Source organism: Prauserella muralis (genome assembly GCF_003202285.1).
GTDB classification, from domain to species: domain Bacteria; phylum Actinomycetota; class Actinomycetes; order Mycobacteriales; family Pseudonocardiaceae; genus Prauserella_B; species Prauserella_B muralis.
Genome location: NZ_MASW01000006.1, coordinates 55,714 through 167,047, shown reverse-complemented (window position 1 = coordinate 167,047; position 111,334 = coordinate 55,714). Strand labels below are relative to the sequence as shown.

Here is a 111,334-nt window from a genome sequence, read left to right as displayed (position 1 = left end):
TCCGGGATGCGCAGCCCCTCCTCCTCCAGTGCCGACATGGCGCCGAAGGCGTTGAAGTCGTTGCCGGCCACCAGCGCGGTCGGCCACTGCTCACGCCGGGTCGAGCCGAGCAGCTGGTGCACGGACTTCTCGCCCGCGGTGTCGGTGTGCTCGCTGGCCACCACGAGCGGCGTGAGCCCGTGCGCCTGCATCGCCTGCCGGTAGCCGCGGCGACGAGCCGCCGCCGTGGTCGCCGAACCGCCGTCCAGGTGGGCGATGCGCCGGTGGCCCAGCGCGACGAGGTGCTCGACGGCCAGCCGCGCGCCCGCGACGCCGTCGTCGTTCACGGTATCCACAGTGGACAGTCTCGAGCTGCGGGAGACGAGCACCGTAGGGCACTTCCGTGCGGCCTGCTCGATGGTGGCGGCCGGCAAGACGGGGGAGAGCAGGACGACGCCTGCCGGATGGAAGGACAGCAGGCTGTGCAGGGCCGCCTTCTCCCGGCTGGGGCTGCGCGAGCCGGTGTTGAGCACGAGCTCGAAACCGGCCTCCCTCGCGGCGCTGTCCAGGCCCTCGATCACCTCGGCGAAGAAGGCGTTGCGCAGGTCGGACACCAGCACGCCGAGGACGGTGGAGGTGCGGCTCGCCAGCGCCCTGGCCATGACGTGCGGCTGATAGCCGAGTTCCTCGGCCGCGGCCAGCACGGCGGCCCTGCGCTGCTCGCTGACCTTCGGTGAGTCTTTGAAGACGAGCGAGACCAGGGCGCGGGACACGCCCGCGCGGACGGCGACATCCTCCATGGTGGGTCGCGGCAACACGGCCTCCGGAAAGCAGATCGAGACGGCACCCCCTTGACAGTGCCGTTCCGGACGCTACACCATTGTCGCGCTCCAACCAATAGAGCGCTCCAATGGTGGAGCGCCCGAGCCGAGCGTGGAGACCAGCGGATGACACTGCCGTCAGAGTTCCGGGTAGCCGGCGCGCCGATCTCGTGGGGTGTCTGCGAGGTACCCGGCTGGGGTCGCATGCTCGCCGCGCCCACCGTGCTGCGGGAGATGGCCGAGCTCGGTCTGACCGCGACCGAGCTGGGCCCGCCGGGATACCTGCCGCGCGAGCCGGAACGGCTGCGGCATCTGCTCGGCGAGCACGGCCTTGGCCTCGTGGGTGGGTTCCTGGCCGTTGCCCTGCACGAGGACACCGAGCACGCCGTCGCCGTGGCGGAGGAGTCGGCGGCGCTGTTCGCCGCCTGCGGTGGGGAGGTGCTCGTGCTCGCCGCGGCCACCGGGCTCGACGGCTACGACGCCCGCCCCGCACTGGACGACGCCCAGTGGGCGACGCTGGTCGAGACGGCGGCGCGGATCCGGGACGTCGCCGCGCGGCACGGACTGTCCACTGTGCTGCATCCGCACGTCGGCACGCACGTCGAGCGGCAGGACGAGGTGGAGCGGTTTCTCGCCGACTCCGACCTGCCACTCTGCCTGGACACCGGTCACCTGCTCGTCGGTGGCGCCGACCCGGTGGCACTCGCCGTCAGCCAGCCCGGCCGGGTGGGGCACGTGCATCTCAAGGACGTCCGCGCGGACCTGGCCGAGCAGGTCCGGGCAGGCACGCTGCCCTACGCCGCCGCGGTGGCGCAGGGCCTCTACGTCCCGCTCGGCGAGGGCGACGTCGACCTGGAGGCGATGGTGAGCGCCGTGCACAACGCGGGCTACACCGGCTGGTACGTCCTGGAACAGGACACCGCGCTCGCCGAGACCAGCCCGGATGACGTGCCGAGGCGGGACACCGCCCGTAGCCTCACCTACCTCGAGAACGTTCTCAGCCGGTTGCCGGCTGCCTAGTTCGCACACCCCTGGAGGGACAATGAAGTCCGAACCGACCGGCGGCCGTGGCCGCCACACGTCCGTGCCGAGCCGCCGCAGGCTCCGCTGGCTGGCGGGCCTCGCCGTCGGTGCCCTCGCCCTCGCGGCGTGCTCCGGGCCGCAGGGCACCGGCTCGTCCGACGAGGCCGAGGGCGACCAGCAGGCCGGAGGCGGCCAGGGCGATCTGCGGGTCGCGGTGATCTCCCACGGCACCCCGGGCGACGCCTTCTGGAACGTGGTCAAGAACGGCGCCGAGGATGCCGGTGAGGACCTCGGCGTGCAGGTGGAGTACAACGCCGATGGCGACCCCGGCAACCAGGCCAAGCTCATCGACAACGCCGTCGCGCAGGGGGTCGGCGGCCTTGTCGTGTCCATGGCGAACCCCGACGCGCTCGGGCCGTCGATCAAGCGGGCCGTGGACGCCGACATCCCGGTGATCACCATCAACTCGGGCGAGGACCGCAGCGCGGAGTTCGGCGCACTGACCCACGTCGGCCAGACCGAACGCATCGCGGGCGAGACGGCCGGCCGGAAGTTCGCCGACCTGGGCAAGCGCAAACTGCTGTGCGTCATCCACGAGGCGGGCAACATCGGGCTCAACGAGCGTTGCGAAGGCACCCGCGACGGCTTCTCCGGCCAGGTGCAGAACCTGCAGGTGGACATCAACAACCCCACCGACGTGGAGTCGCGGCTGCGGGGTGCGCTGCAGACCGACCAGTCCATCGACGCCGTGCTGGCGCTGAACTCCCAGGTCGCCGCACTCGCGGTGAGCGCCATCGAGGCGGCGGGCTCGCAGGCCGAGGTGGCGACGTTCGACCTCAACTCCGACGTCGTGGCGGCGATCCAGTCCGGTGACATGCTCTTCGCCGTCGACCAGCAGCAGTACCTGCAGGGTTACCTGCCCGTGCAGTTCCTCAAGCTGTACCGGGAGAACGCGAACGTGGTCGGCGGCGGCAAGCCGGTGCTGACCGGGCCGGACCTCGTCGAGAAGGACAACATCGACCGCATCGGGCAGTACGTCGAGCGGGGCACCCGATGACGGTGACGGCGAAGCCATCGGCGGACGAGCGGGTGGCCGCGCCGCGGCTGTTCGACCGGCTGGTGGTGCGCCCGGAGATCGGTGCTCTGCTGGGCGCGATCGCGGTGTTCGCGTTCTTCTCGATCGTCACCGACCAGTTCCTCAGTCCGGCGGCGTCTCGACGTGGCTGGACACGGCCTCCACCCTGGGCATCATGGCGGTGGCTGTCGCCATGCTCATGATCGGCGGCGAGTTCGACCTGTCCACGGGCGTGATGACCGCCTCCACCGCACTGGTGACGGCGATCCTGGCCACCGAGGCGGGCTGGAACGTGTGGCTGGCGCTGGCGGCCTCGCTGGTGTTCGCGCTGCTCGTCGGCGGGTTCAACGGCTGGCTGGTGATGCGGACCGGGCTGCCGAGCTTCATCGTCACGCTCGGCACGTTCCTCGCGCTGCAGGGGCTCAACCTGGGCGTCACCCGGCTGGTGACCAACACGGTGCAGGTGTCGGGCCTGCGTTCCGCCGAGGGCTACGAGTCGGCGGGAATGCTGTTCGCGTCGCGGGTGGACCTGGGCGCGGCGTCGTTCCAGGTGTCGATCCTGTGGTGGATCCTGGCGGCCGTGGTGGCGGCGCTCGTGCTGGTGCGCACGCCGTTCGGCAACTGGATCTTCGCCGTCGGCGGCGCCCCGACCAGCGCGCGGGCCGTGGGCGTTCCGCTCGTGCGCACGAAGATCCTGCTGTTCATGACCACGGCGTTCGCGGGCTGGCTGGTCGGCTCGATCAACATCCTGCGCTACGCCAGCGTGCAGGCCAACCAGGGCATCGGGCTGGAACTGCAGTTCATCACGGCCGCCGTGGTGGGCGGCTGCCTGCTGACCGGCGGGTTCGGTTCCGCGATCGGGGCCGCCATCGGCGCGCTGATCTTCGGGATGGCGCGGCAGGGCATCGTCTACGCGGGCTGGGACAGCGACTGGTTCATGCTGTTCCTCGGCGTGATGCTGCTGGCGGCCGTGCTCGTCAACAACGTGTTCCGGCGGCGAGCGGAGAGGGTGCGACGATGACCGAGGCGACGACCCCGCTGATCGAGGTCACCGACGTCGGCAAGTCCTACGGCAGTGTCATCGCGTTGCGCGATGTGTCCACTGTGGTCAGGGCAGGCGAGGTGACGTGCGTGCTCGGCGACAACGGCGCGGGCAAGTCCACGCTGATCAAGATCCTCGCCGGGGTGCACCAGCACGATCGGGGTGAGTTCCGGGTCAACGGCGAGCCGGTGCGGTTCGCCTCGCCCCGCGACGCCCTCGACCGCGGCATCGCCACCGTGTACCAGGACCTGGCGGTGGTGCCGCTGATGAGCGTGTGGCGCAACTTCTTCCTCGGCTCGGAGCCGACCATCAGGGTGGGCCCGCTGCGGTTCCTCGACCGCAGGAAGGGCAAGGCGGTGACCAAGGAGGCGCTGGCCGGGATGGGCATCGACCTGCGCGACGTGGAGCAGCCGGTGGGCACGCTGTCCGGTGGCGAGCGGCAGTGCGTGGCCATCGCGCGGGCCGTGCACTTCGGCGCGAAGGTGCTGATCCTGGACGAGCCGACGGCGGCGCTCGGCGTCAAGCAGGCGGGCATCGTGCTGCGGCACGTCGCCCAGGCTCGCGACCGGGGGCTCGGCGTCGTGCTCATCACGCACAACCCGCACCACGCCTATCCGGTCGGTGACCGGTTCCTGCTGCTCAAGCGTGGTGCTCCGCTGGGCAGCTACGAGAAGTCGGAGATCGACCTCGCCGAGCTGACCCGCCAGATGGCAGGAGGCGCCGAACTGGAAACGCTGGAACACGAACTCCGCACCGCCTGACCGGGGTCGGAGCTCGCCGACGTCACCGTCTTGACAGTGACGGTTGGGGCGCCCAGAATTCTGTCACCGTTTAGATGGTGACAGATGAGGAGGCGTCCATGACCGTCGACGTTCCGCGCACCGGCGCGCGGCTGGAGGCCGACGAGTACCTGTACTTCGTCACCCGCGCGTTCGACGGGATGCTGGCGGCTCTGGGCACCCTCGGTGACGAGCGGATCAACGACAGACCCCCGCTCGCCGGAGCGAACAGCCCCTACGCGATCGTGTACCACTGCGCCGAGGTCGCCGAGTACTGGATCGGGCACGTCCTCGCGGGCAGGCCGTCGGCACGCGACCGGGCCGCCGAGTTCCAGGCCACCGGCACCCTCGACGGTCTGCGCCGGCAGGTCGCGGAGGTGTCGGACCGCATCCGGGCGGATCTGGCCGGGGCCGGTCTCGACGCCGCGCCGGCGAACCCGCCCTCGCCCGACTATCAGGGTCCGGACCGGCCGCTGACGTGTGCGGGCGTGCTGCTGCACGTGCTGGAGGAGCTGGCGCAGCACAACGGCCAGGTCGAGCTCACCCGCGACGTCCTGCGGGCGGAGCGGTCCCGGTGACGGTCGAGGACACGCTCACCGACCCGCTCTTCGACGAGCTGCGGGTAGCGGACCTGCGGGCCGGTTACGGCGTCAAATGGGGACGTGTCAGCGGGGACGTGCTGCCCGCCTGGGTCGCCGACATGGACTTTCCCGTGCCACCGGTGGTGTCGGACGCCATCGGGCACGCCGTTCGCAACGGCGCACTCGGCTATCCACAATGGCCGGACGGCAACCCGCTCCGCGCGGCCTTCGCCGAACGGATGCGCACCCGCTACGGCTGGGAGATCAGCGCCGGGGACGTGCGTGAGCACACCGACCTCATCCAGGGCCTGCAACTGGTGCTGCACCTCGCCACGGCCCCCGGCGACGCCGTCGCCGTGCAGACCCCGAACTACCCGCCGTTCCTGGCCAGCATCACCACGATGGGCAGGCGCAGGATCGACTCGCCGTGGCTGCGGACTTCCGGAGGATGGGTGCCCGACCTCGCCGGCCTCGCCGGCGCTGTCGCCGAGCACGGCTGCCGCGTGCTGCTGCTGGTCAATCCACACAACCCGACCGGGCGGGTGCTCACGCGTGACGAACTCGCCGAGATCGCCGCGATCGCGCGGCGGCACGACCTGCTGGTGATCAGCGACGAGATCCACGCCGAGCTCACGCACGCGCCGCACGAGCACGTGCCGTTCGCCTCGCTCGACGCCGACACCGCGGCCCGCACCGTCACGCTCACCGCGGCCACCAAGGCGTTCAACCTCGCCGGTCTGCGGTGCTCGGTCGCGCACTTCGGCCCGCGACGCCTCCTGGCCCTGCGCGACGCCCAGCCGCCCGACCTCTACGGCACGGTGTCGACGCTCGGTGTCATCGGCACACTGGCGGCGTGGCGGGACGGCGCCGACTGGCAGGCACGCCTGGCCCGCGTGCTCGACCGCAACCGGCGCCGGGTCGCGCGGGCGCTCGCGGCGTGGGCAGGCGCCGCCGCGGATCCCGCTCCGGAGGCCGGCTACCTGTACTGGTTCCGCGCGGAGCACCTGGGTGTGTCCGGTGCCGACCCGGTCGCCGAGGTGCTCGCCCGCGCCAGGGTGCTGCTGGACGGCGGTTCCCCGTTCGGCGCGGACGGCCACCGGTACCTGCGGTTGAACATGGCGACGAGCGCGGCGCTGGTGGAGGAGATCCTGGCCAGGCTAGCCGCGCTGCGCTGAGCCGCCCTGGTCCAGGCGCTGCCTGCGCCGGTAGTTGGCGGCCTTCACGCGGTTGCCGCACTCGGCCATACCGCACCAGCGACGTGGTTTGCCGCGTGAGTTGTCGACGAACAGCCGGGTGCACTCCGGCCGCCCGCACTCGCGGACCCGCTCGAGCTCGGGCGAGCCGATCAGCTCGATCGCGTCGCGCGCCACCGTCGAGAGCGCGGCGGCCAGGTCGCCATGACGTTCCAGCCTGCCGTCGGCGGTGAGCACCGAGCGCACCGGCGGCAGGTCGGCAAACGCTTGCAGCTCCGCGGTCGCCACGCGCCTCGGTTCATCGAGCCGCACGGCCGTGTACACCAGCTCACGCAGCCGGCGCGCCCGCCCGGCCGCCTCGTCGCTCACCTCCGGCGGCAGGCTCAGCAGCCCGGCCTGCGTCACCCAGCCTGCCACGCTGGGGCCGTCGGGCAGCAGCTCCTCCGGCTCACCGCGGCGCCACTTCAGCGTCCCGGCCAGATCCAGCGACACCCGGCCGCTCACGAACACATGCACGTCACCATTGTGACGGTGACACCAGCCGCCGCGCGAGCACGGGTCGTTACGGGCGCGCCTCGTACACGAGGTTGAACGGGGTTTCGGCGGCACGGCGGAAGCGGGTGAAGCCCGCGCGTTCCACGACCTCCCGGATGCGCGCCTCACCGGCCTGGGCACCGAGCGCGAGACCGACCTCCTGGCTACGGGACGCCGGTACGCAGATGAGCGTGGAGGCCGAGTAGAAGATCCGTCCGACCGGGTTGAGGTTGTCCTCGAGTCGGTCGCCCGCGTTCGGCTCGACGATCATCCACGTCCCGTCGCCGTCCAGCGTCGTGAGCACGTGCGCCGCCGCCCCGACCGGGTCGCCCATGTCGTGCAGGCAGTCGAAGAACGTCACGAGGTCGTACCCTCGGCCGGAGTAGTCCTTGGCCGAGGCCACCTCGAACGTGCAGCGTTCGGCCACTCCGGCGTCCGCCGCGGCCTTCCTGGCCGCCTCGATCGACGGTGCGTGGTAGTCCGAGCCCGCCACGCGCGTCCGCGAGTAGGCCTGCGCCAGCAGGATCGACGACGAGCCGTAGCCACAGCCGACGTCGGCGACGTGAGCGCCGGACTCCAGCTTGGCGACCACGCCGTCGAGGGCGGGCAGCCACGAGTCCAGCAGGTTGGCGATGTAGTTCGGCTTGAAGAACCGGTCGGTGCCCGCGAAAAGGTCCGGGTCGTGTGCTCCCCACTCCATGCCGGTGCCGGTGCGGATGGCCTCGGCGAGCCTGTCCACGTCCTTGATGGTGGACGCGGCGATCTGCAGCCCGCCCGGTGCGAAGACGGGGTTGTTCTCCCTGCTCAGGGCGAAGGCCTGCTCCTCGGTGAGCCGGAAGGTTCCGGTGTCGGCGTCGTACTCGGCGTAGCCGCTCGCGGCCTGGGCCGAGAGCCACTCGCGCAGGTACCGCTCGTCGCAGCCGGTGCGCTCCGCCAGTTCCGCGGCGGTGACCGGCCGGGAGTCCGCCATCGCCCGGTACAGGCCGAGCTTGTCGCCGACGAGCACGGTCGCGGCGTGCAGGACCGCGCCAAGGTCACCGGCGAACCGGCCCACGAACTCGTCCAGTTTCGCTTGATCAATCGACATGACGATTCCTTTCGTTGCTCACACCGCGCCGGGCAGCGGCGCGGTGCGGGACCAGGCGCCCACCAGCGTGGGCGGCTTGAAGATCAGGCCTTGCTCGGACAGGTGCTGGGCGAGGCGCTGCTCGAGCGTGTCGATGCCGATCTCGTCGGCGGTCGCGATCCCGGTCCGCTCGATGACGGGCAGCAACGTTCGCAGGATGCCGGCGGCCATCCGGGGACCCTCGGGATCGCCCGGGGCGCGGTAGCTCTGCAGCCCCACCACCGTCGGCGACAGGCCCGCGGCGCCGAACACCGCGCCGAGCCGGGCGCCCAGAATGGGGTCCAAACCGGACCGGCGGAACGCCTCGCTGATCCACCAGCGGATCCGGTCCCCGAACTCCGTGGCCGGCAGCGAGCCTGCCGCCGCCATCTCGTACTCCAGCGCGGCGACGACGCCCCCGGGCCGGACGAGCATGGCGAAGCGGCGCAGCACCTCGGCGGGGTCGGGGGTGTAGAGCAGGACGAGCCGCCCCACCACGGCGTCGACCTGCTCGGTGATCCGCACATGGTGCAGGTCGTCGTGGATGAACGACACGTTGGTGCAGCCGCGTGCCTCCGTGCGCCGCGCCGCCCAGCGCAGCGCGTCGGCCGACCGGTCGATCCCGATCACCGATCCCGTTGGTCCCACGAGGCTCGCGACCTCGAAGGCGACATCGCCCGCGCCCGTTCCCAGGTCGAGGACCCGCATTCCGGGTTCGATGCCCGCCATCCGCAGCACGGCGCGTGTGGCGGGAGCGAGTATCTCCGCCTGGTGTTCGAGCCGCCGCAGCTCCTCGTCGTCCGAGCCGAGCAGGTATGTTTCGTCGGTCGTCATGGTCTCTCCTCCCACCGGGTGTTCGAGTGCGCCACCGATGGCGGCCGCAGACTTGGCGGATTGCTGGCGAACGCGTGACGATTCGTGGCGAGCGCGGCGGAGCCGGCGTAACGCCGCCGGGCCGGTTGCCGACTTCCGGGCAACGCGGCGGCCGTAGCCGAAAAACCGAGGCCACAGTATGTATCTCTTCGATGACTGCGAGGTGGATCCCCAGCGGTTCGAGCTGCGCAAGGCGGGCCGCCCGGTTCATGTGGAGCCTCAGGCGTTCGCCCTGCTGACGTATCTGGTGCGCCACCGCGACCGGGTCGTCGCCAAGACGGAGCTGCTCGACAAGCTGTGGCGCAGCCGGTACGTGAGCGAGTCCGCTCTGACCAGCCGGGTCAAGGCGGTGCGCCGGGCGATCGGCGACGACGGTCAGCGCCAGCGCGTCATCGCCACGGTGCACGGTGTCGGGTACCGGTTCGTCGCCCCCGTCCGCGACACCGACGAACCGCCGGTGGCGCGTGTGCCACAGCAGATCCGGTACTGCACGGCCCCCGACGGGGTTCGCGTGGCGTATGCGGTGTCCGGCGCCGGTCCGCCGCTGATGAAGGCGGCGAACTGGCTGACCCACCTGGATCTCGAGTGGACGAACCCGATCTGGGCCCACTGGCTCGACACCCTCGCCCGCGGGCGCACACTCGTCCGCTACGACGAGCGCGGGTGCGGGCTGTCGGACTGGGACATCGGGGAGTTCTCCTTCGAGGCCTGGGTGGATGATCTCGCGTGCGTCGCCGACGCTGCCGGGCTCGAACGGTTCTCGCTGCTGGGCGTGTCCCAGGGAGGCGCTGTCGCCATCGCCTACGCGGTGCGCCACCCGGAGCGGGTGGAGCGACTGGTGCTCGCCGGTGCGTACAGCCGGGGCCGGTCGGCCAGGGCCGCGACACCCGAGGAGAAGGAGGAGGCCGAACTCGACCTGCAGCTCGGGCGGATCGGCTGGCGGCACGAGGACCCCACGTTCCGGCAGGTGTTCGCCAGCCAGTTCCTGCCGGATGCCGACCGCGAGCTGTGGGATGCGTTCAACGACCTGCAGCGGCAGAGCACGTCGACGGAGAACGTGGTGAAGTTCCTCGACGTCTTCTCCCACATCGACGTCTCCGCGCTCGCGCCGAGCGTGCGCTGCCCGACGCTGGTCCTGCATTCCCGCAGGGACCTGCGTGTGCCCGTCTCACAGGCCATCGAGCTGGCCACGTCGATCCCGGACTGCCAGCTCCGGCTGCTCGACAGCGGCAACCACATCGTGACCGCCGACGAGCCCGCCTGGCCGGTGTTCTTCGCCGAGCTCAGCGGCTTCCTCGACGCCGAGGCGGCGGAACTGCGGACCATGGAGGCGTGAGTACCGGAACCGGGACCTGGGGTGCGCTGATCCATGCCCGCGTTTGCCGCCCGTTCGGTGCGGGTGTTTCGCACTGAGTGCGGGCGCCGTTGACGATATCCTCGCCGCGTCGCCACGGGCGGCTGTTCACGGTAGGAGGGCGAATGCTCCAGATCGGCATCTGGACGTGGGTCGTCACCGTCGGGTTGATCGTGGTGCTCCTCGCGGTGGACCTCGTGCTGGCGGCGATGCGACCGCATCGGGTCGGCTTCGGCGAGGCGACGGCATGGTCGGTGTTCTACGTGCTCGTGGCCGTCGGATTCGGCGTGTGGTTCACCGTCGTGCACGGGGGAGAGTTCGGCACCGAGTACTTCGCGGGGTACCTGGTCGAGAAGAGCCTGTCGGTCGACAACCTGTTCGTGTTCGTCATCATCATGACGACATTCGCCGTACCGGAGGAGCACCAGCACAAGGTGCTCACGTTCGGCATCGTGCTCGCCCTGATCATGCGCGCGGTCTTCATCGCCGTCGGCGCCACGCTGCTCTCGCTGTTCTCCTTCGTGTTCCTGCTGTTCGGTCTGCTGCTGATCTTCACGGCGGTGCAGTTGTTCCGGCACCGCAACGAGGATCCCGACGTCGAGGACAACCTCGTGGTCCGCACCGCCCGCCGCGTCCTCCCGGTGAGCACCGAGTACGTCGGAGGAAAGCTGCTCACCAGGGTCGACGGCCGCCGGATGGCCACGCCGCTGCTCATCGTGCTGCTCGCCATCGGCGGGATCGACCTGCTGTTCGCTCTGGACTCCATCCCCGCGGTGTTCGGCGTCACCGCCGAGCCCTACATCGTGTTCACCGCCAACGCGTTCGCGCTGCTGGGCCTGCGAGCCCTGTTCTTCCTCGTCAAGGGGCTGCTCGACCGGCTGGTGTACCTCTCGGCCGGGCTGGCGCTGATCCTGGGGTTCATCGGGGTGAAGCTGATCCTGCACTGGGCCCACGTCGACATCGACGAGCGCGTTCCGGAGATCCCGACGCCGCTGAGCCTCGGCGTCATCGTGGCGGTGCTGCTCGTGGTGACGGTGGCCAGCCTGGTCAAGACCCGGAGGGACCCCACCGCCCGGGCGCACGCGGGGTCCCTGCGGGCCACCCACGCCCGGTCCGAGTCCCCGGAGGAGTGATAGCCGGAGCCGCGTTGTCACAACGGAGGCCTCACCGGCGTCTCGTGGCCGGACAGTGACACTGGGATGTGGGGAGGCCCCGATGAACGTGGCGTTGTGGGTCGTCGCCGGACTGCTCGCCGCCGTCTACCTGGTCGCAGGCACCGGAAAGCTGATCATGCCGAAGGAAAGGCTGGTCGCCATCGGAGCCAATGCGCGATGGGCCGAGGACTTCAGTCCTGGCGCGATCAAAACCATCGCGGCCCTGGAGTTGCTGGCCGCGGTGGGGCTGATCCTGCCTGCCGTGCTGGACATCGCACCGGTGCTCGTCCCGTTCGCCGCTCTCGGCCTGGTGGTGCTCATGGCCGGCGCGGTGATCACCCGCGTCCGGCGCCACGAGCTCACCTTCATGGCGGGTGATCTGGTCTACCTCGCGCTGGCCGTGTTCGTGGTGTGGGGCCGCTTCGGTATCGAGCCCTTCACCTGACGGGGCCCTGGCCGCTCAGCGCTCGACCTTCTTGTCGCGTGAACGGGCACTGATGCCTTCGGCCACGCCGACGAGCGCCACGGAGGCGATGACGGCGACGACGAATCCGAGGACGTTCAGCTCGAAGATGTCGCCCGTGCCGAGCAGGTTGGCCACGGTGCCGCCGATCACCGAGCCCGCGAGCCCGAGCAGCAGGGTGGCGAGAATGCCCAGCTGTTGCTTGCCGGGCTTCACCAGCCGGGCCAGCGCGCCGATGAGCAAACCGGCGACGATGAAGCCGATCACTGGTCCTCCCGTTCCGTTTCCGCCGGAATTGTCCCTGCCGGGAGGGTAGCCGCCGTGGCCGAGGCCCGCTTGCCGTCGTCTCAGCCGCGCCGCAGCCGCCACGTCTTGCTGTCGATGGCCAGGCAGACGCCGGGGGAGAGCACGACGACCCGCAGCGTGCCGTCCCGCTCGTCGTAGTCGATGCCCTCGGCCTCGAACTCACCCGAGCAGGCGCTCTGCAACGGCAGCTGTCCGAGCGAGACGACGGTGCCCGTGACGTCGCCGTCCCCGACCGGGGCCGACAGGTCCACCTGCAGGAGCGGCTTCGTCGTGCCGAACAGGCTGCCGTCGGGATCGTCCGACGAACAGAGCAGGCGGGTCGCGGTGACGAAGTCGCAACCCTGCACGTCGCGCACCGGACGGTCGAGCCGGATCGCCGACGCGAGAGGCAGGTCGGCGTTCGGATCGGTCATCGCGACGCCGGGCATCGGCAGGACGAGCAGCCGGTCCATGGTGCCCCACTCGCCCGTGACCAGCCAGCGGGTGCCCGGTGCGACGGCGGCGAACGAGTTGTTGGGCGCCTCCCACGGTTCGAGCCGGTGCCGGTAGTCGGCGCGCGTGCCGTCCGGGGCCTCGACGCGATACAGTTTTGCGCCGCGATCGTCGCGCTGGTAGGGCTCGACGTAGTACCCGCCACCGGCACCGGGATCGCCGATGTGGTTCCAGCCCTGCGCGGCCAGTGCCGGGTCGATCGTGCCGACGCCGGTGTAGCGGAAGGTCACGGTGCCGCCGCGTTCCACGGACGCGAGTCCCTGGCTCTCGTCGAGAGGCCGGGCCCGGTCGGATCCGATCGGTTGCCAGCCGTCGGCGGCAGTCGCGACGGGAGCGGACCCGATCGCGGCGGCGAGTGCGGCCAGAGCGGCGACGAGCATGCGGCGCACGGAACCCTCCCGGCTCGGTGTCGGAACCGGTTCCTGTCTACCAACGCCGCGGGCCGCCCGGTACCAACGAAGGGAGGCGGTCGGGTGAACGGTGCCCGGTTCAATCCTGCCCGGCGGCCATGATCGCTTGTACGCTCGGCTGTGGTAGCGAAGCGGTGACCGAGACGCCCGATTGGCAGGCGCGATGTCCGATCTGTCCCTGACCCTGGAAGTCGACGATCCCGAGCTGCGGCGGGGCAGGATCGTGGAGAACCTGGTGACCGCGTTCTCCGATCTGATGGCGGCCGATCCGGCGGCGTTTCGCATCAAGTTCCGCAAGATGGCGACGGATCCGTTCGCGTTCTACCGGGGAAGCGCCTGCCTGTTCTACAGCGACGTGGCCCGGCTGGAGGACCCCTGGGCTGACGAACGGACCAGCCGGGTGTGGATACAGGGCGACCTGCACGCGGCCAACTTCGGTACCTACATGAACAGCGAGGGCACCCTCGTCTTCGACGTCAACGACTTCGACGAGGCCTACGTCGGGCACTTCACGTGGGACCTGCAGCGGTTCGCGGCGAGCATCGCGCTGCTCGGGTGGAGCAAGGCGCTGCCGGACGACGAGATCACCAGCCTGATCCGGGTGGCCGCCGATGCCTATGCCGAGCAGGTCCGGGCGTTCGTCGACGGGGAGAACGACTCCGCGTTCAAGCTGCATCTGGGCAGCACGAAGGGCCTTGTCCGGCACGTGCTGGAGAAGGCCAGGCTGAGGACCCGCAACGACCTGCTCAACACCGTCACCGAAACGGAGGGCTACGACCGCGTCTTCCGGGACAAGCCAGGTGTGCGCAGGCTCGGCGACGCCGAGCGCGACCGGGTGGTGGAGGCGTTCCGGCGCTACCTGGACACCATCCCGGCGGACAAGCGGATGCGCGGGGTGGCCTACAACGTCAAGGACGTGGTCGGGCGCGGCGGGTTCGGCATCGGCAGCGCCGGGCTTCCCGCCTACAACGTGTTGATCGAGGGACAGAACCAGGCTCTCGACAACGACATCGTTCTTTCGATGAAGCAGGGGAACGTCGCCGCACCGTCGCGTGTGGTCGATGATGCGAGCGTCGCCGGCTACTTCGTCCACCACGGACACCGCACCGCGGTCTCGCAGCGGGCGCTGCAGGCTCACGCGGATCCCCTGCTGGGTTACACCGACCTGGACGGCGTCGGCTTTGTCGTGAGTGAGCTCTCGCCCTACGAGGTGGATCTCGAATGGAGCGAGCTCAACGAGCCGGACGACATCGAGCCGGTGCTGAGCTACCTCGGCAGGGCGATCGCCAAGGTGCACTGTGTCTCCGATGCGGACTCCGACCACACGCTCGTGCCGTTCCAGACCGAGACCGCCATCGCGGACGCGATCGAGGGCAGGCAGCAGGAGTTCGTGTCCTGGCTGTGCGACTTCGCGCTCGACTACTCGGCCGTCGTGCGCGACGACTACCGGTTGTTCATCGACGCGTTCCGCAACCGCGAGATCGCGGGCCTGCGCTCGACCCGCGCGAACCGCTGACCGGAGCACGTCCTGGCACAGCACGGTCGCGACTGCGTCACGACAACCCGGTACCTCCTGAGCCGCTGCACGAACAGTGACGCCCGGTTCGCGCTGAGTTCTCTCGCCGGTGGCTGACGACCAGTCGCGCTAGTCCTTTTGCACTAAATCCTCAGAAGAATGCTCACAATGTGCAAAAGTCTCTTCCGCTTTGGCGGACCCGGGGTCAGGATGCGGTGCGTTGGGCGCACGCCTTCAAGGAGGAAGAATGTCCTTACGCTCGCGTCCTCGGCGCAGAAGAGGTCTCGTCGGCCTCCTCTGCGCCGCGGTCCTCGGTTCCCTCGCCACCGTCTCCCCGCCATCCGCGGCCGCGCAGGCCGACCTCCCGCCCCAGGAGCCCGGGGTCACGCTGCGCACCTACGACGTCCAGGTCCCGCTCAGTGAGATCTGCACGCTGAAGCCGGGGCAGACCCCGAACGTCGACAAGCTCATGCCGGTGATCGACTGGCGCTCGGCCGACGATTTCGGCTTCGAGAGCAACTTCGTCACCCACGCCCTCGGCAACCTGAACGTCCCCACCGCCGGCACCTACACCTTCCGGCTCACCAGCGACGACGGCTCCCGGCTCTACATCGACGACCAGCTCGTCATCGACCACGACGGCCTGCACGCGGAGGAGCCGAAGGAAGGCTCCGTGGCGCTGACGGCCGGTTACCACTCGCTACGCATCGAGTACTTCGAGGCAGGCGGCGAGCAGGTGCTCCAGCTTGCCTGGCGGACGCCGGACGCGACCGACTTCGCCGTCGTGCCCAACTCGGCGCTCAGCACGGACGCCGATGTCGTCCGCGTGACCGCTCCCGGCCGCAAGGAATGCGAGGGCATCGCCGACACCCCCGGCGACGGCCTGCCCCTCAACGACGTGAACCCGAACTACACGCTGACCAACCTGCGCCCGGACGGCTTCGAGCCGCAGGTGTCGGCCATGGACTGGACGAAGGACGGCCGCCTGGTCATCGCCACCTGGGGCGGCAGCCAGACCGAGCTCGGCGAGGTGTACCTCGTGGACGGCGTCACGGGCCAGACCGACCCGAGCCGCGTCACGTACAAGAAGGTGGCGAGCGGGCTGCGCGAGCCGATGGGTCTCGCGGTCGTCGACGGCACGATCTACGTGTCGCAGAAGCACGAGCTCACCGAGCTGCGCGACACCGACGGCGACGAGGTCGCCGACGAGCAGCGGACGGTCGCGACCTGGCCGTTCGGCGGGAACTTCCACGAGTTCGCCTTCGGCCTGCTGTACCGGCACGGGTACTTCTACCTGAACCTGTCCGTCGCCATCGACTACGGCGGCGCGACCACCAACCCGCAGCCGGCGCCCAACCGCGGCACGACGATCAAGGTCGACCGGCGCACGGGCGAGGTCGACTACATCGCGGGCGGCCTGCGCACCCCGCACGGCATCGGCTGGGGTCCCGGCGACAACCTCTTCGTGACCGACAACCAGGGCGGCTGGCTGCCCGCGTCGAAGCTCGTGCACATCAAGCAGGACCGGTTCTTCAACCACTACACCAACCCCGAAGGGCCGTTCGACGCGAACCCCGTCACCAAGCCGGTGCTGTGGCTGCCGCAGAACGAGATCGCGAACTCGCCGTCCATGCCGGTCATGCTGCGGTCCGGGCCGTTCCGCGGGCAGCTGCTGATCGGCGACGTCACCTACGGCGGGCTGCAGCGCGCCGACCTCGAGAAGGTCCACGGCGAGTACCAGGGCGCGGTTTTCCGGCACACCCAGGGTCTCGAGGTGGGCGTCACGGAGACCACCGTCGGGCCGGACGGCGCGATCTACGTCGCCGGTCTCGGCGCCGACGGCAACTGGGGCCAGGCCGGCAAGCTCAAGCACGGCCTGCAGAAGCTGACCCCGAACGGTGCCAACACCTTCGACATGAAGTCGATGAAGGCCACCCGCGACGGATTCCGGATCACCTACACGCAGCCGCTGTCCGACGAGACGGTGGCGCAGATCGCCGACAGCTACCAGGTCCAGCAGTGGCGTTACGCCCCGACCGAGAGCTACGGCGGGCCGAAGGTCGATCAGGAGACACTGCGGGTCAGCGACGTGCAGGTGTCGGACGACCGCAAGGCGGTCACCCTGCGCGTGGAGGGCCTGCAGCCTGACCGGGTGGTGCATCTGCGTTCGCCCCGGCCCTTCTCGGCGGCGAGCGGCGAGCAGTTGTGGAGCACGGAGGCCTGGTACACGCTCAACGCGATCCCCGGGGCCCGGCAGGACCAGGTGTTCTACGAGGCCGAGGAAGGCCACCGCGAGGGCGGCGCCGGCGTCAACACCGACCACCGCGGCTACTCGGGCATCGGATTCGTCGACCGGTTCGGCAACCAGGGCGCGTCCACCACGATGCACGTGGAGGTCGGCAGCACCGGCGACTACGACATCGGCCTGCGCTACTCCAACGGCCCGCACCCGTTCTCCGGTCAGAAGTCCGTGAGCATGTACGTCAACGGGCAGAAGGCGCGGCAGGTCGTGCTCCCGACCACGGTCACCTGGGAGGAATGGGCCACGAAGACCGAGCGGGTACGCCTGCACCAGGGGATGAACACCATCCAGTACCGGGTCGACGACGGCGACACCGGGCACGTCAACCTGGACCTGATCAGCGTGCGCGAGGCGGGGGAGCGGATCACCCTGTTCGACGGCGGCGACCTCACGGAGTGGCGGCACACCGACGGCAGGGTCGCGAGCTGGCCGAGGGTCGGCGGCGACGCGATGGAGGTCTGCTGCGGCGACCTGCGTACCAAGGACGGCTTCGGCGACTTCCGGTTGCACGTCGAGTTCAAGGTGCCGCAGCTGCCGCCGGAGGTGACCGGGCAGGATCGCGGCAACAGCGGCGTGTACCTGCAGGAACGCTACGAGATCCAGATCCTGGACTCCTACGGCGACACCACGCTCGCGAACAACGAGGCGGGTGCCATCTACAACCAGAAACCGCCGGATGTCAACGCCGCGACGGCACCGGAGACCTGGCAGACCTACGACATCACCTATCGTGCTGCCCGGTACGACGCCGCGGGGAACAAGGTCGAGAACGCCCGCGTGACGCTGGTGTGGAACGGCACGGTCGTGCACGACGACGTGGCCATCACCGGCCCGACCGGCGGCAACATCCCGGAGGGCCCGGCGACGGCCGCCATCCGGTTGCAGGACCACGGCAACGCCGTGCAGTACCGCAACATCTGGATCGAGCCGCTGAGCTGACGGCGGTGCGGGGCCCGGCCGGACGGCCGGGCCCCGCTTTCCCGCCAGTCGGCCCGCACCGAGGGCCACCCCGGTTGCTGTGCTGCGGTGTCCACAGAGGATCGCTAGCCGGGCGTCCCTTCGCGCTCGCTTCGCCGGGCGAAACGCTGACGTTGCCCTTCGTGGATGTCGCTCACCCATTCCCAGCCAGGCCTGGCTGATGAGCCGATCCGTGGGTCGTCGGGAGCGTCCCCGTCCCGCAGGGCATGGACGTAGGCGCGGTCCTGTTCGATCCTGGCGCCTACCTCACCGGCCCTGCCGACGGACCCGTGACCCGGGATGACGACGTCGGCGTCGCCCGCCACGTCTTCGAGCAGTCGCAGCCCGACGAGGTAGTCCTCGATCGGATCATTGGTGGCGGTGGCGTGGTCGAGCATCGGAATCAGGACATCGGAGAGCATGTCTCCGGCGACGAGAACCCCGCGGTCCTCGATCAACAGCGCCGCGTGGCCAGGGGCATGAGCCGGATGTTCGATGATCCGGACGTGAGGGCCATCCCAGGGAATCCGCGTGGTCCCGGCAGGCAGGCCGGTGATGAGGCCGAACAGGTCCAGCGGTACCTCCTCGGCTATCTCGGGCGGCAACCCTTCGGCGACACTGGCCTCCCAGCCCACGTTCGCCCGCAGCTCTCGCATCTCGGCCGCGCAGCGGGCCGTACCGTACCGCGGCGCCTCCCCGAGGCCCGCATGCCAGAGCACGTGATCCCAGTCAGGATGCGTCGAGAAGCCCACCACGACCGGCCTGCCCGACGTGGACAGGTCGTTGGCCAGACAGGACATTTCGGCGCCCGTTATCCCGGCGTCGACGAGCAACACGCCTGCCCGGCCCTCCACGACGACCGTGTTGTTCTCGATCAACTCGCTCTGGTGGATCAGCACACCATCAGCAACCGGCGTCAGCATGGCGTTCCTTCGCTCGTCGTTGGCGGTCATTCCAGTCCCTCTTCATTCGAGTCTCCCACCGTGAGTCGCGTTGGGTCCTGGCTCAGCCGAGAGCCATGGTGGCTACCGCGAGAGTGCAGATCCCGATGCCCGTTCGTTGTCCGGTGCCGATCCGCTCTCCGAGCACGCCGGCGGCGAGCAGGACGGTGACGGCCGGGTACAGGGAGGCGAGGACGCCGGCGATGCCCAGGCTGGTCGCTCCGGTGGCGACCATGAACGCGAGTGTGCCCGCGGCACCGAGCACGCCGGAGGTGCCGCCCCAGCGGAGCATGCCGCGGCGGGGGCGCCATGGCTGGCCGAGGCTCGCGGCGGCGACCACGGTCAGGATCGCGCCGATCAGCTGGTTGGCGGCAAGCGGCAGCAGACCGGCGTCCGCGGAGATCTGGGCGAGTGCGATGAACAGGACCCCGAAGCCGACGCCCGCGACGGTTCCGTCGACGAGCGCTCCCCGGGTACCGGCCGGTCGATCCGGGGTGGTCTCGCGGGAAACCAACCAGATACCCGGGAGTGCCACGAGCACACCGACCCAGACCAGCCAACCGGGACGCTCTCCGAGTGCCACCCCCACCAGCACGGGCAGGATCGCGGCCCCGACCGCCGAGATCGGCGCCACCAGGCCCATCCGGCCGCGGGCGAGCCCGCGGAACAGGAAGATGCTGCCGGTCGCCGAGCCGGCTCCGGCCAGCAGCGCCCACGCGAAGTCCGCCGTGGCGGGGTTTCCCGGCAGCATCAGGCCGGCCACGAGCATGACGAGTGCGCCGGCGGCCTGCCCGACCAGAACGACCTGCCACGAGGAGTACCGGCGCGAGCCGACGCCGCCGATGAAGTCCGCGGCACCGTACGCGAGAGCCGACGAGAGGGCCAGGAGGATTCCGAGGTTCATGGCATAAGCCTCGGGCTGATGCGGTCCAGTCTGAAGGTCCACTCGCCGACCTGCGGAGCGGACCATTTGGTGTACTGGTGACATGACGGTGGACTGGGCCCGTGGTGGCCCCGACCTTCTGGTGGCGCTGGACCGCGGCGCAGGCCGGCTGGGGATCCAGCTCCAGGACCAGTTGCGGGCCGCGATCCGCGATGGACGGCTGAGCACCGGCGAGCGCTTGCCGTCGACTCGACGACTGGCCGAGCTGCTCGGCGTGTCCCGCGGCACGGTCGTCGACGCCTACGAGCAGTTGCTGGCCGAGGGATACGTCGAGTCCGCGGTCGGATCCGGGACGCGGGTGGCCGCGCTGCCGTCCGCCCCGCCGGAGGCGCGGCCGGCACCTGGCGTTCCCCCGGTCTCGCCTCCGCAGGCCCGACCGGCCGAGGTCGACTTCGGGTACGGCATCCCCGATCTCGGCTCGGTGCCGCTGACCGACTGGAGCTGGGCCGTGTCCGAGGCGACGCGGACCCTGCCGACCGCCGAGTTGGGTGACGAGGACCCGGCCGGTTCGCGGCACCTGCGAGAGGTGGTCACCGCGTACCACCGTCGCGTTCGGTCGGGCTGCGCGGTGGCCGAGGACGCCGTCGTCGTCTCCGGGTTCCGGCAGGGACTCGTTTTCGCGCTGGCGACGCTCGTCGAGCACGGCATCGGGCGCATCGCACTGGAGAATCCCGGCCCCCGCGAGCACGACGTCATCGCCCGCCGGGCCGGCCTGGACGCCGTGCCGGTCCGCGTCGACGGCGACGGCCTGGACGTCGGCCGCCTGCGCGAGACAGGGGCACGGGCGGTGTTGCTGACGCCGGCCCACCAGTGCCCTACCGGGGTCGCGCTCGGTCCGTCGCGGCGGCGCGACCTGGTTGCCTGGGCGGACGAGGTGGACGGGGTGATCCTCGAGGACGACTACGACGCCGAGTTCCGATACGACCGCCAGCCGGTCGGCTCGCTCCAGGGCCTCAACCCGGATCGCGTGATCGCTCTGGGGTCGGTCAGCAAGACGCTCGCACCCACGATCCGGCTGGGTTGGGTGCTCGCGCCACCACGGTTCGTGGCGGGGATCGTCGAGGAGCAGCGGCTCAGCAGTCGCGGCGCCCCCGGCCTGGACCAGGAAGCGCTCGCGCTGCTCATGGAAACGGGCCGGTTCGACCGCCACCTGCGACGCGTGCGGGAGGTCTACCGCGCACGCCGGGACGTACTGGCAGCCGAAGTCGAACTCGCCTTCGGGCCCGGGAGGTTGCACGGGCTGGCGGCCGGCTGCCACGCCCTGCTGCATCTGCCCGACGGGACCTCCGAACGCGCCGTCGTGGCGAGAGCGGCCGCGATGGGCGTCCGGGTCAACGGACTCGCCCACTACCGGTTCGCGCCCGAAGACGCGGACACCGAGCCACGCCCGCCCGCTCTCGTACTCGGCTTCGGCAACGTCAGCGAAGCCCAGATCCGGCGCGGCATCCGCATCCTCGCCGAAGCCGTCTGGCACCAGAACGCACGCTGACCGGCACGCGGGGCAGAGGGGCTGTCGCGCTGGGACGGCAGGAGAACCGGTACCCAGACAACAAAAAGGGCCAGCTGGAGCGCTGGCCTGATCTGGTGTGGAAGTGCGCCATCAGGGACTCGAACCCCGAACCCGCTGATTCTCGAAACGAGCATCTCGGCTTCTGCCATTGGTGGCTGACATCCTGTGTGACCTGCACGGTTCGCGACTGCGAACGTCCGTCACGGCGGTTCATGATGGTCGTCTGCGGACGTTCCCTGTGGGTAAGCTGTGGTTGATCTTGACCGCGGCGCGGCTGCCAACCGGCACCGGGCCGCCGCCCACGCGTTGCCCATCCCCGCGATCCTCAGCCGCCCACAGCCGGGACGGCCGCCGTCAACCCTGTAACCGATCCCGCCTCGGCAACGAAGTACTCCCCGTGACCGGACGTGCGCAAGGTGGCCACCCGGCGGGATCGGCGCGAAGCGGGGTTGACGGCGGTCGGCCCGGCTTTGACCATGCGGCCATCGCGGGGACGGCGTGTCATCCGGCAGCCGCCAACGGTGAGCACTCTTCCTGTTCGGTATGCGCACTGCCGTGCTCAGCGCGCGTGGCCGACGGCGTCCGGCGCGGCCGGGCCAAGCGGAGCGGACCAGCCCGGCCGCGCGCTAGTTCGGCCCGCGCGACCGCCCGGCAGGGCGGCTTGAAACCGTACAGAAAGTCCTCACAGCAAACTTCTGCTGCCGAAGGAGCAGTCTGAGATGAATACTGCAGGTCCGCTCGATTTGGAGATTGGGCGCGTTCGCGCTGCGAGCCGATCTATGATTTCAACATACGTCCAATGGGGACAACAGTATCAATTCGGCGATGTACGCAACATCGTTTACAACGATATCATTGAGTACATCAATCTTCGTGTGGAAACTGCGGAGACCTGTATCCTTCTGGCCGAGAAAGAAAAGGTCGCGGAGGCGTTAGCTTTGGCGCGTTCGCTGTTGGAGCACTATCTCCTGTTGATACTTATCTGTCGAGGGTACAAGTATTTCAAACTGCAAGACAAATCGAATCTGTCAGACGGTGAATTTAAGGCGTTCCTCCAGGATATGCAGGGCGCCTTGCGAGAAAAGTCGACAAGCGGGGAGCATTCGTGCCTGGCTGTCGAAAAGTATCCGAGGCGGAAACGGCATCTTATGTACGTTTTCGAAGGTCTGCACGGCGCCGATGAACCGGATTTCAAGATCGCGCCGCACTATTTCCAGTTCCAGGAATTCAGCCCACAAGTGATGCGCTTGAATCGCGACGACTATTTTGAGTATCTACCTACTCCGCAGCAACTCCAGCACCAGGAGAAGGAGTTTCAGCGGGAAGCGACTTTCCTGTACCAACACTACCTGTCATATGATTCTCTGTTGACTTGTCTTGAGTTAAATGACATTGCCGACAAAGCTTGCGTGAAGCGCATCGAAGCACATTATACTTTCCTGGGTCAGTTTTTGCATCCTACCCACAACGCGGCACGATCTCTCTGCGAGCCGAGTAACATCTATGATGGCCAACCTAACGTTGGAATGCGATATCCATATGCCAGAAACGCTGTGCTTCTGGCGCACCTATACGCCGCCTTTCTGATGGCCGGAATAATTCAGGAGCTAGCTCTCCTTTTCGAAAACGCTCCCAAGAAGTACATTTCGAAGCCCGCAACCGCCATGCTTCGGCATGTCGCCGAAGTGCCTGAGAGGGAGTTCAATTATTTTTGGTTTCTCTTCAACAAGGCGCCACTCTATGACAAGTACAACTTTTGCATCTATCATCTCACTTATGAAGAATTGGCCGAGATAGGTGGTTACCCTAAGATCAGTGGCGATCAAATTCCGTTTGATCACGACATATTTGGCCATCTGAATTCAGCATTGGCGAGTTGGAGCAACGCCAAGTGTGGCGTCTACGAATCACCACTTCGCGATGCTTGAGATTTTTTTCCGATTGAAACGTGCCCTTATTTGAAGTAAAGAAGAATTAGGTAAAGAGACGAACATCCAGGTTTGAGTTGGTAATACATGACAACTTATGACGGTCAGGCGCCGGTAAGGAATATATACGAGTTTAATGATGTCGGCGAGGAGATTACCTTATATAACGGTCTGATTGGAGGTCTCGGCCACGTCAAGTATCCAGGTTCCATCCAACTTGAAATGGATCCTAGTTTTCGGGTGGCATGGCACGTTGAACCCGATGGCGATAAGCATGCGTTTGAGCGCTGGCATCTCTATGTTGGTGATGTTGACTTGGTGCTTCACCGGCCTGGTGGAGAGAAGATTATCCGGGTTCGCAAGAACAACACAACCACTGGCTACATCAATGGAGCCAATGTGGGTTCGGAGAATGATAACCTTGCGAAGGTAGTTCTTCATTGGATGAATCTTCCTGCGATACATGCTTCGGGCGTTCTTATTATGAACTCTGGTGATACGTGGTATCGGTGGGCGGGTAGATGTGAGTTCTTGATAGAAGATTGGAAGATCGTTCTTGATCGTCGATTCGATCATGAGCGTGTCTGGCGGCAAGCAAGCGATCGACGTAAGATCGTGATGACGCATGTCATGGAAATAAGTCGATCTGGCGGTCAAGGCTTTCGCGGCACCGATGTTCGCCCGGTTTTGGACGCGCTACATTTCGGCTTTTCCTTTGCGTTGGGTAGATGGGTCGCTCCAGCGCTCCCTACTGGACTGGACCTTGAAGGCAATCGAGTGTGGGAACAATGGGGCCCATGGTTTTGTGACAGTGGAACTAGTTCGGGGACGGCGTGGTGGCACCACACAAGGTCCGATGACTTGTCACATTATGTCGCCAGACTGGTTCCTGCCTTTTTGAATGCTGAGCGGGCAAATTTTGCGCGAATGCTTTTGTCCATGCTGGTGCAGGGTAACGGTGGGGGATTTATTGAACAACGGACCATCACCTTGTTTTCGGCAATGGAGCATCTTAGTTGGATCAAGAGAGTGCTTTCGGGAGAAATGTCTGCGAGTTTTTATGAGAATAGCTTCAGGGGTGCCGAGGTGCGCTTCCGGAGATTATTGGCAGACGCGAACGTGGCGACAACTATTGATGCAAATCACTATCCTTCGCTACACAAACTGGCTGTCGATCGCGGTCTAGTCGATGGTGTTGCCGCGACTGTGTACGTAAGAAATCGTATAGTGCACCCAAAGGCAGGGCGTGATGACATTTATGACCGAGACGGATTGTTGACTGATTCCTGGTTAATGACTCGAGGTTATCTGACGCTGCTTGTTCTTCATTGGCTCGAATACGAGGGTTCGTACCAATCGATCACTAGCGCCGGAGGCTTATCTGGCGATGTGGAGCGGGTCCCATGGGTTTAATGGGTCTGACTGTCAATTCGGATAGGAGATGGAGTTCGCCCTATTCTTCTATAATGGCGAGTTCCTAAGCTGGCTGTGGTGCTTCTATTCTTGTAACCATGACGGGTCTAGTCGCGTGAGCAAAGAACGAAGGGAAACGCCGACCGCAACGCATGCGTGGCGCAGCTCCACGACATCGAGTCGTCGTTCGCCGGATTCGTACTTGCTGACGAAGGACTGTGGGACGCCGAGTCGTTCGGCTACTTGGACCTGTGTGAGACCTGCCTCGTGACGTGCCTCGCGGAGGAGTTGGCAGAGGCGCTGGTATTCGGCCGAGTAGATCGACTTCTCCACCTGGCAAGCGCACCGTAGCGCTTGCGAGTATCCCAAAATCGGATATCGTCAGGGTGTGCCCGTGGCGCCGAGTCCGCTGATGGCGGGGGTGCCGGAGGGCCGCCGGTGGATCGGTTCTGGCTGCCTGAGCTGGGCGGCTTCGGTCTATGCGCTGGGCCGGTGGGGTTCGTTCCCCTGCACGTGATCGTGGGTGCGGCTCGTGTGTCCTTTGGTGTTGCCCGGGTCTCGGGCCGCTCCACGTCGTCGTCATCTGGTCGTGGAGGAAAGGAACCGGCATGGGTACGCACGACGGTGCTGCTCGGCGGCCCCTCGTGTTCGTCGTGGTGGATGCGTCGTGATCGGCGACGAGCGCGACGGGCCGGTGGTGTTGAGCGCGGAGCAGTGTGCGGAGATCGCGTCGGCGTTGGCTGATGATGACGCCCGTAAGGCTGAGGTGATGCTGTACGCCGCGCAGTACCCGCACGAATCGCTGAGCACGGGCGAGGGCTTCACCGAGCAGGAACGGCAGTGGGCGGCACAGGTTCGCTCGCTGCGCCAAGCAGCGGATCTCGAGCTGGACGCGGCCATCGGCCGACTGGACGCCGCGATCCGAACCGAGACAGTTGACCTGCTGGCGCGCGCCGACAGTCGCGATGAGCGTGCTGCGAACGCCCTGCGGCTGCTCAGTGTGCACGTGTTGGAGCAGGTGTGCGCGATGGCGGAGCAGGCGGGTCTGCCCCTGGAGGGTCTTGGGCTTGCGGCGGTGGGTGCGCGAGCCCGCGCTGAGGCGCTGGCAGAGGGTGACCTGGCGTCGCAGGCCGGGCCGTGGCGGACCGTGGTGGACGAGCTGCGGGAGCTGGCCGATGTGCTGGGTCAGGCGTCGGTGAACCTCTACAACCATGTCGCGTGGGTGGAGCGGCAGGACTGGAGTCAGCCGCCACCCTCCGCGCAGGCACAGCCCAGCAGCGGGCCACCACCCGAGGCGCCACAGGTACCCGAGCGACCGGCGCCGACCGATGACGTCGACGCGATGCTTCGCCGGATCGATCGGGTCGTGGATGCCGATGTCGCGGCGCTGTATGAGCGTAAGGATGCGGGGGACGACAGCGTGCGGCCAGTGCTGCGGCAGCGGGCGTTTCACCTGCTTGAGCTCGGGATCTGCGAGGCCGGTGAGGCTGGCATCGACACGAGTGGCGTCGAGACGGCCGTGGAGGCCGCTTTCGAACTGCCCGGCCGGTGACCGGGGTGGGTTCGATAGGTTGGCGCGATGGCGCTGGTGCAGTGGGCGTACGAGGTGGCCGAGGACAAGCTGGCTGCGCCGTTGCCGCGTCGCTGGGCTCATGTGCAAGGGGTCGCTCGGCAGGCTCGCCGTTTGCGGGTGGTGGCCGGTGCGGATGCGGAGGTGCTGGAGGCGGCTGCCGTGTTGCACGACGTTGGCTATGCCCCGGACCTGGTGGACACCGGGTTTCACCCGATCGACGGAGCCGTCTACCTTGCGCACATTGAGGCGCCGGAGCGGCTGGTGCACCTGGTCGCCCACCACTCCTTCGCCACCTACGAAGCGGAGCTACGCGGGCTGAGTGAGCGCATGACCGCCTACCACGATGAGGGCGGCCCGGTTCGGGATGCGCTGTGGTGCTGCGACCTCACCACCTCCCCGGACGGCGAGACCGTGAAGGCCGACGAGCGGATCGCGGAGATCAAGCAGCGGTACGGCCCCGACCACCTGGTTACCCGCTTCATCACGGGTGCCGCACCGGAGCTGTTGGCGGCGGTGGAGCGCACTGAGCGGCGACTGGCTGAGGTCGAGGCCGGTTAGCTAGCCGAGGTAGGGCTCGGTGCGGTTTTGCAGGCCGTGCTGGATGCGCAGCCGCATGGACGGGTGGATGTTCAGGCTGTCGATCGTGTCGGGTGGCACCCAGTGGACCTGGCGGGACTCGGTGCTGGTGCGGGCCTGGCCGCCGATGGGCCGGGCGTGGAAGCAGACGGAGAACTCCTGGCGGACCTCGCCGTCGTCGTAGGCGATGACGTGGCGGGGGTCGGTGTAGAGGCCGGACAGGCCGGTGACCTCGACGTCGATGCCGGTTTCCTCGCGGACCTCGCGCACCACCGTGTCGGTGAGGCGTTCGCCGATGTCCTGGGCGCCGCCGGGCACGGCCCACAGGCCGTTGTCGGTGCGCTCGATCATCAGCAGCTCACCCGCGTCGTTGCGCACGATCGCGGTCACCGCGGGCACGATGCTGTTCGCGCGGGGCGCGGCCGGGTCGTCGTAGTAGTCCCTCTTCGGCACCTCGGGTCAGTCCTCCCACTTGCAGGGTGTGGCGTGCTCCCACACCGCGTCAATGCTGTCGGCGTAGGTGGTGAACAGGTCGCCGGCCGAGAGCCGCCGCAGGTGCAAAGCCGGGGCGTGGGCGGCGATTTTGCCGTAGACGTGCGGGTTGACGATCATCTCGTCGTCGAAGCGGAAGATGCTGTTGTAGAGCACGGTGCCGTGGCAGCGGATGTCGATCCCGGGCGTGCCATCCAGCGGCCGGAAGTGCGCCAACGCGTGATCGATCTTGGCGGAGATGGTGTGCGTCCCGATGCCCTCGTCGCTGCTGCGCTGGAGCACGGCGGGAGCATCCCGATCCCCGAAAAGTAGGCGGATACGTGCGCCTGCTTCGGCTTTGCGGCGCAGCGTGTCCAGCAGGTCGGGTTTCTCGGTGAGGAACATGCCGACATAGACCAGCATGTCGACGCGGGCGGTGGCGTGGTCGAGCAGGCGGTCCCACAGGTCGGTGGGCACCGCGTTGCGGTGTGGGTAGACCTGGATGATCTCGGAGCCGCTGACCTCGGTGCGGGCACCCTCGCTGTAGGCGTCCGGCCAGAGGTAGCTTTCGTTCTCGCCCAGCATCGCCGCGATCCGGTGGCGGTACTTGGCATACGGGGTGCGGCCTTTGGTGATCCAGCGCTCGACCGTCTTCGGGTCGACCGCCAGTTTCTCCGCCAGCTCTTGCGGCGTGAGGCCGTTCCCCAAAAGGGCCTCACGCAGCCGCTGATTGGTCATGTGGTGCCCCCATCGTCGACACAAACCAAGGGACGTCTCGACGGTAGCAGGGACGTCCCGAAAAGTCCTTGCACGTGGTGCTGGCGTCCCGCCCTCCGACGGCATCGTCGTTACTACGCACCCGAGTTGATGGGGCGTTGAACCGAACAGATTGCCTTGGAGGGCAGTGGTTATGCGTCTGTTGATTGATACGTCGCGTGTGTCGTTCACGGTGGGTCGTGAGCCGGAGGCGAAGAAGGATCAGAACGGTGTGCAGCGTGTGGAGCGCAACACCAACATTCCGATGTGGTCGGTGCAGCTGGTTGCCATGGATGACGGCGGGGCTGAGGTGATCACTGTGACTGTCGCGGCTCCCCAGCCGCCCAAGGTCGCAGTCGGTCAGCCGGTGGCCCCGGTGGAGTTGCAGGCGATTCCCTGGGCACAGAACGGCCGCAATGGTGTGGCGTACCGCGCCACGGATGTGAAGCCGGTATCCGCGTCGAAATCCGCCACGAGCACTCCCGCCGGTGAGAAGTGATGACCCGGGTCGTGGACAAGAGCGTCAGCCAAGCTTTCGAGACCTGGCGCGGATTGTGTGACCAGTTGGCCGAGCGACGCCGCGTGTGTGATGTGCAGTCGCAGCGGTGGCGCGAAGGTGCTGGGCCGTGGTCGGACTGTGAGGCCGCGCGACGCCAGTACGACATCGTGCACGCCCGCATGTCCGTGGCGTGGGCCCACTACATCGTGCTCAAGCACGGTCTGAACAAGTCCGAAGTGTTCGACTTCGACTGATCCCTTTCGAGAGTGCACGGGGCCGGTGTCCTTCTTGGCGGTCGGTCTCCGGCTCCGTGCCTCTCGTTGTTCAACTCTGCCTGGGAGGGCGACGAGTCATGCCTAAGTCTACGCGGCGTGCCCGTGGCGCGCGTGTTGATGTCATGGAGGTCTGGCAGGCCCCGAAACAGTCCTGGCCTGCCGTCCTTGTCGGGATGTTGATCCGCTGGCGCGCTGAGCTCGCGCTCACGGCGGTCACGATTGTGGTGCTGGTCTGGCTGGACGGCCGGACGAACACGGTGGTGATGTGGCTGATCGTTGGCGGCACCCTGGGGGTGGTCGCTGTGCTGCCGTGGTCGCGGCGGTTCGTGCTGGCCCGCTTCTGGTGCGTGCTGGACCGCCACCGGCTGCGCACGTGTTTGCGGATGGCCAAGATCCGCACGATGAACCTGGACGGTGCGCTGCCGTTCCTGCTGTGGGCTCGGCCCACCAAGACCGGGGAACGGGTCTGGATGTGGACCCGCGCCGGTTCCTCCGCTGATGACCTGGAGAACGTGCTGGGCTATATCGCCCCGGCCTGCTACGCCCGCTCGGCACGCCTGCACCGCGTGCGCTCGCTGTCCACGCTGGTGGCGGTGGAGCTGGTGCGGCGTGACCCGCTCGAGCGGCCACAGGCGATCCGCTCGCCGTTGGCGCGGTTGTCGGCCCGGATGCAGGGCCACAACGTCACCGCCGAGGGCTCGGAGCCCATCACCGCCGCCACCGTCACCCCCCTACCCGTCCGCCAGGACACCCCGGCGGCTGGCACGGGCACGAAGGCGGCCAAGACCACCACCAAGAAGGCGGCGGTTCCGGAGCAGTCGGCTCGGCCGTCGGTGGTCGTCAACGGCGAAGACCTCTCCGACTACATCGACTGAGGGAGGCGAGATCCATGCTGAGCAGGAAGAAGACCCACAAGCCGGACACGGTTCCGGTGGCGGGGTTGTCGATCTATGACCCGGTGCATCTGGGCATTTTCGAGGACGGCCACCGCGTCGATCTCGAGTTGATCTACCGCAACATTCTGATGGCCGGGGAACCCGGTGCCGGGAAGTCGGTGGCGTTGAACAACATCGTCGCCCACGGCGCTCTGTGTCCGGATGTGTCGTTGTGGTTGTTCGACGGCAAGCAGGTCGAACTCGGGTTGTGGCGGGAGCTGTCGGATGTGTTCGTCGGCCCCGACATCACCACCGCCCTCGCACGGTTGAAGCAGCTCCAGGCGGAGATGAACCGCCGCTACGACGAGCTGGACCGGGTACGGCGACGCAAGATCGACCGCACCGACCCGGTGGATGTGATCATGCTCGTGCTCGACGAGCTGGCCCTGTTCTCGGCCACGATGGGCAGCAAAGACGAGCAAGACCACTTCGTGCGCCTGCTGCGCGACCTCGTGGCCCGGGGCCGCGCCGCCGGGGTGATCGTCGTGGCCGCCACCCAGCGGCCGTCAGCGGACATCATCCCCACCTCGTTGCGGGACCTGTTCGGCTACCGGCTGGCGTTTCGCTGCACCACCGACTCTTCGTCGGACATCATCCTCGGCCGGGGCTGGGCTGCCAACGGTTACAACGCGGCCACTATCGCCCCGGAAGAGCGTGGGGTTGGGCTGCTGCTGGCCGAGGGTGGCATTCCTCGTCGGATGAAGTCGGCCTACCTCTCCGACGCCGACATCTACGCGCTGGTCGACTACGCCCGCCAACTGAACGCGGGCAAGACCGTCGCCTGAAACCCCTTCACTCTCACCCCCTTTTCGACCCTGTCACGGGAGAGGACTGTGCCCATGCTGACCATCACACCACCCCTGGCTGTCGATAACGGCCACGTGTGGGTCCTGGTATCGGCCGAGTCCGGCGCGGTCGACGCCGCCCGGCTCGCCCACATCCCCGGCACCACCACCTTCGCCGCACTCCCGGTGCAGGTGTTCAACACCGCCGGGCTGCTGCCCACCTACGCCGACACCGGCGAACCCGTCACCGGATTCCGGTGGGCCACCACCGCCGACATCACCGCCCACCTCGACCTGTTCACCGAGTAAGGAGATCAGCACACCGGTGTCTCGCTCGACCGCGACATTCACCCCCAGCACCACACCGGCACTGGGGGCGGATGCCGTTGCCGAGCCGGGATGGCTACTGGTAGACGGTTGCTGCTCGCAGGGCAGCGCTGACGACGGTCCAGCTGTCCGACGGCATCGCCACCTTGCGCGCTGCGTAGTAGTCGTCGGCGTCTCCCAGCCACCAAGCCAGCGCTTCGAGATAGCCCGGCAGCGAATGGACGTCCCAGTTCGCCGGTGGACCATCGCTCCACTCACCCACCAGCGTGCGCAGAGTGTCGAGCAGGCGCTCCTTTCCTCGCGCAGCAGGTGCAGAGGGACATCCGGCCAGCCCGCAGTCGTCGTCTGGGTCCGTGTCGCGATGCTCGAACTCGTAATGGAAGCACACGAAGTGCATGCCCTCGAACATCGTGTAGTTCGCTCGCCCACGCACTACAGGGCGGCCACAGCGGCGGCATACGGGCGCCAGCTCAGTGTCGTCCACCGGCGAATCATGCCACGGTTGCTCGCCACAGGGGGTTCGGTATGGCCGTGCTGAGCACCTCGCCGCGCGAGCCCCTGAGCAGTACCAAGGTCCAGCGCGAGCTCGTCCGCCGCGCGTCGCAGCCGGGCTATCAGTGGTGGCTCACCCACGTCATGTCGGCTGCCGCCTGCTCGCACCCGGTGCGGCTCAAGCTGACCGCCACCTGGCACGGCGACGACGGCCGGTCCGAGGTCGAGCCTGTCACTGACGGGATGCCGGATGGTGTGCTGTACGCGGCGTGCAAGAACCGCCGCGCCACCGTGTGCCCGGCGTGTGCCGAGACCTACCGGGCTGACACCTACCAGCTGGTCAAGGCGGGCCTGGTGGGTGGCAAGGGCGTGCCGGACACGGTGTCCGGGCATCCGTGTTTCTTCGTCACCCTCACCGCCCCCGCCTTCGGCCCCGTCCACACCCGCGTGGTCGGCTCGAACGGCACGGTGCGGCCCTGTCGGGCTCGACGGTTGGGCACGGTGTGTGAGCACGGGCGGCAGGTCATCTGCCTGCAACGCCACACCGAGGACGACCCGCGCCTGGGCGAGGCCATCTGCCGGGACTGCTACGACTACCAGCATCAGGCCGTGTGGAACTTCCACGCCGGGGAACTCTGGCGGCGCACCACCATCACGCTGAACCGCAAACTCCGCCAGGCCGCCCAAGACCGGGGTGTGCACGTGCGGTTGTCCTACGCCAAGGTCGCCGAATACCAGCGGCGCGGAGTGGTGCACTTCCACGCCCTGGTGCGGCTGGACGGCTACGATCCCGATAACCGGGATGCGATCCTGCCGCCTCACCCGTCGATCACGCCGGAGCTGCTGGCCAGCTATCTGGAGCACGCGGCGACGGTCACCCGGTTCACCACCGCCTCGCACCCGAAGAACCGGCTCGGCTGGGTCATCCGCTGGGGCGAGCAAATCGACATCCGCCCCGTGCGGCTCGCCCCGGCCGACACCGACGACCGCGGGCACCTCACCACGACCGCGGTGGCCGCGTATCTGGCGAAGTACGCCACCAAGGCCACCGAGCAGGCCGGGCACGTCTCCCGCCGCCTCACAGCCACGGCGGCGGCCTACTACGCCGAGCAGGACACCCACCAAGCCCGCCAACTCATCGCCTGCTGGCAGCTCGGACAACGGCCCTTCTACCGCGACACCAAAGAGCAGCGCGCCGAGTGGGCCGACACCTGGGGCAAGCTGCAGAAGTGGGCCCACATGCTGGGCTTCGGCGGCCACTTCTCCACCAAGAGCCGCCGCTACTCCACCACCCTCACCGCCCTGCGTGCGGTGCGCAAGGCCTACCAGCGGGGCGAGCCACCCGAGCATCCCGGCCACGTGCCGGCCGATGCCGACCTGACCGGCGATGACACCACCGTCACCCTGACCTGGCTGTTCGACGGCGTGGGCTGGCTGACCATCGGCGACGCCGCACTGGCCAACACCGCTGCCGCCAAGGCACGCGAGCGAAAACAGATCGCCAAGGAAGAGATGGAAGAACTCGTTGCCGGATAAGGGAAGGAACCATGAAGGATAGGCTTTGGACGATCGAAGACGTTGCCGCCTACCTCGGCATCCCGAAGAACACGCTCTACCAGTGGCGCACCAAGGGCTACGGCCCCAAGGGGGTGCGCATGGGCAAGTACGTGCGCTACCGCGTTGAGGACGTGCTGGCGTGGGTGTCGCAACTGCGGGAGGCGGCGTAGTGGGCCGCCCACCGTTGGAGATCGGCACGCATGGCGCGATCCGCTATCTGCCTGCCGAGTCCGGGTTCGTCGCTCGGACGTTGTTCCGCGACTACGACGGCCGCACCAAGCAGGTCGAGCGCTGGGGCAAGACCAAGGGCCAGGCGGAGCGCAACCTCAAGCGCGCCTTGAAGGAACGCGCCGGGGCCGGGGGTGATGGCATCACCTCGGAGACGCGGCTACGCGAGATCGCCCAGGTGTGGCTGGCCGACGTCCGGCGTGATGTGGACTCCGGCGACAAGTCCCCCGGCACGGGCGAGACCTACGCGTCGATCCTGCACCGGTGCGTGCTGCCAGGTGTGGGGGAGCTGCGGGTGCGGGAGGCGACGGTGTCGCGGATAGATCGTTTCCTGACGGCGGTCGCGGCCAACATCGGCGTGCCCACGGCGAAGACGGCACGGTCGGTGCTCTCGGGGATCATGGGCTATGCCGCGCGCTACGGCGCAACCGATATGAACCCGGTGCGGGATACCCGACCCCTGAGCAACGGCCGCAAGAACGCGGCTCGTGCTCTGACTCGGCAGGAACGGCAGCAGTGGTTGAGCCAGCTCGAGGCCGACGAGAAGGCGGTGCGGTGGGACCTGCCGGACCTGTCCCGCTTCCTGATGGCGACGGGTGTCCGCATCGGGGAAGCGCTCGCGCTGTACTGGGAAGACGTGGACCTGGCCAACGGCGTCGTGGAGATCAAGTACACGGTCGTGCGGGTCAAGGGCCACGGGCTGATCCGCAAGCCCACTAAGACCGCCGCTGGGGAACGCGTGCTGCCGTTGCCGTCGTGGGCTGTCGACATGCTGACGAAGCGCCATCGTGCGGCCAGGGAGGCGGCTCGGCCGGACGCGAGCCCGGTCTTCGCCAGCTCGGAGGGCGGCCTTCGCGATCCGTCCAACACGCGCCGGGCGTTGCGCGATGCCCGGGGGACCGAGGGCTTCGCCTGGGTCACCTCGCACGTCTTCCGCAAAACGGCCGCCACCGTGCTGGACGATGCCGGTCTGAGCGCCCGGAAGATCGCAGACCAGCTCGGCCACGCTCAGCCATCCATGACGCAGGACGTCTACCTCGGGCGCAAGCTGGCAAGCCGAGAAGCGGCACAGGCCCTGGAGACCATCCTTGATAACCAGTCCACGTAGTTTCCTGTGGGAAACCTGTGGGTTGATCTTGGCGATCACCCGCGAAGGGTGCTCTGACCTGGGGTGGAAGTGCGCCATCAGGGACTCGAACCCCGAACCCGCTGATTAAGAGTCAGCTGCTCTGCCAATTGAGCTAATGGCGCGCGTCGCGCTCGGAACCTGCGTCGTGGTCCCCCTCAGCGACGAGAAAAAGATTAGCACGGTCCCTCCGGCCGCCTTCGCAGCACCCCCCGAACACGCTGAGGGCACAACTTGACCATATCTGCCACCTCCGGGTGAGGGATCGGGCACACTGTGCTCGCAACTGGGGCATGGTCAACAGGAAATGGATGTGTGCCGATGGTCGGTCGGGGTGGGCGCGGGTCAGGCTTGGGGGTCCGGCTGGTGGCAATGGTGCTGGTCGGAAGCGCGGTCCTCGCGGGGTGCACATCGGCGGCGAGCGAGACACCGTCACCCCGGAACGATCGGTCACAGACGGTAACCACAGTCGAGCCGGAGCCCGCCGTCCTGAGTCTCTCGGTGCCGAAGCGGGCCCACGACTTCGAGCCCGGCAAGCCGATCACGGCCACCGTGACCAACGGCACCATCACCGAAGCGTCGCTGGTCGGCACGCACGGCACCGTGGTGCGCGGCCGGATCGCGCCGGACGGGTCGGGCTGGCGGTCGGCGGAGCCGCTCGGCTACGGCAAGACGTACCAGCTCGCCGTCACGGCGAAGGGCGAGGACGGCAAACCGGCCACCGCCACGTCGACGATCACCACCGCGACCCCCGCTGCCCAGGTCGCGGTGTCGATGAACGTCGCCGACGGCCAGACCGTCGGCGTCGGCATGCCCCTCATCTTCACGTTCACCAGCGACATCGTCGACCGGAAGGCCGCCGAGCGGGCGCTGCGCATCACCGCCGAGCCGGACACCGAGGGCGCCTTCCGCTGGTTCACCGACAGCCAGGTCACCTGGCGGCCCAAGGAGTACTGGCGGCCGGGCACGACGATCCGCGTCAACGCCGCCGTCTACGGGCGGCATCTCGGCGGCGGCCTGTACGGCAGCGAGGACCGGCACGCGAAGCTGAAGGTCGGGGACAAGATCGTCGCCATCGCCGACGGCGCGACCCACCACATGCGGGTCTTCGTCAACGACCGCATGGTCCGGCGGCTGCCGATCTCGATGGGCAAGCCGTCGAGTTCGACGCCCAACGGCACCTACACGGTGATGAGCGAGCACACCGGCTACACCATGGACTCCAGCACCTACGGCGTCCCGGTGGACAGCAGCGCCGGTTACCGGCTGTGGGTGGAGACCGCCGTCCGGCTGTCCTACAGCGGCATCTTCTACCACTCGGCACCGTGGTCGGTCGGCTACCAGGGCAACACCAACACCAGCCACGGCTGCCTCAACCTCTCGCCCGAGGACGCGGCGTGGCTCATGTCCAGATCGCAGCCGGGCGACCTGGTGACCGTCCGCAACGCCGGCGAGCAGATCCTGGAGCCGACGGACGGCTGGAGCGTGTGGCAGCTGCCGTGGCGGGAGTGGCTTGCCGGGTAGGGCTGGACGACCCCCGGAAAGAAAAAGTCCCGCAGGCCTGTGACCTGCGGGACTGCGCTGGGGTGAGTAACGGGACTTGAACCCGCGACCCCCTGGACCACAACCAGGTGCTCTACCGACTGAGCTATACCCACCATGCGAGGTACTTCACCGAGCCCCTCGGCTGGATCATCATAGCGTGCCGCCTCCGCGGCACTGAACCGGGTTCCTCATTCGGGCCCCCGGAGCACCTCGTCGGCCGCCGCCCTGGCCTGTTCGGTCGTGGGCCCTGGCTGGGGGACGAAGGCGGTGCGCCGGTAGTACTCCAGCTCGCCGATCGACTCCCTGATGTCGGCGAGCGCGCGGTGAGCGAGGCCCTTCTCCGGCTTCGCGTAGTAGATGCGCGGATACCAGCGCCGGACGAGCTCCTTGATCGACGACACGTCGACCATCCGGTAGTGCAGGTACGCGTCGAGCGAAGGCATGTCCCTGGCGATGAAGCCGCGGTCGGTGCCGATCGAGTTGCCGGCCAGCGGCGCGGTCTGCGGATCCGGCACATGCTCCCGGACGTAGTCCAGCACCTGCTGCTCGGCCTCCTCCAGCGTCACCGTGGAGGCCCGCACCTCGTCGGTGAGCCCGGACTTGGCATGCATCTCGCGCACGATGTCGGGCATGTTCGCCAGCGCCTCGTCGCTGGCGTGGATGACGAGGTCGAGGCCCTCACCGAGGACCCGCAGCTCCGCATCGGTGACGAGCACGGCGATCTCGATGAGGGCGTCCTTCGCGAGGTCCAGCCCCGTCATTTCACAGTCGATCCAGACAAGACGGTCGGTCACCCGGCAAACCCTAACGTGACCGCAACGGAGATGCCTGTCACGTACCGTTCTCGATGTTGTCCACGATGGCTTTCGCGTCGTCGATGGGGATCGCGAATCCGATGCCGATGCTGCCGGAGGACGGCGAGTACATGGCGGAGTTGATGCCGATCACCTCGCCGGAGGTGTTCACGAGCGGGCCGCCGGAGTTGCCGTGGTTGATGGAGGCGTCCGTCTGGATCGCCGTGTAGCTGGGTGTGCCGGCCGCCTGGTCGAACGCCTGCCGCCCGCCGAACGGCGACGGCTGCTCCTGCCGGCGGTTCAGCTCGGACAGGTGGCGGTCGACGGCGCTGACGATGCCGGACGTCACCGTGTTTTGCAGGCCCGCGGGCGAACCGATGGCCACCACCTCCTGGCCGACCTGCACCGACGCGGAGTCGCCGAGAGTCGCCGGGGTCAGCCCGCTCGCGCCGTGTGCCTGCAGTACGGCGATGTCCGCGGTGGTGTCCGCGCCGAGCACGCTGGCCCGGTAGGTGGTGCCGTCGGACAAGGTGACCTCGACGTCACCGACCGCACCGTCGACGACATGCGCGTTGGTGAGGATCTTGCCGTCCTCCGACAGGATCACGCCCGAGCCGATGGCCTCGCCGTCGGCCGTGGTGACGTCGACCTGCACCACGCTGGGCAGCACCTTCCGCGCGACCGCGCTGACGTCGGAGCCGGTGTTGGCCACCGTCTGCCCCGTCGCCGAGCCGAGCGCACTCGCGGCCGACCCGGACGATCCGCCGTCGGCGGCGGTGACGATGGCGGCCCCGCCCGCGCCGCCGACGAGCGCGGCGACCACCGCCGCACCGGCGGCGAGCACGCCCACGCGCGATCTGGCCCGCTTGCCGCCCGCGGGCTGGTGGTGGTCCGGACCCGCGGGCGGTGGCGGGACAGGTGGCTTCGCGAACAGCGGATGGTCCTGCTGCCGGTCCGTCGGTGAATGCGGCTGCTCGGGTGTGTGCGGGTTCTCATCCATGGGCCCAGCCTCACGCGCTGGGGTGAGAGCAGCCTGAGGATCACCCCGCGTCTGGCTGAGAGTTTCCCGATCGTGTGAGTTCCACCGCCAACGCGGCCCATTGCCGCGCGGTGACGGTGCCTGCCAGGGCCACCGGGTCGATGCCGCACCGGGCCAGTGGCCGGCGTGGCCGGTAGCCGGTGACGCGGGCGACGACGCGCAGCACCGGCCGGTGCGGGTCCCCGTAGGCGGCGTCGAGCAGCGCGCGCAGCAGCTGCCCCGCCTGGCCGCCGAGGCCGGGCCTGCGTTCGATGAGCAGGTGTGCCGAGTCCACAGTGGGCGCCGGCTGGAAGCACCGCGCAGCCACCCTGCGCACGAGCCGCAGGTCGAAGCGGGCTGCCCACCACGCGAGTTCGGCTGACCGCGGAACCGCGGCCGTCAGCCGCCTGGCGAAGCCCCATTCGACCACCAGTGCGGCACGTCGCAGCGCCGTGGCGCGCGGGTCGAGCAGGCGGCGCAGCAGCACGGTGGAGATCGAGTAGGGGATGCTCGCCACGACCAGGAAAGGCTTGCGCGGCAGTGCGATCGTGCGGGCGTCGCCGTCCACGACGCGCACGTTGCCAGCGTCGGCAAGACGCGTGCGCAGCCGCCCCGTGAACGCGGGATCGCGCTCGACGGCGATCACCCGGGCGCCTGTCGCCGCAAGTGGGACGGTGATGGCGCCTGCGCCGGCGCCCAGTTCGACGACGAGGTCGCCGGGTCCGGGAGCGCAGGAACGGATCAGCTGCCGCACGACCGGGCGTGAGACGAGGAAATGCACGCCCGATGGGTTGGCCCGCGGTGCGCGGGCAGGACGAGATGGCCGGGATCCGGACATGGTGGTGCTCCGTCATGAACGAGATGGAGCGCGCACGGCGGCGCGCGGGGACGGTCATGACGCAGCGACCGGACTCAAGGCCGGAAACCGTCCACCCGACGCCCTGACGACGGGCGTGGGTGGAGGTCAGCGCACGAGGGCGGCGCGCCCGTGTGGCCGGTTGCGGAGACCGGCCACGATCAGGCGCGTGCCGAGACTGTTCCAACCCCCGCGGCTGTCGCCTGCGGGTCAGGTGCTCCGTTCACAGGGCAGCGCAGGGTGGAGATGGCTCACTGTGCTGAGGTTCGCGGTCGCTGCGCTCAGGCGCGCCGCGGCCGCAGCCGCGCGAACGCCACGCGGCAGCCGGACAAAGATCCCATGGCATCGACGATAGCGGCCCGCGCAACCGGATTTTCCGTTCACGCCGGGCTGCTGACGTCACGAGACGCCCGTTCGCGACCAATTTCGGCGGATTCACGGGCGGGCGGATCCACTCGCGAATTCACCCCTCGCGCACCGGGACGAGGTCGTTCTAGCGTCGGCACGACAAGGTCTCGAGCGCGAAGAAGGGAGTCCACAATGGGCATATCGTTCGCGAACAGGTGCGTGACGGAGGACATCGAGGTGCAGGGCGCGTTCGACCTCGCCGCGTGTGCCGGGTTCACGTCCGGCTCGGTGTCGGCGGCGCACGACGGCTCCCCGGTGCTGCGCCTGGCATTCCCGGTGGACGGCAGCTGGGCGTCCGTGGGAGCGCTGGTGCGGCAGCGTGCGCCCGATGTGGTGAGTGTGGAGGTGTCCGCACCGCCCGGCCCGGCTCGCGCGGCGGTGACGCAGGTCCGCCGCGTGTTGTCACTGGACCTCGACGGCGTGGCGTTCGCGGCGGTGGCCGAGGCCGACCCGGTGGTGGGCTGGCTGTGGCGGCGGCATCCCGGGCTGCGCCCGGTGTTGTTCGGCTCGCCGTACGAGGCGGCGTGCTGGGCAGTGGTGTGCCATCGGCTGCGCATCGCGCAGGCGGCGAGGCTGACCGGCAGGCTCATCGAGCGATACGGGGTGCCGGTCGAGGTCAGCGGGGTGGTGTTGCCTGCGTTTCCCGCGCCGGGCGCGCTGCGGGACCTCGACCGCGCCACCGGCCTGTCCGACGCCAAGCTGCGGCGGCTGGAAGCCATCGGGCGGGCAGCGCTCGACGGTGCGCTCGACGCCGGGCTGCTCCGGTCGATGACGCGGGAGGACGCGCTGGCGCATGTCCGGCAACTCCCCGGAATCGGGCCGTTCTCGGCTGAGCTTGTGGTGGCGCGCGGGGCGGGTCACCCGGATCTGTTCCCGAGGGAGGAGGTCCGGCTGCACACCGAGATGGCGTGCCGCTATGGCGTCCGCGACCCCGGCGAGCTCGAGCACATCGCCCAGGGCTGGCAGCCGTATCGGAGCTGGGTCGCCTTCCTGTTGCGGGCCTCGCGTGAGCTGCGCACGGGCGAGCGCGCTGGGGGACGGCTCAGGCCGAGCGAAGGCGGGTGAGGCCGCGGACGGGACGGGACGAGGCCAGGAACGCCGACGATAGCGCGGCGCGGATCCGGACGCGGGGAAAGGGGGTCACCGTGGGCAGACATCGGTTGTGGTGAGCTGAGGGCGTGCATCCAGCCCAGGCAGACAGTGAGATCTGGCGAGCGTTCGACCTGAGCCTCGCCACCGCGGGAACGATCGCGCTCGTTGCCGGGATCGTCGCGTTGCTCGCCGTGGTCGTCCGCGCACCGTGGCGGCTCGCGCGCAACGTGGTGACGATCGTCCACGAAGCCGGCCACGCTCTGGTGGCGGTGCTGGCGGGCAGGCGCCTGCAGGGCATCCGCCTGCACTCGGACACCTCGGGGGTCACGGTGTCGCGGGGCAGGCCGACCGGGCCCGGCATGGTGCTCACCACGCTGGCGGGCTATCCGGCGCCCGCGGTGCTGGGCCTGGCGTTCGCGGGGTTCGTCTCCGCCGAGAACCTGACCGCGGTGCTCGGCATCGCCGCCGTGCTGCTGCTGGGCGTGCTGGTGATGGTGCGCAACGCGTACGGGATCTTCGCGGTGGTGGTGTCGGCGGCGGTCCTGGCCGGAGTCGCACTGCTCGCGCCACCGGCGCTGCAGGCGGCCTTCGTCTACCTCATGGCGTGGTTCCTGCTGTTCGGTGCGGTACGGCCGGTGTTCGAGCTGCAGGCCAAACGGCGCCGGGGCGCGGCTCGCGACTCCGACGCCGACCAGCTGGCCCGGCTGACGGGGGTGCCGGCCGCCATCTGGCTGCTGGTGCTCACCGTGCTGACCGTCACCTGCCTGGCCGCGGGCGGCATGCTGCTGATCGAGCCCGCCGTGCGCTGATCCGGGTGTTCCCGCTCACCGGGAACGCCGACCAGCGCGGTCTCCGCCGACCGGAGTGCGGCACACTGGTGCCTCGAACACCGGTGTTGGGTGTCGTGCACGTGTCGCGACACCGGCGGGAGAGGGCAGTGCAGTGACGGACGCGGTGACGGTCGAGGTGGCGAAGGCAGTCGAGGAGTGCGCGCGGGCGGCCAAGGCGGCGGCACCGTCGCTCGCCGCGGCCCCGGACACGGCGATCGACGCGGCGCTCACCGGCATGGCCGAACGGCTGCTCGCACACCGCACCGAGGTGCTCGAGGCCAACACCGCCGATGTCACCCGCTCCCGCACCGAGGGCATGAGCGCGGGACTGCTGGACCGGCTCACCATCACCGACGACCGGCTCACCGGTATGGCCGACCAGCTGCGGCTGCTCGCCGGTGCGCCGCACCCCGAGCGGTCCATCCCGGTGTCCACACTCGACGGTGGACTGCGGCTGGTGGAGCGGCGCAGGCCAGTGGGCGTGATCGGCGCCAACTACGAGGCACGGCCCAACGTCACGGTCGACGTCGCCTCGCAGCTGGTGAAGTCGCGCAACGCGGGCGTGCTCCGCACCGGCTCCGCCGCGCTCGGCTCGGCGCAACGGCTGCTCGAGGTGGTGATCGGCCCGGCGCTGGCCGACGCGGGCATCGACGCCGACGTGATCCAGCTGGTGCCGCGGGTCGAGCGCGAGGCGGCGGCGGCGCTGGTGCGCCTGCCCGCCCTGGTGCCGCTGGTGATCCTGCGCGGCAGCGGCGACAGCACGCGGGCGCTGGCCACCGAGGCCGCCACACACGGGGTCCGCACGCTGGCCCACGCCGACGGCGGCGGGGTGCTGTACGTGGACTCCGCCGCCGACGCGGACACGGTGCGCTCCCTGGTGGTGGCAAGCCTCGACCGGCTCGGCGTGTGCAACCGGCTGAACCTGCTGCTCATCCACGCATCGGTGCACGACGCGCTGTGGCCGGTGGTGTCCGAAGCGCTCGCCGAGCGCCGGGTGCGTGCCTCCCTGCCGCCGCACGAGCACCCCATCGGCTACGAGTGGGCGCTCGACTCGGACCAGGAGGCGACCGTCACGGTCGCGAAGGTCGACAGCCTCGCCGAGGCCGTCGGCATCGCCAACGAGCACACCTCCGGGCTCGCCGCAGGCATCGCCACCGAGGATCCCGACGCCGCGGAGGCGTTCCTCGACGGCTACCAGGGCACCGGCGTGTTCTGGAACGCGCCCACGCGGCTGCTCGACGGCTTCAAGCTGCTCGGCGTGCCGGAGACCGGCATCAACCTGGACAAGGTGCCCGGCCCCCGTGGCCCCGTCACCTACACCGACCTGTACGTGCGCCAGTACGCCGTGCTGCCCGCCCGGTCGTGAGGCGCTAGCGGCCCTCGTCGCGCAGAAACGCCAGGATCGTCTCCGTCTGGCCGATGATGGAGTGGCCGACACCCGGCAGGATGCGGACCGTGGCGGACGGAAGACACGCCTGGGCGCGGCGGGCCGTGTCCTGGCTGTCGAACATGGCATCCCGCTCGCCGGCGACGATCAGGGTGGGCATGGTGAGCGTGGCCAGCTGCTCGTCGGTGAAGACCGGCAGCCGCTGCGTGCGTGGCCGGAACTCCCGGAAGACGGGCACCATGGCGTCCAGCAGGGGCCGTGCCTCGGGCGTGGTGAGCCCGGCCACCGATTCCAGTGCCTTGCGTTGTCCCCACCGGCCGAGCCTGCGCAGCAGCAGCGCCCTGGGCAGCCAGCCGACCTTCTGCCTGCCGATGCCACCCGGGCACAGGCACACCAGCCGCCGCACGCGGTGTGGCCTGCGGGTCGCGTAGTCCAGCGCGAGCCAGCCGCCCAGTGACGCGCCCACCAGGGACACCTCCGCCAGGCCCCGCGCGTCGAGCACCTCGTCCAGCCATGCGGCGTAGGCGGCCGAGCCCAGCGGCGGCCGCGCGGGCGCGCTCAGGCCCGGCTCGCCGATGAGGTCGACCGCAAGAACCCGCACGTGCTCGGCCCACGTGGCGACGTCGTCCCGCCACATCGCGGTGTTGGTCCCCGAGCCGTGGAGCAGCACGGCCGGCGGGGCGCCCTCGGCCCCGGAGTCGATGACGAACGTGTCGCCCTGCGCTGTCGTGACGGTGTGCTGCCGGGCCGGAACCGGCCAGGAGCGCAGCGCCTCCTGGTAGGCGGACTCGATCACCTGCCTGCCCCGTGCCGAGCGGTAGATCGGGACGGGGCCGGTCATGACGCTGTTCCCTCCAGCCGCGCGCGAAGCTCGTCGAGGTGGGGGACGAACCAGAACGTGGATCCCCGCTCGCATTCGCGGACCAGGTCGCGCAGGGCCGTGCTCGCCGCGATGTGCGCCGTGATGTCGCCGACAACGGCCAGTCCCACGCGGTACTGCGCAAACTTCTGCGCGACCCGGCCGGCGATGCCGGTGCGCAACCGGAAGAAGTCAGGGCCGAGCCGGTCCGCGGGCACCGCGACCCAGTCGGCCTTCGCGCCGAACGCCTCGCCCAGCACCTGCAGCGCGCCACTCTCGCCGGGCAACACCGGGCCGGTTTCCGGATACACGAGCAGCCGGACGTCCCCGACGTTCTCCACGGCCACCTGTGCCTCTGTCATGACCCCTCCTCCACGATGGCGGCGATGACGCGCAGCGCGCTCGTCACCGGCTCCAGCCCGCCCAGCAGTACGACCTTCAGCCGCGCCCGCTCCTCGTCGTAGACGGTGTCCACCCGCAGCGGCTCTCCGCCGGCGCGCCCGTTCTCCACCATCGCGGCGCCGAGCATGGCGTCGATGCGGCTCAGCAGGTTCGGGTCGGCCGCCTCGACCTGCACCACCGTCGTGACCTCCGCCTGGCGGGCGCGGCTCACCGCCTCCCGGGCGCTCGGCTCGGGGGACTCTCCGGTGAACGTGGCGAGGTCGCCGGCCGCGATGCGGTAGCTCTTGCCGACCCGGGTGCCCTTCAGCCTCCCGTCCCGCACGTAGCCGCGGACCGTCTTCACGTGGAGGCCGAGCAGCTCGGCGACCTCGTTCACCGTGTACAGCCGCTGGGGTGCCACACTTGCTCCGTTCCGGTATCCATAGTTCTCTATCCTTCCGTACAATCTACCAGATGGGCGCAATAAGGAAGTTCTGAGGAGGTAGGGAAGGGGAACAAACGGCACGACGAGGTGGTTGAACAGGGCCGGTCGACGTGTCGGAGGTCCGGCGCCAGGGGGTCCCCGCGACGGTGTGGTGGTGGGCGCCCACAAGCCGGCAGGGCTCGTGCCGTACCCTGAAACCGGTGGGCCGTGATCGTCGCGGTCCTGACACGAATCAGCACGTGGAGTTCGACGTCGTTCCGGTGCCCTGTTCGGGCCTGGGCGACAGGCAGCTGAGGCCGGTGCGACCACGTACCGGTCTGGCGTCATGACGTGACGGCAACTCGGGTGGACATCGCGTGCTCGACCGATCGCCGTGGGAACGAATCCTGCGGCGGCATCCGCATTCGCAACGCGTCCGCTGGGACGAGGAGAACACGCATGACCGAGAACGCCATGGAATCCACCACGCCCGCAGGCGGTTTCGCCGACCTGGGCCTGCGCCCGGAGCTGCTGAGCGCGCTGACCGCCGTGGGCTACGAGGAGCCCACGCCGATCCAGTCCGCCGCGATCCCGCCCCTGCTGGAGGGCCACGACCTGGTCGGCCAGGCCGCCACCGGCACCGGCAAGACCGCCGCCTTCGCGCTGCCGATCCTGGAGCGCCTCGCCGCGCACGAGCGCACGGGCTCCGGGCCGCGCGCCATGGTGCTGGTGCCCACCCGCGAGCTCGCGGTGCAGGTCTCCGAGGCCATCTACCGCTACGGCAACGACCTGGGCATCCGCTCGCTCGCCGTCTACGGCGGGCAGCCGATCGGGCGCCAGTTGCGCGCACTGGAACGCGGCGTGGACGTCATCATCGCCACGCCCGGCCGCGCCCTCGACCACATCGCCAGGGGCACCCTCGCCCTGTCCGGGCTGCGCATGGTGGTGCTCGACGAGGCCGACGAGATGCTCGACATGGGCTTCGCCGAGGACATCGAGGCGATCCTGCAACACACCCCGGACGACCGGCAGACGATGCTGTTCTCCGCCACCATGCCGCCGAGGATCAGCGGCATGGTGAAGCGCTACCTCACCGACCCCGTGCGCATCGAGCTCGCCCGTGAGCTGCCGGCCGAAGGCGAGACCGCCCTGGTTCGCCAGGCCCTCTACGTGGTGCCGCGCGGCTACAAGCCCGCCGCGCTCGTCCGCGTGCTCGACGTCGAGGTGCCCACCGCGGCCATCGTGTTCTGCCGCACCCGCGAGGAGGTCGACCAGCTCACCGCCACGCTCAACGGCCGCGGCTACCGCGCCGAGGCGCTGCACGGCGGCATGGACCAGCAGCAGCGCGACCGCGTCGTGGGCAGGCTCCGCAACGCCGCCGCCGACCTGGTGGTCGCCACCGACGTCGCGGCGCGCGGCCTGGACATCGAGCAGCTCACGCACGTCGTGAACTACGACGTGCCCAGCTCGCCCGACTCCTACGTGCACCGCATCGGCCGCGTCGGCCGCGCTGGCCGGGAGGGTACCGCGATCACGCTGGCCGAGCCGCGGGAGCACCGGCTGGTCAAGACGATCGAGCGGGTCACCAAGCACAAGCTCGACCCGCGGCAGCTGCCCTCGGTCGAGGACCTGCGCTCGCGCCGCTCCGAGCTGATGCTGGCCGCCCTGCGGGAGCGCCTGCTGGAGGGCGACCTCGACCGTTTCCGGGCGGTCGTGGAGCCCCTCACCGAGGAGTTCGACACCGTCGACATCGCGCTCGCCGCCGTCGCACTGGCCCAGCAGGCCAACGGCGCCACCGCCGAGGAGGAGATCCCGGAGGCGCCGCTGCCCGGCTCCGGCCCTGCCGGAAGGGGAGGCCGGGACCTGTCGATGCCGGGCCGGGACAGGCGCAAGAGCCGTCCCGGCACGCGCGGCATGACCCGGCTGTTCGTCGGGACCGGCCGCACCGCCGGCGTCCGGCCCCAGGACCTCGTCGGCGCCATCGCGGGCGAGTCGAGCCTCAAGGGCCGCGACATCGGCAACATCGAGATCGCGGACCGCTTCTCGCTGGTCGAGGTGCCCGACGCCGCGGCAGACCATGTGATCGCCGCACTGCAGGGCAGCCGGATCAAGGGCCGCAAGGCCACCGTGCGCAGGGAGCGTTCGCAGGCGCGGTGACGCCCGGTCTCCCGCCGGGTCAGCCGCGGCCGCGGCGCGGCGGGTCCAGACCGAGCAGGTCGGCGGCCAGTTGCTGGCCGCTGCCGAACGCCCGGCCCGTGTCGCGAGCCCTGCGCAGTGCGGCGGGCCGCACGCGGCTGTAGCCGCGGACGGCCACCGCACGCCGCGAACGCACCGTGTAGTCCGGCTCGTCCTTCAGCGCTCCGGCCAGCTCGCGGTCGACGAGGATCGTGCCGGGCCGGGCGATGGAGGTCAGCCTGCTCGCCAGGTTCACCACCGAGCCGTACACGTCGCCGAACCGGCTGAGTACGCGGCCCAGTGCCATCCCGGCCCGCACGGCGGGCAGCTGCTCGTCGGCGCCGGTGCGTTCGGTCAGCGTCAGCGCGATCTCGGCGGCGGCCACCGGTTCGTCGGCGACGAACAGCACCTCGTCGCCGATCATCTTCACGACGCGGCCGTGGCACTCGGCGATCACCTCGGTCGCCAGCGTCTCGAACCGCTCCAGCACCTGGCTCAGCTCGGCTTCGCCCACCCGCCTCGTCATCCGCGTGTAGCCGACCATGTCGACGAACCCGACGACCTCGCTGCGTGCCTCCAGCTGCTCGTCGGGCGCGGCGAGCGCGCGGCCCGCGTAGGCGGCAAGGTGCCGCCGCCACACGAAGTTCTGGACGTGCTCCAACTGGGGCAGCAGCCCCTCGACCAGCGCGCCGATCTGCCGCTCGTCGGCGGCCAGCTCGGGATGGTCGGCGATGAGCGACCAGAGCAGTCCCGACTGCCACTCGGCGAGGCGGGACAGGTGCAGCCCGACCGCCCTGGCCACCGACGTCTCCAGGTCGCGGTCCAGCAGCCCGGCCTCCACCAGCTGGTCGGTGATCCGCATGGCCTCGACGTCGGCGTCGGTGAAAACCACGTCGTCGTCGGCGGCCGCGGCGAAGCCGAGTGCCCGCCAGAGCTGCTTGGAGCGTTCCTCCGGCACGCCGGCGAGTTCGGCGACCTGGAGCCGCGTGTACTTGCGCTCGCCGCCCAGCAGGATGCGCTCCAGGCGCCGCTGCAGTGGCTCCTCGGCCATCGGCGCGGCTACGTGGTGTGCACGATGAGCACGTCGACGCCGGACTTGCGCGCCACCTCCGACGGCACCGAGCCGAGGATGCGGCCGGCCAGCGTGTTCAGGCCGCGGTTGCCGACCACGAGCAGGTCGGCCGAGCGCTCCGCCACGACCTTGCGCAGCGAGGCCACCGGCTCGCCGACCACGGCCTCCGTCTCGATCCTCGTGGCGCCCGCCTTGACGGCGCGGTCCCTCGCCGAACGCAGTGAGTCCTCGGCGGGAGCCGAGCCGACCACCTGGTAGGCCTCGTCCCGCAGCTCCTCCTGCGCCCGCTCGACCTCCTGCTTGCTCGCCGGGTAGTAGGCGCAGGCGATCACGAGCGTGGCGCCGGCGTCACCGGCGACGGCGGCCGCACGCTCCACGGCGGCGAACGACGTCTCCGAGCCGTCCGTGCCCACGACCACGGTCTGATAGGCGGCCATCACGCTCCTCCAGCCAGCTGCACGATCGGTCTGGAGGCAGACAGTAGCGCCCCCGGCGCCAGTTAGCTACTCGCGAGTCGGTTTCGGCCCGACGGACACCGTGGCGGGGATCGTCTTCTGATCGGCGAGTCCGCCGTTGTGCTCCGCGCGCCCTCGTTCGGCCTGCCGCCCGGGAGTGGCCGCGGGCTCGGCGCCCTCCAGCGCGGCGTCGGCCTGCGCCAGCATGGCCCTCGCCGCGTTCACCTGCTCGGCGATCTTGCCGCGCAGCGCGCGCAGCGACTCCACCTTGGCCGTGGCCTCGGCCATGATCCGGTTGGCCTTGTCGGTGGCCTCGCGCACACGCCGGTTCGCCTCGTCGGACGCCTCGGCGACGCGCGCGTTGGCCTCGCTGATCGAGTTCTGCTTGCGCCGGTTGGCGTCCTCCACCGACTCGCGGTGCCGCCGCTCGATCTCCGCCTTGGCCTTGGCCTGCTCGTCGGCGACCTCCTTGCGGATGGCCTCGGCCTCCTCGGTGGCCTCGCGCACGCGGCGCTCCGCCTCGGCCTTGCTCGCCGCCTCCTGCTCGGCCAGCGCGCGCATCGACTCGGTGCGCCGCGTGGCCATGGCGATCTCGAAGTCCTCCTCGACCTGGGTCCGGCGCTGCTCGGACTCCCTGTCGAGCCGGTCGCGCTCCTCCTTGGCCTTGGTGGTGATGGACTCCGCCTCGGCCCGCGCGTCCTCGAGGACCTTGCGGTGCTCGGCCTCCATCTCCCTGCGCCGCTCGGCCAGCTCCGTCAGCAGCTGTTCGTAGCGTGCGCGCATCGCGCTCGCGTCGGACTCCGCCTTCGCCCGGATGTGCCCGGCCTCGGCCTCGGCCCGCGCCTTGGTGTCGCTGGCCTCCTCCTGTGCGAGCCGCAGCATCCGTTGCAGCCGCTCGGAAAGGCCCTCGATGGTGGTCGGCGGCTGGCCCAGCCGGTCGACCTGCGCGCGCAGGTCGTCGATCTCGATCCGCGCCGCCTCGAGTTGCCTCGCCAGGTCACCGGCCTGCGAGATGGCGGCGTCGCGGTCGGACGTGAGCATCTTGAGATCGGCGTCCAGCCGTTCCAGATGCTCGTCGACCTGCGCCCGGCTGTAACCGCGCTTCTCGAAGTCGAAGCCGGCGCCCAGCGGCACAAGCTCTCGTTCTTCGCCAAGGCTCATGGCCCCACCCTAACGGGCGGCCGTGACTACACGCCGCGGAAGGCCTGTATCGCGGAAAGGTGTTTCGCGCGCATTTCCTCGTCGCGCACGCCGAGCCCTTCCTGCGGGGCGAGACACAGCACTCCGACCTTGCCCTGATGCAGGTTCCGGTGCACGTCGAAGGCGGCCTGGCCGGTGTCGGCGAGCGAGTACGTCTTCGACAGCGTGGGGTGGATGTGGCCCTTGGCGATCAACCGGTTGGCCTCCCACGATTCGCGGTAGTTCGCGAAATGCGACCCGATGATCCGCTTGAGGTTCATCCAGAGATACCGGTTGTCGTAGGTGTGCAGGTAGCCCGACGTCGAGGCGCACGTGACGATCGTGCCGCCCTTGCGCGCGGCGTAGACGGAGGCGCCGAAGGTCTCCCTGCCGGGGTGCTCGAACACGATGTCCGGGTCGTCGCCGCCGGTGAGCTCGCGGATCCGGGTGCCGAAACGCTGCCATTCCTTCGGGTCCTGGGTCTGCTCGTCCTTCCAGAACCGGTAGCCCTCGGCGACGCGGTCGATGACCAGCTCGGCGCCCATCCGGCGACACAGCTCGGCCTTCTCCGGACTGGACACCACGCACACCGGGATGGCGCCGCCGTTGAGTGCGTACTGGGTGGCATAGGAGCCGAGCCCGCCCGAGGCACCCCAGATCAGCACGACGTCGCCCTGCTTCATGTCGGCGCCGTTGCGGGAGACGAGCTGGCGGTAGGCGGTGGAGTTGACCAGGCCGGGGCAGGCGGCCTCCTCCCACGTCAGGTGCGCGGGCTTGGGCATCAGCTGGTTGGCCTTGACCAGCGCCACCTCGGCGAGCCCGCCGAAGTTGGTCTCGAAGCCCCAGATGCGCTGCTCGGAGTCGAGCATGGTGTCGTTGTGCCCGTCGGGGCCCTCCAACTCGACGTTGAGGCAGTGGGCGACCACCTCCTGGCCCGGCTTCCAGGAGTGCACGCCCGGCCCGGTGCGCAGCACGACGCCGGACAGGTCGGAGCCGACGACGTGGTAGGGCAGGTCGTGCCGCTTGGCCAGCGGGGACAGCCTGCCGTAGCGCTGGAGGAACTTGAACGTGGGCAGCGGCTCGAAGATCGAGGTCCACACCGTGTTGTAGTTGATCGCGCTGGCCATCACGGCCACGAGTGCCTCGCCGGGGCCCAGCTCGGGCACGGGGACGTCGTCGAGGTGCAGCGCCTTGCGCGGGTCCTTGTCCCTGCTCGGCATGCCGTCGAACATCTCGACGTCCTCGGCGTGCACGGTGACACCCCGGTAGGACTCCGGCACCGGCAGCGTGCCGACGGCCTCGGTCTCGCCGGCCATGATGGCCTGCTGGATGTCGCTCAGGGCGTTCGCCATGGGGGCCTCCGTGAGGTCGGTGCAGGGCTCGCCGACACAAATTACTGGCCAGTAACCCGTTGCACAACTGTACGACCGCAGAGGTCGGCGCACAGCACTGCGAGTTCCCCCGGTCGGGCATGTCGCGAGGGTTTGACCGGCCGGCCAATCAAGGTGCATCATCGACGTGGGACCGCGAGTTCCGCGGCCTCCCGCGAACGGGCCTTCCGGCCCGCCCGCGTCAGCTGGGTCAACGGAGGTGATCACCATGGCTGAGACCTCGGCACGTCCCTGGACGCGTCCGCATGACTGGGCAGAAGTGGTACTGGGTGTGGTGCTGGTTCTGTCGCCGATCTGGATGGACACCAACAACGCCGCCCTGTGGACGATGATCGTGCTCGGCGCGCTCATCGCCATCGACGGCCTCGCCTCACTGGCGATGCCGGGCATGGTCTACGGCGAGGGCATCCAGATCGTCCTCGGAGCACTGGCGTTCGTGTCGCCGTGGGTGATGAGCTACACCGACTTCGGCGGCGCCGCCTGGACCTCGTGGATCGTCGGCGGCCTCACGGTTCTCGTCGGCGCGGCGGCACTGCCGCTGGCCAACGCCGCCCACCGCACCGCCGGTCAGCACTGACCACCCCATCCCAGGGCTCACGCCGCCGCCCGCGAGGGCGACGTCGTGAGCCCTGCGGGCGTTAAGGTGAGATACCGCGCATCGCCAGGAACACATGCCGAAAGGGGCAGCGATGGCCGCGAAGAAGGCCGACGACCCCTCGGCCAGGGAGCGCATCCTCCTCGCCGCCGAGCGGCTGTTCGCCGAACTCGGCTTCGACGCCACGCCGACCTCCCGGATCGCGGAGGTCGCCTGCGTGCCCAAGGGCCTCGTGCACTACTACTTCCGCCGCAAGCGCGACCTGCTCAGCGCGCTGGTCGAGCGGCTGCCCGACGAGCACGTCGAGCCGTCGAGGGTGGTCGTGCCCGGCGACGTCGCCGAAAGCCTGCGCAGGCTCGTCGCCGAACTCGACCGGCGGCTGGAGGCCTCGCAGGTGCTGTCCCACCTGCTCTGGCGCGAGGCCGATACGCACCGGGCCGTGCGCGACGCCCTGCAGAGCCGCTACGAGGTGCTCGTGCAGCAGGTGCGCGCGGTGATCCTCGCGGCGGCGGGCGCGGGCACGCTCGCGCTCGCCGACGTGGACAGCGCGGCCGCGCTGCTCGCCCTCGCCGTGAGCTACCGGCACTCGGTCGCCCGGCATGCCGAGGATTCCTCCCCGGAGGAGATGCAGCGCGAGCTGGACTTCATCGCCGGCTCGCTGGCGTTGCGCGCGCAGGCCGCCCGGACCTCGTAGAACGGCTGGACCAGCTCAGTGCTCGCCCGCGGGCTCGACGAGCTCCACGAGCACGCCGCCCGCGTCCTTCGGGTGCACGAAGTTGACCCTGCTGCCCGCCGTACCGCGCCGGGCCTCCGGGTAGAGCAGGCGCAGCCCCTTGCCGCGCAGCGCCTCGGCGGCGGCGTCGACGTCGGTCACCCGGTAGGCCAGCTGCTGCAGACCCGGACCCTTGGCGTCGAGGAACTTCCCGATGGTCGAGTCGGGCCGCAAGGGCGCGAGCAGCTGCACCGCGGGGCCGCGCTCGTCGCCGGGCGCGTGCAGCATGGCCTCCCGCACACCCTGCTCCTCGTTGACCTCGGTGTGGGTGGCGACCAGCCCGAAGTTGTCCGCGTAGAACGCGATGGCGGCATCGAGATCAGCGACGGCGACCCCGACGTGGTCGATCGTCGTGATGAACGGCTTGAGTGCCTCCTGCATGCAGCGAGGATAGGCCGCCAGTGCGGGCGCCGAGTGTGATCCGCGCTGCGTTCGTTTCGCCGCATTCGATTCAGAGCGCCACCCGGCCGGTATCGTCGAATGGTCGCTCGCGCAACGAGGCTTGGAGGCTGTTGTGACCGGTTCCGTGATCCTGGGTGCCGCCCGTACGCCGATCGGCAGGCTGCTCGGCTCGCTGAAGGACTTCTCCGGGGCCCAGCTCGGGGGCATCGCGATCAAGGCCGCGCTCGAACGCGCGGGCGTGTCGCCGGACGCGGTGCAGTACACGATCATGGGCCAGGTGCTCACGGCGGGCGCAGGCCAGATTCCGGCCAGGCAGGCCGCCGTCGCCGCGGGCATCCCGATGGACGTGCCCGCGCTCACCGTCAACAAGGTGTGCCTCTCCGGTCTCGACGCCATCGCGCTCGCCGACCAGCTGATCTGCGCGGGCGAGTTCGACCTCGTGGTCGCGGGCGGTCAGGAGTCGATGACCCAGGCGCCGCACCTGCTGCCCAAGTCGCGGTCCGGCTTCAAGTACGGCGACACCACCCTTGTCGACCACATGGCCCACGACGGGTTGTTCTGCGCGTTCGACCAGGTGGCCATGGGCGCCTCCACCGAGAAGTACAACTCCCGCTACGGGCTGACCCGCGAGGAGCAGGACGCCTTCGCCGCCCGCTCGCACCAGCTGGCCGCCAAGGCCATCGCCAACGGCACGTTCGCCGACGAGATCGCCGAGGTGGAGATCCCGCAGCGCAAGCAGGACCCGATCGTCTTCTCCACCGACGAGGGCGTGCGCGGCGACACCACCGTCGACGGACTGGCCAAGCTCCGGCCCGCCTTCGCGGCCGACGGCACCATCACCGCGGGCTCGGCGTCGCAGATCTCCGACGGTGCCGCGGCGGTGGTCGTGGCGAGCAGGGCCAAGGCGGAGGAGCTGGGCATCGCGCCGCTGGCCGAGATCGGTGCCCACGGCGTGGTCGCCGGGCCGGACGCCAGCCTGCACGAGCAGCCGGCGAACGCCGTCAAGGCCGCGCTCGCCAAGGCCAAGCTGGAGCCGGGTGCGCTGGACCTGGTGGAGATCAACGAGGCGTTCGCCGCCGTCGGCCTCGTGTCGACCCGGCAGCTGGGGATCGACCCGGACATCGTCAACGTCAACGGCGGAGCCATCGCGCTCGGTCACCCGATCGGTGCGTCCGGCGCCCGGCTGGCGGTGCACCTGGTGCACGAGCTGCGCCGCCGTGGCGGCGGGCTCGGCGCGGCGGCCCTGTGCGGCGGTGGCGGCCAGGGCGACGCGCTGCTGCTGACCGTGCCCGCGAGCTGACGAGCGGTCCGTGCTCGATGTCGCCGGCCTCGTCGGGCGGGCGCGGGACGGTGAGCCTCGCGCCGTCGCCCGGCTGATCTCGCTGGTCGAGGACGCCCACCCGCGGCTGCGCGACGTCGCCGCCGCGCTGACGCCCCACACCGGGCACGCGCGCGTCGTCGGGCTCACCGGGCCGCCGGGTGTCGGCAAGTCGACCTCGACCTCGATGCTGCTCTCGGCGCTGCGGCGGCAGGGCAAGCGGGTCGGGGTGCTCGCCATCGATCCCTCGTCGCCGTTCTCCGGTGGTGCGCTGCTCGGCGACCGGATCCGGATGACCGAGCACGCCACCGACCCTGGCGTGTTCATCCGTTCCATGGCCACCCGCGGCCATCTCGGCGGTCTCGCCTGGGCGACGCCGCAGGCGGTGCGCGTGCTCGACGCGGCGGGTTGCGACGTCGTGCTGGTCGAGACGGTCGGAGTCGGCCAGTCCGAAGTGGACGTGGTGCGGCTCGCCGACACCACGGTGGTGCTGCTGGCACCCGGCATGGGCGACGGCATCCAGGCGGCCAAGGCCGGGGTGCTGGAGATCGCGGACGTGTTCGTGGTCAACAAGGCCGACCGGGACGGTGCCGACGTGACGATCCGGGAGCTGCGGCAGCTGATCTCGATGGGCCGCAGGGAGCTGGCGGGCCCTCGGTGGCGGCAGCCGATCGTGCCGACCGTCGCCGCCAAGGGCGAGGGCGCCGACGACGTGCTGCGGGCGCTGGGCGAGCACGAGAACTGGCTGCGCGAGCACGGGGAACTGCAGCGCAGGCGGACGGCGCGCGCGAGCGGAGAGATCGAGGCCATCGCGATGCAGCGGCTGCGGGCCGAGCTGGGGGAGCTGCGCGGCGGCGACCGGCTCGTCGAGCTGGCGAGCCGGGTCGTCGGCAGGGAGCTCGACCCCTACGCCGCCGCGGACGCCCTCGTGACCGATCTGCGCGGCGGCTGACGCAAACCCGAGCCCCGCTTCGGACCCCGCGCGGTGGCGAGCCGAAGGTGCCCGTGGGTACACGGCAGGTGCCCGGGGTGCCCTTGGGCTCGGTGGGGGACGGTAGGCGAGCCTGTTTCGGACCCCGCGCGGTGGCGAGCCGAAGGTGCCCGTGGGTACACGGCAGGTGCCCGGGGTGCCCTTGGGCTCGGTGGGGGACGGTAGGCGAGCCTGTTTCGGACCCCGCGCGGTGGCGAGCCGAAGGTGCCCGTGGGTACACGGCAGGTACCCAAGGGCACCCTCGGCTCGGCCACGGGGTGCTAGCCGAGCACGTCGGCCAGGGTCCGGCTCAGCGCCTCGACCGCGCCCGAGAAGGCGTGCTCCGCCGGGGTCGCGTAGCCGAGCACGAGACCCTGCCGGTGCGGCCCCGGCGTGTGCCAGTGCGGGCCGAGCGTCTCCAGGGTCAGCGAGTGCCTGCGCGCCGCGGCGAGCACGTCGCGTTCGGCCGGGCCCGCCTCCGGCAGGGTGAGCAGCACCTGCAGCCCGGCCGAGATGCCCTGCGGGCTCAGCGCGCGGGGCAGCGCGGCGAGCAGCCGGTCGCGGCGGGTCCGGTAGGCCGTGCGGCGGCGCCGCACGTGCCGGTCGTAGGCACCGGAGTCGATCAGCTCGGCCAGCACCAGCTGCTCCATCACCGGCGCCCGCCAGCCCTGCGCCGTCAGCACGGCGCGGACAGGGTCGACGAGCGCGCGCGGCAGCACCAGCCAGCCCAGCCGCAGGCCGGGCGCGAGCGTCTTGCTGGCGGTGCCCGCGTAGGCGATGCGCTCGGGCGCGAGGGCCTGCAGCGCGCCGACCGGCTCCCGGTCGAACCGGAACTCGCCGTCGTAGTCGTCCTCCACGACAAGGCCACCCGTTGTCGTCGCCCAGCGGGCCAGTGCGCTGCGCCTGCCCGGCGCGAGCGTCATGCCCAGCGGGTACTGGTGCGCGGGCGTCACCACCACCGCCGGGGTGTCCAGTTCGGACACGCGGATGCCGTCGGCGTCCACCGGCACGGCAACGACCGTCAGCCCGGCTGCGGCCGCGATGTCGCGGTGTATCCACAGCGAGGGGTTCTCGAAGGCGAGGTCGCGTTCCCCGCGTTCCCGCAGGGCCGTGGCGAGCACGAACATCGCGTGCGAGTAGCCCCCGCAGACGACGATGCGCTCCGGGTCGGCCAGCACGCCGCGGCTGCGAGCCAGGTAGCGGGCGAGCGCTTCACGCAGCGGCCTCGCGCCCCGTTCCTCGGTGTAGCCGAACGCCGAGGAGGGCGCGCGATGCAGGACCCGGCGGGTGGCGGCCAGCCAGTCAGTGCGCGGGAACGCGGACAGATCCGGGCTGCCCGGCCGCAGGCTCCACCGGGTGGCGGGCTCGCTCGCGGCGGCGCGCGGCGGCGACGCCGGAGGACCGCCGTGGGCGGCCACGGTGGTGGGCGCGCCCTGGCGGGTCCGCAGGTAACCCTCGGCCGCGAGGTCGGTGTAGACGCGCGTGACGGTTCCCCTGGCGATGCCGAGATCGGCGGCGAGGGCACGGGTGGACGGCACCACGCTGCCGTGGGCCAGCCGTCCCGTGCGCACGGCATCGCGCAGCGCGTCGGCGAGGCCCTGCCGCCCGGTGCGCGGGTCCCAGTCGAGGTGGACGTCCGGCCCGACACTGGTCCACGATCCTGCCACGTCACTGGACCATACTCGTGGGCCAGTCTTGGCTAGCGTGAAGCTCGTGACCACGCGAATTCAGCTCAGCTCAGCCCTGCCCGAGGCCCGCAGGGCCATGGTGACGTTGCAGTCGGCCATCGAGAAGGCGGCGGCCGACGCCGGCCTCGACCAGCGGCTCATCGAACTCGTCAAGATCAGGGCGTCCCAGCTCAACGGCTGCGCCTTCTGCCTGGACCAGCACTCGCGCGACGCCAGGAACCTGGGAGAGTCGCAGCGCCGCATCGTGCTGCTCGGCGCGTGGCGCGAGACCGACCTCTACACCGAGCAGGAGCGGGCCGCGCTGGCGCTGACCGACGCGATGACCCGGTTGCCGCAGTACCAGGACGTGCCCGACGACGTCTACGAGCAGGCGACGTCGGCGTTCACCCAGGAGCAGTACGCGGTGGTGGCGTGGGCGGCCACGGCGATCAACGCCTGGAACCGGCTGGGCGTCACCAGCCGCAAGCCGCTGCCCACGGAACCGGCGTGACGGCGCCGACGCCGCTGCGGGACCTGCACGTGCCGGGCCGCCCGCTGGTGCTGCCCAACGTCTGGGACGCCGACACGGCGCGACTGGTGGAGGCCGCCGGGTTCGGCGCGGTGGCGACGAGTTCGGTGGCCGTCGCCCGCTCGCTCGGCTACGGCGACGGGGAGCAGGCGCCGCGGCAGGAGATGTTCGCCGCGGCGGCGCGGATCGCGCGGGCGGTGTCGGTGCCGGTGACGGTGGACGCCGAGTCCGGCTACGGGCTGGCGCCGGCCGAGGTGGCCGGGCGGCTGCTGGAGGCCGGAGCGGCGGGCTGCAACCTGGAGGACACCGACCACGCGACCGGGACCCTGCGCCCGGCGGAGGAGCAGGCGGAGCGGCTGGCGGCCGTCCGCGCCGCGGCGGGCGGCGCGCTGGTGCTCAACGCGCGCATCGACGTCTTTCTCGCCGCGCAGGATCCCCGCGCGGTACTGGCCGACGCGCTCGACCGGGCCCGCCGCTATCTGGAGGCCGGGGCCGACTGCGTGTACCCGATCCACCTGACCGACCCCGCCGTGATCGCCGAGTTCACCGAGGCGGTGCGCCCGGCCGCCGTCAACGTCACCTACCTGCCCGGCATGCCCGGCCCCGCCGCGCTCGCCGAACTGGGTGTCGCCCGGATCTCGCTGGGCGGAGGGCTCTGGCAGGCCGCCCGCACCTGGCTGAAGGAGCACCTCGCCGCGCTGGCCCGCGGCACCCCGCCCTACTGAGCCCACCGCGCCGGATGCACGCCCCCGAGAGGTGAGCAAGGGACCTTTACTCTCGTTTGGCGGGAGTAAAGGTCCTTGCTCCCGCATTCGGCGAGGTGGTCAGGGGGCCGGTGGGCGGCAGCGGATCACGGTCACCGTGCCCGACAGTTCCAGTTCGCCCGCCGCATGGGGGACGACCAGCGTCTCGCCCCTGCCGATCGGATGGTTGCCGCGGGCGGTCCGCAGCGTGCCCTCGCCGTCGAGTACCACGAGTACCGCGAACGAGGGGTCCAGCGCCACGGGCCCGGTGCCGGGTGCCAGCCGGTCGGCGCGGAAGAAGCCGCGCGCGCCGCCCGCCAGCAGCTCCACTGTGGACGCCCGATCCTCCGCGGTGTCGCGCACGATCGTGCGGAGCCGCTCGGCGTCCCAGCCCGTGGTGTCGAGCGCCCGCAACGCGGTGTCGAAGCCGAGGCCGAGGTGCCCGTTCTCCGGGGCGGCCAGGAAATCCCGCCACTCCAGGGTGAGCGAGAAGTCGGTCGGCTGCTGCAGCTCCACCACGAACACCCCGGCGCCGATCGCGTGTGGCAGCCCGGCGGGAATGTGCACGGTGTCGCCGGGCCGCACCCGGATGCTGTTGAGCGCGCCGAGCATGGCGGGCGCGTCCTGGTCGCGCACCCAGTCGGCCACCACCCGCTCCGACTGGGTGTGCCGGAACCCGGCGTAGACAGTCGGGTCCTCGCCGCTGGTGCCGACCACGATCCACGCCTCGGTCTTGCCGAAGTGCGAGTCGAAGTGCCGCCGCGCGAACGCGTCGTCCGGATGGAAATGCACCGGCAGCCGCTGGCCCGCGTCGAGCAGCTTCACCAGCAGGGCCGTCGAGTCGCCGAACGCCGCCACGTGCGCCTCGCCGAGCCAGCCGCGCGGGTCGGCACGCACCGCGTCCCGCAGCAGCCTGCCGTCGGGCAGCGTGCTCAGCCCGTCGGTGTCCTTGCCGAAGCGCGGGGTGGTGGAGGCGACCCAGTCCTCGGGGCCGTCCTCCCGCGCCGCGCCGTGGCCGCGCAGCGCCGCGATGGCCGCGCCACCCCGGTAGAACTGGCGCGGCTGGTTGGCGGGCAGCCGGACCGGCCCGGCAGGAGCGGACGATTCGGCTGATCCGGAGAACGCCGTCATGCGGGCACCTCACCGGAACCGCGGGGAACGAGACGCACGGGCAGCACAACCTTTCTGGGGGGTGAGGTGTCGCCGTGTGCCCTGGCGAACAGCAGCTCGGCCGCCGTTCGCCCGAGTGCGGCGACGTCGTGGGCGATGACCGACACCGGCGGGTCGAGCAGGTCGGCCAGCTCGAAGTCGTCGAAGCCGACCAGCGCGGGCCTGCGCGCCCGGGTGGCGAGGGCCCGCAGCAGGTGCACCGTGACACGGTTGTTGCCGGTGACGACGGCCGTGGCGGCGCCGGGACCGTCCAGCACGGCGCGTGCCGCCTCGCCGACCCCGCGCTCGGTGGGCCGGTGCAGCCGCACCAGCCGCTCGTCGTAGGGCACCCCGGCCTTCGCGCAGCCCTCCCGGAAGCCGCGCAGGCGCTCGCGGGCGGTGAACAGGCCCGCATCGTCGCCGAGGAAGGCGATCCGGCGATGCCCGCGCGCCGCGAGATGAGCGACGGCCTCGGCGGTGCCGCCCGCGTTGTCGACGAGCACCGCATCGGCGGCCAGCTCACCGCCCGGCCGGTCGACGAACACCACCGGCGTGCCCGCTCGCTGCTCGGCGGCCAGGTAGGAGTGCCGCTCACCCGAGGGCACCACCAGCAGGCCGTCGACCCGGCGCGCGCAGAACTCCAGCGCCAGTTCCCGCTCCCGGTCGGGCGTGCTGTCGGAGGAGCCGGTGAGCACCTGGCTGCCGTGCGCGGCCGCCACGCGTTCCACGGCACGGTTGAGCTCGGAGTAGAACGGGTTGCCGACGTCCTCGACGACCAGCCCGAGAGTCCCGGTGGCGGTGCCGCGCCGCAGCGTGCTGGCCCCCGCGTGCCTGCGGAAGCCGAGGCGGTCGATGGCCTCGTGTACGCGTGCGGCGGTGTCCGGGTGCACGCCGGGCTCGCCGTTGACCACCCGGGACACCGTCTTGATGCTCACGCGGGCGAGCCGCGCCACGTCGGTCATCGTGGCGCGTCGGGAGCCGGCGCTGGGTGACAACGTTGTCATAGCGAATCGATTGGACCTGGTGCACCCGCCCGCTGTCAACCTGTCAGCCCATCGAGGCCGAATCGTGTTCGGATTTCCCGATCGAACGGCCCGACCGGCCGCGGCGGCGTCACTAGCCTGCCCTCATGGGGATCGGACCAGCCCTCGCCGTGAGCGGGCTGTACAAGAGATACGGGGACCTCGTGGCCGTCGACGGCGTGTCGTTCGAGGTCTCCGAGGGGGAGTTCTTCGGCATCCTCGGCCCGAACGGCGCGGGCAAGACCACCACACTGGAGATCGCGGAAGGGCTGCGCGAACCCGACGCGGGCAGCGTCCGGCTGCTGGGTGAGGCACCCTGGCCGCGCAATCTGGCGCTGCTGCCGAGAATCGGCGTGCAGCTGCAGGCGTCGGCGTTCTTCGAACGGCTCACCGCGCGGGAGCAGCTGGAGACCTTCGGCGCCCTCTACGGCGTCGGGTCCGCGCGGGTCGGCGAGATGCTGGAGCTGGTGGGCCTGTCCGACAAGGCCTCCACCCCGGAGGCCAAGCTCTCCGGAGGCCAGCGGCAGCGGCTGTCCATCGCGTGCGCGCTCGTGCACGACCCCGACGTCGTGTTCCTCGACGAGCCCACCGCCGCGCTCGACCCCCAGGCCCGCCGCAATCTGTGGGACGTCCTTCGGGAAGTGCAGGCCCGCGGCAAGACGATCGTCTACACGACCCACTACCTCGACGAGGCCGAGGTCCTGTGCGATCGGGTCGCCATCATGGACCACGGCCGCATCCTGGCCCTCGACGCACCCGCCCGCCTCGTGCGCGACCTCGACGCGGCGACCCGGGTGATTCTCGAACGGGGCGTGCTGCCCGCCGAGCAGGCGCGCGTGCTGCCCGGCGCCGACTCCGTCACCGAGGACGAGCAGTCGCTGACCATCTCGACGCGCACCGCCGCGCCGCTGCTTTCCGCCCTCGCCGAGCGTGGCACGCTGGGCGGGCTGCAGGTGCGCACGGCCACCCTCGAGGACGTCTTTCTCGACCTGACGGGACGGGAGTACCGGGCATGACCGTCACCGAGAGCCCGGCCGAGAACCGCACGGCACCGGCCGTCGCGCCGTCGGCGTCGTTCCGGGCGCTGTCGACGGCCATGTTCAAGGGCTTCATCCGCGACAAGGCGACGCTGTTCTTCACCTTCCTGTTCCCGCTCATGTTCCTGGTGATCTTCGGCCTGATCTTCGCCGACGCCGGCGAGTCGAAACCGAAGATCGGCGTGGTCGGCGAAGGCCCGGTGATCACCGCGCTCGACCGCTCCGGCGTGGCGGAGCTGGAGCGCCTCGACTCGCCCGCCGAGGCCGAACGGCAGGTGCGCGAGGGTGACCTGCCCGCGTACGTCACGCAGAACGGCGACACGGTGACGCTGCGCTATGCGGCCAGCGACCAGAACCAGGCCGGCACGGTGCTCGGGCTCGTCAACGGCATCGTCAGCCAGGCCAACGTCGCCGCCACCGGGCAGCCACCGACGTTCACGCTGAACGCGGCGCAGGTGGAGGACGAGTCGCTCGAGGCCATCCAGTACATGGCGCCGGGGTTCCTGTCGTGGGCCGTGGCGATCGCCGCGGTGTTCGGTGCGGCGCTGACCTTCGTCAACTGGCGCAAGAAGCAGGTGCTGCGCAGGCTGCGGCTGGCCCCCGTGCGGCCGGTGACGGTGCTCACCTCCCGCGTCGTGGTCTCGCTCGGCGTCGCCGTGCTCCAGTTCGGCGTGTTCCTCGGCGTCGCGCTGCTGCCGATGTTCGGGCTCCAGCTCACCGGGCAGTGGTGGCTCGCCATTCCGCTGCTGGTGCTCGGCACGCTGGCGTTCTTCTCGATCGGCATGCTCGTCGGAGCGTTCTGCAAGACCGAGGAGGCGGCCAGCGGCGTGGCGAACCTGATCACCCTGCCGATGGCGTTCCTCTCCGGTGCGTTCTTCCCGACCGAGTCCATGCCGGGCTGGCTGCAGGACGTGTCGTGGGTGCTGCCGATGCGGCACCTCAACGAGGGCATGCTCGACGTCATGGTGCGCGGTCAGGGAGTCGAAGCGCTGCTCGTGCCCGCGCTCGTCCTCATCGGATTCACCGCCGTCGTCGGACTGGTGGCCGCGAAGATCTTCCGCTGGGAGGACTGACCTGCCGGGGGCCGGTGAGCAGGCTCACCGGCCCCGGTGTTCCGGTGACCACGCTCACGCCTCACACTGGTATCGACGCGTCCGACAGCGTGGTTGACGTGAATGCAGGTTCCAACGCAACCGCTGTCGTGGGCGGTTTTGCGAACTCCGAGGAGGAATCCTTGTCGAGCAAGGCTGCCGTCTTGTTCCGTGTGGTCGCCGTCGCAGAGGCCTTCTCGTGGGCCGGTCTGCTGGTCGGTATGTTCCTCAAGTACGTCGTCGAGCTCGGTGAGGGCGGTGTCCCCGTCCTCGGCATGGTCCACGGCGTCCTGTTCGTGCTCTACCTCGCCGTGACGCTGGCCGTGTTCAAGCCCCTCGGCTGGACCGGCAAGACCCTCGTGCTCGCACTGCTCGCCAGTGTTCCCCCGCTGTTCACCTGGCTGTTCGAGTCGTGGGCGCTGCGCAGGGGCAAGCTCGACGGCCCGCAGCGCCTCCGGCACGGCGGCACCGGCCTGATCGTCGGCCGCGAGACCGTCAACGCCTGAGGGCACGGCGCGGGCGGCTCACTCCGCGAAGTCGCCCGCGGCCTTGCGCACCTTCGTCAGCAGCTCGGTCAGCTGCTCGGTCTGCCGCGGCGTCAGGCCCGTCAGGCCGAAGTCGATCGTGGTGACCGCCTTGGTCGCCTGTTCCCTGCGCGAGCGGCCCTCGTCGGTGATCTCCACCAGGGTCGTGCGCCGGTCCGTGGGATGCGGCACGCGCTTGACCAGCCCGTCCTTCTCCAGGCGGTCCACGATGTTGGTGACGCTCGTCGGATGCAGCTGCAGCCGCTCGCCCATCACCCGCATCGGCAGGCTCGACCTGCGTGCGAACGTCAGCAGCACCAGAGCCTCGTAGCGGGCGAAGGTCAGCCCGTGTGGCTTCAGCGCGCCGTCCACGGCGGACTGGACGATCTGCTGCACCCTCATCAGGCCGGTGACGGCGGCCATCGTGCCGGATGGCCCGATGCGCTCCTCCCAGAGCTGCGCCGCGCGCGCGATCGGGTCAAACGGCAACGGACGGTTCATAGCGCTCGAAGTTATCAGCGTGAGTCGGCAAGCTGGGGGCGGGTACGGCAGCCGAGGAGGAGGACCAGCATGATCGTCGCATTCAGCGTGAGCCCGTCCGGCGGTGACTCGGAGGGTGGTGTCAGCGAGGCCGTGGCCCGCGCGGTCAAGGTCGTCAGGGACTCCGGCCTGCCGAACTCGACCAACGCCATGTTCACCAACGTCGAGGGCGAGTGGGACGAGGTGATGGACGTGGTGAAGCGGGCCGTCCAGGCGGCGGGCGAGGGCTCGCCGAGGGTGGGTCTCGTGCTCAAGGCCGACATCCGGCCGGGGTTCGAGGGGCAGCTGGACGCGAAGGTCGAGCGCGTCGAGGACCACCTGCGCGACGGGTGAGCCCGGCACGCCCCCGCCTGCACTGAACCAGCGATGAAGTAGCCACGCGTTCGTGCCAGGATGGAGCCGTGACACAGCCACGTGGTTCAGCAGCCAACTCACCTGCCGTGTCCGCCGCGCTGTCCGGGGCGGTCGACCTGTCCGGCCTGAAGGCGCGCGCTGACGCGGAACGACAGCAGACCAGCAGCCCCGGTGGCGGGCAGCCGGGCGGCGGCGCGTCGCCCACCCCGGGCGCACCGGTGATCGATGTCACCGAGGCGACGTTCCAGGCCGAGGTCGTGGAGCGCTCGCTGCAGACGCTGGTCGTGGTGGACCTGTGGGCCGACTGGTGCGGGCCGTGCAAGCAGCTCAGCCCGGTGCTGGAGAGGCTGGCGGCCGAGGGTCGCGGCTCGTGGGTGCTCGCGAAGATCGACGTGGACGCCAACCCGCGCATCTCGCAGCTGTTCGGCGTGCAGTCGATTCCCACGGTCGTCGCCATCGCGGGCGGGCAGCCCGTCGACGCGTTCTCCGGCGCGCTGCCGGAGCCGGAGATCCGGCAGTGGCTGAACCAGCTGCTCGACGCCCTGCGGGACAAGCTGCCCGGCATCCGGGCCGCCGAGCAGCAGGGCGGTGCGGAGCAGGCCGAGGAGCCCGAGGACCCGCGGTTCACCGAGGCCGAGACCGCCCTCGAACAGGGCGACTTCGCCGCCGCGGAGGCCGCCTACCAGCGCATCCTGGACACCGAGCCGGGCAACGAGCAGGCGAAGGCGGCGCTGACGCAGGTGCGGTTCGCGGCCAGGGCCGCCGAGACCGATCCCACCGCCGTTGCCAGGGCCGACGAGAACCCCGACGACCTGGACGCCCAGCTCGCCGCCGCCGACTTCGAGGTGGCGCAGCAGGACGTCGAGCGCGGCTTCACCCGCCTGATCTCGGCGATCCGCCGCACCTCCGGCGACGACCGCAACCGGGTCCGCGAACACCTGGTCGGCCTGTTCGAGCTGTTCGACCCTGCCGACGAGCGGGTCATCAAGGCTCGCCGCGACCTCGCCAGCGCCTTGTTCTGACGGCCGTCCCGCCCCCCGCCCCGCCACGCCGGCAGGGCGGCGGGCGCGGGCAGGCGGGTCAGCCGTAGTTCCTGGTGCAGGAGGCCGAGCCTTCCAGGTAGCCGACCCGCAGGGATTCCACGCGGGCGAAACCGCTGGCCACCGGGCGGCCGTTGACGTCGGCCGCGAGCAGGCTGCGCGGCTGCAGCAGCTCGGCGATCGCCTCGTCCAGGTCGCCGGACGACAACCGCAGCGTGTTGCCAGGTCCGCTGAGCACGCCCGCCCACGCGCCGACGAGGCACGACGTCCGCAGGCCCGCGTTGGCGTTGTCCAGCGACGCGCCGACGCCCTTCTGGATGCCCTGCACGTAACGCGAGGCGATCTCGGCGAACGCGGCGAAGTCGCCGAGCCCGCCCGCGGAGTCGGTGCCCCGGAACTCGGCCTCCCGGTCCACCGGCTGGCCCAGCTCGGCGAGCTCGGCCAGGTCGATGTTCACGGTGTTGTCCGAAGGGCAGTACGACGCGGGCTCGGTGGCGGGGCCGTTCGGGCACACCCCGCCGCCGTCCACGATCTCGGGCGCTTCCACCTCGGCCCCGGCGAAGGCCTCGTCGAGGCTCTGCTGCAGCAGGCCGACGCTGTCCGCGTCGATCGCGATGTCGCCCTGGCCGGTGTCGCCCGGCTCGAAGGGCTGCTCGGTGATGCGTTCGTCCACGTTGGCCTGGTTGATCCCCGCGCAGTCCTTCGCGCTGCGCTCGAACCCGAGCTGGAAGGCGTAGGTGCGGTCGAACGCCGTGCCGTGCGCGCCCTGTTCCTGCGCGGACTGGCCCGCCTCGTCGCGGATGAAGAACATCGACGCGAGCACCTGGTTGAGGCCCTCCGACGTGGACACCGTGAAGTACTTGCTCCGGCCCTCGGCGATCCACCGGAAGTAGGCGCCGGTGAAGCAGTCGGCCTGCTGCTCCTTCACGATCGTGGAGGTCGACTCGTCGATGCCCGCCTTGGCGCCGAGCCGGTACTGGATCGCGTGCCCGAACTCGTGACCCAGCACGGTGACGATGGCCATCGGACCGAAGCGCTCGCGCAGCAGTGGCAGCAGCATGCCCCTGTCCCACGCCACCAGGTCCTCCGGCGGGCAGTAGAACGCGTTCATGGCGGCGTCGGCCGTGGTGCCCCCGCACACGTCGATCTCGGGCTCGTTCGGGTCGTAGGACAGCAGCTTCTTGACCGGCTGGAACCGCTGCTGGAAGTGGGCGGGCAGCTGCTCGGCCCAGAAGTCGCTCACGTCGGCGATGGCCGCGATGGCCAGCTGGTCCTCCTGGGTGGACGTGGCGTTGTGCACCTCCAGCTGTGGCCTCGGCGCCTCGGGCCTGAGCCCGCTCTCGAAGTGGGTCACCGGCAGCCCCGCGATGTCGCCCGCCGTCTGTGGCTGGCCCGGCGTCTCGGTACCGCACGCGCCCGCGAGCGCCGCGAGCGCCGCGACGGTGGTGACCAGCCCTGCGCGCCGGGCGCCCAGCCCCCCTCTGCTGTTCATGGGTGGCACCCTACTCATCGATCTTCGCCGGGACGTGTGGAATCACCGATCCGGTTTCCTCGCTAGGGTCGCTGTTCATGAGAGCAGTCCGCCGGTTCACCGTGCACGCCCGTGTGCCAGAGGAGCTGACAGGTTTGACGGCGCTCGCGACCAACCTGCGCTGGACCTGGCACCCGCCGACCCGTGACCTGTTCGCGTCGATGGACAACGCGCTGTTCCGGCGCGTCCGTGACCCGTTGCGCATGCTCACGGCGATCCCCGCCCACCGGCTGGACGAGCTGGCCGCCGACGAGGACTTCCTCGCCAGGACGCGCAGGGCCGTCGAGGATCTCGACCGCTATCTCACCGAGCCCCGCTGGTACCAGCGCAGAGCGGCCGACGACGGCTCGCGGCGGGTGCCGGACGCCGTCGCCTACTTCTCGATGGAGTTCGGCGTGCACGAGGCGCTGCCGAACTACTCCGGTGGCCTCGGCGTGCTGGCGGGCGACCACCTCAAGGCCGCCTCCGACCTCGGCGTTCCCGTCATCGGCGTCGGCCCGCTGTACCGGGCGGGGTACTTCCGGCAGTCGCTGTCGCTGGACGGCTGGCAGGTCGAGCACTACCCCGTGATCGATCCGGACGGGCTGCCGCTCGAGCTGGTGACCGAGCCGTCCGGCGAGCCGGTGGTGGTGCATGTCGCCATGCCCGGCGGCCGGGACCTGCGCGCGCAGATCTGGAAGGCCAGCGTCGGCCGCGTGCCGCTGCTGCTGCTCGACACCGACGTCGACGGCAACGACGACGACCTGCGGGGCGTCACCGACCGGCTCTACGGCGGCGACGCCGACCATCGCATCCGCCAGGAGATCCTCGCCGGGATCGGCGGGATGCGGGCGGTGCGCCGCTACTGCGAGCTGACCGGGCACCCGCAGCCCGAGGTGTTCCACACCAACGAGGGCCACGCCGGGTTCCTGGGCCTGGAACGGATGCGGGAGATCCTGGCCACCTCCGAGCTGTCGTTCGACGAGGCGCTCTCGGCGGTGCGGGCGGGCACCGTGTTCACCACGCACACCCCCGTGTCGGCGGGCATCGACCGGTTCCCCGTCGACCTGGTGCAGCACTACTTCGGCGACGGAAGGCTGCTGCCGGGCGTTGACCCGCGCCGGGTGCTGGCGCTGGGCGCCGAGGACAACCCCGGCATGTTCAACATGGCGCACATGGGCCTGCGGCTGGCGCAGCGTTCCAACGGTGTCTCCGCGTTGCACGGCCACGTGTCGCGGCGCATGTTCGCGCGGCTGTGGCCCGGCTTCGACGTCGAGGAGGTGCCGATCCGGTCGGTGACCAACGGCGTGCACGGCCCCACCTGGGTGGCCAGGGAGATGAGCGCCCTGCTCGGCGGCACCGACGAGGAGTGGGGCCACGACGGCGCCGACGACGGGTCGAAGATCGCCGAGGGGGTCACCGACGAGCAACTGTGGAAGCTGCGCAGGGAGCTGCGCGGGAACCTGGTGGCCGAGGTGCGCCGCCGGGCTCGCGACGCGTGGCTGCAGCGCGGGGCCTCGGCGCTGGAACTGGGCTGGACGGAGCGGATCTTCGACCCGGACGTGCTGACGGTGGGCTTCGCCCGTCGCGTGCCGACCTACAAGCGGCTCACCCTGATGCTGCGCAACCCCGAGCGGCTGCGTGCGCTGCTGCTCGACGAGCACCGGCCCATCCAGATCGTGGTGGCGGGCAAGTCGCACCCCGCCGACGAGGGCGGCAAGGCGCTCATCCAGCAGATCGTGCGGTTCGTGGACGACCCCGCCGTGCGCGAGCGGATCGTGTTCCTGCCTGACTACGGGATGTCGATGGCCCGCTACCTCTACCGCGGCTGCGACGTGTGGCTGAACAACCCGACGCGGCCGCTGGAGGCATGCGGCACCTCGGGCATGAAGGCCGCGCTCAACGGCTGCCTCAACCTGTCGATCCGCGACGGCTGGTGGGACGAGTACTACGACGGCAGCAACGGCTGGGCCATCCCCACCGCCGACGGCGTCACCGACCCGTTGCTGCGGGACGACCTGGAGGCCGACGCGCTGTACGACCTGCTGGGCCAGCAGATCGCGCCGCTGTTCTACGACCGCGACGCGGCCGGTGTGCCGAGGGGCTGGCTGTCCATGATCTGGCACACACTGCGCACGCTCGGCCCGCGGGTGCAGGCCTCGCGGATGGTGCGCGAGTACGTCGAGTCGTCCTACCTGCCCGCCGCCGCGACGGTCGCGGCCGCGAGCGAGGACAACTACGCCGGGTCGCGCTCGCTCGCGCAGTACCGCACGCGGCTCGACCTGGCGTGGAACCGGGTCCGCGTGCTCGACACCGAGCTGGTGGTGGAGGGCGCGGACTCGCTCGTGGTGGGCAAGGAGATCCGCGTGCGCGCCGGCATCGACCTCGCCGGCCTTGACGAGTCCGAAGTGGACGTCCAGGCCGTGGTCGGCAGGGTCGGCGACACCGACGACCTGCACGACGTGGTGACCGTGCCGATGCGGCCCGTGGGCCGGGGCGCGTACGAGGCGGCGCTGCGGCTGCCACACGCGGGCGCCCTGGGTTACACGGTGCGGGTGCTCCCGCGGCACTCGCTGCTGGCGAGCCCCGCCGAGCTGGGCAAGGTGGTGCTCGCGTGAGCCGGGGCCATGCGTCGCGGTGCCAGGTGAGTCGGTGACAATGGGGCCCGTGAATGAGGTGGCGGTCCCGGAGAACCTTGACGATCTCGTGGTCCACATGTCCGGCGTCGGCGTGCGGCGCGGCGGCAACAAGCTGCTGGCCGACCTCGACTGGTCGGTGGAGCTCGACGAACGGTGGGTCGTGCTCGGCCCGAACGGCGCGGGCAAGACCACGCTGCTCAGGCTGGCCGCCGCCGAGCTGCACCCCACCACCGGTGTGGTGCACGTGCTGGGGGAGCGCCTCGGCAGGGTGGACGTCTTCGAGCTGCGTACCCGCATCGGGTTCACCTCGGCCGCCATCAACGGGCGGGTGCCACCCGAGGAGAAGGTGCGCGACGTGGTCGTCTCCGCGGGCTACGCCGTGCTGGGCCGCTGGCGGGAGAGCTACGACACACTCGACACCGACCGCGCCGACGAACTGCTGGGCGCGTTGGGCATCGGCCACCTCGCCCTGCGCAGCTACGGCACGCTCTCGGAGGGCGAGCGCAAGCGCACCCTCATCGCGCGCTCGCTCATGACCGACCCGGAACTGCTGCTGCTGGACGAGCCCGCCGCGGGCCTGGACCTGGGCGGCAGGGAGGACCTGGTGGCGCGGTTGTCGGCGCTCGCGCTCGACCCCGACGCGCCCGCGATGATCCTGGTCACGCACCACGTCGAGGAGATCCCACCCGGCTTCACCCACGCGCTGCTGCTGGCGGAGGGCAGGTCGGTGGCGGCCGGGCTGATCGACGACGTGCTGACGAGCGAGAACCTGTCGGCGGCCTTCGGGCAGGAGCTGCTGCTGGAGCGGTCGGGTGATCGCTTCTTCGCGCGACGCCGGTAACGTGTTCCACTACTGACGAGTAGTCCCTGACTGGAGGAGGAGCGCACGTGGGCGAGTTCGTACGTCTCGACGTGGAGGCGGGTGTCGGCACCATCAGGCTCGACCGGCCACCGGTCAACGCGCTGAACAACCAGGTGCAGGCCGAGCTGCGCGAGGCCGCCGTCGAGGCGGCCGGGCGGGCGGACGTCCGCGCCGTGATCCTCTACGGCGGCGAGAAGACCTTCGCCGGTGGCGCCGACATCAAGGAGATGGCCGCCAAGTCCTACGTCGAGATGTCGGCCTTCGGTGCGGAGCTGTCCCAGTCGCTGACGACGATCGCCGAGATCCCCAAGCCGACCGTCGCCGCGATCACCGGCTACGCGCTCGGCGGCGGGCTGGAGCTCGCGCTCACCGCCGACCGCCGGATCGCGGGCGACAACGTGAAGGTCGGCCAGCCCGAGATCCAGCTCGGCATCATTCCCGGCGCGGGCGGCACGCAGCGGCTCGCCAGGCTCGTCGGCCCGAGCAAGGCCAAGGACCTGGTGTTCACCGGCCGCTTCGTCAAGGCCGAGGAGGCGCTGGCCATGGGCCTGGTCGACGAGGTGGTCGCCCCCGACGACGTCTACGCCGCCGCGCACGCGTGGGCCGCGCAGTTCGCGAACGGCCCCGCCGTGGCGCTCAGGGCCGCCAAGGCCGCCATCGACGGCGGCCTCGACACCGACCTGCGCAACGGACTGAAGCTGGAGACCAGCCTGTTCACGGCGCTGTGGGCCACCGAGGACCAGAGCACGGGCATGCAGTCGTTCATCGAGAACGGCCCGGGCAAGGCCACCTTCGAAGGGAAATGACGTGACCCACGTAGCCGACCCCGCGCCGAACCCGCACGCCAGCGCGGAGGAGGTGCGCGCCGCCTTCGACGACCCGAAGCTCGCCAACGTGCTCTACCACGACTGGGAGGCGGGCACCTACGACGAGAAGTGGTCGATCTCCTACGACGAGCGCTGCATCTCCTATGCCACCGACGTGTTCAACGCGGTGGCGGGCGAGGAGGGCCAGCCCTACGCCACGGCGATGGAACTGGGCAGTGGCACCGGCTTCTTCCTGCTCAACCTCATGCAGGGCGGGGTCATCAAGAAGGGCTCGGTCACGGACCTGTCGCCGGGCATGGTCGAGGTCGCGCTGCGCAACGCCCGCAACCTCGGCCTCGACGTGGACGGCCGGGTCGCCGACGCCGAGCGCATTCCCTACGACGACAACACCTTCGACCTCGTCGTGGGCCACGCGGTGCTGCATCACATCCCCGACGTGCCCGCGGCGCTGCGGGAGGTGCTGCGCGTGCTCAAGCCCGGCGGGCGGTTCGTCTTCGCAGGGGAACCCACCAAGATCGGTGACCTCTACGCGCGCAAGCTGGGCCAGCTGACGTGGTGGCTCACCACCAACGTCACCAGGCTGCCCGCGCTGCGGGGCTGGCGCAGGCCGCAGGATGAGCTGGACGAGTCCTCACGGGCCGCCGCCCTGGAGGCCGTCGTGGACCTGCACACGTTCGACCCCGCCGACCTGGAACGGACGGCGTTGCGCGCCGGCGCTGTCGACGTTCGCGCCGTCACCGAGGAGTTCAGCGCCGCGCTGGCAGGCTGGCCGATCCGCACGTTCGAGGCCGCGGTGCCGCAGGAGAAGCTCACGGTGCGGTGGCGGCTGTTCGCCTACCACCTCTGGCTTCGACTGTCCGCTGTGGACAAGAAGGTGCTCACCAGGGTGCTGCCGAGGCAGCTGTTCTACAACGTCATGATCACCGGCACGAAGCCGCCCGAGCCCGCGGAACTGTAGTTGCCCTACGCCTTCTCGCTCGACGATGTCGCGTTCCTGCGGTCGGAGCAGGGCGAGCGGGCCACCGCCGCCTGTGACGCGCTGCCGTTGACGGACGCGAGCAGGCTCACCGACGTCGCCACCGCGCGGCGGGTGGTCGGCGAGCGCTACGCCGCCGTGCTGGAGACGGTGATGCTGCGCCGGAAGGCGGAGGCGAGGCTGCCCGGCGCGCGCGGCTGGCTGTTCACCGGAGACGCGGCGCAGCAGGCCAGCGCCGCGCCGGTCGCCGCACACCGTGCGAGGCGGCTGGCCGGGCGGGACGTGCACGATGTGACCTGCTCGGTGGGTGCCGACCTGGTGGCGCTGGCGCGGACCGCACGCATGTGCGTCGGGTCCGATGTGGACGAGGTGCGGCTGGTGATGGCGCGGCACAACTGTGCCCGGGAAGGGATCGAGCCGCTGCTGGTGCGCGCGGACGCGCTGCGTCCGGTGACCCACGACGCGGTGGTGGTCGCCGACCCGGCGCGCAGGGACTCCATGGGCCGCCGCACCTGGCGGCCGCAGGACTTCGTGCCCTCGCTCGACGAGCTGGCCCGCGTCTACGCCGGCCGGGACCTCGTCGTGAAATGCGCGCCGGGCATCAGCCCCGCGGCCGTGCCGTGGGCCGCCGAGATCGAGCTCGTGTCGCTGGACGGGCAGGTGCGTGAGGCATGCCTGTGGAGCCGGGACCTGGCGTCGGCGACCCGGCGGGCTACCGTGCTGCGCTCGGACGGAACACAGTGGACGGTCACCGACGCGGAGCCGGACGACGTGCCGGTCGGCGAGCCGGGGGAGTGGATCGTCGACCCGGACGGCGCGGTGGTGCGGGCCGGGCTGGTGCGGCACTACGCGGCGCGGCACGGCCTGTGGCAGCTCGACGAGCGGATCGCCTACCTCACCGGGGACACCCCGCCGCCGGGCGTGCGGGCGTTCCGGGTGCGGGAGTTCGACGGCTACAGCGAGAAGGCGCTGCGGGCGTACCTGCGCAGGCACGACGTGGGGCGCGTGGAGATCCTGGTACGGGGACTCGACATCGACCCGAACGCGCTGCGCCGCAGGCTCAAACCGCGGGGGCAGGGCGAGGCCAGTGTGGTGCTGACGCGCATCGGCCGCCGTCCCGTGATGTTCCTGTGCCGTCCGGAGCGCATCCCCGCCTGAGCCCGCGAGTCCTGCGCTCCTGCCCGCGAGTCCTGCGCTCGTGCCCGCGAGTTCTGCGTTCGCGGGGGCACGGGGTGTGCATCCGGGCGACCACGGGGATTCACCTGCTGCTCATGATCGTCGGCAAGGCTGACGCCCATGTCCGGCGACGACGACAGAAGCGGCATCGGCAGGCGGTCCTTTCTCGGCCTCGCGGGGGTGAGCGCCGCCGCGCTGGCCCTCGGCACCGGCGAGGCCACGGCCGCCCCGCGGCCAGGCGGGCGGCTGCCGTCCGATCCCTTCGGCCTCGGCATCGCCTCCGGCGACCCGGAGTCGCACAGCATCGTGCTCTGGACCCGCCTGGCGCCGGAGCCGCTGGCCGCCGACGGGCACGGCGGCATGCCCCGGCGTCCGGTCACGGTCGAGTACGAGGTGGCCGAGGACGAGCGCTTCTCCCGCGTCGTGCGGCGTGGCCATGCGGTGGCCACCGCAGAGCTGGCCCACTCGGTCCACCCGGAGGTGGCGGGCCTGCGGCCTGGCCGCGAGTACTTCTACCGCTTCCGCGCGGGCGGTCACCTCAGCCCGCCAGGGCGCACCCGCACGGCCCCAGCCCGCGAAGCCCGGCCGGGTGAGCTGTCGCTCGCGCTGGCCTCCTGCCAGGCGTGGTACCACGGGCACTTCACCGCCTACCGGCATCTCGTGGCAGACGAGCCGGAACTGGTGTTCTTCCTCGGCGACTACATCTACGAGTACGCCATCAACGCGGCGAACCTGTGGCGCGAAGGCGTCACGGTGGGCCCCGCCCACGACGCCGACGTGCAGACGCTGGAGCAGTACCGGCTGCGCTACGCGCTGTTCAAGACCGATCCGCACCTGCAACGGGCGCACGCCCTCGCGCCGTGGATCGTCACCTGGGACGACCACGAGGTGCAGAACAACTACGCCGCCGAACACTCCCGTTACGGCATCTCCCCGGAGGACTTCGAGCGCCGCAGGGCCGTCGCCTACCGCGCCTACTACGAGAACATGCCGCTGCGCAGGGCAGCTCTGCCGCGCGGACCGGACATGCGGCTCTACCGCAGGACACCGTGGGGCAGGCTGGCCGAGTTCAACGTGCTCGACACCCGGCAGTACCGCGACGACGTGCCCTCCGACACCACCGCGGGCGGCGAGCACACCGATCCGCGCCGCTCGATCCTGGGCGCCGAGCAGGAACGCTGGCTCGTCGACGGCCTGCGGCGTTCCGGCGCGCTGTGGAACGTGCTGGTGCAGCAGGTGGTGCTGGCCCGCATCGACCGCGACACCGGGCCGGGCACCACGTTCAGCATGGACCAGTGGGACGGCTTCACCGCCAACCGCGACCGGTTGCTCGGCGCCGTCCAGCGTCACGGCGTGGACAACCTGCTCGTGTTCACCGGCGACATCCACCGGCATGTGGCGGCCGAGCTCAAGGCCGACTTCACCGACCCCGCATCGGCGACGATCGGCACCGAGCTGGTGACCGGGTCGGTCGGCTCCGACGGCGACGGCGCTCCCACGGACGGCTACACGGGGCTGTGGCTGGCGAACCCGCACGTGAAGTTCTACGACGGGCGCCGGGGCTACGTGCTGTGCCGGATGGGTCCCGAGGCGCTGGTGTCGGAGTTCAAGGTCGTGGACTACATCCAGCGCGACGACGCGGCTCCCGTGTCGACGGTCGCGCGTTTCGTCACCGAGGCGGGCAGACCCGGCCTCGAGCGGGAGGTGTGATGAACACACTGGCCGGACCCAGCCCGCGCCCGGCGGCGCGGCTCACGGCGACGTCCGGGATCGCCTGGATCGAGGTGAGCTGGCACGCGAGGTCATACCGGCCGCTCGTCGACCACTTCGCGGTGCACGGCTCGCCCGACCCCTGGTTCGAGCCCGGGCCCTCGACCCTGCTCGGCAAGACCGTCTACGGCCGGTTCCGGCACGACGGGCTCGGCCCGCGCGGCCAGACCTGGCACTACCGCATCGTCACCGTCGACGCCTCCGGCGAGCAGAGCCCGCCGTCGGCGGCACTGCGGGCGGAGTCGGTGGAGTCGGTGACGGTCAGCGGCACGCCCGTGGCGGTGATCGGGTCGTTCGACCTGCGGAGTCTGGAGCTGGCGCTCGCGCCGGCCGGCTACCAGCAGTACTCGGCCCGGTTCGGCGACGGTGCCGACTACGTGGACGGTGTCAGCAGCCCGGGTACCGACTGGCCGTATCTGCACCCCGGCCCCGCCGACCGGTGGGCGGGCAGCAAGGCCCACACCTTCCGCTTCCGGTTCCGGCTCGCCGAGCAGCCCGCCGCGGACCTCGCGCTGGCCGTGTGGCTCATCGACACGCACGCCAGCATCCCCGGCAGGCTCGCCGTGACGTGCAACGGGACGCCGGTCGCCGAGGTGGAGCTGGAGAAGGGCGCCACGAAGGGCTCCCTGCAGGGCGACGCGACCTTGCCCGGCACGCCGCTGCGTCCGTCCGTTGTGGAGCTGGCACTGCCTGCCGCCGCCTTGCGGGCCGGGGAGAACACGCTGACGCTGGGCAAGGCGGAGGGTTCCTGGCACGCCTACGACGCCGTCGGCGTGTTCGCCGTCTGAACGCAGAACTCGCGGGCCTGAGCGCAGGACTCGCGGGCCTGGACGCAGGACTCGCGGGGTAGGCCGGACTTCATCCGCGGGGTTTGGCGGTGTGGTCCAGGCTCGCCCAGCCCGGCGTGACGCCCGCCCACGAGCCGGAACCGGTGAGCACCGCGATCGAGGCGGTCCTGAGTTCGCACTCCTCACCGGAGAGCGCGGTCACCAGGTCCTCCAGCCCGGGGTTGTGGCCCACCAGCAGCACGGTGCCGGCCTCGTCGGGCAGCTCCCGCACCACGCTCGTGAGCGTTGTCAGCGTCGCCCCGTAGAGCCGCTCGTCCTGCCGCAGCTCCGGGTCGCCGCCGAGCTCGGTGCGCACGAGCTGCCAGGTCTGCCGCGCCCGGGTGGCGGGCGAGCACAGCACCAGATCGAAGGCGGGCACGTGCTCGCGCAGCCACCGTCCCGCGGCCGGGGCGTCGCGATGGCCGCGCGGCGCGAGCGGGCGCTGCTCGTCGGGGACGCCTTCGGGCCAGTCCGACTTCGCGTGCCTGAGGATGACGAGTTCACGTCGCATCGGCCCATCGTCGCGCATCGGGCCCGAGTGGCGCGGCCCGCCCGGCCCGGGGCGCGCCGGGCCGGGCGGCGCCCGATCAGGCGGAGCGCTGGTAGGCGCGAAACGCCCGCGAGGCGAGCCAGCCGAACAGCACGGCCACGGCGGTCAGCAGCCCTGCCCTGCCGAACACGGCGGCCCAGTCGGGGTCGGCGGAGAGCGCCTGCCTGCTCGCGACGGCTGCCCAGTCCACCGGGTTGAACCGCGCGACGTCGCCGACCCAGCCGGGCATCACGGCGGGCGCCATCATCACCGACGAAAGGAACGCCAGCGGCAGGGTGAGGAACTGTGACACGCCGATCAGCGCCTCCTGCTGGCGGAACAGCAGCGCCAGCGCGTCCGACAACGCGGCGAAGATCAGCGCGAGCAGCACCGAGCACAGCAGCACCACGAGCACGCCGGCGGGCCCGCCCGCGTACCGGGCACCGGCGGCCAGCCCGACGGCGAAGACGATCAGCGACTGCACCACCGTGGTGACGGCCTGGTAGGCGAGGGAGCCGCTGATGAGCGCGCCGCGGCTCACCGGCGAGGTGAGGTTGCGGTCCATCACGCCGCGCTCCATGTCCTGGATGAACGACGTGCCGTTCCAGCCCGCCGACATCATCGCGGTCATCACGATGACGCCGGGCGTCAGGTACTCCAGGTAGGAACCGCCGCCGAAACCGGGCAGCTCGGCCACGCGCTGGAACAGCTGGCCGAACAGCAGCAGCCACACCATCGGCTGGACGAGCGTGAACAGCAGGTACGCGGGCATGCGCAGCAGTGAGCGCAGCGAGCGCAGGGTCAACAGCCCCGAGTGCGTGACGAAGGTGGTCACACCAGCACCCCCTCGGCCTGGTCGGCCTCGCGGAACGCGCGCCCGGCGTGCCGCAGGTAGACGTCGTCGAGCGAGGGACGGGCCACGCTGACGGCAGCGGGCCTGATGCCTGCGGCGTCGAGCGCGGCCAGCACGCCCGGCAACACGGCGGCGCCGTCGCGCACACGGGCCCGCAGCGTGGTGCCGTCGAGGTCGACGTCGCCGACGCCGGGCACCGCCCGCACGGCCTGCCGCGCGCGGTCCACGAGGTCACCGGCGCCCAGCTCGACGGCGACACTGTCACCCTGCAGCGCGCTCTTCAGCTCCCCTGGCGAGCCCTCGGCGACCACCCGGCCCGCGTCGACGATCACCAGCCGTGACGCGAGCTGGTCGGCCTCCTCCAGGTAGTGCGTGGTGAGCAGGACGGTCAGCCCGTCGTCGCCGGCGAGCCGGGCGATCTCGGCCCACATGCCGGCGCGCGCCTCGGGGTCGAGCCCGGTGGTGGGCTCGTCGAGGAACAGCACGCTGGGCCGGTGGATGAGCCCCATCGCCACGTCGAGCTTGCGCTGCATGCCGCCGGACCACGTGCCGGTGAGCCGGTCGGCCGCGTCGCCGAGACCGAAGCGGGTCAGCAGCTCCGCCGCGCGTGCGCGCGCGTCCAGGCGGGACAGGCCGTAGACCCGGCCCTGCAGCACCAGGTTCTCGCGGCCGGTGGCCACCGGGTCGAAGCTGGGCTTCTGCGAGACGTAACCGATGGCGTGGCGCACGCGGCGTGGCTCGCGCCGCACGTCGAGGCCCGCGACGGTGGCGTGGCCGGAGTCGGGTTCGGCGAGGGTGGTCAGGATCTTGACGGTGGTCGACTTGCCCGCCCCGTTGGGGCCGAGCAGGCCGAACACGGCTCCTGAGGGCACCGTGAAGCCGACGCCGGAGAGCGCGCGCACGGCCTTGTCGCCCTTGCCGTAGGTCCTGACGAGATCGGCGGCCTCGATGGCGGCCCGTCTCGCTGCTGTGGTGGACACGATGTGCTCCTTCTGGTGTGCCAGGTGGAAGGAGCCGTCGCGCGTGCGATCCCGGGAGCTACGCTGGCGGGTGCGGGCATGCCTCGAGCGCCGGGTTCTCGCGAGCGCGGTGGCTCGGGTGTGTCGGACGGTTCCCGGCCGTGGTGTTGCCGCACCGCGGCCGGGAGCCGTCACCCTCGGTCAGTCAGCTCAGTGAGCCAGCTCATCTCCTCCCTGAACTCCTCGGTGAGCAGCTGCTCGATCCGCTCGGGGCTGGTGCCGGCCAGGCGCAGCTCGTGCATGCGCCGCCAGAGCTTGATGCCCTCGAAGGTGCCGGAGCGCAGCTCGTCGGCGAGCGCGTCGACGAACTCGATCTCGGCGCGCAGCAGGCGGGCCTTGAACTCCAGCTCGATGAGGAACAGCCGGGGGAAGGCGCCGGGTGCGCCGCCGAAGGTGGCCTCGTAGGCGGTTTCCTGCGCACGCAGCGAACGGAGGCGGATCTCCAGCAGCCGCAGCACCTCGCCGGGCGAGAGGATCGGCATGAGGGATAGCGCGGCCTCGAACCGCGTGAACTCCTGGGCGGGGCGGGCCAGCAGGTCGCTCAGCCAGTCGGTCATCTCGGTGATGCCGGACTCGGTGATGGTGTAGACGGTGCGCTCGGGCCTGCGGCCTTCCCGCACGGTCTCCTGCGGCGCGATGAGGCCGCGCCGCTGCAGGGAGTCGACCACCGAGTACAGGGACCCGTAGTTGAGCTTGATGCTCGCCTCTTTGTGTCGTTCCCGCAGCGTGCTGGAGATCTCGTACGGGTGCATCGGGCGCTCGGTCAGCAGGCACAGCACCGCCAGTGCCAGTGGATTGGACCTCGTGCGCCCCGCCATCACGGCTCCCGGTGACTACCCCGCGTCAAATACTCGATCCAGAGTATTCGCTGTCGGATGCGACGTCTCAAGCGGCACGGGCCGGGGCCGGTAGGGTGTGGGACGTTGTCAGGCGCCGGCTGGTGGAGGCGGGTTCGGGAAGTGGTCACGGGCAAGGTCATCCGGTTCGACGAGTCGAAGGGCTACGGGTTCGTGGCCCCCGACGCCGGTGGTGAGGACGTGTTCGTCCACGTCAACGACCTCGACTTCGACAAGCGCCTGCTGACGCCCGGTGCGCTGGTAGAGTTCGAGGTCGAGGACGGCGACCGGGGCCTGAAGGCCTCGCGGGTCCGGATGGTGGGCCGTGCCGGTGCCGAGGCGGGTCCCGTCTCCGACCGGGACGACGAGGACGGCTACGACGTGCTGACCGTGGGGGAGTATCTCGCCGAGGTCACCGAGGTACTGCTCGACGCGGCGCCGGGCGTGACCGCGGAGCAGATCCTCGCCATCCGGCAGCGCCTGGTCCAGCTCGCCCACTCCCACGGCTGGGTGGACCCCTAGAAGCTCCCCAATGCGGCATTCGCTCCACTGGATGGAGCGAATGCCGCATTCGCTCCGTTGAGTGGAACAAATGTGGCATTGGGGAGCTCTGGGCTACAGCTCCTTGAGGAAGCCGGAGTCCACCACGAACTCGGCTCCGGTGGTGTTCGCCGACAGCGGGGAGGCGAGCAGTGCCACCACGTCGGCGACCTGCTGCGGGGCGGCGAGGCGGCCCGTCGTCAGCCGCATCATCTGCGGAGCCAGCGTGGTGAGCACGCTGTCGCGGTCACTGCCCGCGTGCGCCGCGATCACGTCCGCCGCGCCGCCCTGCTCCGTCCACCACGCCGTGCGCACCGGGCCCGGCGACACGGTGTTCACCCGGATGCCCTGCGGTCCGAACTCCTCCGACAGCGCCTTGCCGAGCGTGTTCATGCCCGCCTTGGCCGCCGCGTAGTCGGCGTTCAGCGCACCCGGCTGCCGTGCCGAGGTGGACGAGATGTTGACGATCGTGCCGCCACCGCGTTCCAGCAGCAGCGGCACCGCCGCGCGCACCGCGCGCACCACCGCGAAGAGATTGAACTCGAACATCGCCCGCCAGTCGTCGTCGGTGGGCGTGAGGAACGAGAATCTCGGCAGGGTCGCGCCCGGTGGCGGTCCGCCCGCGTTGTTCACGAGAATGTCCAGACCACCGAACTCCTCGGCCGCACGTGCCACCACCTCGCCCGGCGCGCTCGGGTCCATCAGGTCCGCGGGCGCGTGGACGACAGTGGCGCCCAGCAGGGCGGCCAGTTCTGGGGTGAGCTTCCGGGATACGGCGATGACCCGCGCTCCCTCCCTCGCGAGCGTGCCGACGACGGCCAGTCCGATGCCCTTCGACGCGCCGGTGACGACCGCGACCCGGCCGGACAGGTGCAGATCCACGGATACTCCTTCATGAGTGCTTTCCGCCTCGTGCGGCGGTTTCCGTGGCCATGCTCGTCCGCGCGGCGCCGGTTCGCTGGCGGGTTTCGGACGGTGCGTCGTCCGTCCGGTGTGGACGGTGGGCGCTATCGGGCTTGGTCCGCCACCAGGCGGGCGGCGAGCCCGGCGAAGATCGCCGCCGAGATGCGGTCGAGCCAGCGCTGCACGGAAGGACGGCGCAGCAGCAGCGCCGACAGCGTGCCCGTGGCGAGCCCCACCGAGCCGTCCACCGCGAAGCCGACGACGATGAACGCCGCGCCGAGGACGAGGAACTGCGCCCACACCGGCATGCTGCCGTCCACGGCGACGAACTGCGGGAAGAACGCCAGGTAGAACAGCACGACCTTCGGGTTGGCGAGGTTGGTGAGCACCGCCATGACGTAGGTCTTGCGCAACGGTCGCGCCGCGGCGGCGCCGAGGGCCGGGTCCGCCTCGCTCTTCACCCGCTCCCGCGCCGAGCGCAGCGTGCTCCAGGCCAGGTACAGCAGGAACGCCGCGCCGAGCAGCCGGACGGCGTCGAGCACGGCGGGTGCGGCCTGCAGCAGCACGCCGAGTCCGGACGCCGCCGCCACCGTGTGCACGGCCAGCCCGGTCGACATGCCGAGCGCGGCGACCACGCCGGCCTTCGGTCCCTTCGCCATGCCATGTGCCGCGACGAACATCATGTCCGGGCCCGGCACGAGGCTGATCAGCGCCGCGGCGGCCAGGAACGCGAGAAACGTCGAGAGGTCCACGATCCCATCCAAGCATCGCCGCCAACCGAATATTCCTGCCCTGGCGACCGGGTTTGCGCCGGCGCGCTGCCGTGCCCTACGGTTAGGGCAGTCGTACAGGACGCTTGTACAGGACGAGCGTCCGAAGGGATGGCGGTATGAGCTCCCCGGCGGCGGCCCGCGGCCGCGAGGTACGGCAACGGCTGCTGGCGGCCGCTGCCGAGCTGATCCCCGAACGAGGCTGGACGGCGGTGAGCACGCGCGTGCTGGCCGAGCGGGCGGGGGTGACGCCGAGCGTGGTGCACTACCACTTCCCCTCGGTGTCGGCGGTGCTGAACGAGGCGGCGTTGGACGTGATGCGGCGCGTGCTGGACGAGCTGGACGCGGTGCTCGACGGCGCCGCGAGCGCCGCCGAGGTGATCGACGCGGTGCTCGCCTCGGCGCAGGAGGTGGCCGGTAGCGACCCGACGCTGCTGCTGGTCGTCGAGTCCTACCTCGCCGCCTCCCGCGACGACGGGCTGCGCGAGCAGATCGGCACGCTCGTGACCGAGTTCCGCGGCCGGCTCGCCCGCAGGCTCGGCGAGCACGGCGTCGCCGCGCCCGCCGACACCGCCGCCGTCCTCGCGGCCACGCTCGACGGCGTGTTCCTGCATCGCGGGCTCGGCAGCGGACCCGACCTGACGGCGGTGGCGTCCGTCCTGCACCGGCTCGTCCGCCCGCAACACGTGAGGGAGCACACCGCATGAGGATCGTGATCTGCGGAGCAGGCCTGGCCGGGCTCACCATGGCGAGCCGCATGGCCGCGCTCGGCGGGGACGTCGTGCTGCTGGAAAGGGCTCCGGGGCCACGACGGCAGGGCTACCTGATCGACTTCTTCGGTCCCGGCTACGACGCCGTCGAGAGAATGGGTCTGCTGCCCGCCGTGGAGGACGTCGCCTACCGGATCGACGAGGTCACCTTCGTGGACGAGCACGGCGACCGCACGGCAGGGGTTCCGCCGTCGCGCTTTGCCGGAGGCAGGCTGCTGAGCGTGCTGCGGCCGGACCTGGAGCGCGTGCTGCGCGAGCACCTGCCGCCCGGCGTCGACCTCCGGTTCGGCACCACCCCGCACGCCGTCACCGCACGGCCCGGCGGCGTGCGGGTAACGCTCGGCACCGGCGAGGAACTCGACGCCGACCTGCTCGTCGGCGCGGACGGCATCCACTCGACGGTGCGCGACCTGCTGTTCGGGCCCGAAGAACGGTTCCTGCGCCATCTCGGCCTGCACACGGCCGCGTTCACCCTGGACGCGCCGCACATCCACGCCGCGCTGTCCGGCCGGTTCTGCCTCACCGACAGCGTGAACCGGCAGTTCGGGCTCTACGGGCTCCGCGACGGCCGCGTGGCGGCGTTCGCCGTGCACCGCGACCCGGACCCTGCCCTGCCGCGTGATCCTCGCGCCGCCCTGCGCGACACCTACGCCGGGCTGGGCTGGCTGGTCCCCGACGCGCTCGAGGCCTGCCCGCCACCGGAGGCGATCTACTACGACCAGGTGGCGCAGATCCGCATGCCGGCGTGGTCGGCGGGCCGGGTCGCGCTGCTCGGCGACGCCGCCTACGCCGTCTCCCTGCTCGCCGGGCAGGGCGCCTCGCTCGGCATCGCCGGTGCCTACGTGCTGGCCGACCAGCTGGCCGGGCAGGCGCCGGTCGCCACAGCGCTCGCACACTACGAGCGACTGTGGCGACCGGTCGTCGAGGAGAAGCAGCGGGTCGGCAGGTCCACTGCCCAGTGGTTCGTCCCCGGCTCGCGGACGCGGCTGCACCTGCGGCACGCCATGCTGCGCATGTCCCGGGCGCCGTTGCTCACCCGCCTGCTGGCGGGCCGGTCGAGCGACCTGGTCGCCCGCCTCTAGCGGATGCGGCGCGCCCGCAGGACGGTGTCGCGGGTGTGGCCCGTCCCCGGTGGGGCCGGCCGGGCCCGCGGCCGGGTCTCGTTGACAAGCACCTCCCACGTGTCGTCGAGCAGGCCGGCGATCTCCGCGGGCTGGTAGAAGTCCGCCGGATCGACGTCGGGCTGATGGTCGTGGTGGACCTCGCTGAGGTCGTGGAAGGCGACCAGCAGTGTCCCGCCCGGCGCGACGGCGGCCAGCAGGCCGTGCAGCGCCGCGTGCCCCGGCTGCCGCGGCAGCGGGAAGTACTGCGCGGACACCAGGTCGTAGGCGCCCGGGTCCGGCGGCGTGACCGCCAGATCCGCGTGCAGCCACGTCACCTCCGGCGCACCCGGTCCGCCCGCCGCCTCGGCGCGCCGCAGAGCCACCTTCGAGATGTCGGTGGCCGTGACGCGCCAGCCCCGGCTCGCCAGCCAGTAGGCGTCGCCGCCCTCGCCGCACCCCACGTCCAGCGCCCTGCCCGGCGGCAGCCCCGCCACCTCGGTCACCAGCACGCCGTTCGGCTCGCCGCTCCACAGCTGGTCGCGGGTGAGATAGCGCTCGTCCCAGAACTGTTCGTCCATTGTGCTCATTCCTGTCGGGTCGCCAGACCGTGCCCGCGCGTGCCGAGGACGCGCTCGGCGTTGCGGGCCTCGGCTTCGTGCGAGAACGGCTGCCGCCGGCCGGACACCGCGGCCCGCGCCTCGGCGGCGATCAGGTCGGCGTTGATCATCGCCCCGGCCCTGGCGCCCGCCGCCGTGGACGCGATCACGTTGGCGCTCAGATCGGTGACGTTTCCCGCGGCCCAGACGCCGGGCACGGCCGTCAGGCCGTTCGCGTCCGCCGGGATGTACTCGCCCATGCCGCTCGGGTGCGGCTCCGGCTTGAGCCCGAGCGGTGCCAGCAGCTCCGCCCTCGGCCGCAGGTACGACGCGACCGCCAGCGCGCCCACCGGCACCACCTGGCCGGTGGTCAGCCGGACGCCGGTGAGCCGGTCGGCGGTGACCTCCAGCGCGGTCACCTCGCCGGGCACCACGGCGATGCCGCGCGCGGCGAGCTGCTCGGCCTCCTCGCCCGCCGGCGCGGGCGCGGTGTGCGGCAGCAGCGTCACGTCGTCGCTCAGCTGCCGGAACAGCAGGGCCTGGTGCACGCTCATCGGCCCGGTGGCAAGCACGCCGATCCGTTCGTCGCGCACCTCCCATCCGTGGCAGTACGGGCAGTGCACCACGTCGCGGCCCCACCGGGCCGCGAGTCCCTCGACGTCGGGCAGTTCGTCGACGCCCCCGGTGGTGACCAGCAGCCTGCGGGCCCGCACCCGCCGCTCGTCACCCAGCACGACGGTGAAGTCGTCCGGCTTCCCGGACGCGGAGACGGCCGCGCCGGTCACGACCGTCACGCCGTATGCGGCCACCTCGTGCCGTCCCCGCTCCAGCAGCGAGCCGGGCGGCATGCCGTCGCGGGAGAGGAAGCCGTGCATGTGCTCCGCGGGTGCGTTGCGGGGTTGCCCGCTGTCGACCACCAGCACCGAGCGCCGCACCCGCCCGAGGGTCAGCGCGGCGCTCAGCCCGGCCGCCCCGCCGCCGACGATCACCACGTCGTAGTCGTGCCGGTTCCCCATCAGCTCCTGTTCGGTCATCGTGACCACCTCCGTGACCGACAGTGCACCCGGTCATGAAGAGTTGACAAACTTATTTGCCAAAACTGCAATAGAGCCATGGCGGAGGACGAGTTCGACCAGGTGCTGAGCGCCGTGGGGCCCCGGCTGCGGGCACTGCGCCGCAAGCACGGGGCTACCCTGGCGACGCTGTCGGAGACCACCGGCATCCCGGTGAGCACGCTCTCCCGGCTGGAGTCGGGACAGCGCAGGCCCAGCCTCGAACTGCTGCTGCCGCTGGCCAAGGCCTACCAGGTGCCGCTGGACGAACTGGTCGACGCCCCGCAGACGGGCGATCCGCGCCTGTACCCGCGGCCGATCCGGCGGAACGGGATGACCGTCCTGCCGCTCACCCGCAAGCCCGGCGGGCTGCAGGTGTTCAAGCACATCCTGCCGCCGGACGGGCCCCACTGCGATCCGGACCCGCGCTCGCACGAGGGCTATCACTGGCTCTACGTGCTCAACGGGCGGCTGCGGCTGATTCTCGGTGACCAGGACCTCGTGCTGGAACCCGGTGAGGTCGCCGAGTTCGACACGCACCTGCCGCACTGGTTCGGCAACGCGGGCACCGAGCCGGTGGAGTACCTGAGCATCCTGGGCCCGCAGGGGGAGCGGTTCCACCTGCGGGCCCGCTACCGGCCGAACTGACCGGCCCGCGTGGTCAGCGGGCGAGCAGGTCGCGCAGTGCCTTGACGATCGTCGCCGGGTCCTCCTCGGCCATGAAGTGCCCGCACGACACGGTGCCGTGGTGCAGATCCGGCGCCCATGCCCGCCACAGTGCGGCCGCGTCGTAGCCGAGCGCGGCGCCCCAGTCCTGCTGGAGCACGGTCACCGGCATCCGGAGCCGGTTGCCCACCTGCCGGTCCGCGGCATCGTGCTCGATGTCGACGGTGGCCGAGGCGCGGTAGTCGGCGACGATCGAGGGCACCGCCTCGCGCGAGGCCGTCAGGTAGGCGGCCCGCACGTCGGCGGGGATCGCGTCCGGGTCGCGCACCCACGCGTCCAGGAAGTGGCCGAAGAACGCGTCCGGGCTGCCCGCGATGAGCCGCTCCGGCAGTCCCGGCGGTTGCGCCATGAGGTACAGGTGGAACGCCACGGCCGCGTTGACGCCGTGCAGCACGTCCCACATGTCCAGGGTGGGCAGCACGTCGAGCAGCGCGAGGCGGCTGATCGCGTCCGGGTGGTCCAGCCCGGCGCGCAGCGCCACGAGCGCGCCGCGGTCGTGACCGGCCAGCGCGAACCGCTCGTGCCCGAGCGCGCGGGCCAGCGCGACGATGTCGGCGGCCATGGTCCGCTTCGCGTACGCCTGCCCTTCACCTGCCGGTTTGTCGCTGTCGCCGTAGCCACGCAGGTCCGGGCAGATGACGGTGTGGTCGGCGGCGAGGTCGGCCGCGACGTGCCGCCACATCAGGTGGGTCTGCGGGAAGCCGTGCAGCAGCACGACGGGGCTGCCGCTGCCGCCGACGGCCGCGTTGAGCGTGACGCCGTCGGCCACGCCGACGCGCTGGTAGTCGAATCCGGTGATGCGCATGAGGGGTGGGTCCGGCCTTTCCGATCTCTGTTGTGGGACGCTCTGACCAGCGTGGCAGCGTTCGATCAGCAACCGGTCAGCGCGCGCTGAGCACGGTCGGGAAGGGAGCCGATGGCCTCGTCGGTGCGGTTCGGCGTGCTCGGGCCCCTCGTCGCCGAGGACGCGCACGGCCCGCTCGCCCTCAAGGGGCCGCGGCATCGTGCGGTGCTGGCCAGGCTGCTCGTCGCCAGGGGACGGGTCGTGCCCGTGGAGCGGCTGGCCGCCGACCTGTGGGACGACCCTCCCGAGCGGGCGGCCGGGGCGATCCAGACCTTCGTCGCCGCGCTGCGCAAGGCGCTGGAGCCGCAGCGCCCGCCCCGCACGCCCGCCCGGCTGCTCGTCACGGTCGCCCCCGGCTACGCCCTGCGCGCGGAACCGGACGCGGTGGACGCGTGGCGGTTCGAGACCGCGCTCACCGCGTGTGGCGATCTCCTCGCCGCCGGGCAGGCCCGCGCGGCACTCACGAAAGCCGACGAGGCCCTCGGGCTGTGGCGCGGACCCGCGTACGCCGAGTTCGCCGAGCACCCGTGGGCGCGTGCCGAGGCGTCGCGGCTGGAGGAACTGCGCCTGCTGGCCTGGGAACGGCGTGCGGAGGCACTGCTGGAGCTGGGCCGCGCCGCCGAGGCCGTCCCCGAGCTGGAGTCGCAGGTGGACGGTCATCCGTGGCGGGAGGGAGCGTGGCGGCTGCTCGCGCTCGCGCTGTACCGGGCCGGGCGGCAGGGCGACGCGCTCACCGCCCTGCGCCGGGCGCGTGCCGTGCTGGCCGAGGACCTCGGCGTCGACCCGGGGCCCGCGCTGGCGCGGCTGGAGGCCGACGTCCTCGCCCACGCCGGCCACCTCGACCCGCCACCCGGGTCGGGCGGGGACGCGGCCGGGGCCGGGCCCGGCCTCGTCGGCCGCACCGCCGAGCTGGCCGCGCTGGACGAGGCCGCCGCGGACACCGCGGCCCACGGACGGCTGCGGCTCGTGCTGCTGTCCGGAGAGGCCGGTGCGGGCAAGACCGCGCTGGCCGAGACCCTCGCCACCCGGCTGGCCGCCCGCGGCTGGACCACCGCGTGGGGTGCCAGCCCCGAGCACGAGGGCGTGCCCGCGGGCTGGCCGTGGACACGCATTCTCGACGCGCTCGCCGAGTCCGGGAACGGGCCGCCGCCCGCACCCCGGCCGGGCGACCCGCTGACCGCACGGTTCCACTGGCAGCAGGACGTCGCCGCCTACCTCGCCGGTGCCGCCCGCTCCCAGCCGCTGCTGCTGGTGCTGGACGACCTGCACTGGGCGGGTGAGGCCACGCTGGAGCTGCTGGCATCGCTGAGCACCGACCCCGTGCCGGGGCCGGTACTGCTCGTCGCGACCTACCGGGCGACCGAGCTCTCCGGGCCGCTCGCGGCCCTGCTGGGCCGGGTGGCCCGCGTCCAGCCCACCCGGATCTACCTCGGCGGGCTGTCCGCCGGCGCGGTGAGCGACCTCGTGCGCGCACTGGCCGGGCCCGCCGTGGACGACGCCACGGCGCGGCGCATCCACCGCCGCAGCGGGGGCAACCCGTTCTTCGTGCGGGAACTGGCCCGGCTGCTCGACGGCGAGGGCGCCGACCGGCTCACCGGCGCACCACCCGGCGTGCGCGACGTCGTCCGGTACCGCGTGGCCGCCCTGCCCGAGGCCGTCCAGGACGTCCTGCGCCGGGCCACCGTGCTGGGCGCCGAGTTCGACCTCGACCTGCTCGCTTCGCTGGCGGGCGGGCCGGAGCGGGTGCTCGACGCCGCCGAGACGGCTCTGCGGCGCGGGTTCCTCGTCGAGCAGGGCGCGCGGCGGTTCCGGTTCGCGCACGCCCTCGTGCGCGACGCGCTCTACGAGGACCTTTCGGAGTCCCGCAGGGCAGGCTGGCATGCCGCCGTCGCCGACCTGCTCGAACGCCTGCGCCCCGGCGACGTCGACGCGCTGGCCCAGCACTTCCTGCTCGCGGGTACCGCCGGCACGGACGCCCGCGCCGCCCACTACGCCCAGGCGGCCGCCGAGCGGGCCGAGGCGCGCTTCGCCCCGCACGAGGCCGCACGGTTGTGGCAGGCCGCCCTCGCCGCGCACGAGCGGGCGGGCGACGACGAACCCCGGCGGCGCCTGACCCTGCTCATGGGACTCGTCCGCGCGCTCGCGTTCACCGGCGAGCTCGGCCGTGCCCGCACGCACCGCGCCGAGGCGCTCGCCCTTGCCGAGTCCGTGGGCGACCCCGCCCTCACCGCCAGGGCGATCGCCGCCTTCGACGTGCCCGCCGTCTGGACCGAGCACGACGACCCCGCGCTGGCGGCGCGGGTGGCCGAGGTGACCGAGCGGACGCTGGCGGCCCTGCCGCCCGAGCGGGTCGCCGACCGGGCCCGCCTGCTGGCCACGCTCGCGCTCGAACTGCGCAGCACCGGCGGTGAGCGGGCCCGTGCCGCCGCGGAGGAGGCCGAGCGCCTCGCCAGAGGGCTCGACGATCCTGCCGTGCTCGCCTTCGCGCTCAACGCCCGGTTCATGCAGTCGTTCGAGCGGGCCGGGCTCGCACCGCGGCGCGCGGCCATCGGTGCGGAGCTGACCGAGCTGGCCGCGCGCAGCGAACTGGGCGGCTTCGAGGTGCTGGGCCACCTCGTGCTCGTCCAGGCACACGCGGCGCCGGCCCACTTCGGTGCCGCCGACCGGCACGCCAACGCCGCCGACGACCTCGCCGAGCGCCACCGGCTGCCGCTGGTGGGCGTGTTCACCGGCTGGTACGCCGCACTGCGTGCGTCCGTGGCCGGACGCGACGCCGAGGCGCAGGCCGCGTACCGGGTGGCGGCCGCGCGGCTCGGCGGCACCGGCATGTCCGGAATGGACAACGGCATCGGGCCGTTCGCGTTGCTGTGCCACCGTCTTCAGCAGGGACTTCCCCCCGAGACGGAGCCGGATGCGAATTTCGGCGGCTACGCGCCCTGGTGCCGTCCGCTGCTGTTGCTCGCGCGGGGACGGACCGCGGAGGCGAGGCAGGCCGCCGCGGCGATTCCCGAGTCGCCACCCGACCTGCTGCTGGAGGCGCGGCTCGGCCTGCACGCGCTCACGGCGGTGGCCCTCGGCGACCGGCCCGCGATGGACCGCCTCCACACCGCGCTGCTGCCCGCGGCGGACGAACTCGCCGGAGCGGGCAGCGGGCTGGTGACCCTGCGCCCCGTCGCGCACTACCTCGGCCTGCTGGCCTCCGCGCTCGGCAGGCACCGCGAGGCCGCCGACCACGCCGAGCAGGCCGCCGCCGTCGCGGCAAGGGCAGGCGCGCGCCACTGGGCCGAGCCCGCGAGGGCCCTGCGCGGCTGAGCGGTCACATTCTCCGCTCGCGCGGGTTCAAAGCTGCGACACACCTGTCACCGACCCGTGAGGAGCAGCTCATGTCCACCGCCCACCTCGTCGTCACGCTCCTGGGAGCCGCCATGGCCGCGTTCTCGGCCGGCTCCGTGTTCGCCCGTGCCCCGTGGGTGGTGCAGCCGCTCGCCGACTACGGCGTTCCCCGCACGTGGTGGCCGTGGCTGGGCACCGCCAAGGCCGCCGGCGCGGCAGGCCTGCTGGCCGGGTTGTTCGCTCCGGTCCTCGGGCTGCTCGCCGCGACCGGGCTGGTGCTCTACTTCGCTGGTGCCGTCGTCACCGTGGTGCGGGCCCGCGCCTACGCCCACGTCGCGTTCCCGATGATCTACGCCGCCCCAGTCGTGGCGTCGCTGGTGCTCGGCCTTGCCGCGTGAGGGGTGCGGCGCGGGGCTCAGCGCTTGCGCACGACCCGCTCCGCCTCTCCCGGCTTCCAGATCGTCACCCGCAGGCTCCCGTCGCCGACCTCGACCGCCGACGCCCCGGTGAGGTCGGCCGCGTAGAAGTGATCGAAGGCCATGCCCCTGATGTCGAAGCCGGTCCTGTCGAACAGGTCGGCGGCGAAGCGCTGCTGGACGCCGGGGTCGGTCACATCCCGCACCACGCCCCACAGCTTCGCGTCGCCGTCGCTCACCTGCGTGTCGACGGTGGCGGTGTGCAGGCAGAACCGCGGATCACGGGCGAGATCGTGGAACTTCGTGGTGTGCGGCATGCCGACGAGCCACAGCTCGTCCTCGAACATCCGGGGCTCGAGCGGGCTGATCCGGGGGTAGCCGTCCGAGCGCAGTGTCGCGAGCAGGCACAGGTTTCCGGTCGCCGCGTACCTGCGTGCGAAGACGGCGGAGATGTGCGGGGCCGCCTCGGTGAATTCCTTCCACGTGGTCATGAGTGTGGACCGTAGGAGTGAACCCTGCCAGCCGCTGTCAACGTTTCCCGTCGGTCACGCCGGCCTGAACCGGTGCGCCGCCCGCGGCCGTGTGCGTCGCGAGCGACCCCGACGCCCGAGGAGGCAGCCCCATGGGCCGACACAACTACGAACGCAAGAAGGCCGTTCCGCTGACCGCCGCCACGATGCTCGTCACCGGTGTCGCCGCGGCGCTCGCCGTTCCGGCGTTCGCGGGTCAGCCGGCGCCGCCGGAGGACACCGCGCCCGTGCAGGGCGAGGTGGTGGCGGCCCTGCAACGGGACCTCGGCCTCACCGAAACGCAGGTCGCCGACCGGCTGCGCGCGGAGGCCTCGGCGGCGGACGCGGCACGTTCGCTGAGCACCACGCTCGGCGAGCGCTACGCGGGCGCGTGGTTCGACGACGCGGCGGGCACGCTCGTCGTCGGCGTCACCGAGGCGGAGGCCACGGCGCCGGTCCGGCAGGCGGGCGCGCAGGCCCGCGTCGTCGAGCACGGCCTCGCCGAGCTGAGAGCGGCCGCCGGCAGGCTCGACCGCATGGGCGGGGCCGTGCCGGACGAGGTGACCGGCTGGTACGTCGAGCCGAGCAGCAACAGCGTGGTAGTCGAGATCGACTCCACGCGGCGCAGCGAGGACGCCGACCGGCTCGTCGGCACGTTGCGTGCGGGTGGCATGCCCGTGCGGGCGGACTGGACCACGGAGGCGCCACGTCCGCTCGCCGACATCGTCGGCGGCGATCCCTTCACCGTCGGCGCGGGGCGGTGCTCGATCGGCTTCTCCGCGACCGGCGCCGACGGTGGCGAGCATTTCCTCACCGCGGGACACTGCACGGAGGGTGGTGGCACCGCGCTCGACGCCGACGGCCGGGAGATCGGCCCGATCAGCGAGAGCACGTTCGGCGCCGAGGGCGACTTCGGGCTGGTCGACGTCACCGCACCCGGCGCCACGCTCACCCCGCTGGTGAACCGCTACGACGGCACCACCGTGGAGATCACCGGCTCCGAGCAGGCGCCGGTCGGCGCCTCGATCTGCCGGTCCGGCTCCACCACCGGGTTCTTCTGCGGCGAGGTGACGGCGTTCGACCAGACCGTCAACTACGGCAACGGCGACATCGTCAGCGGGCTCACCCGGACCACCGTGTGCGCCGAGCCGGGTGACTCCGGGGGTGCCTACCTCAGCGGCACCCAGGCGCAGGGGCTGACGTCGGGTGGTTCCGGCGACTGCACCGGTGGCGGCGTGACGTTCTTCCAGCCGGTCGGAGAGGCCCTCGACGCCTTCGGCCTGACACTGGTGACCGCGGGCGGCTGACCGGCCCCGCGCGCGACAAGCTCCCCAATGCGGCATTGGTGGCGTTGAACGCTACGAATGCCGCATTGGTGGCGTTGAGCGCTACGAATGCCACATTGGGGAGCTCGCGGGAGGGGGTGGCGAGCATGGGAGTGACGCGGCCACTCTCAGGCGTGTCCGGGATGGCTCCGCCGACCTAGTCTTGGAGTCGGCGCCGGTGACCGGTCACGGGCGCACCCCCTCGTCCAGTGCCCGTGCCGCAGCGCGCCACGGGTCTCGGCCCGTCGTGTCCACAATCGACGGCTTGCGCAAGAAAGGAACGTCATGCCGAACGAGAGTCACTCCAAGGTCGTCCTCGTCACCGGAGCCAGCAGCGGCATCGGTGAGGCGACCGCGCTGCGCCTCGCCGCCGAGGGGCACCACGTGGTCATCGGGGCACGCCGCGAGGATCGCCTTTCGGCCATCGCCACCCAGATCCGCGACAAGGGCGGCAGCGTCGACACCCGCGTGCTCGACGTCACCGACCGCCACGACGTCGCCGCGTTCGCCGACGGCGCCGTACGCGAGCACGGCCGGATCGACGTCATCGTCAACAACGCCGGTGTCATGCCACTGTCCCGGTTGGACTCTCTGCTCGTCGACGAGTGGAACCGGATGATCGACGTCAACATCCGCGGTGTGCTGCACGGCATCGCCGCCGCCCTGCCGCACTTCCAGCGACAGGGCAGTGGCCACTTCGTCACGGTCGCCTCCATCGGCGCGCACGAGGTGGTGCCCACCAGCGCCGTGTACTCCGGCACGAAGTTCGCCGCGTGGGCGATCACCGAGGGCCTGCGCCAGGAACTCGACCCGGCCATCAGGGTGACCACCGTGTCGCCCGGCGTCGTCGAGTCCGAGCTGGCCGACTCCATCACCGAGCCGGGCGCGAAGGAGATGATGCGCACGTACCGGGCGAACGCGCTGCCCGCCGACGCGATCGCCGACGCCATCTCCTACGCGATCGGGCAACCCGCCGGAGTCGACGTCAACGAGCTGATCGTGCGGCCCGCCGGGCAGCGGTAGGCACCTGATCAGCCGGCGGGCAGCCTCCGGAAGGCGGCGCGGTAGGCGTGCGGGCTGGTGCCCACGATCCGTTTGAAGCGGTCGCGGAACGCGGTGGGCGAGCCAAACCCGGCCTGGGCCGCGATGCGGTCGACGGAGTGGTCGGTGGCTTCGAGCAGGTACTGCGCATGCCGGATGCGGCTGCGCAGCAGCCATTGCAGCGGGGTCGTGCCGGTCTGCTCACGGAACCGGCGGTTGAGCGTGCGCGTGCTCATGCCCGCGTGCGCCGCGATGTCGCCGAGGGTGAGGTCGTTCGCGGCGTTGTCCTCCATCCAGCGCAGCACGGGCTCCAGCACGGACCCTCGCGGGGTGGGAGGCTGGTCGTGGACGATGAACTGCGCCTGCCCGCCTTCCCGTTCCAGCGGCATGACCGACAGCCTCGCCGCGTCGGCCGCCACGGCGGAGCCGTGGTCGCGGCGGATCAGGTGCAGGCACAGGTCGAGCCCCGCCGCGGCTCCCGCCGACGTGAGCAGCCGGCCGTTGTCCACGTACAGGACGTCCGGATCGACGTCGATGGCCGGATGGCGCTCGGCGAGCAGGCCCGCGGCGAGCCAGTGCGTCGTCGCGCGCAGGCCGTCGAGCAGTCCCGTGGCGGCGAGGGTGAAGGCCCCGGTGCAGATCGACGCGATGCGGGTGCCACCCGCCGCGGCCCGGCGCAGGGCGGCGAGAACGTCGTCCGCGACCGGCGCGGTGGGCTCGGCACAGCCGGGCACGATGATCGTGTCGGCCTCCCCGAGCGCGCCCAGTCCCCGGTGCGCCTGCAGGGTGAACGCCCCGGCGTCGACGGCCGGTGCCGCGCCGCAGACCCACACGCGGTAGGCGGGGCGCCCGTCGGGCAGCCGCGTGCGGGTGAACACCTCCATCGGCGTGGCCAGGTCGAACGGGATGACCTTGTCCAGGGCGAGCACCGCCACGGTGTGCATGGCGACAGGTTAGGTGCCCGGCGAGTTCCCGCCAACGGCGGTGACCAGGATTTCCGGGGGGAAGCACAGGTGATCTTGGTGGCGAGAATCCGGTGGAAGCTGGCAATCCAGCCGGTTACGCCAGGCGGGGCGGGCGGCTAGCGTCGGCGTCACCGCCAACAGGGAAGGGTTGATCCGCTTGCGTGCGTACATCGGGCCGAGGGGCGGCCGGTGACGAAGTTCCTGCTCTCGGTGCACGTGATCGCCGCCATCGTCGCGATCGGGCCCGTGACCGTGGCCGCCAGCATGTTCCCCGCCACCGCGCGGCGCGCCCTGGCGGGCGCCGACGCCGGCCGCGACCTCGCCGTCCTGCGCTCCCTGCACCGGATCTGCCGCGTCTACGCCGCCGTGGGCATCGTCGTTCCGGTGTTCGGGTTCGCCACCGCGAGCAGTCTCGGCGTGCTGGGCGACGCGTGGCTGCTCGTCTCGATCGCGCTGACCGCGGTCGCCGCGGCCGTGCTTGCGCTGCTGGTGCTGCCGCGCCAGCAGCGGTTGCTCACCGCGGCAGCCGATACCGGCCGGCCGCAGCCGGGAACCGGTGGTCGGGCGCCCGCGCGGCTGGCGATGTACACCGGCACGTTCAACCTGCTGTGGGCCGTGGTCACCGTGCTGATGATCGTCCGGCCCGGCTCCACCACGGGGGTGTGAGCCGTGAACCTCGTGCGCGCCCTGCGTCTCGCGGCGGGCGCGGAACTCGCGACACTGGCCGTGCTGCTGGCGAACCTCACGACGGTGCACTGGCCGCAGGTGTCCTCCGCGGTCGGGCCGACCCACGGCTGCGCCTACCTGTTCGTCGTCATCCTCACCGCCCGCCGGAGCCGGAACCCGCGCACGCGGGCGGCGGCGCTGGTTCCCGGCATCGGCGGGCTGCTCGTCCTGCGGCGGCTCGCTCAGGCGTCCACGTAGGCCGCGAGGTGCTCGCCGGTGAGAGTGGAGCGGGCGGCGACCAGGTCGGCGGGCGTGCCCTCGAAGACGATCTGTCCGCCGTCGTGGCCCGCACCGGGGCCGAGGTCGATGATCCAGTCCGCGTGCGCCATCACCGCCTGGTGGTGCTCGATGACGATCACCGATTTGCCGGAGTCGACGAGCCGGTCGAGCAGGCCCAGCAGCTGCTCGACATCGGCGAGGTGCAGGCCGGTCGTCGGCTCGTCGAGGATGTAGACCCCACCCTCGGAGCCCATGTGGGTGGCCAGCTTGAGCCGCTGCCGCTCGCCGCCGGACAGGGTGGTGAGCGGCTGGCCGAGGGTGAGGTAACCGAGCCCGACGTCGGCGAGCCGGTCCAGGATCTTGTGTGCGGCCGGGGTGCGCGCCTCGCCCGCGCCGAAGAACTCCTCGGCCTCGGCCACCGACATCGCGAGCACCTCGCTGATGTCGCGGCCCCCGAACTTGTACTCCAGCACCGACGCCTGGAACCGCTTGCCCTCGCACTCCTCGCAGGTGGTGGCGACGCCGGCCATCATCGCCAGGTCGGTGTAGATCACGCCCGCGCCGTTGCAGTTGGGGCATGCGCCCTCGGAGTTGGCGCTGAACAGCGCGGGCTTCACGCCGTTGGCCTTCGCGAACGCCTTGCGGATCGGGTCGAGCAGCCCGGTGTAGGTCGCGGGGTTGCTCCGCCGGGAGCCACGGATGGCGCCCTGGTCGATCGCCACCACGCCCTCGCGCCCGGCCACCGAGCCGTGGATCAGCGAGCTCTTGCCCGAGCCGGCCACACCGGTGATGACCGTGAGCACGCCGAGCGGGATGTCGACGTCGACGCCCCGCAGGTTGTGGGTGGTGGCGCCGCGCACCTCCAGCGCCCCCGCCGACGTCCGCACCGACGGCTTCAGGCTCGCGCGGTCGTGCAGATGCCTGCCGGTGAGCGTGTCACTGGCCGACAAGCCGTCGACGGAGCCCTCGAACATCACCTGCCCACCCTCGGTGCCCGCCTTCGGCCCGAGGTCCACGACATGGTCGGCGATGGCGATGACCTCCGGCTTGTGCTCCACCACCAGCACCGTGTTGCCCTTGTCGCGCAGCTGCCGCAGCAGGTTGTTCATCCGCTCGATGTCGTGCGGGTGCAGCCCGATGGTCGGCTCGTCGAAGACGTAGGTGACGTCGGTGAGCGACGAGCCGAGGTGCCGGATCATCTTCGTGCGCTGTGCCTCGCCGCCGGAAAGCGTGCCCGCCGGCCGGTCGAGCGAGAGGTAGCCCAGTCCGATCTCGACGAACGAGTCGAGGGTGTGCCGCAGCGCCGTCAGCAGCGGCGCGACGGAGGGCTCGTCGAGCCCCCGCACCCACTCGGCGAGGTCGTTGATCTGCATCGCGCAGGCGTCGGCGATGCTGATGCCGTCGATCTTCGACGACCGGGCCTCGGCCGAGAGGCGCGTGCCGTCGCACTCGGGACACGTCGTGAACGTGACCACGCGCTCCACGAACGCCCGGATGTGCGGCTGCATCGCGTCGACGTCCTTGGACAGAAACGACTTCTTGATCGTCGGGACCAGACCCGCGTACGTCAGGTTGATGCCGTCGACCTTGATCTTGGTCGGCTCCTTGTAGAGCAGGTCGTTGAGCTGCTTCTTGGTGAACTTGCGGATGGGCTTGTCCGGATCGAAGAAGCCGCAGCCGCGGAAGATCCGGCCGTACCAGCCGTCCATGCTGTAGCCGGGAATGGTGACCGCGCCCTCGTTCAGCGACTTGTTCTCGTCGTACAGCTGGGCGAGGTCGATGTCGTTGACCTGCCCGCGGCCCTCGCAGCGTGGGCACATGCCGCCGGTGATGCTGAAGCTGCGCTTCTCCTTCACCGTCCGCCCGCCGCGCTCCATGGTCACCGCACCGGCGCCGCTGACCGAGGCGACGTTGAAGGAGAACGCCTGGGGCGACCCGATGTGCGGCTTGCCGAGCCTGCTGAACAGGATGCGCAGCATCGCGTTGGCGTCGGTTGCCGTGCCGACGGTGGAGCGCGGGTCCGAGCCCATCCGCTCCTGGTCGACGATGATCGCGGTCGTCAGCCCGTCGAGCACGTCGACGTCGGGCCGGGCCAGCGTCGGCATGAAGCCCTGCACGAAGGCGCTGTAGGTCTCGTTGATCAGTCGCTGCGACTCCGCGGCGATCGTGCCGAACACCAGTGAGCTCTTGCCGGAGCCGGACACGCCGGTGAACACCGTCAGCCTGCGCTTCGGGAGCTCGACACTGACGTCCTTCAGGTTGTTCACGCGCGCGCCGTGCACGCGGATCATGTCGTGATTGTCGGCGACGTGCAGGGCGGGCGAGGCTGTGTCCGTCCTGGTGGCCATGCTCATCAAGTCTCCATCTGTGGGGCGGTTCCGGTGCGGCGCCGACGCCGGTGGCCATGGGTGAGCGCCACCGGCGTCGTGCGGGCGGGCCCTTGACGGGCCGCTGCGCAGGGTGGCCTGCTCAGCTCACGTCGTTGATGCGGATCAGGTTGCCGGAGGGGTCGCGGAACGCGCAGTCGCGGACACCGTAGGGCTGGTCGGTCGGCTCCTGCATGACCTCGGCGCCGCTGGCCTGGATCCGCTCGAACACGCCGTCGAGGTCCTTGGTGGCCAGTGTGACGGCGCCGTAGGTGCCCTTGGCCATCATCTCGGTGATGACGCGGCGCTCCTCGTCGGTGACGCCGGGGTCCGCGGCGGGCGGGTGCAGGACGATGGACGTGGGCTGGCCGGGCGGGCCGACGGTGATCCAGCGCATCCCCTCGTACCCGACGTCGTTGCGGACCTCGAAACCGAGAGTGTCGCGCCAGAACGCCAGGGAGGCGTCCGGATCGCTGTGCGGGAGGAAGGCGTAGTGAATGGTGATGTCCATGGCGGTCACGCTAGCTTCGGCGCGGTGGCCGGTGCTTCTCGATTCCTGATCGGTCTGGTGACCTGCTTCGTCACGCACGGGGGCACGCCGGCCATGTCCCCGGCCGCGTCGCGCTTGTAGGCGCTGGGCGGCACGCCGACCAGCTCGGTGAACCGCGTGCTGAACGTGCCGAGCGAGGCGCAGCCGACCGCGAAGCAGACCTCGGTGACGCTGAGGTCACCCCGGCGCAGCAGTGCCATCGCACGCTCGATGCGCCGGGTCATGAGGTAGGAGTACGGTGACTCTCCGTAGGCGAGCCGGAACTGGCGGCTGAGATGCCCCGCCGACATGTGGGCGTCGCGGGCGAGCCGTTCGACGTCGAGCGGCTGGGCGTACTCGCGATCGATGCGGTCGCGGACGCGGCGCAGCCGGGCGAGGTCGCGCAGGTGCTGTCCCGACGGGTCTCTGCTGCTCACGTCGCGATGGTACGTCCAGCCAACCCGGCCTCGCGCGGGTTTCACCGACGCGGTGGACCGGACCAGCGAATCGTCAGGAATCGAGAAGCGGACCCGCCACACCGCGGCTAGCGTCACCGGCCATGGACATCACGATTCACACCAGCTACCTGCCGCACGACGATCCGGACGCCTCCCTGGCGTTCTGGCGCGACGCCCTCGGCTTCGAGGTCCGCACCGACGTCGGGTCCGGCACGATGCGCTGGATCACCGTCGGCCCGAAGGGCCAGCCCGGCACGTCCATCCTCCTGGCGCCGCCCACCGCCGACCCCGGCATCACCGACGACGAGCGCCGCGTCATCACCGAGATGATGAGCAAGGGCACCTACGGCTGGATCCAGCTGGCCACCGAGAACCTCGACGAGGCGTTCGAGCGGATCCAGGCCGGCGGTGCCGAGGTGGTCCAGGAGCCCACCGAGCAGCCCTACGGTGTCCGCGACTGCGCCTTCCGCGATCCCGCGGGCAACCTGGTCCGCATCCAGCAGCTCCGCTGAGCCTCGGCCTGGGTTCATCGTCGTCCGGCGAGTACACCACCGTCGCGCCGCCACGCGCTAGCGTGCCGACCGTGATAGTCGGACGCCACGCGGAACAGTCGCGGATCCATCGCCTCGTGGCCGATGCGAAGAACGGCCGGAGCCGGTCGCTGGTGCTGCGCGGGGAGGCCGGGATCGGCAAGACGGCGCTGCTCGACCACGCGGAAAGCGTCGCAGGCGGCATGCGTGTGCTACGGGTCGTGGGCATCGAGTCCGAGGCCGAGGTGGCCTACGCGGCACTCCAGCTCATGTTCGTGCGCGACCTCGGCCGGCTGGACGCACTGCCCGGCGCGCAGGCCGAGGCCCTCCGGGCCGTGTTCGGCGCGAGCAGCGTCGCGGTGGAGCGGATGCTGCCGGGCGCGGCGACGCTGTCGTTGCTGTCCGAGCTGGCGGGCGACCGGCCACTGCTGTGCCTGCTCGACGATGCCCAGTGGTTCGACCAGTCGTCGATCGACGCGCTGCTCTTCGCTGTGCGCCGGTTGCACGCCGACCCGGTCGCGGTGCTCTTCGCCGCGCGGGACGGGGAGCGTCCGTTCCCCGCGCCCGGGGTGGAAAGCCTGACGCTTCCGCGGCTTGGTGCCGCCGACTCCGCTCGCCTCGCCGCGGCCACGGCGGCACTGCCGGGCGACGTCACCGACCGCATCCTCGCGGAGTCCGGGGGCAATCCGCTCGCCATCGTCGAGCTCGCTGCCCACGCGGCCGAGACACCCGCCGTGCCGGCACCGGTCGCTCCGCTTCCGGCCACGGGACGGCTCGAGGAGCACTTTCGCGGGCAGGTGCGCGCACTCGCGGAGCCGGCCAGGACGGTCCTGCTGCTGGCGGCGGCCGACCACGGTTCCGCCCTGCCGACCCTCGCCGCGGCCGCCGCGGAGCTCGGGGCCGGGGTGGGCGACTTCGAGCCTGCCGAGCGGAGCAGGCTCGTGCAGGTCAGCGCCGACGGCGTCGCGTTTCGCCACCCCCTGATCAGGGCGGCGGCCTATCAGGAAGCGCCCTTCGCCCGGCGGGTCGCCGCGCACAGGGCCCTGGCCAGGGTGCTGGCCGGCCCGCGCGACGCCGACCGGCGTGCCTGGCATCTCGCCGCCGCCGCGGGCGGCCCGGACGAGGCGGCCGCCGACGGTCTGGAGCAGGTCGCACGGCGGGCGACGGGACGGGGCGCGGCGGCGGCTGCGGCCAGGGCTCTCGACCGGGCGGCGCAGCTGACCGGCCCGCCGTCGCTCCGCGGCAGGCGGCTGATCGCCGCCGCGCGGGCGGCCTACGACGCCGGGCAGCTCGACCGGGCCGCCGAGCTCGCGGCCGCGGGCGCCGAGCTGACCGACGCACTCGGCGAGGTGGCGGAGGCCGGCTGGATCCGTGCGCAGGTGGCCTACGAGCGCACCTCTCCCGCGGAGGCGTCCCGCCTCGCGCTGGAGGCCGCCGCCCCCGTGCTGGCGACCGAGCCGGAGCGCGCCGTCTCGATCCTCGCCGAGGCCACCTGGTGTGCGCGGGACGCGGCGGACCCGGCTCTGCTGCGGCGCTGCGCCGACCGGCTCCGCTCGATCCCGAGGGGTCCCGCCCCGCTGATCGACGGGCTGGCGGGCTTCGCCGACCTGCTGTGCGGTGACATCGCCGGGGCGGTCGGGCCGATGCGCCGCGTGGTCCGTGCCGCCGGGCACGGCGATGGCGGGGCCACCGTGGAACGGCTGAGCGCCGCGTTCATGGGACTGCTGATCGGCGAGGACGAGGCGGCCGCAGCGTTGCTCGATGCCCAGGTCGCGGAGCTGCGCAGCCGTGGGGAGCTGGGCTGGCTGCCGTATGCCCAGGAACCACTGGTGCTCGCGCAGCTGGCGACGGGCAGGATTCGCGACGCGGACGGCAACGTCGCGGAGGCGATGGCCTTGGCCGAGGAGCTGGGCCTGGAGCTCGAGGTGGTCGTCCTGTCCGCCATGGCGGCCTGGCTCGCCGCGGCCCGTGGCGCCAGCGCCGGTGCCGAGCGGCTCGCGATGCGCGTCCTCGGCGACTCGCGGCGGCACGGCATGGCGGGCGCGCAGGCGAACTGGGCCCTCGGGCTGGTGCACCTCATGCGGGGCGACCCGCGGCGCGCGCTCGAGCGGCTCGAGGGCGCGTGCGACGGTCCGCCCGGCCGCGACGTCACGGTGCGCGCGATCCCCGACCAGGTCGAGGCCGCGGTGCGGGTTGGTGACACTGAACGCGCCGTGCGGTTCCTGCCGGCACTCACCGACTGGGCGAGGTGCACCGCAAGCCCGGTGGCCTCCGCCCTTCTGCTGCGAGCGCAGGCACTGCTCGACGACGGCGGGGCGGCGGGCACGCGGTTCGCGGAGGCCCTGGCGGCCGGGCCCTGTGGCCCGTACGACGGCGCGCGGACCCGGCTGGTGTTCGGCGAATGGCTGCGCAGGCACCGTCGCCCCACGGCGGCCAAGGAGCAACTCGTCGAGGCGTACCGGACGTTCGACCGGATCGGCGCCCATGGCTGGCTGCTCCGGGTGCGTGCCGAGCTGGCCGCGCTCGGCGAGCCCGCACCGGACGATGCCGACGCCGCGGGCGCAGGCGGGCTCACCCCGCAGGAGTTGCAGGTGGTGCGCCGTGCGGCCCGGGGACTGAGCAACCGGGAGATCGCCGCCGAGCTGTTCCTCAGCCCGCGCACCGTCGGCCATCACCTCTACAAGGCCTATCCGAAACTGGGCGTCAGGCGGAGGGCCGAGCTGGGGCAGCTCGACCTATGACGGCCTCCCGGGGTCCGCTCGCCCGCGGCCCAGCACCGGTCGTTCGACAGATTCGGCAGGCCCCGACCACTTCCTAGCCTCGGCGGCATGGGAAAGGTCATCGTGCACAACCAGGTCACCGTCAACGGCGCCTTCGAGGCGCCCACACCCGAGGAGTGGCTGGAGCTCGACGCCGACAGCGGCGACGCGGGGCTCGAGCAGCTCATCCTCGCCGACGCACTGCTGCTGGGCCGCAGGACGTACGAGGGGCTGGCGGCCGTCTGGCCGCACCTCGGCGAGGATCCGGCCATGGGCCACTACGCGGAGCGCGTCAACGGCATGCCCAAGTACGTCGCCTCGCGAACGCTCGCCGGGCCGCTGGCGTGGAACGCCAGCCTCATCGAGGGCGAGGTCGTCCAGGCCGTTCCCGCGCTCAAGGACAAGCACACGGGCAACCTGATCGTCTCCGGATGCGGGGAGCTGGCGCACACGCTGGCCCAGGAAGGCCTCGTCGACGAGTTCTGGTTCTGGGTCAACCCGCACCTGTGGCCCGCCGGGCCGCGCATCTTCGACGGCGTCGGCCCCGTCCGCCTCCAGCTGGTCGCGGCCACGCCCTACCGATCCGGAGTCGTGTGGCTGCGCTACCGGCCGGCCGGGGCCTGAGGGGAGCACCGATCATGGCAAAGACGATCATGTACGCCGTCGCGTCGGCCGACGGCTACGTCGCGAGGACCGATGGCGAGATCGGCCCCCTCTTCGACTGGTACGGCAGCGGCGACGTGGCCTGGGAGTGGAACGGGGCGCAGATGCGCACCGCCAAGGCGTCCCAGGACTTCATCGAGGCCGCCTATCCCACCGACATCGGCGCCCTGGTGGTCGGGCGGTTCGTGTTCGACCAGACCAACGGGTGGGGTGGCCAGGCCGTCGCCGGTGACCACGTCTTCGTGGTCACCCACGAGGCGCCCACGAACTGGGAGTTCGCCGGCACCGCCCCGTTCACCTTCGTGACCGACGGTGTCGAGTCCGCCGTCGCCCAGGCACGCGAGGTCGCCGGGGACCGCATCGTGGACGTCGCGGCCGGGGACGTCGGGGGACAGGCGCTGCGCCTCGGCCTGATCGACCACGTCGTGATGAACGTCGTGCCCGTGGTGTTCGGCGAAGGCCGCCCGTTCTTCGGCCGCGCGGCCGGGGCGGTCGCGCTCGCCGGCCCCGCGCTCGTGGCACACGGCCACGGGGTGACCCACCTGCTGTACGACGTGCCACGCTCCGGCGGGCGCCTCGGCCATTGAGGTTCCTCGCGGCGTGCCTCGAACCTCAGGTGCAGCACGCGGGCGCCCTGCACGACCGGCCGTCGCCGAACACGGCGGGTGGCACCGAGGGGTCGCAGTCCCACAGGCGGCGGGTTGCCCAGGTTGATGGACAGGTGTGCCGACGACATCGGCGGGACCTTCACGAGGGTCCGGAACTCCAGGGACGATCGCCCGGGGCCCTCGCCGGGCGGTGCGTCATCGGGTCGGCTCGGCCAGCGCGACGATGATGCCCGCGGGGCCGCGGAGGTAGCAGAGCCGGTAGCTGTTCTCGTACTGCACCAGCTCGCCGAGGAGCTCGGCTCCGTGCGGCCGCAGCCGGTCGAGGACGTCGTCGATGCCGTCGACGGTGAACATGATGCGATGTGCGCCCAGCGTGTTCGCCGGAGCGCGCGGATCGCCGTCACGGCTCGGCGGCGTGTGGTACTCGGTCAGCTCGAGCCGTCCGTGGCCGTCCGGGGCGCGCATCATCGCGATGTCCGTGCGGACCCCCTCGAGCCCGAGGAGGCGATCCACCGCACTGCCCTCGAGTGTCGCCTCGCCTTCCAGTTCCAGTCCGAGTTCGGCGAAGAACGCCTTGGCGGCCGCGAGGTCGTCCACGACGATGGCGATGTTGTCCATCCGCTGGAGCGTCCCGCGCCCAGGGTCTCGCTTGCCGGTGTCGCCCATGGTCATCCTTTCCGGGTCGGTCGGCCGCGGGGTCCGGCGGCGGGTGTCAGTCTCCCGTGCGCCAACTCCCGCGTCCAATGACAATGTCTGGTCCAACTCATGCGCGCGCTTGATGCATGCCGACGTTATTGACTGTCCAGTCAAGATCCGGCAGAGTTATGGACGTTCCGGTCAATAACTTAGGGAGGTGGACGGTGTGGCCGTCCTGACAGGCAAGGTCGCGGTGGTCACCGGCGGCAGCAGCGGCATCGGGCTCGCGATCGCACGGGCGTTCCGTGACGAGGGCGCGACGGTGTTCATCACCGGCCGTCGCAAGGAAACGCTCGACTCGGCGATCGCCGAGCTCGGCGAGAACGTGACCGCCGTGGTGTGCGACTCCGCCGTGCCCGCCGAGCTCGACGCCCTCTACGAGACGGTCCGCGAGCAGGCAGGGCACGTCGACGTCGTGGTCGCCAACGCCGGTATCGGCATCGAGGCCGCCCTCGGCGGGGTCACCGAGGAGCAGGTCGACGCCCTGTTCGCCACGAACGTCAAGGGACCCATCTTCACTGTCCAAAAGGCATTGCCGCTGCTCCGCTCGGGGGCCTCCATCATCGTGATCGGCTCGAGCGCCGCGACCCGCCCTCCCTACGGTCTGGAGGTCTACGCCGCGACGAAGGCCGCCGTGCGTAACCTGGTGCGCGGCTGGGCCCACAGCTCGCGCCGGTACGGCTTCCGGGTCAACGTGCTCTCGCCGGGCATGGTCCCCACTCCGGGCCTGCTCGAGCTCGTCCCCGAGGAAGTCCGGGAACAGGCGAGGCACACCATCCCGCTGGGCAGGCACGGCACGCCTGAGGAGATCGCGGCGGCCGCCACCTTCCTGGCCTCCGATGCCTCAAGCTACGTCAACGGCTCCGAACTCGCTGCCGACGGCGGCGCCGCGCAGGTCTGATGCCCGCCGCCCGCCCTGAGAGCGGCTGGTTGTCCGTCGAGGGAGCGTCAGCGTTCCTGCGAGGGCAGCAGTCGCCCCAGGGCGGCCTCCGCCACTGAGGCGAGGGCGTCGACGCCCATCCCCGTCCGGCCAAGCGCGACGATGCCAAGCTGGGCGGCAAGAACCGCGCGGGCGATCTGGCGGGCGTCCGCACCGGGATCCACGTCGCCCTCGCGCTGGGCTCGTTCGATCGCCTCCGTCAGGACCGTGGCGGTCGCGTCGTAGCTGCGCCGGGCCTCGGCCGCGACATCGGGCATACTCAATGCCAGCTCGGCCGTGCTGTTGGCCAGCAGGCATCCGCGCCGGGCGGAAGCTCCGGTGGAGTCGGAGCTCGGACCGCGGACGAACTCGCGCACGAGGTCGATACCCCGCGGCACGGACGCGAGCCGCTCGCGGAGCATCCGGTCGTTGGCGTCGTTGTATTCGCGCAGCACCCGCATGAACACGTCGTGCTTGCTGCCGAACGCTCCGTACAGGCTGCCCTTGCCCAGCCCGCTGACGCGCAGGAGATCGTCCACCGACGTCGCCGCGTAGCCCTTGTCCCAGAACTCCTGGCGGATCGCCTCGACGACACTGTCCTCGTCGAACTCCCGGGGTCGTGGCACGTCCCGAGGATACGGGTTCTTGACCGGCCAGGCCAGAACTCGCCGGCGCTTGCACCGGCAGCCGAGTCGGTCGAGGCCACCACGGCGGCCGTCAGTCGGCGGGGCGGCCCGCCCCCGCGTAGTCGTCACCGGGCGTGCGGTAGTTGTGCACCTGCACGGCCTGGCCGAACGTCGGCGCGTCGATCATCTGCTGGTTTCCGATGTAGATGCCGACGTGGTGGATCTTCGTCGCGGGGTCGCCGTAGAAGATCAGGTCGCCGAGGCGCGGCTGCTCGTCGCCCTGCAGCAGCGGGACGCTGTTGTACTGCCAGTGCGCGGTGCGCAGCAGCGTGATCCCGGCCCTGGCGTAGGCGGCGGTGGTCAGGCCCGAGCAGTCGAAGCCCGCGTCGCCCTGCTCGGTGCCGTTGCCGCCCCACACGTAGGGCAGGCCGATCTTCTCGATGGCGAAGGTCACGGCGGTCAGCGCGGCCCGGTTCGGGGCGGTGCCGGACATGCCGACCGTGCCGTAGACGTTGGCCGTGGCCAGCACGCGGTGCAGAAAGAGCGGCGCGTCGTGCACCGCCGAGACCCCCGCCAGCCAGTCGTCGCCGTCGGCGAGGTCGCGGCCGTCCGCGCACAGCGCCCGGCCCGCGGCGAGGGCCGCGTCGTCGAGGTCCTGCACGTTCGGCGCGCCGCCGGAGGCACTGGCGGCCCAGCGCCGCCACAGTGCCGGGGAGAGCTGCATCGGCCCCGCCGCGCCCGGCAGGGAGATGACCTCGCCCGCGAAGTCCCGCAGCTCGATGGTGCCGATCGGGCGGGCGGGCACGCCCGCGGCCGTGATCCGGCCGCCCGCCCGGCCGTGGTCGCTCGCGATCCGGCCGATCCCGGCGAGCGTGACCCACGAGAGATGGCAGTCCGGTTGCTGCTCGCCGAGCTTCACGGTGGCCGCCGCGTAGGCGTGCATGGCGCGCCGCGGGATGTCGAGCCAGCCGGCCACGTCGTCGACCCACGCCGCGAAGCGCGGCCCGCGCTCCTGCGGCGCCTGGCTCTGCGCCGGCGCCGCGGGCGGGGTCGTCGTCGGAGCAGGGGGAGCGGACCCGGGGGCCGGCGTGGACGTCGTGGCCTGCGGCGAGCCCAGGGCGGCGGCGCCGATCCGCTCCTCGCCCGGCGACAGCCGCAGCACCACGAGCGTGCCGGCGGCGACGAGCGCCACGACCAGCGTCACCAGCAGCGTGCGCCTGCGCGTGGGCGCCCGCTCCGGTGTCCGCCCGCCCTCCTCGGCGTCACCGGTGCCCTCGCCGTCCTCGGCGGCGGGCGGCTCGTCCCCCAACGTCATGGCCACAGGATAGGCAGCGCGCGTGTGCCCCCGGTGAGCAAGGCCCTCACGCGGGGCGCCCGGAGAGGCGGTCCAGCAGGAACGTGCGCAGGCCGTCGAGGTCGGTGTCGGTCGCCACGCCCACGAGCGGCCCCGGCGTGCCGCCGTCGGTGTCGGCCCTCGCGGCGGGCAGGCGCAGGTCGGCGTGCGTGGCGCCCCGGCCGGGCCCGAGCGAGGTCTCCACCTGCACGGGAACCTGCTCCAGCCGCAGGATGCCCGGCCGGATCGCCTCGGCCACGGCCACCGCGTCGTGCACGGCCATGCCGTCCCAGCCGAGCGCGTGCCGATAGTGCGCGCGGTAGTCCGGGGTGAGCGCGTCGAGCGCGGCGCCGACCGGGCCGGACGCGGCCAGCGCCGCCAGCCACGCGCCGTCCACCGCGCACCGGTAGGTCAGGTCCATCGGCACCAGCACGCACGGTGCCTCGCCGCCGGCCAGCACCCGCTGCGCGGCCTCCGGATCGCTCCAGATGTTGAACTCCGCCGCGGCGGTGGTGTTGCCGTGCCGCAGTGCCCCGCCCATGATCACGATCCGTTCGATCTTCTCGGCGATCCCGGGGCGGGCGGCCAGCAGCGCCGCGATGTTGGTCAGCGGACCGATCGGCGCGATGGTCACCGGCTCGTCGGCGGCCTCCAGCAGCGAGCCGAGCAGCGTCACCGCGTCCGAGCTCTCCAGCTGCCTGCCCGGCTCCGGCAGCGCGGCCGACCGGCCGGACAGCCCGTCGGCGCCGTGCACGTCCTTGGCCTCGTGGGCCTGCGGGTGCACCAGCGGCCGGGCGGCTCCCGCGGCCACCGGCACGTCGTCGCGCTTGCACAGTGCCAGCACCCGGCGGGCGTTGCGGGTGGTCGCGGCCAGCGGCACGTTGCCGAAGACGGTGGTGACGCCCAGCAGGTCGACGTCCTCGCTGAGCGCGGCGAGCGCGATGGCGAACGCGTCGTCCACGCCCGGGTCGGTGTCGATGATCAGTTTCACGGGCACGCGTCACTCCCTCGCTCGGACCGGACGCCTCACAGGTTACGGTCTGCCCATGACGTCGATGTGGGGTTCGCCGGTGCTGTCCAGGGCGCGGGCCTGGCTGGGGGTCCGCCGCGACCCGGACCAGGCCCGGTTGTTCACCCGCGACTCGCTGCGCTGGATCGTGCGCCATCGCGCCTTCACGCCCTGGTACCTGGTGCGCTACTGGCGGCTGCTGAAGTTCCGGCTGGCCAACCCGCACGTCATCCTCCGCGGCATGGTCTTTCTCGGCAGGAACGTCGAGATCCACTGCAGGCCCGGCTACGGCAGGCTGGAGATCGGCCGGTGGGTGCACATCGGCGACGGCAACGCCATCCGCTGCCACGAGGGCTCCCTGCGCATCGGCGACAAGACGGTGTTCGGCAGGCAGAACGTGGTCAACGGCTACCTCGACATCGAAATCGGCTCGGCCACGCTCGTCGCCGACTGGGTCTACATCTGCGACTTCGACCACGTCACCGCCGACATCAACCTGCCGATCAAGGACCAGGGCATCGTCAAGTCGCCGGTGCGGATCGGCCCGGACACCTGGATCGGCACCAAGGTGTCGGTGCTCAAGGGCACCCGGGTCGGCCGGGGCTGCGTGCTCGGGGCCCACGCCGTGGTGCGCGGCGACATCCCCGACTACGCGATCGCGGTCGGCTCACCCGCCCGGGTGGTGCGCGACCGCAAGGCCGACTACGAGGCCGACGCCGAGCGCCGCGCGGCCGTCCGCGACATGGCCCGCAAGGCCGACGAGGCGTTGCAGAAGACCCTCGAACAGGGCTGAGGCCCGGCGACGGTGCTCACTCGGGTTTCGGCACCGCGGGGTACGGCACGAACGTGCTGGTGTTCTCGTCCACGGTGAGCCGCTTGCCGATGGTGGGAAACGCCCGCTGCGGGCACGCCTGGCGCTCGCAGACCTTGCAGCCCATGCCGATCGGGGTCGAGGCGGCGGTGTCGTCGAGGTCGAGGCCCTGCGAGTACACCAGCCTGCGGGCGTGCCGCAGCTCGCAGCCGAGCCCCACCGAGAACATCTTGCCCGGGCTGCCGTAGCCGCCGATGTTGCGCGAGATCGTGCGCGCGATCCAGAAGTAGCTCTTGCCGTCGGGCAGCGACGCCACCTGCGTGACGATCTTGCCGGGCGAGGTGAAGGCCTCGTAGATCACCCACAGCGGGCACGCGCCGCCGACGCGGGAGAAGTGGAAGCCCGCCGCGGACTGCCGCTTGGACATGTTGCCCGCGCGGTCGACGCGCACGAACGAGAACGGGATGCCGCGCAGCTTCGGCCGCTGCAGGGTGGACAGCCGGTGGCAGACGGTCTCGAATCCGACGCCGAAGTAGTCGCAGAGCAGCTCGATGTCGTAGCGGAAGCGCTCGGCGCAGCCGTGGAAGAGACGGTAGGGCAGGATCAGCGCGCCCGCGAAGTAGTTGGCCAGCCCCACGCGGGCCAGTGACCGGGCCGGCTGGCCGGAGAACGCCCACGAGTCGGCCAGCTCGGTGATGAGGTCGTCGTACTCGAGCAGCGCGATCTGCGAGGCCATGCGAAACGCCTGCTGCCCGATGCGCAGGCTCGGCGCCATCCGCAGCACCTTGCCCTCGGGCTCGTAGCGGTGCTGCTCACCCTCGGCCTCGTTGATGCCCTCGGTGGTGACGGTGACGCCGTAGCGGGTGGCGAGCGCCTCGCGCAGGCCGTTGCGCACCTCGCCGCGGCGCAGCAGCAGGTCGGCGTACATCTTCTCGGCGCGCTCGTCGAGCTCGGCGACGTAGTTCTCGCGCTCGTAGAAGAAGTCGCGCACCTCCTCGTGGGGCAGTGGTGCGGCGGCGCTGCCGTGCACGCCCCTGCCGTCCTCGGTGACCAGCGCGGCGGTGTTCTCCACGGCGTTGCGGTAGCGGCGGTGCAGCGCCACCAGCGCCTCGGCCACGGTCGGCAGGTTCTTGGCAAGGTCGTTGATCTCGCCGGGGGAGACCTCGGCGGCGATGGCCTCGTCCAGCAGGGCCTCGCGGACGTCCGCGACGAGGCGGGACGTGTCGTTGTCGGCGAAGAACTCCGCGTCCACGCCGAACGCCTCGGTGATGCGCAGCAGCACTGGAACGGTCAAGGGGCGGGCGTTGTGCTCGATCTGGTTGAGGTAGCTCGGGGAGATGTCCAGCAGCCTCGCCAGGTCGGCCTGGCTCATCGAACGGCTCTCCCGCAGGTGCCGCAGCCGCGCTCCGGCGAAGGTTTTCTCCACGCTGACCCGCCTCCTGGCGAAGATCTTCCTGTTCCGTACCGATCAAGTCGGCGCATCGGGCTCGTTGTGCCAAGTCGCGCTTCGCAAGCTTTGCAACTTCTGAGGAAAACTTAGCACAAATTGGCAAATTGGACCTCTGGCACCGTTTTCGCAGTACATGTCATGGTCAGAGCAAGCAGGCGAGTTATCGCAAAGTTCGCAACATTGGAGAGACCCGATGAGTGTGTCCCCCGAGAAGCGGTTCGAGCAGCAAGTGGCCGAGCTGGCCAAGGAGTGGGAGACGAACCCGCGCTGGAAGGGCGTGGAGCGCTCGTACTCGGCCGCCGACGTGGTCAAACTGCGCGGCAGCGTCGTCGAGGAGCACACCCTGGCCCGGCGTGGCGCCGAGAAGCTGTGGAACCTCCTGCACACCGAGGACTACGTGCACTCCCTGGGCGCGCTGACCGGTAACCAGGCCGTCCAGCAGGTCCGTGCGGGTCTCAAGGCCATCTACCTGTCCGGCTGGCAGGTCGCCGCCGACGCGAACCTGGCCGGGCAGACATACCCGGACCAGAGCCTGTACCCGGCGAACTCGGTGCCCGCCGTCGTCCGCCGCATCAACAACGCGCTGGGCCGCGCCGACCAGATCAACTGGGCCGAGGGCAACACCGACATCGACTGGTTCGCGCCGATCGTGGCCGACGCCGAGGCGGGCTTCGGTGGCCCGCTCAACGCGTTCGAGCTGATGAAGGGCATGATCGCCGCCGGTGCCGCCGGCGTCCACTGGGAGGACCAGCTGGCGTCGGAGAAGAAGTGCGGCCACCTCGGCGGCAAGGTGCTCATCCCGACCAAGCAGCACGAGCGGACCCTCAACGCCGCCCGGCTCGCCGCCGACGTCCTCAACGTCCCGTCGCTCGTCGTGGCGCGCACCGACGCCCAGGCCGCGACGCTGATCACCAGCGACGCCGACGAGCGCGACCAGAAGTACCTCACCGGCGAGCGCACGTCCGAGGGCTTCTACAAGGTCCGCAACGGCATCGAGCCCTGCATCGACCGCGGCCTCGCCTACGCCAAGTACGCCGACCTGCTGTGGATGGAGACCTCCGAGCCCGACCTGGAGGTCGCCCGCGAGTTCGCCGAGGCGATCAAGGCCGAGTACCCGGACCAGATGCTGGCCTACAACTGCTCGCCGTCGTTCAACTGGAAGAAGCACCTGGACGACGCGACGATCGCCAAGTTCCAGCGCGAGCTGGGCCACATGGGCTACAAGTTCCAGTTCATCACGCTGGCCGGCTTCCACGCGCTGAACTACTCGATGTTCGACCTGGCCCACGGCTACGCCCGCGAGGGCATGACCGCCTACGTGGACCTGCAGGAGCGCGAGTTCGGCGCCGAGGACCGCGGCTACACCGCCACCAAGCACCAGCGCGAGGTGGGTACCGGCTGGTTCGACCTGGTCAGCACCGCGCTGAACCCGGAGAGCTCCACCACCGCGCTCACCGGCTCCACCGAGGAAGCGCAGTTCTGACGCGACGCCTGGTGGGTGCCCCGCGGAGGGTTTTCGCGGGGCACCCCGCCCCCGCAGAAGGAGACGACATGACTGGCACGCTCAAGTACCGGCTGGACGTCGCCGGCGCCGCCGGTGAGCGCTTCGACGAGATCCTCACGCCCGCGGCGCTGGAGTTCGTGGCCAAACTGGACAACGCGTTCGCGGGCCGTCGCAGGGAACTGCTGGACGAGCGGCGGCGCAGGCGCGAGCGGCTGGCCTCCGGCGAGGAGAAGCTCCGCTTCCTGCCCGAGACGCGCCACATCCGTGCCGACGAGTCCTGGCACGTGGCGCCGGCCGCCCCCGGTCTCGAGGACCGGCGCGTGGAGATCACCGGGCCAACCGACCGCAAGATGACGGTCAACGCGCTGAACTCGGGGGCCAGGGTGTGGCTCGCGGACTTCGAGGACGCCACGTCGCCGACGTGGGCCAACGTCATCGGCGGACAGCTCAACCTCTACGACGCGATCCGGCGCGACATCGACTTCACCGACGCCAAGGGCAAGCGCTACACCGTGGGCGACGACCCCGCGACGATCGTGGCGCGGCCCCGCGGCTGGCACCTGGTGGAGAAGCACATCCGGATCGACGGGCGTCCCGTCTCGGCCAGTCTTGTCGACTTCGGACTGTTCTTCTTCCACAACGCGCGACGACTCGTCGCGCGGGGCAGCGGCCCGTACTTCTACCTGCCGAAGCTGGAAAGCCACCACGAGGCGCGGCTGTGGAACGACGTGTTCCTGTTCGCGCAGCGGGAGCTCGGCCTTCCGCGCGGCACCATCAGGGCGACCGTGCTGATCGAGACGATCACCGCGGCGTTCGAGATGGACGAGATCCTCTACGAGCTGCGCGAGCACGCTGCGGGGCTCAACGCGGGCCGCTGGGACTACATCTTCAGCCTCATCAAGACCTTCGGTGAGGCGGGTGCCGACTACGTGCTGCCGGACCGGGCGCAGGTGACGATGACGGTGCCGTTCATGCGCGCCTACACCGAGCTGCTGGTGCGTACCTGCCACAAGCGGGGCGCGCACGCGATCGGCGGCATGGCGGCGTTCATCCCGAGCCGCGACCCGGAGGTCAACGCGACGGCGCTGGAGAAGGTCCGCCAGGACAAGGAGCGCGAGGCGGCCGACGGTTTCGACGGCTCCTGGGTCGCGCACCCCGCGCTCGTGCCGGTGTGCCGCGAGGTGTTCGACGGCGTCCTCGGCGGCTGGCCGAACCAGCTCGGCAGGCTCCGTGAGGACGTCGACATCGAGGCCGAGGACCTGCTCAACCTCGCCAGCGCGGGCGGCGAGGTCACCGAGCAGGGCGTGCGCAACAACATCAACGTCGCGCTGCGCTACGTCGACGCGTGGCTGCGCGGCACCGGAGCGGCGGCCATCTTCAACCTGATGGAGGACGCCGCCACCGCGGAGATCGCCCGCTGCCAGGTGTGGCAGTGGATCCGCAACGGCACCAAGCTCGACGACGGCACGCTCGTCACCCGCGAGCTGGTGACCGAATG

The 111,334-nt window shown here is 71.0% G+C and carries 111 protein-coding genes, 2 tRNA genes and 1 pseudogene (2 of these 114 running past the window's edge); 65 read left to right on the top strand and 49 right to left on the bottom strand.

The window, feature by feature from the left end; translation table 11 throughout:
* A protein-coding gene (locus BAY60_RS26065; protein ID WP_112284618.1) for a LacI family DNA-binding transcriptional regulator crosses the window boundary here: on the bottom strand, positions 1–794 show its 5' portion. It extends 211 nt beyond the left edge of the window; only the first 794 of its 1,005 coding nucleotides appear in the window; it begins with the start codon at positions 792–794; its stop codon lies beyond the left edge, outside the window.
* Between the two features lie 132 nt (positions 795–926).
* Here BAY60_RS26065 and BAY60_RS26060 point away from each other — a divergent pair, with 132 nt between their 5' ends.
* The 6 genes and pseudogenes from BAY60_RS26060 (at position 927) to BAY60_RS26035 (ending at position 6,475) form a co-directional block, all read left to right on the top strand.
* Positions 927–1,820 carry a TIM barrel protein gene (locus tag BAY60_RS26060; protein WP_112283837.1) on the top strand — a complete coding sequence of 298 codons (894 nt, stop codon included), beginning with the start codon at positions 927–929 and terminating at the stop codon, positions 1,818–1,820.
* 22 nt (positions 1,821–1,842) lie between these two features.
* The gene (locus tag BAY60_RS26055) at positions 1,843–2,880 is read left to right on the top strand and encodes a sugar ABC transporter substrate-binding protein (protein WP_245992817.1); all 1,038 of its coding nucleotides are present in this window, start codon (positions 1,843–1,845) and stop codon (positions 2,878–2,880) included.
* Positions 2,877–3,919, top strand: a pseudogene (locus BAY60_RS26050) (ABC transporter permease). Before BAY60_RS26055 ends, BAY60_RS26050 begins: the two are co-directional and overlap by 4 nt.
* On the top strand, positions 3,916–4,701 hold the full coding sequence (locus BAY60_RS26045; RefSeq protein ID WP_112283835.1) for an ATP-binding cassette domain-containing protein: 786 nt from the start codon (positions 3,916–3,918) through the stop codon (positions 4,699–4,701). Before BAY60_RS26050 ends, BAY60_RS26045 begins: the two are co-directional and overlap by 4 nt.
* 98 nt (positions 4,702–4,799) lie before the next feature.
* Positions 4,800–5,297, top strand: coding sequence for a mycothiol transferase (locus BAY60_RS26040; protein ID WP_211330472.1), 498 nt, complete (start codon positions 4,800–4,802; stop codon positions 5,295–5,297).
* Positions 5,294–6,475 (top strand): MalY/PatB family protein, encoded by a 1,182-nt coding sequence (locus tag BAY60_RS26035; protein WP_112283833.1) that lies wholly within the window; start codon positions 5,294–5,296, stop codon positions 6,473–6,475. The genes BAY60_RS26040 and BAY60_RS26035 overlap by 4 nt, the downstream gene beginning before the upstream one ends.
* On the opposite strand, the gene BAY60_RS26030 is transcribed toward BAY60_RS26035, so the two are convergent.
* Genes BAY60_RS26030 through BAY60_RS26020 form a run of 3 tightly spaced genes read right to left on the bottom strand, consistent with a single transcriptional unit; the run spans position 6,458 to position 8,966 of the window.
* Positions 6,458–7,009, bottom strand: coding sequence for a CGNR zinc finger domain-containing protein (locus tag BAY60_RS26030; protein WP_170160556.1), 552 nt, complete (start codon positions 7,007–7,009; stop codon positions 6,458–6,460). The two genes, BAY60_RS26035 and BAY60_RS26030, sit on opposite strands and share 18 nt — an antisense overlap.
* A gap of 46 nt (positions 7,010–7,055) precedes the next feature.
* Complete coding sequence (locus BAY60_RS26025; protein WP_112283829.1) at positions 7,056–8,114, bottom strand: class I SAM-dependent methyltransferase; 1,059 nt, start codon at positions 8,112–8,114, stop codon at positions 7,056–7,058.
* A gap of 18 nt (positions 8,115–8,132) precedes the next feature.
* A complete protein-coding gene (locus BAY60_RS26020) occupies positions 8,133–8,966 on the bottom strand; it encodes a class I SAM-dependent methyltransferase (protein WP_112283827.1) in 834 nt (277 codons plus the stop codon).
* A 178-nt stretch (positions 8,967–9,144) separates the two neighbouring features.
* On the opposite strand from BAY60_RS26020, the gene BAY60_RS26015 reads away from it, so the two are divergent.
* The 3 genes from BAY60_RS26015 (at position 9,145) to BAY60_RS26005 (ending at position 11,958) form a co-directional block, all read left to right on the top strand.
* Complete coding sequence (locus BAY60_RS26015; RefSeq protein ID WP_112283826.1) at positions 9,145–10,341, top strand: alpha/beta hydrolase; 1,197 nt, start codon at positions 9,145–9,147, stop codon at positions 10,339–10,341.
* Positions 10,342–10,484: 143 nt separating this feature from the next.
* Positions 10,485–11,492, top strand: coding sequence for a TerC/Alx family metal homeostasis membrane protein (locus BAY60_RS26010; RefSeq protein WP_112283824.1), 1,008 nt, complete (start codon positions 10,485–10,487; stop codon positions 11,490–11,492).
* Between the two features lie 82 nt (positions 11,493–11,574).
* Positions 11,575–11,958: a DoxX family protein gene (locus BAY60_RS26005; protein ID WP_112283822.1), complete on the top strand. Its 384-nt coding sequence runs from the start codon at positions 11,575–11,577 to the stop codon at positions 11,956–11,958.
* A gap of 15 nt (positions 11,959–11,973) precedes the next feature.
* Here the strand turns inward: BAY60_RS26005 and BAY60_RS26000 are convergent, their stop codons facing one another.
* Both BAY60_RS26000 and BAY60_RS25995 read right to left on the bottom strand, forming a co-directional pair.
* The gene (locus BAY60_RS26000; protein WP_112283820.1) at positions 11,974–12,243 is read right to left on the bottom strand and encodes a GlsB/YeaQ/YmgE family stress response membrane protein; all 270 of its coding nucleotides are present in this window, start codon (positions 12,241–12,243) and stop codon (positions 11,974–11,976) included.
* 80 nt (positions 12,244–12,323) lie between these two features.
* Positions 12,324–13,163 carry a hypothetical protein gene (locus tag BAY60_RS25995; protein ID WP_170160555.1) on the bottom strand — a complete coding sequence of 280 codons (840 nt, stop codon included), beginning with the start codon at positions 13,161–13,163 and terminating at the stop codon, positions 12,324–12,326.
* Positions 13,164–13,347: 184 nt separating this feature from the next.
* Between BAY60_RS25995 and BAY60_RS25990 the strand changes: the two genes are divergently transcribed.
* Positions 13,348–14,700, top strand: a complete 1,353-nt coding sequence (locus BAY60_RS25990) for a DUF2252 domain-containing protein (RefSeq protein ID WP_112283816.1) — start codon at positions 13,348–13,350, stop codon at positions 14,698–14,700.
* Positions 14,701–14,947: 247 nt separating this feature from the next.
* Positions 14,948–17,941, top strand: a complete 2,994-nt coding sequence (locus BAY60_RS25985; protein WP_112283815.1) for a 3-keto-alpha-glucoside-1,2-lyase-like domain-containing protein — start codon at positions 14,948–14,950, stop codon at positions 17,939–17,941.
* Between the two features lie 104 nt (positions 17,942–18,045).
* On the opposite strand, the gene BAY60_RS25980 is transcribed toward BAY60_RS25985, so the two are convergent.
* The gene (locus tag BAY60_RS25980) at positions 18,046–18,882 is read right to left on the bottom strand and encodes an MBL fold metallo-hydrolase (RefSeq protein WP_112284615.1); all 837 of its coding nucleotides are present in this window, start codon (positions 18,880–18,882) and stop codon (positions 18,046–18,048) included.
* An 82-nt stretch (positions 18,883–18,964) separates the two neighbouring features.
* Positions 18,965–19,804 carry a DMT family transporter gene (locus BAY60_RS25975; protein ID WP_112283813.1) on the bottom strand — a complete coding sequence of 280 codons (840 nt, stop codon included), beginning with the start codon at positions 19,802–19,804 and terminating at the stop codon, positions 18,965–18,967.
* Between the two features lie 82 nt (positions 19,805–19,886).
* Here BAY60_RS25975 and pdxR (BAY60_RS38405) point away from each other — a divergent pair, with 82 nt between their 5' ends.
* The 3 genes from pdxR (BAY60_RS38405) (at position 19,887) to BAY60_RS36855 (ending at position 24,694) form a co-directional block, all read left to right on the top strand.
* Entirely contained in the window at positions 19,887–21,332 is a 1,446-nt protein-coding gene (gene pdxR / locus BAY60_RS38405) for a MocR-like pyridoxine biosynthesis transcription factor PdxR (protein ID WP_112283811.1), read from the top strand.
* 740 nt (positions 21,333–22,072) lie between these two features.
* Positions 22,073–23,281 carry a hypothetical protein gene (locus tag BAY60_RS36860; RefSeq protein ID WP_146771081.1) on the top strand — a complete coding sequence of 403 codons (1,209 nt, stop codon included), beginning with the start codon at positions 22,073–22,075 and terminating at the stop codon, positions 23,279–23,281.
* A gap of 87 nt (positions 23,282–23,368) precedes the next feature.
* Positions 23,369–24,694 (top strand): YopA family protein, encoded by a 1,326-nt coding sequence (locus tag BAY60_RS36855; RefSeq protein ID WP_146771080.1) that lies wholly within the window; start codon positions 23,369–23,371, stop codon positions 24,692–24,694.
* An 84-nt stretch (positions 24,695–24,778) separates the two neighbouring features.
* On the opposite strand, the gene BAY60_RS25965 is transcribed toward BAY60_RS36855, so the two are convergent.
* The gene (locus tag BAY60_RS25965) at positions 24,779–25,027 is read right to left on the bottom strand and encodes a helix-turn-helix domain-containing protein (protein ID WP_112283809.1); all 249 of its coding nucleotides are present in this window, start codon (positions 25,025–25,027) and stop codon (positions 24,779–24,781) included.
* Between the two features lie 334 nt (positions 25,028–25,361).
* On the opposite strand from BAY60_RS25965, the gene BAY60_RS37620 reads away from it, so the two are divergent.
* Both BAY60_RS37620 and BAY60_RS25955 read left to right on the top strand, forming a co-directional pair.
* The gene (locus BAY60_RS37620; RefSeq protein WP_211330471.1) at positions 25,362–26,246 is read left to right on the top strand and encodes a hypothetical protein; all 885 of its coding nucleotides are present in this window, start codon (positions 25,362–25,364) and stop codon (positions 26,244–26,246) included.
* Between the two features lie 27 nt (positions 26,247–26,273).
* The gene (locus tag BAY60_RS25955) at positions 26,274–26,825 is read left to right on the top strand and encodes an HD domain-containing protein (RefSeq protein WP_112283808.1); all 552 of its coding nucleotides are present in this window, start codon (positions 26,274–26,276) and stop codon (positions 26,823–26,825) included.
* Here BAY60_RS25955 and BAY60_RS25950 read toward each other — a convergent pair whose 3' ends face one another.
* Entirely contained in the window at positions 26,826–27,296 is a 471-nt protein-coding gene (locus BAY60_RS25950; RefSeq protein ID WP_112283806.1) for an NUDIX domain-containing protein, read from the bottom strand.
* A gap of 6 nt (positions 27,297–27,302) precedes the next feature.
* Complete coding sequence (locus BAY60_RS25945; RefSeq protein WP_112283804.1) at positions 27,303–28,052, bottom strand: helix-turn-helix domain-containing protein; 750 nt, start codon at positions 28,050–28,052, stop codon at positions 27,303–27,305.
* Between the two features lie 172 nt (positions 28,053–28,224).
* On the opposite strand from BAY60_RS25945, the gene BAY60_RS25940 reads away from it, so the two are divergent.
* The 5 genes from BAY60_RS25940 (at position 28,225) to BAY60_RS25920 (ending at position 30,873) form a co-directional block, all read left to right on the top strand.
* Positions 28,225–28,569 (top strand): hypothetical protein, encoded by a 345-nt coding sequence (locus BAY60_RS25940; protein ID WP_112283802.1) that lies wholly within the window; start codon positions 28,225–28,227, stop codon positions 28,567–28,569.
* Positions 28,569–28,823 (top strand): hypothetical protein, encoded by a 255-nt coding sequence (locus BAY60_RS25935; protein WP_146771079.1) that lies wholly within the window; start codon positions 28,569–28,571, stop codon positions 28,821–28,823. The genes BAY60_RS25940 and BAY60_RS25935 overlap by 1 nt, the downstream gene beginning before the upstream one ends.
* A gap of 143 nt (positions 28,824–28,966) precedes the next feature.
* Positions 28,967–29,719, top strand: a complete 753-nt coding sequence (locus tag BAY60_RS25930; protein ID WP_245992816.1) for a hypothetical protein — start codon at positions 28,967–28,969, stop codon at positions 29,717–29,719.
* Between the two features lie 14 nt (positions 29,720–29,733).
* Positions 29,734–30,564, top strand: coding sequence for an FtsK/SpoIIIE domain-containing protein (locus BAY60_RS25925; protein WP_112283797.1), 831 nt, complete (start codon positions 29,734–29,736; stop codon positions 30,562–30,564).
* A 54-nt stretch (positions 30,565–30,618) separates the two neighbouring features.
* On the top strand, positions 30,619–30,873 hold the full coding sequence (locus tag BAY60_RS25920) for a hypothetical protein (protein WP_112283796.1): 255 nt from the start codon (positions 30,619–30,621) through the stop codon (positions 30,871–30,873).
* Between the two features lie 94 nt (positions 30,874–30,967).
* Here the strand turns inward: BAY60_RS25920 and BAY60_RS25915 are convergent, their stop codons facing one another.
* Positions 30,968–31,375, bottom strand: a complete 408-nt coding sequence (locus BAY60_RS25915; RefSeq protein WP_146771078.1) for a DUF7660 family protein — start codon at positions 31,373–31,375, stop codon at positions 30,968–30,970.
* 41 nt (positions 31,376–31,416) lie between these two features.
* Here BAY60_RS25915 and BAY60_RS25910 point away from each other — a divergent pair, with 41 nt between their 5' ends.
* From BAY60_RS25910 to BAY60_RS25900, 3 genes are read left to right on the top strand one after another with little or no spacing between them, the layout of a single operon-like run.
* Complete coding sequence (locus BAY60_RS25910; protein ID WP_245992815.1) at positions 31,417–32,919, top strand: replication initiator; 1,503 nt, start codon at positions 31,417–31,419, stop codon at positions 32,917–32,919.
* An 11-nt stretch (positions 32,920–32,930) separates the two neighbouring features.
* Positions 32,931–33,110, top strand: coding sequence for a helix-turn-helix transcriptional regulator (locus BAY60_RS25905; RefSeq protein WP_112283792.1), 180 nt, complete (start codon positions 32,931–32,933; stop codon positions 33,108–33,110).
* Between the two features lie 14 nt (positions 33,111–33,124).
* Positions 33,125–34,276 carry a site-specific integrase gene (locus BAY60_RS25900; RefSeq protein WP_245992814.1) on the top strand — a complete coding sequence of 384 codons (1,152 nt, stop codon included), beginning with the start codon at positions 33,125–33,127 and terminating at the stop codon, positions 34,274–34,276.
* 70 nt (positions 34,277–34,346) lie between these two features.
* Here BAY60_RS25900 and BAY60_RS25895 read toward each other — a convergent pair.
* Positions 34,347–34,419, bottom strand: a tRNA-Lys gene (locus BAY60_RS25895).
* 196 nt (positions 34,420–34,615) lie between these two features.
* On the opposite strand from BAY60_RS25895, the gene BAY60_RS25890 reads away from it, so the two are divergent.
* Positions 34,616–35,818, top strand: coding sequence for a L,D-transpeptidase (locus tag BAY60_RS25890; protein ID WP_112283789.1), 1,203 nt, complete (start codon positions 34,616–34,618; stop codon positions 35,816–35,818).
* Between the two features lie 58 nt (positions 35,819–35,876).
* Here BAY60_RS25890 and BAY60_RS25885 read toward each other — a convergent pair.
* The 4 genes from BAY60_RS25885 to BAY60_RS25870 form a co-directional block, all read right to left on the bottom strand.
* Positions 35,877–35,952: transfer RNA gene (locus tag BAY60_RS25885), tRNA-His, on the bottom strand.
* 75 nt (positions 35,953–36,027) lie between these two features.
* The gene (orn, locus tag BAY60_RS25880; protein ID WP_112283787.1) at positions 36,028–36,633 is read right to left on the bottom strand and encodes an oligoribonuclease; all 606 of its coding nucleotides are present in this window, start codon (positions 36,631–36,633) and stop codon (positions 36,028–36,030) included.
* 37 nt (positions 36,634–36,670) lie between these two features.
* Positions 36,671–37,633 carry a S1C family serine protease gene (locus BAY60_RS25875; RefSeq protein WP_112283785.1) on the bottom strand — a complete coding sequence of 321 codons (963 nt, stop codon included), beginning with the start codon at positions 37,631–37,633 and terminating at the stop codon, positions 36,671–36,673.
* A 40-nt stretch (positions 37,634–37,673) separates the two neighbouring features.
* Positions 37,674–38,489, bottom strand: a complete 816-nt coding sequence (locus BAY60_RS25870; RefSeq protein WP_211330470.1) for a ribosomal RNA small subunit methyltransferase A — start codon at positions 38,487–38,489, stop codon at positions 37,674–37,676.
* 585 nt (positions 38,490–39,074) lie between these two features.
* Here BAY60_RS25870 and BAY60_RS25865 point away from each other — a divergent pair.
* The 3 genes from BAY60_RS25865 to BAY60_RS25855 all read left to right on the top strand — a co-directional run bounded on the left by BAY60_RS25865 (position 39,075) and on the right by BAY60_RS25855 (position 42,203).
* Positions 39,075–39,980, top strand: a complete 906-nt coding sequence (locus BAY60_RS25865) for a DNA-3-methyladenine glycosylase family protein (protein WP_211330469.1) — start codon at positions 39,075–39,077, stop codon at positions 39,978–39,980.
* Positions 39,981–40,093: 113 nt separating this feature from the next.
* The gene (locus BAY60_RS25860; protein ID WP_112283781.1) at positions 40,094–40,816 is read left to right on the top strand and encodes a M50 family metallopeptidase; all 723 of its coding nucleotides are present in this window, start codon (positions 40,094–40,096) and stop codon (positions 40,814–40,816) included.
* A 145-nt stretch (positions 40,817–40,961) separates the two neighbouring features.
* Positions 40,962–42,203: an aldehyde dehydrogenase family protein gene (locus BAY60_RS25855; protein WP_112284613.1), complete on the top strand. Its 1,242-nt coding sequence runs from the start codon at positions 40,962–40,964 to the stop codon at positions 42,201–42,203.
* 4 nt (positions 42,204–42,207) lie between these two features.
* Here BAY60_RS25855 and BAY60_RS25850 read toward each other — a convergent pair whose 3' ends face one another.
* Genes BAY60_RS25850 through BAY60_RS38080 form a run of 3 tightly spaced genes read right to left on the bottom strand, consistent with a single transcriptional unit; the run spans position 42,208 to position 43,885 of the window.
* Positions 42,208–43,065, bottom strand: a complete 858-nt coding sequence (locus BAY60_RS25850; RefSeq protein WP_112283779.1) for an alpha/beta fold hydrolase — start codon at positions 43,063–43,065, stop codon at positions 42,208–42,210.
* Positions 43,062–43,445, bottom strand: coding sequence for a DUF4180 domain-containing protein (locus BAY60_RS25845; RefSeq protein WP_112283778.1), 384 nt, complete (start codon positions 43,443–43,445; stop codon positions 43,062–43,064). The genes BAY60_RS25850 and BAY60_RS25845 overlap by 4 nt, the downstream gene beginning before the upstream one ends.
* Positions 43,442–43,885: a helix-turn-helix domain-containing protein gene (locus tag BAY60_RS38080; protein WP_245992813.1), complete on the bottom strand. Its 444-nt coding sequence runs from the start codon at positions 43,883–43,885 to the stop codon at positions 43,442–43,444. Before BAY60_RS38080 ends, BAY60_RS25845 begins: the two co-directional genes overlap by 4 nt.
* A 462-nt stretch (positions 43,886–44,347) precedes the next feature.
* On the opposite strand from BAY60_RS38080, the gene BAY60_RS25835 reads away from it, so the two are divergent.
* Positions 44,348–46,045 carry a DEAD/DEAH box helicase gene (locus tag BAY60_RS25835; RefSeq protein ID WP_112283774.1) on the top strand — a complete coding sequence of 566 codons (1,698 nt, stop codon included), beginning with the start codon at positions 44,348–44,350 and terminating at the stop codon, positions 46,043–46,045.
* A 19-nt stretch (positions 46,046–46,064) separates the two neighbouring features.
* On the opposite strand, the gene BAY60_RS25830 is transcribed toward BAY60_RS25835, so the two are convergent.
* The 4 genes from BAY60_RS25830 to ccrA form a co-directional block, all read right to left on the bottom strand.
* Positions 46,065–47,114: an adenylate/guanylate cyclase domain-containing protein gene (locus tag BAY60_RS25830; protein ID WP_112283772.1), complete on the bottom strand. Its 1,050-nt coding sequence runs from the start codon at positions 47,112–47,114 to the stop codon at positions 46,065–46,067.
* 8 nt (positions 47,115–47,122) lie between these two features.
* Positions 47,123–47,572 (bottom strand): universal stress protein, encoded by a 450-nt coding sequence (locus tag BAY60_RS25825; RefSeq protein ID WP_112283770.1) that lies wholly within the window; start codon positions 47,570–47,572, stop codon positions 47,123–47,125.
* A 66-nt stretch (positions 47,573–47,638) separates the two neighbouring features.
* The gene (locus BAY60_RS25820) at positions 47,639–48,751 is read right to left on the bottom strand and encodes a coiled-coil domain-containing protein (RefSeq protein ID WP_245992812.1); all 1,113 of its coding nucleotides are present in this window, start codon (positions 48,749–48,751) and stop codon (positions 47,639–47,641) included.
* Between the two features lie 26 nt (positions 48,752–48,777).
* Complete coding sequence (ccrA, locus tag BAY60_RS25815) at positions 48,778–50,121, bottom strand: crotonyl-CoA carboxylase/reductase (protein ID WP_112283768.1); 1,344 nt, start codon at positions 50,119–50,121, stop codon at positions 48,778–48,780.
* 247 nt (positions 50,122–50,368) lie between these two features.
* On the opposite strand from ccrA, the gene BAY60_RS25810 reads away from it, so the two are divergent.
* Both BAY60_RS25810 and BAY60_RS25805 read left to right on the top strand, forming a co-directional pair.
* Complete coding sequence (locus tag BAY60_RS25810) at positions 50,369–50,737, top strand: SPW repeat protein (RefSeq protein WP_112284612.1); 369 nt, start codon at positions 50,369–50,371, stop codon at positions 50,735–50,737.
* A gap of 112 nt (positions 50,738–50,849) precedes the next feature.
* Positions 50,850–51,449 (top strand): TetR/AcrR family transcriptional regulator, encoded by a 600-nt coding sequence (locus BAY60_RS25805; protein ID WP_112283766.1) that lies wholly within the window; start codon positions 50,850–50,852, stop codon positions 51,447–51,449.
* 15 nt (positions 51,450–51,464) lie between these two features.
* Here the strand turns inward: BAY60_RS25805 and mce are convergent, their stop codons facing one another.
* Positions 51,465–51,908, bottom strand: a complete 444-nt coding sequence (gene mce / locus BAY60_RS25800) for a methylmalonyl-CoA epimerase (protein WP_112283765.1) — start codon at positions 51,906–51,908, stop codon at positions 51,465–51,467.
* Positions 51,909–52,041: 133 nt separating this feature from the next.
* On the opposite strand from mce, the gene BAY60_RS25795 reads away from it, so the two are divergent.
* Together BAY60_RS25795 and meaB are read left to right on the top strand one after the other, a co-directional pair.
* Positions 52,042–53,229: an acetyl-CoA C-acetyltransferase gene (locus BAY60_RS25795; RefSeq protein ID WP_112283763.1), complete on the top strand. Its 1,188-nt coding sequence runs from the start codon at positions 52,042–52,044 to the stop codon at positions 53,227–53,229.
* A gap of 10 nt (positions 53,230–53,239) precedes the next feature.
* Entirely contained in the window at positions 53,240–54,199 is a 960-nt protein-coding gene (gene meaB, locus BAY60_RS25790; RefSeq protein ID WP_112283761.1) for a methylmalonyl Co-A mutase-associated GTPase MeaB, read from the top strand.
* Between the two features lie 299 nt (positions 54,200–54,498).
* On the opposite strand, the gene pdxR (BAY60_RS25785) is transcribed toward meaB, so the two are convergent.
* Positions 54,499–55,884 carry a MocR-like pyridoxine biosynthesis transcription factor PdxR gene (gene pdxR, locus BAY60_RS25785; protein ID WP_112283759.1) on the bottom strand — a complete coding sequence of 462 codons (1,386 nt, stop codon included), beginning with the start codon at positions 55,882–55,884 and terminating at the stop codon, positions 54,499–54,501.
* A 46-nt stretch (positions 55,885–55,930) separates the two neighbouring features.
* Between pdxR (BAY60_RS25785) and BAY60_RS25780 the strand changes: the two genes are divergently transcribed.
* Positions 55,931–56,395, top strand: a complete 465-nt coding sequence (locus tag BAY60_RS25780) for a carboxymuconolactone decarboxylase family protein (RefSeq protein ID WP_425466485.1) — start codon at positions 55,931–55,933, stop codon at positions 56,393–56,395.
* Positions 56,392–57,138: an isocitrate lyase/PEP mutase family protein gene (locus BAY60_RS25775; RefSeq protein ID WP_112283757.1), complete on the top strand. Its 747-nt coding sequence runs from the start codon at positions 56,392–56,394 to the stop codon at positions 57,136–57,138. Before BAY60_RS25780 ends, BAY60_RS25775 begins: the two co-directional genes overlap by 4 nt.
* A gap of 99 nt (positions 57,139–57,237) precedes the next feature.
* On the opposite strand, the gene BAY60_RS25770 is transcribed toward BAY60_RS25775, so the two are convergent.
* Positions 57,238–58,287: a class I mannose-6-phosphate isomerase gene (locus BAY60_RS25770; RefSeq protein ID WP_112283755.1), complete on the bottom strand. Its 1,050-nt coding sequence runs from the start codon at positions 58,285–58,287 to the stop codon at positions 57,238–57,240.
* Positions 58,284–59,267, bottom strand: coding sequence for a LacI family DNA-binding transcriptional regulator (locus tag BAY60_RS25765; RefSeq protein WP_112283754.1), 984 nt, complete (start codon positions 59,265–59,267; stop codon positions 58,284–58,286). The genes BAY60_RS25770 and BAY60_RS25765 overlap by 4 nt, the downstream gene beginning before the upstream one ends.
* Positions 59,268–59,434: 167 nt before the next feature.
* On the opposite strand from BAY60_RS25765, the gene BAY60_RS25760 reads away from it, so the two are divergent.
* The 3 genes from BAY60_RS25760 (at position 59,435) to BAY60_RS25750 (ending at position 61,961) form a co-directional block, all read left to right on the top strand.
* Positions 59,435–60,343 (top strand): ABC transporter ATP-binding protein, encoded by a 909-nt coding sequence (locus tag BAY60_RS25760; protein ID WP_112283752.1) that lies wholly within the window; start codon positions 59,435–59,437, stop codon positions 60,341–60,343.
* Positions 60,340–61,437, top strand: coding sequence for an ABC transporter permease (locus tag BAY60_RS25755; RefSeq protein ID WP_112283750.1), 1,098 nt, complete (start codon positions 60,340–60,342; stop codon positions 61,435–61,437). The genes BAY60_RS25760 and BAY60_RS25755 overlap by 4 nt, the downstream gene beginning before the upstream one ends.
* 161 nt (positions 61,438–61,598) lie before the next feature.
* Positions 61,599–61,961: a DUF3817 domain-containing protein gene (locus tag BAY60_RS25750; RefSeq protein WP_112283749.1), complete on the top strand. Its 363-nt coding sequence runs from the start codon at positions 61,599–61,601 to the stop codon at positions 61,959–61,961.
* An 18-nt stretch (positions 61,962–61,979) separates the two neighbouring features.
* Here BAY60_RS25750 and BAY60_RS25745 read toward each other — a convergent pair whose 3' ends face one another.
* Positions 61,980–62,480, bottom strand: coding sequence for a MarR family winged helix-turn-helix transcriptional regulator (locus BAY60_RS25745; RefSeq protein WP_112283747.1), 501 nt, complete (start codon positions 62,478–62,480; stop codon positions 61,980–61,982).
* Between the two features lie 69 nt (positions 62,481–62,549).
* On the opposite strand from BAY60_RS25745, the gene BAY60_RS25740 reads away from it, so the two are divergent.
* Complete coding sequence (locus BAY60_RS25740; RefSeq protein ID WP_112283745.1) at positions 62,550–62,852, top strand: thiamine-binding protein; 303 nt, start codon at positions 62,550–62,552, stop codon at positions 62,850–62,852.
* A 68-nt stretch (positions 62,853–62,920) separates the two neighbouring features.
* The gene (locus tag BAY60_RS25735) at positions 62,921–63,895 is read left to right on the top strand and encodes a tetratricopeptide repeat protein (RefSeq protein WP_112283743.1); all 975 of its coding nucleotides are present in this window, start codon (positions 62,921–62,923) and stop codon (positions 63,893–63,895) included.
* A 58-nt stretch (positions 63,896–63,953) separates the two neighbouring features.
* Here the strand turns inward: BAY60_RS25735 and BAY60_RS25730 are convergent, their stop codons facing one another.
* Positions 63,954–65,405 (bottom strand): neutral zinc metallopeptidase, encoded by a 1,452-nt coding sequence (locus tag BAY60_RS25730; protein WP_112283741.1) that lies wholly within the window; start codon positions 65,403–65,405, stop codon positions 63,954–63,956.
* Positions 65,406–65,482: 77 nt separating this feature from the next.
* Here BAY60_RS25730 and glgP point away from each other — a divergent pair, with 77 nt between their 5' ends.
* The 7 genes from glgP to BAY60_RS25695 all read left to right on the top strand — a co-directional run bounded on the left by glgP (position 65,483) and on the right by BAY60_RS25695 (position 74,461).
* Positions 65,483–68,041 carry an alpha-glucan family phosphorylase gene (glgP, locus tag BAY60_RS25725; RefSeq protein ID WP_112283739.1) on the top strand — a complete coding sequence of 853 codons (2,559 nt, stop codon included), beginning with the start codon at positions 65,483–65,485 and terminating at the stop codon, positions 68,039–68,041.
* Between the two features lie 40 nt (positions 68,042–68,081).
* Positions 68,082–68,903, top strand: a complete 822-nt coding sequence (locus BAY60_RS25720) for an ABC transporter ATP-binding protein (RefSeq protein ID WP_112283737.1) — start codon at positions 68,082–68,084, stop codon at positions 68,901–68,903.
* A gap of 47 nt (positions 68,904–68,950) precedes the next feature.
* Entirely contained in the window at positions 68,951–69,730 is a 780-nt protein-coding gene (locus BAY60_RS25715; RefSeq protein WP_112283735.1) for an enoyl-CoA hydratase/isomerase family protein, read from the top strand.
* 1 nt (position 69,731) lies between these two features.
* Positions 69,732–70,709, top strand: coding sequence for a class I SAM-dependent methyltransferase (locus tag BAY60_RS25710; protein WP_112283734.1), 978 nt, complete (start codon positions 69,732–69,734; stop codon positions 70,707–70,709).
* Positions 70,710–71,885 carry a class I SAM-dependent methyltransferase gene (locus BAY60_RS25705; RefSeq protein ID WP_112283732.1) on the top strand — a complete coding sequence of 392 codons (1,176 nt, stop codon included), beginning with the start codon at positions 70,710–70,712 and terminating at the stop codon, positions 71,883–71,885.
* 138 nt (positions 71,886–72,023) lie between these two features.
* Positions 72,024–73,613 (top strand): alkaline phosphatase D family protein, encoded by a 1,590-nt coding sequence (locus BAY60_RS25700; RefSeq protein ID WP_112283730.1) that lies wholly within the window; start codon positions 72,024–72,026, stop codon positions 73,611–73,613.
* Complete coding sequence (locus BAY60_RS25695; RefSeq protein WP_112283729.1) at positions 73,613–74,461, top strand: polysaccharide lyase family protein; 849 nt, start codon at positions 73,613–73,615, stop codon at positions 74,459–74,461. The genes BAY60_RS25700 and BAY60_RS25695 overlap by 1 nt, the downstream gene beginning before the upstream one ends.
* A gap of 70 nt (positions 74,462–74,531) precedes the next feature.
* On the opposite strand, the gene BAY60_RS25690 is transcribed toward BAY60_RS25695, so the two are convergent.
* The 4 genes from BAY60_RS25690 to BAY60_RS25675 all read right to left on the bottom strand — a co-directional run bounded on the left by BAY60_RS25690 (position 74,532) and on the right by BAY60_RS25675 (position 77,719).
* Positions 74,532–75,011, bottom strand: coding sequence for a SixA phosphatase family protein (locus BAY60_RS25690; protein ID WP_112283727.1), 480 nt, complete (start codon positions 75,009–75,011; stop codon positions 74,532–74,534).
* A gap of 76 nt (positions 75,012–75,087) precedes the next feature.
* Positions 75,088–75,864 carry an ABC transporter permease gene (locus BAY60_RS25685; RefSeq protein ID WP_112283726.1) on the bottom strand — a complete coding sequence of 259 codons (777 nt, stop codon included), beginning with the start codon at positions 75,862–75,864 and terminating at the stop codon, positions 75,088–75,090.
* Complete coding sequence (locus BAY60_RS25680) at positions 75,861–76,862, bottom strand: ATP-binding cassette domain-containing protein (RefSeq protein WP_112283724.1); 1,002 nt, start codon at positions 76,860–76,862, stop codon at positions 75,861–75,863. The genes BAY60_RS25685 and BAY60_RS25680 overlap by 4 nt, the downstream gene beginning before the upstream one ends.
* A gap of 170 nt (positions 76,863–77,032) precedes the next feature.
* Complete coding sequence (locus BAY60_RS25675; RefSeq protein WP_112283722.1) at positions 77,033–77,719, bottom strand: PadR family transcriptional regulator; 687 nt, start codon at positions 77,717–77,719, stop codon at positions 77,033–77,035.
* A gap of 141 nt (positions 77,720–77,860) precedes the next feature.
* Between BAY60_RS25675 and BAY60_RS25670 the strand changes: the two genes are divergently transcribed.
* Entirely contained in the window at positions 77,861–78,259 is a 399-nt protein-coding gene (locus BAY60_RS25670; protein WP_245992811.1) for a cold-shock protein, read from the top strand.
* A gap of 93 nt (positions 78,260–78,352) precedes the next feature.
* On the opposite strand, the gene BAY60_RS25665 is transcribed toward BAY60_RS25670, so the two are convergent.
* Positions 78,353–79,159 (bottom strand): SDR family NAD(P)-dependent oxidoreductase, encoded by an 807-nt coding sequence (locus BAY60_RS25665; RefSeq protein ID WP_112283719.1) that lies wholly within the window; start codon positions 79,157–79,159, stop codon positions 78,353–78,355.
* A 125-nt stretch (positions 79,160–79,284) separates the two neighbouring features.
* Positions 79,285–79,932: a LysE family translocator gene (locus tag BAY60_RS25660; protein ID WP_112283717.1), complete on the bottom strand. Its 648-nt coding sequence runs from the start codon at positions 79,930–79,932 to the stop codon at positions 79,285–79,287.
* Positions 79,933–80,069: 137 nt separating this feature from the next.
* On the opposite strand from BAY60_RS25660, the gene BAY60_RS25655 reads away from it, so the two are divergent.
* Positions 80,070–80,657 carry a TetR/AcrR family transcriptional regulator gene (locus tag BAY60_RS25655; protein WP_112283716.1) on the top strand — a complete coding sequence of 196 codons (588 nt, stop codon included), beginning with the start codon at positions 80,070–80,072 and terminating at the stop codon, positions 80,655–80,657.
* Positions 80,654–81,802: an FAD-dependent monooxygenase gene (locus tag BAY60_RS25650; RefSeq protein ID WP_112283714.1), complete on the top strand. Its 1,149-nt coding sequence runs from the start codon at positions 80,654–80,656 to the stop codon at positions 81,800–81,802. The genes BAY60_RS25655 and BAY60_RS25650 overlap by 4 nt, the downstream gene beginning before the upstream one ends.
* Here the strand turns inward: BAY60_RS25650 and BAY60_RS25645 are convergent.
* Together BAY60_RS25645 and BAY60_RS25640 are read right to left on the bottom strand one after the other, a co-directional pair.
* Positions 81,799–82,401, bottom strand: coding sequence for a class I SAM-dependent methyltransferase (locus BAY60_RS25645; protein ID WP_112283712.1), 603 nt, complete (start codon positions 82,399–82,401; stop codon positions 81,799–81,801). The genes BAY60_RS25650 and BAY60_RS25645 overlap by 4 nt on opposite strands.
* A 5-nt stretch (positions 82,402–82,406) precedes the next feature.
* A complete protein-coding gene (locus tag BAY60_RS25640; protein WP_112284610.1) occupies positions 82,407–83,453 on the bottom strand; it encodes an NAD(P)/FAD-dependent oxidoreductase in 1,047 nt (348 codons plus the stop codon).
* A 78-nt stretch (positions 83,454–83,531) separates the two neighbouring features.
* Between BAY60_RS25640 and BAY60_RS25635 the strand changes: the two genes are divergently transcribed.
* Complete coding sequence (locus BAY60_RS25635; RefSeq protein WP_112283711.1) at positions 83,532–84,119, top strand: helix-turn-helix domain-containing protein; 588 nt, start codon at positions 83,532–83,534, stop codon at positions 84,117–84,119.
* A 13-nt stretch (positions 84,120–84,132) separates the two neighbouring features.
* Here BAY60_RS25635 and BAY60_RS25630 read toward each other — a convergent pair whose 3' ends face one another.
* Complete coding sequence (locus tag BAY60_RS25630; RefSeq protein ID WP_112283709.1) at positions 84,133–85,002, bottom strand: alpha/beta hydrolase; 870 nt, start codon at positions 85,000–85,002, stop codon at positions 84,133–84,135.
* A 111-nt stretch (positions 85,003–85,113) separates the two neighbouring features.
* Here BAY60_RS25630 and BAY60_RS25625 point away from each other — a divergent pair, with 111 nt between their 5' ends.
* Both BAY60_RS25625 and BAY60_RS25620 read left to right on the top strand, forming a co-directional pair.
* Entirely contained in the window at positions 85,114–88,353 is a 3,240-nt protein-coding gene (locus BAY60_RS25625) for an ATP-binding protein (RefSeq protein ID WP_112283707.1), read from the top strand.
* A gap of 71 nt (positions 88,354–88,424) precedes the next feature.
* Complete coding sequence (locus BAY60_RS25620) at positions 88,425–88,772, top strand: DoxX family protein (protein ID WP_112283705.1); 348 nt, start codon at positions 88,425–88,427, stop codon at positions 88,770–88,772.
* A gap of 17 nt (positions 88,773–88,789) precedes the next feature.
* Here BAY60_RS25620 and BAY60_RS25615 read toward each other — a convergent pair whose 3' ends face one another.
* Positions 88,790–89,281, bottom strand: coding sequence for a pyridoxamine 5'-phosphate oxidase family protein (locus BAY60_RS25615; RefSeq protein ID WP_112283704.1), 492 nt, complete (start codon positions 89,279–89,281; stop codon positions 88,790–88,792).
* A 131-nt stretch (positions 89,282–89,412) separates the two neighbouring features.
* On the opposite strand from BAY60_RS25615, the gene BAY60_RS25610 reads away from it, so the two are divergent.
* Together BAY60_RS25610 and BAY60_RS25605 are read left to right on the top strand one after the other, a co-directional pair.
* The gene (locus tag BAY60_RS25610; protein ID WP_112283702.1) at positions 89,413–90,606 is read left to right on the top strand and encodes a S1 family peptidase; all 1,194 of its coding nucleotides are present in this window, start codon (positions 89,413–89,415) and stop codon (positions 90,604–90,606) included.
* A gap of 303 nt (positions 90,607–90,909) precedes the next feature.
* A complete protein-coding gene (locus BAY60_RS25605; protein ID WP_112283700.1) occupies positions 90,910–91,647 on the top strand; it encodes an SDR family oxidoreductase in 738 nt (245 codons plus the stop codon).
* 8 nt (positions 91,648–91,655) lie between these two features.
* Here BAY60_RS25605 and BAY60_RS25600 read toward each other — a convergent pair whose 3' ends face one another.
* Positions 91,656–92,609, bottom strand: a complete 954-nt coding sequence (locus tag BAY60_RS25600; RefSeq protein WP_112283699.1) for a GlxA family transcriptional regulator — start codon at positions 92,607–92,609, stop codon at positions 91,656–91,658.
* Between the two features lie 210 nt (positions 92,610–92,819).
* On the opposite strand from BAY60_RS25600, the gene BAY60_RS25595 reads away from it, so the two are divergent.
* Positions 92,820–93,296 carry a DUF2269 family protein gene (locus BAY60_RS25595; protein WP_112283697.1) on the top strand — a complete coding sequence of 159 codons (477 nt, stop codon included), beginning with the start codon at positions 92,820–92,822 and terminating at the stop codon, positions 93,294–93,296.
* Between the two features lie 3 nt (positions 93,297–93,299).
* Entirely contained in the window at positions 93,300–93,554 is a 255-nt protein-coding gene (locus tag BAY60_RS25590) for a DUF3817 domain-containing protein (protein WP_211330468.1), read from the top strand.
* Here the strand turns inward: BAY60_RS25590 and BAY60_RS25585 are convergent.
* The 3 genes from BAY60_RS25585 to BAY60_RS25575 form a co-directional block, all read right to left on the bottom strand.
* Positions 93,539–95,929 carry an ATP-binding cassette domain-containing protein gene (locus BAY60_RS25585; protein WP_112283696.1) on the bottom strand — a complete coding sequence of 797 codons (2,391 nt, stop codon included), beginning with the start codon at positions 95,927–95,929 and terminating at the stop codon, positions 93,539–93,541. The genes BAY60_RS25590 and BAY60_RS25585 overlap by 16 nt on opposite strands.
* Before the next feature lie 115 nt (positions 95,930–96,044).
* Positions 96,045–96,452 (bottom strand): VOC family protein, encoded by a 408-nt coding sequence (locus BAY60_RS25580; RefSeq protein WP_112284608.1) that lies wholly within the window; start codon positions 96,450–96,452, stop codon positions 96,045–96,047.
* Positions 96,453–96,457: 5 nt separating this feature from the next.
* A complete protein-coding gene (locus tag BAY60_RS25575; protein ID WP_112283694.1) occupies positions 96,458–96,907 on the bottom strand; it encodes a helix-turn-helix transcriptional regulator in 450 nt (149 codons plus the stop codon).
* 122 nt (positions 96,908–97,029) lie between these two features.
* On the opposite strand from BAY60_RS25575, the gene BAY60_RS37305 reads away from it, so the two are divergent.
* The 4 genes from BAY60_RS37305 (at position 97,030) to BAY60_RS25560 (ending at position 101,467) form a co-directional block, all read left to right on the top strand.
* Positions 97,030–97,440, top strand: coding sequence for a VOC family protein (locus tag BAY60_RS37305; protein WP_170160554.1), 411 nt, complete (start codon positions 97,030–97,032; stop codon positions 97,438–97,440).
* 71 nt (positions 97,441–97,511) lie between these two features.
* The gene (locus BAY60_RS25570; protein WP_170160553.1) at positions 97,512–100,199 is read left to right on the top strand and encodes an AAA family ATPase; all 2,688 of its coding nucleotides are present in this window, start codon (positions 97,512–97,514) and stop codon (positions 100,197–100,199) included.
* An 87-nt stretch (positions 100,200–100,286) separates the two neighbouring features.
* On the top strand, positions 100,287–100,841 hold the full coding sequence (locus BAY60_RS25565) for a dihydrofolate reductase family protein (protein ID WP_112283690.1): 555 nt from the start codon (positions 100,287–100,289) through the stop codon (positions 100,839–100,841).
* A gap of 14 nt (positions 100,842–100,855) precedes the next feature.
* On the top strand, positions 100,856–101,467 hold the full coding sequence (locus BAY60_RS25560) for a dihydrofolate reductase family protein (RefSeq protein WP_112283688.1): 612 nt from the start codon (positions 100,856–100,858) through the stop codon (positions 101,465–101,467).
* A gap of 216 nt (positions 101,468–101,683) precedes the next feature.
* On the opposite strand, the gene BAY60_RS25555 is transcribed toward BAY60_RS25560, so the two are convergent.
* Positions 101,684–102,106, bottom strand: a complete 423-nt coding sequence (locus BAY60_RS25555; protein ID WP_211330467.1) for a VOC family protein — start codon at positions 102,104–102,106, stop codon at positions 101,684–101,686.
* Positions 102,107–102,350: 244 nt separating this feature from the next.
* Here BAY60_RS25555 and BAY60_RS25550 point away from each other — a divergent pair, with 244 nt between their 5' ends.
* Positions 102,351–103,085: an SDR family NAD(P)-dependent oxidoreductase gene (locus BAY60_RS25550; protein ID WP_112284607.1), complete on the top strand. Its 735-nt coding sequence runs from the start codon at positions 102,351–102,353 to the stop codon at positions 103,083–103,085.
* 47 nt (positions 103,086–103,132) lie between these two features.
* Here BAY60_RS25550 and BAY60_RS25545 read toward each other — a convergent pair whose 3' ends face one another.
* From BAY60_RS25545 to BAY60_RS25535, 3 genes are all read right to left on the bottom strand, one after another.
* Positions 103,133–103,729, bottom strand: a complete 597-nt coding sequence (locus tag BAY60_RS25545) for a TetR/AcrR family transcriptional regulator (protein ID WP_112283684.1) — start codon at positions 103,727–103,729, stop codon at positions 103,133–103,135.
* Between the two features lie 91 nt (positions 103,730–103,820).
* Entirely contained in the window at positions 103,821–105,044 is a 1,224-nt protein-coding gene (locus BAY60_RS25540; RefSeq protein WP_112283682.1) for a C40 family peptidase, read from the bottom strand.
* A gap of 46 nt (positions 105,045–105,090) precedes the next feature.
* Complete coding sequence (locus BAY60_RS25535; RefSeq protein WP_112283681.1) at positions 105,091–106,059, bottom strand: nucleoside hydrolase; 969 nt, start codon at positions 106,057–106,059, stop codon at positions 105,091–105,093.
* Between the two features lie 49 nt (positions 106,060–106,108).
* Between BAY60_RS25535 and BAY60_RS25530 the strand changes: the two genes are divergently transcribed.
* A complete protein-coding gene (locus tag BAY60_RS25530; RefSeq protein WP_112283679.1) occupies positions 106,109–106,864 on the top strand; it encodes an acyltransferase in 756 nt (251 codons plus the stop codon).
* Between the two features lie 16 nt (positions 106,865–106,880).
* Here the strand turns inward: BAY60_RS25530 and BAY60_RS25525 are convergent, their stop codons facing one another.
* Entirely contained in the window at positions 106,881–108,308 is a 1,428-nt protein-coding gene (locus tag BAY60_RS25525; protein WP_112283678.1) for a short-chain fatty acyl-CoA regulator family protein, read from the bottom strand.
* 217 nt (positions 108,309–108,525) lie between these two features.
* Here BAY60_RS25525 and aceA point away from each other — a divergent pair, with 217 nt between their 5' ends.
* Both aceA and aceB read left to right on the top strand, forming a co-directional pair.
* Positions 108,526–109,815 carry an isocitrate lyase gene (gene aceA, locus BAY60_RS25520; protein WP_112283676.1) on the top strand — a complete coding sequence of 430 codons (1,290 nt, stop codon included), beginning with the start codon at positions 108,526–108,528 and terminating at the stop codon, positions 109,813–109,815.
* Positions 109,816–109,883: 68 nt separating this feature from the next.
* Positions 109,884–111,334: the 5' portion of a malate synthase A gene (aceB, locus tag BAY60_RS25515; protein WP_112283674.1), read on the top strand. It continues 160 nt past the right edge of the window; 1,451 of the gene's 1,611 nt are visible here — the first part of the coding sequence; it begins with the start codon at positions 109,884–109,886; the stop codon falls past the right edge of the window.

Excerpts from the sequence above, each read along its gene's own strand:
- BAY60_RS25875 (WP_112283785.1), bottom strand. The coding sequence starts at position 37,633 with ATGGATGAGAACCCGCACACACCCGAGCAGCCGCATTCACCGACGGAC.
- BAY60_RS36860 (WP_146771081.1), top strand. The coding sequence starts at position 22,073 with ATGAATACTGCAGGTCCGCTCGATTTGGAGATTGGGCGCGTTCGCGCT.
- BAY60_RS25745 (WP_112283747.1), bottom strand. The coding sequence starts at position 62,480 with ATGAACCGTCCGTTGCCGTTTGACCCGATCGCGCGCGCGGCGCAGCTC.
- BAY60_RS25730 (WP_112283741.1), bottom strand. The coding sequence starts at position 65,405 with ATGAACAGCAGAGGGGGGCTGGGCGCCCGGCGCGCAGGGCTGGTCACC.
- BAY60_RS25985 (WP_112283815.1), top strand. The coding sequence starts at position 14,948 with ATGTCCTTACGCTCGCGTCCTCGGCGCAGAAGAGGTCTCGTCGGCCTC.
- BAY60_RS25760 (WP_112283752.1), top strand. The coding sequence starts at position 59,435 with ATGGGGATCGGACCAGCCCTCGCCGTGAGCGGGCTGTACAAGAGATAC.
- BAY60_RS25675 (WP_112283722.1), bottom strand. The coding sequence starts at position 77,719 with ATGGCGGGGCGCACGAGGTCCAATCCACTGGCACTGGCGGTGCTGTGC.
- BAY60_RS25585 (WP_112283696.1), bottom strand. The coding sequence starts at position 95,929 with ATGAGCATGGCCACCAGGACGGACACAGCCTCGCCCGCCCTGCACGTC.
- BAY60_RS25955 (WP_112283808.1), top strand. The coding sequence starts at position 26,274 with ATGGCGCTGGTGCAGTGGGCGTACGAGGTGGCCGAGGACAAGCTGGCT.
- BAY60_RS25765 (WP_112283754.1), bottom strand. The coding sequence starts at position 59,267 with ATGACCGACGTGGCGCGGCTCGCCCGCGTGAGCATCAAGACGGTGTCC.
- BAY60_RS25610 (WP_112283702.1), top strand. The coding sequence starts at position 89,413 with ATGGGCCGACACAACTACGAACGCAAGAAGGCCGTTCCGCTGACCGCC.
- BAY60_RS25890 (WP_112283789.1), top strand. The coding sequence starts at position 34,616 with ATGGTCGGTCGGGGTGGGCGCGGGTCAGGCTTGGGGGTCCGGCTGGTG.
- BAY60_RS25940 (WP_112283802.1), top strand. The coding sequence starts at position 28,225 with ATGCGTCTGTTGATTGATACGTCGCGTGTGTCGTTCACGGTGGGTCGT.
- BAY60_RS26055 (WP_245992817.1), top strand. The coding sequence starts at position 1,843 with ATGAAGTCCGAACCGACCGGCGGCCGTGGCCGCCACACGTCCGTGCCG.
- pdxR (WP_112283811.1), top strand. The coding sequence starts at position 19,887 with ATGACGGTGGACTGGGCCCGTGGTGGCCCCGACCTTCTGGTGGCGCTG.
- BAY60_RS25565 (WP_112283690.1), top strand. The coding sequence starts at position 100,287 with ATGGGAAAGGTCATCGTGCACAACCAGGTCACCGTCAACGGCGCCTTC.
- BAY60_RS36855 (WP_146771080.1), top strand. The coding sequence starts at position 23,369 with ATGACAACTTATGACGGTCAGGCGCCGGTAAGGAATATATACGAGTTT.
- BAY60_RS25945 (WP_112283804.1), bottom strand. The coding sequence starts at position 28,052 with ATGACCAATCAGCGGCTGCGTGAGGCCCTTTTGGGGAACGGCCTCACG.
- BAY60_RS25835 (WP_112283774.1), top strand. The coding sequence starts at position 44,348 with ATGACCGAGAACGCCATGGAATCCACCACGCCCGCAGGCGGTTTCGCC.
- BAY60_RS25905 (WP_112283792.1), top strand. The coding sequence starts at position 32,931 with ATGAAGGATAGGCTTTGGACGATCGAAGACGTTGCCGCCTACCTCGGC.
- BAY60_RS25910 (WP_245992815.1), top strand. The coding sequence starts at position 31,417 with ATGGCCGTGCTGAGCACCTCGCCGCGCGAGCCCCTGAGCAGTACCAAG.
- BAY60_RS25825 (WP_112283770.1), bottom strand. The coding sequence starts at position 47,572 with ATGGCCGCCTATCAGACCGTGGTCGTGGGCACGGACGGCTCGGAGACG.
- BAY60_RS26020 (WP_112283827.1), bottom strand. The coding sequence starts at position 8,966 with ATGACGACCGACGAAACATACCTGCTCGGCTCGGACGACGAGGAGCTG.
- BAY60_RS25630 (WP_112283709.1), bottom strand. The coding sequence starts at position 85,002 with ATGCGCATCACCGGATTCGACTACCAGCGCGTCGGCGTGGCCGACGGC.
- BAY60_RS25990 (WP_112283816.1), top strand. The coding sequence starts at position 13,348 with ATGTCCGATCTGTCCCTGACCCTGGAAGTCGACGATCCCGAGCTGCGG.
- BAY60_RS25580 (WP_112284608.1), bottom strand. The coding sequence starts at position 96,452 with ATGGACATCACCATTCACTACGCCTTCCTCCCGCACAGCGATCCGGAC.
- aceA (WP_112283676.1), top strand. The coding sequence starts at position 108,526 with ATGAGTGTGTCCCCCGAGAAGCGGTTCGAGCAGCAAGTGGCCGAGCTG.
- BAY60_RS25640 (WP_112284610.1), bottom strand. The coding sequence starts at position 83,453 with ATGACCGAACAGGAGCTGATGGGGAACCGGCACGACTACGACGTGGTG.
- BAY60_RS25845 (WP_112283778.1), bottom strand. The coding sequence starts at position 43,445 with ATGACAGAGGCACAGGTGGCCGTGGAGAACGTCGGGGACGTCCGGCTG.
- BAY60_RS25770 (WP_112283755.1), bottom strand. The coding sequence starts at position 58,287 with ATGACGGCGTTCTCCGGATCAGCCGAATCGTCCGCTCCTGCCGGGCCG.
- BAY60_RS25810 (WP_112284612.1), top strand. The coding sequence starts at position 50,369 with ATGGCTGAGACCTCGGCACGTCCCTGGACGCGTCCGCATGACTGGGCA.
- glgP (WP_112283739.1), top strand. The coding sequence starts at position 65,483 with ATGAGAGCAGTCCGCCGGTTCACCGTGCACGCCCGTGTGCCAGAGGAG.
- BAY60_RS25930 (WP_245992816.1), top strand. The coding sequence starts at position 28,967 with ATGGAGGTCTGGCAGGCCCCGAAACAGTCCTGGCCTGCCGTCCTTGTC.
- BAY60_RS25695 (WP_112283729.1), top strand. The coding sequence starts at position 73,613 with ATGAACACACTGGCCGGACCCAGCCCGCGCCCGGCGGCGCGGCTCACG.
- BAY60_RS26010 (WP_112283824.1), top strand. The coding sequence starts at position 10,485 with ATGCTCCAGATCGGCATCTGGACGTGGGTCGTCACCGTCGGGTTGATC.
- BAY60_RS25635 (WP_112283711.1), top strand. The coding sequence starts at position 83,532 with ATGGCGGAGGACGAGTTCGACCAGGTGCTGAGCGCCGTGGGGCCCCGG.
- BAY60_RS25740 (WP_112283745.1), top strand. The coding sequence starts at position 62,550 with ATGATCGTCGCATTCAGCGTGAGCCCGTCCGGCGGTGACTCGGAGGGT.
- BAY60_RS25600 (WP_112283699.1), bottom strand. The coding sequence starts at position 92,609 with ATGCACACCGTGGCGGTGCTCGCCCTGGACAAGGTCATCCCGTTCGAC.
- BAY60_RS25650 (WP_112283714.1), top strand. The coding sequence starts at position 80,654 with ATGAGGATCGTGATCTGCGGAGCAGGCCTGGCCGGGCTCACCATGGCG.
- BAY60_RS25560 (WP_112283688.1), top strand. The coding sequence starts at position 100,856 with ATGGCAAAGACGATCATGTACGCCGTCGCGTCGGCCGACGGCTACGTC.
- BAY60_RS25870 (WP_211330470.1), bottom strand. The coding sequence starts at position 38,489 with ATGTCCGGATCCCGGCCATCTCGTCCTGCCCGCGCACCGCGGGCCAAC.
- BAY60_RS25530 (WP_112283679.1), top strand. The coding sequence starts at position 106,109 with ATGACGTCGATGTGGGGTTCGCCGGTGCTGTCCAGGGCGCGGGCCTGG.
- BAY60_RS26060 (WP_112283837.1), top strand. The coding sequence starts at position 927 with ATGACACTGCCGTCAGAGTTCCGGGTAGCCGGCGCGCCGATCTCGTGG.
- BAY60_RS26005 (WP_112283822.1), top strand. The coding sequence starts at position 11,575 with ATGAACGTGGCGTTGTGGGTCGTCGCCGGACTGCTCGCCGCCGTCTAC.
- BAY60_RS25755 (WP_112283750.1), top strand. The coding sequence starts at position 60,340 with ATGACCGTCACCGAGAGCCCGGCCGAGAACCGCACGGCACCGGCCGTC.
- BAY60_RS25975 (WP_112283813.1), bottom strand. The coding sequence starts at position 19,804 with ATGAACCTCGGAATCCTCCTGGCCCTCTCGTCGGCTCTCGCGTACGGT.
- BAY60_RS26040 (WP_211330472.1), top strand. The coding sequence starts at position 4,800 with ATGACCGTCGACGTTCCGCGCACCGGCGCGCGGCTGGAGGCCGACGAG.
- BAY60_RS25605 (WP_112283700.1), top strand. The coding sequence starts at position 90,910 with ATGCCGAACGAGAGTCACTCCAAGGTCGTCCTCGTCACCGGAGCCAGC.
- BAY60_RS25925 (WP_112283797.1), top strand. The coding sequence starts at position 29,734 with ATGCTGAGCAGGAAGAAGACCCACAAGCCGGACACGGTTCCGGTGGCG.
- BAY60_RS25555 (WP_211330467.1), bottom strand. The coding sequence starts at position 102,106 with ATGGACAACATCGCCATCGTCGTGGACGACCTCGCGGCCGCCAAGGCG.
- BAY60_RS25850 (WP_112283779.1), bottom strand. The coding sequence starts at position 43,065 with ATGACCGGCCCCGTCCCGATCTACCGCTCGGCACGGGGCAGGCAGGTG.
- BAY60_RS25690 (WP_112283727.1), bottom strand. The coding sequence starts at position 75,011 with ATGCGACGTGAACTCGTCATCCTCAGGCACGCGAAGTCGGACTGGCCC.
- BAY60_RS25805 (WP_112283766.1), top strand. The coding sequence starts at position 50,850 with ATGGCCGCGAAGAAGGCCGACGACCCCTCGGCCAGGGAGCGCATCCTC.
- BAY60_RS26025 (WP_112283829.1), bottom strand. The coding sequence starts at position 8,114 with ATGTCGATTGATCAAGCGAAACTGGACGAGTTCGTGGGCCGGTTCGCC.
- BAY60_RS25655 (WP_112283716.1), top strand. The coding sequence starts at position 80,070 with ATGAGCTCCCCGGCGGCGGCCCGCGGCCGCGAGGTACGGCAACGGCTG.
- BAY60_RS25935 (WP_146771079.1), top strand. The coding sequence starts at position 28,569 with ATGACCCGGGTCGTGGACAAGAGCGTCAGCCAAGCTTTCGAGACCTGG.
- mce (WP_112283765.1), bottom strand. The coding sequence starts at position 51,908 with ATGCAGGAGGCACTCAAGCCGTTCATCACGACGATCGACCACGTCGGG.
- BAY60_RS25820 (WP_245992812.1), bottom strand. The coding sequence starts at position 48,751 with ATGAGCCTTGGCGAAGAACGAGAGCTTGTGCCGCTGGGCGCCGGCTTC.
- BAY60_RS25720 (WP_112283737.1), top strand. The coding sequence starts at position 68,082 with ATGGGGCCCGTGAATGAGGTGGCGGTCCCGGAGAACCTTGACGATCTC.
- BAY60_RS25920 (WP_112283796.1), top strand. The coding sequence starts at position 30,619 with ATGCTGACCATCACACCACCCCTGGCTGTCGATAACGGCCACGTGTGG.
- BAY60_RS25700 (WP_112283730.1), top strand. The coding sequence starts at position 72,024 with ATGTCCGGCGACGACGACAGAAGCGGCATCGGCAGGCGGTCCTTTCTC.
- BAY60_RS25645 (WP_112283712.1), bottom strand. The coding sequence starts at position 82,401 with ATGGACGAACAGTTCTGGGACGAGCGCTATCTCACCCGCGACCAGCTG.
- BAY60_RS25620 (WP_112283705.1), top strand. The coding sequence starts at position 88,425 with ATGTCCACCGCCCACCTCGTCGTCACGCTCCTGGGAGCCGCCATGGCC.
- ccrA (WP_112283768.1), bottom strand. The coding sequence starts at position 50,121 with ATGGCGAACGCCCTGAGCGACATCCAGCAGGCCATCATGGCCGGCGAG.
- BAY60_RS25980 (WP_112284615.1), bottom strand. The coding sequence starts at position 18,882 with ATGCTGACGCCGGTTGCTGATGGTGTGCTGATCCACCAGAGCGAGTTG.
- BAY60_RS25615 (WP_112283704.1), bottom strand. The coding sequence starts at position 89,281 with ATGACCACGTGGAAGGAATTCACCGAGGCGGCCCCGCACATCTCCGCC.
- BAY60_RS25625 (WP_112283707.1), top strand. The coding sequence starts at position 85,114 with ATGGCCTCGTCGGTGCGGTTCGGCGTGCTCGGGCCCCTCGTCGCCGAG.
- BAY60_RS37305 (WP_170160554.1), top strand. The coding sequence starts at position 97,030 with ATGGACATCACGATTCACACCAGCTACCTGCCGCACGACGATCCGGAC.
- BAY60_RS25540 (WP_112283682.1), bottom strand. The coding sequence starts at position 105,044 with ATGACGTTGGGGGACGAGCCGCCCGCCGCCGAGGACGGCGAGGGCACC.
- BAY60_RS26045 (WP_112283835.1), top strand. The coding sequence starts at position 3,916 with ATGACCGAGGCGACGACCCCGCTGATCGAGGTCACCGACGTCGGCAAG.
- BAY60_RS26015 (WP_112283826.1), top strand. The coding sequence starts at position 9,145 with ATGTATCTCTTCGATGACTGCGAGGTGGATCCCCAGCGGTTCGAGCTG.
- BAY60_RS25830 (WP_112283772.1), bottom strand. The coding sequence starts at position 47,114 with ATGGCCGAGGAGCCACTGCAGCGGCGCCTGGAGCGCATCCTGCTGGGC.